At 45.9% G+C, this 93584-nt stretch carries 85 protein-coding genes, 1 pseudogene and 1 riboswitch; of the genes and pseudogenes, 73 read left to right on the forward strand and 13 right to left on the reverse strand.

Annotated features, from left to right (window positions below; genetic code table 11):
* A partial coding sequence (locus tag SB752_RS28025) for an immunoglobulin-like domain-containing protein (protein ID WP_410718751.1) occupies positions 1–576 on the forward strand: 576 nt, incomplete at its 5' end.
* 849 nt (positions 577–1425) lie between these two features.
* Positions 1426–2628 (forward strand): IPT/TIG domain-containing protein, encoded by a 1203-nt coding sequence (locus SB752_RS28030; RefSeq protein WP_410718828.1) that lies wholly within the window; start codon positions 1426–1428, stop codon positions 2626–2628.
* 95 nt (positions 2629–2723) lie between these two features.
* On the opposite strand, the gene SB752_RS28035 is transcribed toward SB752_RS28030, so the two are convergent.
* From SB752_RS28035 to SB752_RS28050, 4 genes are all read right to left on the reverse strand, one after another.
* Positions 2724–3548 (reverse strand): hypothetical protein, encoded by an 825-nt coding sequence (locus tag SB752_RS28035; RefSeq protein ID WP_410718752.1) that lies wholly within the window; start codon positions 3546–3548, stop codon positions 2724–2726.
* A gap of 37 nt (positions 3549–3585) precedes the next feature.
* A complete protein-coding gene (locus tag SB752_RS28040; protein WP_410718753.1) occupies positions 3586–4449 on the reverse strand; it encodes a tyrosine-type recombinase/integrase in 864 nt (287 codons plus the stop codon).
* A gap of 309 nt (positions 4450–4758) precedes the next feature.
* Complete coding sequence (locus tag SB752_RS28045; RefSeq protein ID WP_410718754.1) at positions 4759–5661, reverse strand: glycosyltransferase family 2 protein; 903 nt, start codon at positions 5659–5661, stop codon at positions 4759–4761.
* Between the two features lie 83 nt (positions 5662–5744).
* The gene (locus SB752_RS28050; RefSeq protein ID WP_410718755.1) at positions 5745–7562 is read right to left on the reverse strand and encodes a PT domain-containing protein; all 1818 of its coding nucleotides are present in this window, start codon (positions 7560–7562) and stop codon (positions 5745–5747) included.
* Positions 7563–8120: 558 nt separating this feature from the next.
* On the opposite strand from SB752_RS28050, the pseudogene SB752_RS28055 reads away from it, so the two are divergent.
* From SB752_RS28055 to SB752_RS28170, 24 genes and pseudogenes are all read left to right on the forward strand, one after another.
* Positions 8121–8222 (forward strand): annotated as a pseudogene (locus SB752_RS28055) (two-component system response regulator); the annotation flags it as partial.
* 779 nt (positions 8223–9001) lie between these two features.
* Positions 9002–9949 carry an accessory Sec system S-layer assembly protein gene (locus SB752_RS28060; RefSeq protein WP_410718756.1) on the forward strand — a complete coding sequence of 316 codons (948 nt, stop codon included), beginning with the start codon at positions 9002–9004 and terminating at the stop codon, positions 9947–9949.
* An 88-nt stretch (positions 9950–10037) separates the two neighbouring features.
* Positions 10038–11000: an SLAP domain-containing protein gene (locus SB752_RS28065; protein WP_410718757.1), complete on the forward strand. Its 963-nt coding sequence runs from the start codon at positions 10038–10040 to the stop codon at positions 10998–11000.
* Between the two features lie 39 nt (positions 11001–11039).
* Positions 11040–12035, forward strand: a complete 996-nt coding sequence (locus SB752_RS28070) for an SLAP domain-containing protein (RefSeq protein ID WP_410718758.1) — start codon at positions 11040–11042, stop codon at positions 12033–12035.
* A gap of 180 nt (positions 12036–12215) precedes the next feature.
* Complete coding sequence (locus tag SB752_RS28075; protein ID WP_410718759.1) at positions 12216–14780, forward strand: S8 family peptidase; 2565 nt, start codon at positions 12216–12218, stop codon at positions 14778–14780.
* Positions 14781–14867: 87 nt separating this feature from the next.
* Positions 14868–14968, forward strand: a riboswitch (SAM riboswitch).
* Between the two features lie 141 nt (positions 14969–15109).
* Positions 15110–16315: a methionine adenosyltransferase gene (metK, locus tag SB752_RS28080; RefSeq protein WP_201264935.1), complete on the forward strand. Its 1206-nt coding sequence runs from the start codon at positions 15110–15112 to the stop codon at positions 16313–16315.
* 146 nt (positions 16316–16461) lie between these two features.
* Complete coding sequence (locus tag SB752_RS28085) at positions 16462–17478, forward strand: polysaccharide deacetylase family protein (RefSeq protein WP_410718760.1); 1017 nt, start codon at positions 16462–16464, stop codon at positions 17476–17478.
* Positions 17475–18617 carry a sensor histidine kinase gene (locus SB752_RS28090; protein ID WP_410718761.1) on the forward strand — a complete coding sequence of 381 codons (1143 nt, stop codon included), beginning with the start codon at positions 17475–17477 and terminating at the stop codon, positions 18615–18617. Before SB752_RS28085 ends, SB752_RS28090 begins: the two co-directional genes overlap by 4 nt.
* 32 nt (positions 18618–18649) lie before the next feature.
* On the forward strand, positions 18650–19357 hold the full coding sequence (locus tag SB752_RS28095) for a response regulator (protein ID WP_410718762.1): 708 nt from the start codon (positions 18650–18652) through the stop codon (positions 19355–19357).
* A 69-nt stretch (positions 19358–19426) separates the two neighbouring features.
* A complete protein-coding gene (locus tag SB752_RS28100; RefSeq protein ID WP_410718829.1) occupies positions 19427–19786 on the forward strand; it encodes a glycosyltransferase family 2 protein in 360 nt (119 codons plus the stop codon).
* 192 nt (positions 19787–19978) lie between these two features.
* Entirely contained in the window at positions 19979–22672 is a 2694-nt protein-coding gene (locus SB752_RS28105; RefSeq protein ID WP_410718763.1) for a response regulator, read from the forward strand.
* A gap of 14 nt (positions 22673–22686) precedes the next feature.
* Positions 22687–23529 carry a CheR family methyltransferase gene (locus SB752_RS28110; protein ID WP_410718764.1) on the forward strand — a complete coding sequence of 281 codons (843 nt, stop codon included), beginning with the start codon at positions 22687–22689 and terminating at the stop codon, positions 23527–23529.
* The gene (locus tag SB752_RS28115; RefSeq protein ID WP_410718765.1) at positions 23471–25405 is read left to right on the forward strand and encodes a PAS domain S-box protein; all 1935 of its coding nucleotides are present in this window, start codon (positions 23471–23473) and stop codon (positions 25403–25405) included. The genes SB752_RS28110 and SB752_RS28115 overlap by 59 nt, the downstream gene beginning before the upstream one ends.
* Positions 25406–25493: 88 nt before the next feature.
* Complete coding sequence (locus tag SB752_RS28120) at positions 25494–27422, forward strand: ATP-dependent helicase ComFA (RefSeq protein WP_410718766.1); 1929 nt, start codon at positions 25494–25496, stop codon at positions 27420–27422.
* On the forward strand, positions 27419–28213 hold the full coding sequence (locus SB752_RS28125) for a ComF family protein (RefSeq protein ID WP_410718767.1): 795 nt from the start codon (positions 27419–27421) through the stop codon (positions 28211–28213). Before SB752_RS28120 ends, SB752_RS28125 begins: the two co-directional genes overlap by 4 nt.
* Positions 28214–28301: 88 nt before the next feature.
* On the forward strand, positions 28302–28733 hold the full coding sequence (locus SB752_RS28130; protein WP_410718768.1) for a TIGR03826 family flagellar region protein: 432 nt from the start codon (positions 28302–28304) through the stop codon (positions 28731–28733).
* Between the two features lie 167 nt (positions 28734–28900).
* A complete protein-coding gene (flgM, locus tag SB752_RS28135) occupies positions 28901–29176 on the forward strand; it encodes a flagellar biosynthesis anti-sigma factor FlgM (protein ID WP_410718769.1) in 276 nt (91 codons plus the stop codon).
* 75 nt (positions 29177–29251) lie between these two features.
* A complete protein-coding gene (locus SB752_RS28140; RefSeq protein ID WP_410718770.1) occupies positions 29252–29743 on the forward strand; it encodes a flagellar protein FlgN in 492 nt (163 codons plus the stop codon).
* 12 nt (positions 29744–29755) lie between these two features.
* Entirely contained in the window at positions 29756–31234 is a 1479-nt protein-coding gene (gene flgK / locus SB752_RS28145; RefSeq protein ID WP_410718771.1) for a flagellar hook-associated protein FlgK, read from the forward strand.
* A 16-nt stretch (positions 31235–31250) separates the two neighbouring features.
* A complete protein-coding gene (flgL, locus tag SB752_RS28150; RefSeq protein ID WP_410718772.1) occupies positions 31251–32159 on the forward strand; it encodes a flagellar hook-associated protein FlgL in 909 nt (302 codons plus the stop codon).
* A gap of 28 nt (positions 32160–32187) precedes the next feature.
* On the forward strand, positions 32188–32760 hold the full coding sequence (locus SB752_RS28155; protein ID WP_410718773.1) for a DUF6470 family protein: 573 nt from the start codon (positions 32188–32190) through the stop codon (positions 32758–32760).
* A gap of 17 nt (positions 32761–32777) precedes the next feature.
* On the forward strand, positions 32778–33197 hold the full coding sequence (locus SB752_RS28160) for a flagellar assembly protein FliW (RefSeq protein ID WP_410718774.1): 420 nt from the start codon (positions 32778–32780) through the stop codon (positions 33195–33197).
* Positions 33198–33212: 15 nt separating this feature from the next.
* Positions 33213–33458, forward strand: coding sequence for a carbon storage regulator CsrA (csrA, locus tag SB752_RS28165; RefSeq protein ID WP_410718775.1), 246 nt, complete (start codon positions 33213–33215; stop codon positions 33456–33458).
* 252 nt (positions 33459–33710) lie between these two features.
* The gene (locus tag SB752_RS28170; RefSeq protein ID WP_410718776.1) at positions 33711–34490 is read left to right on the forward strand and encodes a flagellin N-terminal helical domain-containing protein; all 780 of its coding nucleotides are present in this window, start codon (positions 33711–33713) and stop codon (positions 34488–34490) included.
* 152 nt (positions 34491–34642) lie between these two features.
* Here the strand turns inward: SB752_RS28170 and fliB are convergent, their stop codons facing one another.
* Positions 34643–35890: a flagellin lysine-N-methylase gene (gene fliB / locus SB752_RS28175; RefSeq protein WP_410718777.1), complete on the reverse strand. Its 1248-nt coding sequence runs from the start codon at positions 35888–35890 to the stop codon at positions 34643–34645.
* Positions 35891–35991: 101 nt separating this feature from the next.
* On the opposite strand from fliB, the gene flaG reads away from it, so the two are divergent.
* Genes flaG through SB752_RS28195 form a run of 4 tightly spaced genes read left to right on the forward strand, consistent with a single transcriptional unit; the run spans position 35992 to position 38690 of the window.
* Entirely contained in the window at positions 35992–36342 is a 351-nt protein-coding gene (gene flaG, locus SB752_RS28180) for a flagellar protein FlaG (RefSeq protein ID WP_410718778.1), read from the forward strand.
* A gap of 12 nt (positions 36343–36354) precedes the next feature.
* Positions 36355–37893, forward strand: a complete 1539-nt coding sequence (gene fliD / locus SB752_RS28185; protein ID WP_410718779.1) for a flagellar filament capping protein FliD — start codon at positions 36355–36357, stop codon at positions 37891–37893.
* A gap of 27 nt (positions 37894–37920) precedes the next feature.
* Positions 37921–38313 carry a flagellar export chaperone FliS gene (gene fliS / locus SB752_RS28190; RefSeq protein ID WP_410718780.1) on the forward strand — a complete coding sequence of 131 codons (393 nt, stop codon included), beginning with the start codon at positions 37921–37923 and terminating at the stop codon, positions 38311–38313.
* Positions 38313–38690, forward strand: a complete 378-nt coding sequence (locus tag SB752_RS28195; protein WP_410718781.1) for a flagellar protein FliT — start codon at positions 38313–38315, stop codon at positions 38688–38690. The genes fliS and SB752_RS28195 overlap by 1 nt, the downstream gene beginning before the upstream one ends.
* 40 nt (positions 38691–38730) lie before the next feature.
* Here the strand turns inward: SB752_RS28195 and SB752_RS28200 are convergent, their stop codons facing one another.
* Positions 38731–38925 carry a polyribonucleotide nucleotidyltransferase gene (locus tag SB752_RS28200; RefSeq protein ID WP_410718782.1) on the reverse strand — a complete coding sequence of 65 codons (195 nt, stop codon included), beginning with the start codon at positions 38923–38925 and terminating at the stop codon, positions 38731–38733.
* A gap of 136 nt (positions 38926–39061) precedes the next feature.
* On the opposite strand from SB752_RS28200, the gene SB752_RS28205 reads away from it, so the two are divergent.
* The 5 genes from SB752_RS28205 (at position 39062) to SB752_RS28225 (ending at position 42837) form a co-directional block, all read left to right on the forward strand.
* A complete protein-coding gene (locus SB752_RS28205; RefSeq protein ID WP_410718783.1) occupies positions 39062–39871 on the forward strand; it encodes a motility protein A in 810 nt (269 codons plus the stop codon).
* Positions 39864–40661, forward strand: coding sequence for an OmpA/MotB family protein (locus SB752_RS28210; RefSeq protein WP_410718784.1), 798 nt, complete (start codon positions 39864–39866; stop codon positions 40659–40661). The genes SB752_RS28205 and SB752_RS28210 overlap by 8 nt, the downstream gene beginning before the upstream one ends.
* 306 nt (positions 40662–40967) lie before the next feature.
* On the forward strand, positions 40968–41750 hold the full coding sequence (locus tag SB752_RS28215) for a basic amino acid ABC transporter substrate-binding protein (RefSeq protein ID WP_410718785.1): 783 nt from the start codon (positions 40968–40970) through the stop codon (positions 41748–41750).
* A gap of 123 nt (positions 41751–41873) precedes the next feature.
* Positions 41874–42548 carry an amino acid ABC transporter permease gene (locus SB752_RS28220; RefSeq protein ID WP_410718786.1) on the forward strand — a complete coding sequence of 225 codons (675 nt, stop codon included), beginning with the start codon at positions 41874–41876 and terminating at the stop codon, positions 42546–42548.
* 91 nt (positions 42549–42639) lie between these two features.
* Positions 42640–42837, forward strand: a complete 198-nt coding sequence (locus SB752_RS28225) for a cold shock domain-containing protein (RefSeq protein ID WP_103108969.1) — start codon at positions 42640–42642, stop codon at positions 42835–42837.
* Positions 42838–42973: 136 nt separating this feature from the next.
* Here SB752_RS28225 and SB752_RS28230 read toward each other — a convergent pair whose 3' ends face one another.
* Positions 42974–44026, reverse strand: coding sequence for an HD-GYP domain-containing protein (locus SB752_RS28230; protein ID WP_410718787.1), 1053 nt, complete (start codon positions 44024–44026; stop codon positions 42974–42976).
* A 208-nt stretch (positions 44027–44234) separates the two neighbouring features.
* On the opposite strand from SB752_RS28230, the gene hpf reads away from it, so the two are divergent.
* The 14 genes from hpf to SB752_RS28300 all read left to right on the forward strand — a co-directional run bounded on the left by hpf (position 44235) and on the right by SB752_RS28300 (position 61314).
* Entirely contained in the window at positions 44235–44792 is a 558-nt protein-coding gene (gene hpf, locus SB752_RS28235) for a ribosome hibernation-promoting factor, HPF/YfiA family (RefSeq protein ID WP_103108971.1), read from the forward strand.
* Between the two features lie 210 nt (positions 44793–45002).
* Complete coding sequence (gene secA / locus SB752_RS28240; RefSeq protein ID WP_410718788.1) at positions 45003–47522, forward strand: preprotein translocase subunit SecA; 2520 nt, start codon at positions 45003–45005, stop codon at positions 47520–47522.
* Positions 47523–47792: 270 nt separating this feature from the next.
* Positions 47793–48251 carry a hypothetical protein gene (locus SB752_RS28245; protein ID WP_410718789.1) on the forward strand — a complete coding sequence of 153 codons (459 nt, stop codon included), beginning with the start codon at positions 47793–47795 and terminating at the stop codon, positions 48249–48251.
* A gap of 121 nt (positions 48252–48372) precedes the next feature.
* Positions 48373–49486 (forward strand): peptide chain release factor 2 gene (gene prfB, locus SB752_RS28250; RefSeq protein ID WP_410718790.1). Its coding sequence is split into 2 segments (ribosomal slippage): positions 48373–48453 and positions 48455–49486, totalling 1113 coding nucleotides; the frame shifts between segments, so codons are not numbered across the junction.
* A gap of 131 nt (positions 49487–49617) precedes the next feature.
* Positions 49618–49887 (forward strand): YciI family protein, encoded by a 270-nt coding sequence (locus SB752_RS28255; RefSeq protein WP_103108975.1) that lies wholly within the window; start codon positions 49618–49620, stop codon positions 49885–49887.
* 80 nt (positions 49888–49967) lie between these two features.
* Complete coding sequence (locus SB752_RS28260) at positions 49968–50354, forward strand: c-type cytochrome (RefSeq protein WP_410718791.1); 387 nt, start codon at positions 49968–49970, stop codon at positions 50352–50354.
* Positions 50355–50502: 148 nt separating this feature from the next.
* Positions 50503–51543 (forward strand): N-acetyl-gamma-glutamyl-phosphate reductase, encoded by a 1041-nt coding sequence (argC, locus tag SB752_RS28265; RefSeq protein WP_410718792.1) that lies wholly within the window; start codon positions 50503–50505, stop codon positions 51541–51543.
* A gap of 14 nt (positions 51544–51557) precedes the next feature.
* Positions 51558–52358, forward strand: coding sequence for an acetylglutamate kinase (argB, locus tag SB752_RS28270; protein ID WP_410718793.1), 801 nt, complete (start codon positions 51558–51560; stop codon positions 52356–52358).
* 14 nt (positions 52359–52372) lie between these two features.
* Positions 52373–53554, forward strand: coding sequence for an aspartate aminotransferase family protein (locus tag SB752_RS28275; protein WP_410718794.1), 1182 nt, complete (start codon positions 52373–52375; stop codon positions 53552–53554).
* Between the two features lie 200 nt (positions 53555–53754).
* Positions 53755–54861 (forward strand): carbamoyl phosphate synthase small subunit, encoded by a 1107-nt coding sequence (locus SB752_RS28280; RefSeq protein ID WP_410718795.1) that lies wholly within the window; start codon positions 53755–53757, stop codon positions 54859–54861.
* The gene (gene carB, locus SB752_RS28285; protein WP_410718796.1) at positions 54854–58096 is read left to right on the forward strand and encodes a carbamoyl-phosphate synthase (glutamine-hydrolyzing) large subunit; all 3243 of its coding nucleotides are present in this window, start codon (positions 54854–54856) and stop codon (positions 58094–58096) included. The genes SB752_RS28280 and carB overlap by 8 nt, the downstream gene beginning before the upstream one ends.
* Complete coding sequence (argF, locus tag SB752_RS28290) at positions 58041–59012, forward strand: ornithine carbamoyltransferase (RefSeq protein ID WP_410718797.1); 972 nt, start codon at positions 58041–58043, stop codon at positions 59010–59012. The genes carB and argF overlap by 56 nt, the downstream gene beginning before the upstream one ends.
* A gap of 435 nt (positions 59013–59447) precedes the next feature.
* The gene (locus tag SB752_RS28295) at positions 59448–60002 is read left to right on the forward strand and encodes a DUF5317 domain-containing protein (protein ID WP_410718798.1); all 555 of its coding nucleotides are present in this window, start codon (positions 59448–59450) and stop codon (positions 60000–60002) included.
* A 67-nt stretch (positions 60003–60069) separates the two neighbouring features.
* A complete protein-coding gene (locus tag SB752_RS28300; RefSeq protein WP_410718799.1) occupies positions 60070–61314 on the forward strand; it encodes an HD-GYP domain-containing protein in 1245 nt (414 codons plus the stop codon).
* A 41-nt stretch (positions 61315–61355) separates the two neighbouring features.
* Here SB752_RS28300 and SB752_RS28305 read toward each other — a convergent pair whose 3' ends face one another.
* The gene (locus SB752_RS28305; protein ID WP_410718800.1) at positions 61356–61895 is read right to left on the reverse strand and encodes a histidine phosphatase family protein; all 540 of its coding nucleotides are present in this window, start codon (positions 61893–61895) and stop codon (positions 61356–61358) included.
* Between the two features lie 167 nt (positions 61896–62062).
* Between SB752_RS28305 and SB752_RS28310 the strand changes: the two genes are divergently transcribed.
* The 3 genes from SB752_RS28310 (at position 62063) to argH (ending at position 65371) form a co-directional block, all read left to right on the forward strand.
* Positions 62063–62497 carry a DUF4760 domain-containing protein gene (locus SB752_RS28310; RefSeq protein ID WP_410718801.1) on the forward strand — a complete coding sequence of 145 codons (435 nt, stop codon included), beginning with the start codon at positions 62063–62065 and terminating at the stop codon, positions 62495–62497.
* 172 nt (positions 62498–62669) lie between these two features.
* Complete coding sequence (locus SB752_RS28315; RefSeq protein WP_410718802.1) at positions 62670–63929, forward strand: argininosuccinate synthase; 1260 nt, start codon at positions 62670–62672, stop codon at positions 63927–63929.
* On the forward strand, positions 63926–65371 hold the full coding sequence (argH, locus tag SB752_RS28320; protein ID WP_410718803.1) for an argininosuccinate lyase: 1446 nt from the start codon (positions 63926–63928) through the stop codon (positions 65369–65371). Before SB752_RS28315 ends, argH begins: the two co-directional genes overlap by 4 nt.
* Positions 65372–65504: 133 nt before the next feature.
* On the opposite strand, the gene SB752_RS28325 is transcribed toward argH, so the two are convergent.
* Positions 65505–66662, reverse strand: coding sequence for an iron-containing alcohol dehydrogenase (locus tag SB752_RS28325; protein ID WP_410718804.1), 1158 nt, complete (start codon positions 66660–66662; stop codon positions 65505–65507).
* A gap of 347 nt (positions 66663–67009) precedes the next feature.
* Here SB752_RS28325 and ftsE point away from each other — a divergent pair, with 347 nt between their 5' ends.
* From ftsE to SB752_RS28355, 6 genes are all read left to right on the forward strand, one after another.
* Positions 67010–67696 (forward strand): cell division ATP-binding protein FtsE, encoded by a 687-nt coding sequence (ftsE, locus tag SB752_RS28330; protein WP_213023389.1) that lies wholly within the window; start codon positions 67010–67012, stop codon positions 67694–67696.
* The gene (gene ftsX / locus SB752_RS28335; protein ID WP_410718805.1) at positions 67686–68582 is read left to right on the forward strand and encodes a permease-like cell division protein FtsX; all 897 of its coding nucleotides are present in this window, start codon (positions 67686–67688) and stop codon (positions 68580–68582) included. The genes ftsE and ftsX overlap by 11 nt, the downstream gene beginning before the upstream one ends.
* A 26-nt stretch (positions 68583–68608) precedes the next feature.
* Positions 68609–69808, forward strand: coding sequence for a murein hydrolase activator EnvC family protein (locus SB752_RS28340; protein ID WP_410718806.1), 1200 nt, complete (start codon positions 68609–68611; stop codon positions 69806–69808).
* Positions 69809–69901: 93 nt separating this feature from the next.
* Positions 69902–71383 (forward strand): S41 family peptidase, encoded by a 1482-nt coding sequence (locus SB752_RS28345; RefSeq protein ID WP_410718807.1) that lies wholly within the window; start codon positions 69902–69904, stop codon positions 71381–71383.
* A gap of 101 nt (positions 71384–71484) precedes the next feature.
* Positions 71485–72753, forward strand: coding sequence for a PDZ domain-containing protein (locus tag SB752_RS28350; RefSeq protein WP_410718808.1), 1269 nt, complete (start codon positions 71485–71487; stop codon positions 72751–72753).
* A gap of 160 nt (positions 72754–72913) precedes the next feature.
* A complete protein-coding gene (locus SB752_RS28355; RefSeq protein ID WP_410718830.1) occupies positions 72914–74611 on the forward strand; it encodes a hypothetical protein in 1698 nt (565 codons plus the stop codon).
* 77 nt (positions 74612–74688) lie between these two features.
* On the opposite strand, the gene SB752_RS28360 is transcribed toward SB752_RS28355, so the two are convergent.
* Positions 74689–75618 carry a flagellar hook assembly protein FlgD gene (locus SB752_RS28360; protein WP_410718809.1) on the reverse strand — a complete coding sequence of 310 codons (930 nt, stop codon included), beginning with the start codon at positions 75616–75618 and terminating at the stop codon, positions 74689–74691.
* Between the two features lie 184 nt (positions 75619–75802).
* Between SB752_RS28360 and uvrB the strand changes: the two genes are divergently transcribed.
* The 4 genes from uvrB (at position 75803) to SB752_RS28380 (ending at position 81797) form a co-directional block, all read left to right on the forward strand.
* Positions 75803–77779 (forward strand): excinuclease ABC subunit UvrB, encoded by a 1977-nt coding sequence (uvrB, locus tag SB752_RS28365; protein WP_410718810.1) that lies wholly within the window; start codon positions 75803–75805, stop codon positions 77777–77779.
* Between the two features lie 15 nt (positions 77780–77794).
* Positions 77795–80662: an excinuclease ABC subunit UvrA gene (uvrA, locus tag SB752_RS28370; RefSeq protein ID WP_410718811.1), complete on the forward strand. Its 2868-nt coding sequence runs from the start codon at positions 77795–77797 to the stop codon at positions 80660–80662.
* Between the two features lie 116 nt (positions 80663–80778).
* The gene (locus tag SB752_RS28375; RefSeq protein ID WP_410718812.1) at positions 80779–81408 is read left to right on the forward strand and encodes an HD domain-containing protein; all 630 of its coding nucleotides are present in this window, start codon (positions 80779–80781) and stop codon (positions 81406–81408) included.
* A 23-nt stretch (positions 81409–81431) separates the two neighbouring features.
* Positions 81432–81797: a phage holin family protein gene (locus SB752_RS28380; RefSeq protein WP_410718813.1), complete on the forward strand. Its 366-nt coding sequence runs from the start codon at positions 81432–81434 to the stop codon at positions 81795–81797.
* Between the two features lie 92 nt (positions 81798–81889).
* On the opposite strand, the gene SB752_RS28385 is transcribed toward SB752_RS28380, so the two are convergent.
* From SB752_RS28385 to SB752_RS28395, 3 genes are read right to left on the reverse strand one after another with little or no spacing between them, the layout of a single operon-like run.
* Positions 81890–82018: a hypothetical protein gene (locus SB752_RS28385; RefSeq protein WP_410718814.1), complete on the reverse strand. Its 129-nt coding sequence runs from the start codon at positions 82016–82018 to the stop codon at positions 81890–81892.
* A gap of 13 nt (positions 82019–82031) precedes the next feature.
* On the reverse strand, positions 82032–82631 hold the full coding sequence (locus tag SB752_RS28390; protein WP_410718815.1) for an accessory gene regulator ArgB-like protein: 600 nt from the start codon (positions 82629–82631) through the stop codon (positions 82032–82034).
* Positions 82632–82647: 16 nt separating this feature from the next.
* The gene (locus SB752_RS28395) at positions 82648–83991 is read right to left on the reverse strand and encodes a sensor histidine kinase (protein WP_410718816.1); all 1344 of its coding nucleotides are present in this window, start codon (positions 83989–83991) and stop codon (positions 82648–82650) included.
* Between the two features lie 239 nt (positions 83992–84230).
* On the opposite strand from SB752_RS28395, the gene hprK reads away from it, so the two are divergent.
* From hprK to SB752_RS28450, 11 genes are all read left to right on the forward strand, one after another.
* On the forward strand, positions 84231–85166 hold the full coding sequence (gene hprK, locus SB752_RS28400) for an HPr(Ser) kinase/phosphatase (protein ID WP_410718817.1): 936 nt from the start codon (positions 84231–84233) through the stop codon (positions 85164–85166).
* A 23-nt stretch (positions 85167–85189) separates the two neighbouring features.
* Positions 85190–85693, forward strand: coding sequence for an acyltransferase (locus SB752_RS28405; protein WP_410718818.1), 504 nt, complete (start codon positions 85190–85192; stop codon positions 85691–85693).
* Between the two features lie 217 nt (positions 85694–85910).
* Positions 85911–87086: an ATP phosphoribosyltransferase regulatory subunit gene (locus SB752_RS28410; RefSeq protein ID WP_410718819.1), complete on the forward strand. Its 1176-nt coding sequence runs from the start codon at positions 85911–85913 to the stop codon at positions 87084–87086.
* Between the two features lie 3 nt (positions 87087–87089).
* The gene (gene hisG, locus SB752_RS28415) at positions 87090–87737 is read left to right on the forward strand and encodes an ATP phosphoribosyltransferase (protein WP_410718820.1); all 648 of its coding nucleotides are present in this window, start codon (positions 87090–87092) and stop codon (positions 87735–87737) included.
* 29 nt (positions 87738–87766) lie between these two features.
* Positions 87767–89047: a histidinol dehydrogenase gene (gene hisD, locus SB752_RS28420; RefSeq protein ID WP_410718821.1), complete on the forward strand. Its 1281-nt coding sequence runs from the start codon at positions 87767–87769 to the stop codon at positions 89045–89047.
* A 15-nt stretch (positions 89048–89062) separates the two neighbouring features.
* Positions 89063–89662 (forward strand): imidazoleglycerol-phosphate dehydratase HisB, encoded by a 600-nt coding sequence (hisB, locus tag SB752_RS28425; RefSeq protein WP_410718822.1) that lies wholly within the window; start codon positions 89063–89065, stop codon positions 89660–89662.
* 2 nt (positions 89663–89664) lie between these two features.
* Positions 89665–90282, forward strand: coding sequence for an imidazole glycerol phosphate synthase subunit HisH (hisH, locus tag SB752_RS28430; RefSeq protein ID WP_410718823.1), 618 nt, complete (start codon positions 89665–89667; stop codon positions 90280–90282).
* Positions 90279–91028 carry a 1-(5-phosphoribosyl)-5-[(5-phosphoribosylamino)methylideneamino]imidazole-4-carboxamide isomerase gene (gene hisA / locus SB752_RS28435; protein ID WP_410718824.1) on the forward strand — a complete coding sequence of 250 codons (750 nt, stop codon included), beginning with the start codon at positions 90279–90281 and terminating at the stop codon, positions 91026–91028. Before hisH ends, hisA begins: the two co-directional genes overlap by 4 nt.
* Positions 91018–91776, forward strand: a complete 759-nt coding sequence (hisF, locus tag SB752_RS28440; protein ID WP_410718825.1) for an imidazole glycerol phosphate synthase subunit HisF — start codon at positions 91018–91020, stop codon at positions 91774–91776. Before hisA ends, hisF begins: the two co-directional genes overlap by 11 nt.
* The gene (gene hisIE, locus SB752_RS28445; protein ID WP_410718826.1) at positions 91773–92420 is read left to right on the forward strand and encodes a bifunctional phosphoribosyl-AMP cyclohydrolase/phosphoribosyl-ATP diphosphatase HisIE; all 648 of its coding nucleotides are present in this window, start codon (positions 91773–91775) and stop codon (positions 92418–92420) included. The genes hisF and hisIE overlap by 4 nt, the downstream gene beginning before the upstream one ends.
* A gap of 202 nt (positions 92421–92622) precedes the next feature.
* Entirely contained in the window at positions 92623–93183 is a 561-nt protein-coding gene (locus SB752_RS28450) for a GNAT family N-acetyltransferase (protein WP_410718827.1), read from the forward strand.
* The last annotated feature ends 401 nt before the right edge of the window (positions 93184–93584 follow it).

The following is a 93584-nucleotide window of genomic DNA, read 5'->3' on the forward strand; positions in this document are numbered from 1 at the left end:
ACTGTGAAAGAAGAAGCAGGTCTAACTGATCAACAAGCTGTAGATGCTGCAAAAACAGACCTTGATTTGGGCGACACAACAGCAGTAACTGCTAACCTGACTCTGCCAGCAACAGGTGCAAATGGAGTAGCTATTTCTTGGGCTTCTACTGATGAAACTGTAGTAGGTACTGATGGAACAGTTACGCGTCCTGCTAATGGTTCTGGCGATGCAACGGTAACATTGACAGCTACTCTGACTAAGGGTTCTGTATCTGAAACCAAAGCATTTACTGTTACTGTGAAAGAAGAAGCAGGTCTAACTGATCAACAAGCTGTAGATGCTGCAAAAACAGACCTTGATTTGGGCGACACTACAGCAGTAACTACTAACCTGACTCTGCCAGCAACAGGTGCAAATGGAGTAGCTATTTCTTGGGCTTCTACTGATGAAACTGTAGTAGGTACTGATGGAACAGTTACGCGTCCTGCTAATGGTTCTGGCGATGCAACGGTAACATTGACAGCTACTCTGACTAAGGGTTCTGTATCTCAAACCAAAGCATTTACTGTTACTGTGAAAGAAGAAACTCCTTAAAAAAATCACGAAACGTTACTTCATAAACTCATCTGAGTGAAAGAAGTGGAGAAAACCTCTTAGACTAGGCAACAGCTCAAAATCTAAGAGGTTTCTCTCTAACTACCATGTCGAATAGATTGGCGCAATTCCAATCCATGAGAACAGCCTATAAACTCATGTGCCTAATCCTCCTGCACGGAAGCAGTCCTATACCAGCTGCTCTCGTGAAGTCAGGTGAAGTCGTACTTGCTGGATGCAAGGCGGGGCTCTTTAAAAGCTGGCTATGGTCAGGAGACGAATCCATGGTGACCCAATACGAGATAGCTGTTGTCAGGTAATAAGCGCTAGGGGTTTGACAACAGTCGATGTACGCGAGATCGTACAGACGAAGCAGGAACAATTCAGGCTGTTAAACCTGTTTTTCTCGGATTGTATAGTGGGGACCTACGGTCAGCAAAACAAGGGATAGACAAGGTGGAACGTTTGAAGTCTTATCAGAAGAGGTGGGGTAGCACCAGTGAGGCTGATAAGATGGCAGCGGGTTCGTAGTAGTGTAGATGGCTTGCCGTTTGTACCCGTAGTGGCAACACAGGCGGGGAGGAGAAAACTGGCCGGAGCGAAGGAACCCAGTCAGCGGATAAGAAGGATACGAGAACTTACAATGGGCGTTGTAGTTTCTCAAGTCTACAAGTGAAGAACAGCAAAGTAGGATTGCAGAGGGATTCGTTCTGCAATCCTCTTTGTTGTTTCACAAATTTCATTCCTTCTTACTGGTTGATGGAACGCCGTGTGCGATGAAAGTCGCCTGCACGGTGTAGGCTCGACTCGAAAACCATGAAAGTGGCATAAGTCGAGAATAGCATAGAAATCACAAGCCTTTCCGTTGATAAAGGTCCAATAGCTGGTGGAAACACATTAACCATCATGGGTACGAATTTTACTGGTGCCAAATCGGTGACATTTGGTGGTGTACCTGCTACATCATTTATCGTAATTTCTTCAACCCAGATTTCAGCTACCGTACCAGCAGGAAACGTGGAGGGGCCAGTAGATGTCTCTGTAACTACGCCCAAAGGAACAGCAACAGTTATAAATGCTTATACGTATATAACTAGCACGAACAGCGATTTTGCCAGTGGGGACGGAACAGCAGGCAACCCATATATGATTGCCAATGCAGAGCAATTAGACAATGTGAGAGATCATCTGGACTCCCATTTTGTCTTGAATGGCGATGTTGATTTGGACGTGGCTCCTTATAATACAGGGAATGGTTGGGTACCAATAGGAACACCAAGTAAACCTTTCACTGGTACCTTTGACGGCAATGGCAAGGAAATCAATGGTTTGTTCATCACCGCTGGTACAAGTGTCGGTCTCTTTGGTAGTACTGCGGGTAGTGCTGAAATTATGAATCTTGAACTGCTTGGAGCTAATATCAGCGCTGATGGATCTAATGTTGGGATTTTAATTGGCTATATGCAAGAAGGAACCATCCACAATTGTTACGTTGAAGGAACTATAACCAATACCAATAATAGTTTTTATACAGGCGGGCTTGTAGGGAGAATGGATAGCCAAGCTGAAGTCGGAAGATCCCATTCAAACGTAGACATCTTTGGGAGCCGAAGTGTTGGAGGGCTAGTCGGGGTGAACAGTGGAATGATCAAACAATCTTATTCGGAGGGCTCCGTTGGCGGGAACTTTACACAGGTTGGTGGTTTAGTGGGGGAAAATAGTGGCACTGTACTGCGAGCATACTCGCTTGCGAAGATTGTAAGTGGATCGACCGATACAGGTGGGCTAATTGGAAGTAACACGGGCGATGTCACTGAGACTTATGCTGCAGGTGAAGTAATGGGGAGTGGTGCAAATACAGGAGGTTTAATTGGCTTAAATAACGGCTCGATTACGAAATCTTATTATGACAAAGATACAACGCAAAAGAATGATACTGGAAAAGGCATCCCGTTAACTACTGAGGATATGAAAATACAAAATTCGTTTGTAGGATGGGACTTTGGATCCGACTGGGAAATGGATACAGATCAGTATCCAGGCTTGAAATGATAAATGAATCCCTGATCATCTTTAATGATGATTGGGGATTCTGTTTTGTAGAGGCCCTCGTCCTAACTCATACAAAAAGAAACACAGCCTTTAAGCTATGTCCTTCCCAGTAAAGTCTCTATTTCATGCTCATAGCCATATCTTCTGAAGAACTCAATCAGTGCTACTGCGAAGATATCCCTCTGACTGATGTTCTTTTCCTTGCTGTATTCACGGACTAGGGAATCAAGCGTATTTGTCATGTGTACGGATTTGGTAACGAAGATTCCTGGAACGGCATATCGAGGAACTTTTCCGCTTTCTGTTCCTGGTACAATGATATCGATTAATTTATCCTTATTTCGCTCCAGCATTTCTAGGAGCGGCAAAAAGCGTTCCAGTGTTCCTGCATCCATACGTGACACGCTCGAAGATATAGGAGGGATGACAGCTTCACTCTCTAAATCTTTACCCGAAATCTCATCTAGCGCCGAAGAGCGGTCTGCCGTCTCCTTGTGTAACTGACCATACACCTTCTGGTAGTTCCCTTGCTCAGATGACCATTTGTATCCCCTTGCCTTCATGTAATTGGCTAGTTCACGGTGATCTGTAAACCCGAGTCTTTTGGCAATTGTCTTGGCATCGGCTCCCTTTTTTTCGAACAACGAAATCACGGTAGATACCTTGGAAGAACTGGGCAACGCGAGACTAATATCCTGCTTGTCGAGTAAACTATAAGCGGGCACGTAGTTTTGCTTATCTCTATTCCATTTGAAATTCTTGCGACGCATATAGATATCAAGCGTTTTATAATTTTTATATCCCAGACTTTTTGCGAGTTCGTCTCTCGTTTTCCCCTCAATAAGACCGCGCAGTATTTCATTCACGCGTTCGTCGTAAATCATTTTTGGTTCTGTTAGTAATTCCATATTTTTTTGCATCCCTATGTTAACTCCCTTTGCATTCTTTCTATTCGGTTTAAAGGGTATTGATAGCCTCTGTGAGCTGATCCAGATCGGTGTGAGTATAAATACTCGTGACCTTAAGAGAAGAATGCCCTAACAGCTTTTGAATTTGAACCAAATTGACATCATTTTTTACTAGTTGACTGGCAAAACTGTGACGAAGAATATGTGCGGTGACTTTCTTTTTCCATCCCAGTTTATTGACGGCTTCTGAAATCCCTCGATTTACATATACAGGAGAAAGCATTCCTGACTTTTTGGTGCAAAAGAATAGCACCGAACCTGTATTTGGTCGTTTATGTTGAATATAATCTTTCAGTACAGGCAAAAGCCTTTGTGATATGGGGATGAGTCGGTCCTTATTTCCTTTACCAGCTACAACATGAATGACCTTTTTCTCTAAATCAACATCATCTATAGTGAGATTCAGACATTCGGAAATACGTAGTCCTGTCATATACAATACAATAACCACTAAGCGTATTAGGTCATGATCGATAGTCTGAACCAATAGCTTCACTTCTTCCTCGCTCAAATATGTTCTCTCTTTCTGTTGAACTTTAATTTTCTCAATGGAAATTGCCACATTCCTCACTACAATTTCTTTATTGTAGGCATATGAAAAAAAGGAGCGAAGTGTATGTAGATTTCGCACTCTGCTTGAAGGAGCATACTTCCTTTCATCCTTTAGATAGGTCAGATAGTCTTGTATATCGTTTGATGTAATCTCATCAACATAAGGCTCACAATTGTACTTATTCTCTAGAAAACGAGTAAAACATATCAAATCCTTCCGATAACCAGTCAACGTTTCATCACTACGGTCAATGGAAGACAAGTACTGTAAGAAAATTTGAACCGTGTTCAAGAGTAGCATAGAATCCGTCCACCTTTTTCAATAAAACAAAGAACGTGCGAGATCTGAAGTACTTATATAGCCTTATCGTAACCAATTACGTGAGTCTTATAACAGGAATACAAGAATCAGTAAATAAACCTATTGAATTTCATTATACCTAAAAAATACCATCCAATAAACCAAAATAGTCACCCATAGAAAATAAAACGGTCATTGTCGAAGTCATTACCTGAAAAAAACAGAAAAACCCCTAGAAAGTCAATGTTGCTTTGTCATAGGGGTTACGTACTCAAGGTTGTATATTTAATTTCAGTAATATATCTTTGCTTAGAAATTAATATGGAATTTTTGAAAAAACCAATCGTCGTCGAATTTTCTTCTCAAAGAATAGTTAGCCCTTTGTTCTAATACACCATTATCAATGACTGACTTAACAATTTGATCTGTTTTTTCAGGAATCTGTATATACTTCTTGCATTTTTCAATTCTTTCCTCAGAAAAATGGCTATATGCCATTCTCATGAGATTGTAATCGGTATGACTAGCCTTTACAGTGTAAGGGAATGACTTTCTAAATATATGTAATACTTTTACCTGTGGTTGAATAAAACATTTATAGCCAAATAACCACATTTTTATTGAAATCTCGATGTCCTCATGTCCCCAGACAATGAACCCTTTATCGAACCCACCAATATCAAAAAAAACATCCTTCTTGATAGCTAAGCATCCGCCAGGTAAACACGGTGTCTCAACCGGTTCAAGACCTTTTGTAAGAATGCTCTGGCCGTTAAAATTTGCCTTAAATTTCTCAAGGTTTATTGTATATCCATACCCAACGATATTCGGCTTATCATGTGGAGCAATGCCTGGAACGACTCCGTCTGCTATCCCCACTTCCATTGGCTCAATCAGCTTATCCATCCAATAATCTTCATAGAACAAGTGAGCATCACAAAAAATATAGTACTTTCCGTTAGCCTTTTTGGAACCAACATTTCGTGCATTTGCAGCACCTAAACCGTCCGTTTTCACTAGTGTAATCGTGATTGGGTACTCATGGGAAGACAAAAACTCACAACATGCGTCTTCAGAAGCATCATCAACAATTATAACTTCATAACTAAAGTCTGTTTTTACTTTTACTAAAGAATCTAACGTATTTTTTACGTTAATACCTTCATTTTTTACCGGAAAGATAATGGATACTATTGGATTGCTACTGGACATATGTAAACCTCCCAGTTGTACTCAGCTGGACCCTTAAAAAAAATGCCCCATGCATGTACATGGGGCAACTTTTTACTAAAATATTACTCTGCTGCGATAGTATCTGTTACGGTGAAAGTAATATCTGCATCATTCAGTGCAACCTCAAGATCAGCTACTGCACCCGCAGTAAGCGTGATTACGTTACCGGTTGCCAGAGAAATAGTTTCACCAGTTTTTACAGTCAGTGTGAATGCAGTAGAATCGGTATTCTCGCCCGCTACCGATGCGACAGTGACTTTACCTTCGAATGCAGTACCTGCAAGTGCATTCATAATAGCCTGTACTGCCTCACCTGCACTATTTTCAATATCTTCACTAAAGTTAATAGTGACAACATCGCCTTCAGCAAGTGTATCATCATCTGGAGTCGACACAGTTGTAACTTCCCCACCAGTTGGAGGAGTATTGCTTGGCTCAACAGATGGTTCTACGGATGGCTCCACAGACGGTTCAACAGACGGTTCTACGGATGGCTCCACAGATGGTTCAACAGATGGTTCTACAACTTTACTAGCGTCAAAAACAAATGTTTGACCACCGTAGATTGCTTTGATTTTTACAATTACTTTTTCATCAGAAGCAACATAAGTTACATTCTCAATTTTATCTGCAGTCAAAATCTCAAGACCACTTTCGTCTTTACCTGCAGTAAGGGCAGCTACTACGTCGTCTGTAGTAAGTTCTTCCCCAGAGAATGTTACTTGCGTTTTACCTTCTTGAAGAGTCAAAGAGGTAATTTGAGGGGTTGTATTCACAACTTCAACATTGATGGATGCCAGCTTTGTTTTAAAATCTCCCTCTTCTTTTACAAGGGAAACAGTTGCCACTCCTGTTTTTGTTCCACCAGTAACAGTGAAGCTAGCTGCTGTCAAAGCATCAGCTGGTACTGCTACGATGTCTTTGTCAGAGGACTCAAGTTTCAGTCCAGTAACAGCATTAGACAAATCTTGTCCAGCAAGTTTAACTTCATCAGCAAATGCGTTGATAGAAACAGTCAGTTTAGCCGCTGGAGGATCTAACAGGTTATCTTTCAAATCGATTTGAGCTTTATCTGCTACAGTAAGTTCATACTTGTCGACAATAGCAGTTGCCAAGTCAACAGCTTTTACTGTGAAGGCACCAATTTCAGTATCGTTGCTCAAAACTTTAACAGTATAATCGCCTTCAGCTTTGTTAAATTCGCTAATAGTTGCTTTTCCAGCAGTAGCAGTTAATGTAGCCGAAGTCTCGTTATTGTCTTTATCAATTACTTTAACAGTCAGAGTAGCGTTTGTTCTCAGTTTTTGAGCAAACTGATCGTTAACAGTGAAGTCAACATCTGTTGCTTCGCCAGCTTTTACCTTTACTGTTTGTCCAGCTTCAGCAATAGAAGTAGCCTCTTGAGCTGCTTTAACTACTACTGGAACAGAAACAGTTTTCTCCAAACCAGCAAATTTAACTGTGAAAGTTACATTTCCAGCTTTCAATGCTTTGATAGCACCGTTATTGTAGTAGGCAACAGTAACATCGCTAGAAGTTACTTTCTCTACTGCTGGAAGAGTTACGTTTTCAGATTTTCCAAGTGCATTTACAGCTTTAGTAGCTGCCAAGGATACTGCTTGGTCGGAAACTGTGATATAATCAAGATTCCAAGCTTCGGAACCAGACTTGAGGCCAGCTTCTGTTACTTCAACTGCAACAGTAGCATCGACTACTTTTACATCAGTCCAATCAGAAGTGAAGACAGCATCATCTTTAGTTACTTTCACAGCATATTTAAACGCTGTCTTGTTGCTAGCATTAATCAGGCCTGTAGCTTTTTCAGCAGCAGTAGCAGTATAGTTGAAAAGGAATTCAACACTGTAACCAGCTGCTTTCAACTCATCAACAGTAACAGTTTTCTCGCCATTTACCTTAATTTCTAGTTGCTGATCAGCAGCTTGGTTAATTGTACTGGTAATAGCACTAACCCTTACAAGAATTTCAAATTGTTAACCAATTCCAGAAACTTACTTGTTTTCTGGATTTTATTGTTATAATGTTACTCGACCATTTGTAGAAAAAAGGAATATGGTTGATGCTATTTCCTAAGTAATGGAAACGCCTGCAATTTAGAAGTGATGTATCCATTTTTTAGTGGATATTTTGACGAGGTACACAGCATATAGTTATATCCCTATATACATAAGGGGGACTGTCTGAAATTGTTACACGTGTGAACTCTGAAAACCTAATGATAACTTTCGCAAAATGAATAACTGAGAGTATAGAAGAGTCTATCCACGTGTAACGGTAGACTCTTTCTTTTTCTTTATATCCAATTAGCTAGGAAACCTATCTTTAGTTAGGTTTTTTTCAAAGACCAATTTGCTACAATGGCAAAAAGTGATTCATGGTAGGAGCATAAAACTGTCATAGAAAAGAGAATGGCCAAGCCTATGAAAAGAATCATGATTGTAGATGACGCGGCATTCATGCGAGGAATTTTGAGGGACACGATAATAAAAACAGGATATGACGTAGTAGCGGAGGCAAAAAACGAGACTTTCTGGTAAAACCCTTTCTCAGTGAACGAGTAAAAGATTCTATCAAGAAAGTCTTAACTATATAAGTTATTTGTGAAGAAGAAGTACTGATAATTCAGAGATGAGTTGAGGCGATAATGGATCATTTTTATAGAAACATATACTCCGTAACCGATGTAAGAGAATTGGAGAGGCTCAGGGAAAAAATAAAAGAACAGGTTATTGATCCACAATTAAATTGGGAATCGAGGATGCCCGTTTACCGGAAAGTACAATTGATTACAGAAAGAATCAATTTTCTTAAATAGAGTCATCAGGTAATATAAGCACTTCATCTGAATAGGATTGGCACCCCTGCCTTTAGCGATAAGACTGGAGGCTTTTTTGTGTCCGTTATTAGTACTTAGAATGAAACATCTTGGTGAAAAAAGCGTCTATATAATGAAGGAATAAAATGAAGACAGGATAATCAACAAAAAAAGTCGACTGAACACGTCAGCCGACAAATAGTTAAATCCCCAAGATATTTGTTTAGACATGATTATTTTATCAATAAAGGTTTAATATGTAAAATGAAAATCCTCTCTTACTGCCATTCCTTGACATTGGCTAGGCATACAGGTATCCTAACAAATATTGCCCATCCTTTATCCGTACCTATAGAGGTGCTCGAGAGGCTACAAATATAGCGCTTTTAATGCCAAGTTTTCTATGTTGCAAAAGGATGTCACTATGCTATAGTGAATGACGAACAGAACTCTATATAGATGTAGAGAAAAGTGGGGAGCGAGACTATGTTATCCTTCTTGAAGAATTTAAAGGGAAAAACGCCAACACCGCAAGAGGTGCGTGAGCAGGTTCAGGAGGAGTCCGTATTGCCCGCTTCTGATACCGAACAGTCACATCAGGAACAGCTGCAAGAGCATGCGGAATCGACGGGAATCGTTACTTCTCTTTCTTTGCATGAATCTTGGGAGGAAAAGCTCAGTAAGACGGAGCAATACACGCTTTCCTTTATGGCTCAGGAGTTGGCTCCACTTGCAAAAGGTAATATTTCTCTTGCAGGTACAGCCCTTGTTGCACATGAAGCTGGTGTGGAAGTAACCGCGTTTGTGCGAAATAGCACGGATCGTGCCATTCGTTTGGGAGAGATGACGCTGGTGATATTGTTTGGAGATCAGCAGTTGTTTACCCGCCAATCTTTTGATCTGAGCGAGATAGGGGAAATTCCACCGCGTTCTGCAAGACCGTGGTCGTTTGTATTTACTCGCGAGCATTTTTTACAAGTTGATGTGTTACTTGCAAATTGGAAGATTGCCTTTGAGCTTGCGCAGAAAAAAATGGTTCTGCCTTCGCAGTTGGAGCTTGAAGAGTCTTGGATCAAGGCACTATCTGACGAGCAGAAAAATTCTTTGATTGAACTGGCGAAAAATCTGCCTGCATTAAAAGAGGGAGAAGTCAATTTTCAAAGCATGCAGATACGCCGCACTGAGGATGGTGCTCTCCACGTCATGCTTTTGATTCGCAATGGATCGACACAGTCTATTTCTTTTGAAAACCTTCCGCTCGTTTTACACGATGCGACTGGAGATAGGATTGCAGCTGGATCATTTAAACTCAGCAACTTTACTGTAAATGCCAACACTAGCAAGCCATGGATGTTTATTTATCCGCCTGAGATTATCGAAAAAGAAGACCCAGATTTTTCACGTTGGAAGGTTACGATTCCTCAAGAATCATAAAGAGATTGGTTGATTTGCTCGCATGGAAAGAAACATTTATGATTATGTAGGAGTTTCGTTCGTAATCGAACGGTAAGGAGGTAATTGCATGTTTTCTTTTATGAAGAATATGTTCGGTAAAGATCAAAATAATCGTTCAATTGAAGACCTAAAAAAAGAAATTCAAGAAGAATCGAAGGTTGATGCAGCTGAATTAAAAGAAACAGAAGTTGAAGTGGAATCAACAGAATCAGAGCCGCAACAGACCAAATCAGGGGGATTGGTTCATACAGAGCTTTCCCTTCATCCGATGTGGGAGCAGGAGCTGGATGCGGAGAGAAAATACACCTTACGCTTCTTACAGGCTGAATTGCCTGATATGGTAAGAGGTATGGTGAGTGTGACTGGATTCAGTATGATGCCAGAGGCTATGGGTACAACGGTTGCGCTGTTTTTCCGTAATTCAACAGCTCGTACGGTACGGATTAAAAATATTCGTTTAGCGATTTATTTGGATGACGAACCATTTGCTCGGATTCAGGTGGACCTGTCTGAAATGGGGCCAATTCCAGCACATACGAGCCGCCCATGGGAAGTTTTCTTCCCGATGGATAGCTATTTACATGACAACTTTACATTCAGTCGTTGGAAAGTAGTTATGAAGGCTGGTAATAGTACACACGTATGGCCTCGGACACTTGAGCTTGACCCTGAAATGGAAAAACGCTTGACGGATCGCCAAAAAGACCGTTTGGAAAAATTGGCATTTTCTTTACCGCCGATTCCAGTCAATACTGTTGAAGTAACAGGTTTTGACATTGGGAAAACAAATGAGGGTCACTTGGTGGCTGCTATGCTGTTCCGTAATGGAACGAAAGGCGTATACAACCCGGACAAATTGCGTGTTAAAATTTCGGATATGGATGGGGAACTAGTAGCAAAAGGTGTGCTCGATGCTAGTACCATTCACGTACAGCCTGGCAATAGTCGCCCATGGCTTGTGGTTTTCCCTCCGGACATAGTTAAGAAGCCTGATGCCAACCTGCGTAAATGGGTTCTTGAAGTAGAGTAGTATTTTATTTTTCTATCGCAGGAATGAGGAGGTTGACATATGAGTTGGTTATTGGAGAATTGGTTTGGTTCCAAAGAAAGTCTGGAACAAGTCAGAGAAGATATACACGAGCATTTGCATAAAGAGCTTTACCTGGGAGTTTCCGGGATTGACCAGCCTGAACAGTCGGCCAATCGAGTGGAATCCAAGGAATTGTTCTTGCTCATGAATGGACCTTGGGATCAGCAGCTAGATGATGCAGAGCAAGAGCTGTTGCAATACGTCCATGATGAATTGCCGCCTGTCGTTCGAGATGAGCTAGGCATCTTTCCTTTCTACACACAGGTGACGAATGAAGGCTATCTCGTCCTCACATTCATTCGCAATTCGACAGATCGAAGTATTCTTTTGCAAAAGCTCCCGTTGATGCTTGTTACTGCAGACGGAGAAGTAGTAGCGAATAAATCGTTTGATCTGATGGCTACCGGTCCGATTGGAGATATGTCCAGCCGGCCTGTTGAGTTTCTGTTCCGTTGGGATGAGTTCAGTCAGATGCCAGATAAAGAAATTCCGTTAACTTTGGCTTACCACAAAACGCAAGCAAACAAAGCCGAAGACAATCAGGAATTGAATATGGGATTGTCTGTTAGTGAGAATGAGCATTACATGAAAAAGGCAGCAGAAGAAACACCAGTCAAAGAGGGTGAAGTAGACCTGCAGGTACTTGAGATAAAAACAGGCGAAGACAACGGACTCAAAGTCGTTGTAGTTTTCCGCAATGGTTTGGAAAAACGTCTGGAGTTCACAGAAGTACCGATTATTGTTCATGATAAAGCAGGGCAAACTGTAGCGCGTGTGCACTACACCCTCCAAAACATGAAGGTAGAGGCAAATAGCCATCGAGTGTGGGCTTTTGACATTCCAGCATCCTCGATGAAACAACAAGAGGTTGACATAGCCGATCTGACTGCTTATATCCCAGAAGCTCAGCCGAGAAAAAAAGCGGCGACATTCGTAGCACCAGATTTGGATGATAACAAAGGTTTGCTGCAATAAATGAACATCCCTTTTTGCCGATGGTGAAAAGGGATGTTTTACTATTGGAACATTCCAAAAATTGGATGATTGGGGTTGCGCGTGCCCCTTTTCATCCGCTATGCTAGGACAAGAAGTCAAATACCTGAATTCCTTTAGTCTGCGGGTTAAAGCAGGAGAGAGAAGGAAGGACTGTTTTTAATGAGGAAAACGATACAAGTAACGTTTGCAATGGTGTTGGTCATTACCATGACAGTGACCAATGTGAAGCCTATTTTTGCCTCAGGATTGGCTAATGATCCCTATTTAGGGAATCAGCTCCATCTAACGCAGATCAACGCGTTAAAAGCATGGTCAGCAGTTAACAGCAACGAATCGATTGTGATTGCTGTATTGGATTCGGGAGCTGATTACAATCACCCAGATCTGAAGGAGAATCTGCTGCCCGGGATTAATTTGGTCAATCCGGGTAGAAGTGCACAGGATGATAATGGACATGGAACAGCAGTCGCAGGTATCCTGGCAGCCAAAGGGAACAATGGTATAGGCGTATCAGGGGTATTATGGAATGCTCGGATTCTTCCAATCAAGGTGTTAGACAAAAAGGGCAGTGCAGACGTTGATTTGATTACAAAAGGAATAAATACCGCTCTTGATCGAGGAGCAAAAATCATCGTGATGTCTGTTAGTAGCATGTCCTACTCGCGGGGGCTAGTTTCTGCTGTTAATCGCGCCGAACAAAGCGGAGCAATCATCGTTGCAGCAAGCGGGAATGAAGCCGATCGGGTTGCCTTTCCGGCCGCGTATCCAACTGTTGTAGCGGTAGGAGCAGTAAAAAACAATAATCAGCCACTCAATGAGTCGAATTCTGGACCTGAGCTTAGTCTAGTGGCTCCAGGCTTTAATGTGTATACAACCAAGCTGGGCGGGAAATACGGTCCATTTAGTGGGACCTCAGCAGCTGCGCCTCAAGTTGCAGGTGCTGCTGCTCTAATTCTTGCTAGAAATCCGAAAATGAGTCCTTTGGATGTCAGAATGCTGCTCTATCAGACAGCTACGAATCTTGGAGAGCCTGGATGGGATCGAACAACAGGATATGGCTTGCTAGATGTAAACAAGGCAGTACGCACACCAATGTCCATGGATTTTTTGGAGCCAAACAACACCAAGTCAACAGCCAAGGCATTTCCGATCGAGTCCCAAATACGGGGGAATCTTGGACCGAACGATACCGTTGATTGGTTTCGAATGGATATCCCCTATGATGGAAAAGTAAATTTTACTTCAACGATAAATTCTGGTGTAAGCTCGGCGATGGCGGCGACTTTTTATACAGAGAATCGGGAGCCCATCACGGAGTATTTTGGGAATGGGGATACCGTTACGGTACCAGCAAAAGCTGGACGCATGTATATACGCCTATTACGTACAGCAGGAGTGAACGCATTTACTTATGTTTTAACCAGCCGCTTCAACATCAACCCGGATCGCAACGAACCGAATGATACAGAAGCAACTGCAAGACCGCTTGTAGGAAATCAAATTAGCGTTACAGGTAACTTTCATTATGAAGGAGACCAGGACTGGTTCTCTTATTATGTGCGGGAATACGGTCAAATGGACGTAAGTATTACTCCTGATAATAAACGGATGGACATTTTGCTCGCGATCGGAAAACAGAGTCAAGGGAAAAACACAGTCTGGGATTCTCCTTATGATAATGGCACGCGTGATGACCCGTCTGAGCATGTCAGAAAAGAAGTGTCACCTGGCAAGTATTTGATCCGCATCAGCGAGTATGAGCAAAATGCGGTGAATGGGGAATATCGTTTGGACCTGGGCTTTACTCCGATTAAGAAAGATCCAAATGAACCGAATGATACGTATCTTCAAGCATCCCCGCTTGCAGGTGGAACCTTGATGACAGGGAATTTTCCAACGACAGCGGATTCAGACTGGTTCCAATTTAGGGTCAATGCCGAATCCTTCGTTAGTATTCGTGCTCCCTTCATTCCCGTCTCAAGTGGTGTCAGACTCGCCCTCTACAGTGAGAAAAACCTCAATTACGCGCTGGCCAGCACGAATGAAGTGGCGGAGCTCTCAGACCAGGGAAGAGAAATTATTGGCCTGCGACTGCAGCCAGGCAAATATTATATCCGTTTAAATAGTGGAGTACCTTTCCGCTATGATTTGTATCGCTTGACGGTCACCCAGCAGGTGCTTGTCGCAGGATATCGCGATATTTCCGACCATTGGGCGCGCTCGGAGATTGTGAAACTGAGTGGAAGAGGTATCGTCAAGGGCTTTGATGATGCGACATTCAAGCCGAATCAGGCAGTGACGCGGGCTCAATTTGCGACCATGCTCATTCAAGCGATGAGAGCGAGTGGACAATCTGTGGGCAGTACCTATAGAGGCAGTGCCTCTTTCAGCGATATGCCAAAAAGTCACTGGGCGTATAACAATTTGGGACTAGCTTATCAGCAAGGCATTTTGAGGGGATACCCAAATAATCGTATGAGACCCGACCAAGCCATCTCTCGTGCAGAAATGGCGGCTATGATTGCGCGAGCTCAAAAGGTTTTCCTGTTTGCGCCAAGTACTTCTTCCTTTCGGGATGTTCCAACAAACCACTGGGCGTTCTCATCGATTGAAGCACTATCTTCAAGAAAATGGATAAATGGATATGGAGCGACGTTTAAGCCACAGGGTATCGCGACCAGGGCTGAAGTCGTTGTCCTCATTTCAAAAGCGTACAAATTATAATCGCGCAAGCAAACGAATACGCCCTTTACCAAATGTGTCTATTGACACCATAGGAAAAAACAATTATTCTATATTCCGTAATGGATACTCTTATCCAGAGCAGGCGGAGGGACTGGCCCGATGAAACCCGGCAACCGACTAGAGCGGTGCTAACCAGCAGAACGGACATCTGTTCTGGCCGATAAGAGGATGAAGGAAGCATAAAGCGCTCAAACCTTTTCCTCCAAAAACGCGGAAAAGGTTTTTTTTATTGCGTTTACGTCGATAAAATCCTGTCTCGGCTACCACACTATTTGTATGAGGTCAAAGGAGGTATTTTTCTCATGGCTTTGCAAAAAGGTCGTCGTCTCTTTACATCTGAATCCGTAACTGAAGGGCATCCGGATAAGATTTGTGACCAAATCTCCGACTCTATCCTTGATGCGATTCTGTCTAAAGATCCAAACGCTCGTGTAGCTTGCGAAACATCCGTAACAACTGGTTTGGTGCTCGTAGCTGGTGAAATCACTACAAACACGTACGTTGATATTCAAAAATTGGTTCGTGAAACAATCCGTGAGATTGGGTATGATCGTGCTAAATTTGGTTTTGACGCAGATACTTGCGGTGTAATCACTGCTATCGGCGAACAATCCGCTGACATCGCTCTTGGTGTTGACCAAGCTCTGGAAGCGCGCGAAGGCAAAATGACTGACGCTGAAATCGAAGCAATCGGTGCTGGTGACCAAGGTCTGATGTTTGGCTTTGCTTGCAACGAAACACCTGAGCTGATGCCACTTCCAATCAGCATGTCTCACCAACTGGCTCGCCGTCTGACAGAAGTGCGCAAAAATGGCACACTGGCTTACCTGCGTCCAGATGGTAAAACACAAGTAACAGTTGAGTACGATGGTGACAAGCCAGTTCGTATCGATACCATCGTTATTTCTACGCAACATGCTCCTGAAACTACTTTGGAGCAAATCCAAAAAGACTTGGTTGAGCACGTAATTAAGCCAGTAGTTCCTGCTGAGCTGTTGGATGCTGAAACCAAATACTTCATCAACCCAACTGGCCGTTTCGTAATCGGTGGACCACAAGGGGATGCTGGTTTGACTGGCCGTAAAATTATCGTAGATACGTACGGTGGTTATGCTCGTCATGGCGGCGGTGCATTCTCCGGTAAAGATCCAACCAAAGTGGACCGTTCCGGCGCATATGCTGCTCGTTATGTAGCGAAAAACATCGTGGCTGCAGGACTGGCTGACAAGTGCGAAGTTCAAGTAGCTTACGCGATCGGTGTAGCTCAACCAGTTTCGATCGCTGTAGATACGTTTGGTACAGGAACCATTTCCGAAGAAGATCTGGTGAAACTGGTTCGTAAAAACTTCGATTTGCGTCCTGCTGGTATCATTAAACAGCTTGACCTGCGTCGTCCTATCTACAAACAAACAGCTGCTTATGGCCACTTTGGACGTAACGACCTGAATGTTCCTTGGGAGCAAACAGACAAAGCGGAAGTGCTGAAGCAAGAAGCAGCACAACTGGCAAAATAAGAACGGTAGTGAAAGAGCCTAGTACTGTTACTAGGCTCTTTTTTCTGTGGAAATCAAAATCGTTGGGAGTTATTGGGGTGGGGTGAACAAAGGAATTTGTAGGGTTATGTCGAATCTCCTAAAATGGGAAGTGAGGAGGGGTTTTTTTGCCGAAAAGAAGGCTCTTCCTGATCGTGTTTGTAACCTTTTTGTTACTTATTGTGGCTGGTGGATTACTGGGAGAATCGGATTTGGTAAAAAAGAATGCACAAAAACTGCAACCTTTTCCCCAAGTTGATACGTCTAACTACATAAGTGGCGCACAGAATGCTGAGCCAAACGTCACAGCAATCCAAAAAGCAACTGCAGTCCCGAAAAAGTGGTACAAAAATCAGGTTGTCGTATTAACGTATCATCATGTGACTGATCAAACCGATCAGAGATACGTCATATCGCCAGAACTATTTGCGAGGCACATGGCGTTTCTGCATGAAAATGATCTACATCCTATATCGCTTGCAGAGTTTGTGCAATTTGTTCAGACGGGGACCTTGCCAACGGAGAATGCAGTACTCATTACATTTGATGACGGATATGAGAGTTACTATACAGAAGCGTTTCCGATTATGCGTGAATACGGTTTTCCATCTGTCAATTTTGCCATTGCAGGCAGGATACGAGATGTAGCAGAACGAAAGCGAGTAAACATGACGACGCCACTGTCGCGTCAACAAGTAAATGAAATGATAGCCTCTGGACTGGCTGATGTTGCCTCTCATACGTACAGCTTGCACGAAGAGGAAGAGAGCAACAAATGGGGCGATCTTGGACCAGGGACGGCCCCTGTCTATCTGAAAGATCTAAACCGATTGGAAGTTGAAAAGGAGTATAGGAATCGACTCTATGTTGATTTCGTTATGTCACGAGTAGGTCTTGGATCGTGGATTGGTTACGATGTGAAAGCACTCTCCTTGCCATTTGGCTATACGAACGATATTGTGCTGGAAACGGCACGACAAGCCGGTTATGAGTATGTGTTTACATCCACACCAGGAATAGTAAAACGTGGAACCAATCCGTTTGCCATCCCGCGAAATGGCGTCGGGGTACGAGATGTGGATGAGGCCAGCCTCCATCAGTTGTTCACGAAAGCGAAAAATGAGTTTGAAGGAGAGCAATCATGAACAAAGCGATAGACATCAGCGTGCTCGATGGGGTGATCAAGCGGACGATCGAAACAGTTGAGACAAGTAAAACCCAAATATTTGATATAGCAGAAAACGCAAGGCAGCAAGGAAACTCGCTGAAGCTTGATTTGCACGAGCTGCGCCAGGAAATTTCCAAGGTCATACAGAAGGTAGATGCATTGGAGCTGGCGTACCAAAAGTCGCGCAACAGGCTCGTATTGGTGAGCCGAAATTTTCATATGTATACCGAGGAAGACATTCGGATTGCGTATGAAGAGGCGAGCCGTATCCAAGTGGAGCTGTCCATTTATCGCGAGCGCGAAAATAACCTGAAGCGAAGACGCAATGACCTGGAGCGCCAATTGCGGACGCTGGAGGAAACAATCGTCAGAGCTGAGAAGCTAGTCTCGCAAATGGGGGTAGTGCTTGGCTATCTGACAGGAGACTTGAGCAAAATTGGCGAGGCTTTGGAGTCAGCCAAGCAGCACCAACTCATGGGGTTAAAAGTCATCCAGGCTCAGGAAGAAGAGCGTAAGCGTGTAGCTCGGGAAATTCACGATGGCCCGGCACAGTCGATGGCGAATGTCGTCCTGCGCTCGGAAATCGTCGAAAAAATGCTGAAGAATGAGCGGATTCTAGAAGCGCAGATGGAGCTGACTGAACTGAAGGAAATGGTCCGAATGAGCTTGGCAGATGTCAGAAGGATAATTTTCGATTTGCGTCCGATGGCATTGGATGATCTCGGTTTGGTGCCTACTTTGCAAAAATATATTCGAACATGCGAAGAACGTATCGCTTCCTCTATTGATCTGGTAATATTTGGTACAGAGCCTCCTTTGCGCAGCTCCGTAAAAGCCGCTATTTTTCGTATGGTTCAGGAGTGCCTGAATAATGTGGAAAAGCATGCAAAGGCCACTAACGTACAAGTAAAGCTAGAGTTTTTACAGGAATCACTGAGTCTCGTGGTAAAAGACGACGGTGTTGGATTCGATCTCGAAAAGCGGATGGCAAATGGCAATTCATTCGGTCTGCTTGGCATGAGGGAGCGTGTTCAGTTATTGGAGGGCTCTGTAGAATTGCAATCGGCACCAGGTGATGGAACAAAAGTGATATTCCAAATACCGCTGAAAATGTGAAATTACATAGAATGTACACAGGGGGATGAACCATGGATAAAAGACAGCAAGAGCTCCGTATCGTAATTGTAGACGACCATCAATTGTTCCGTGAAGGCGTAAAGCGTATTCTGGAAATGGAAGAGGATTTCAAGGTCGTTGGAGAAGGTGCGGATGGAGGCGAGGCAGCATTACTGGCAGAGGAGCATAAGCCAGATGTTCTGCTCATGGACATCAACATGCCTAATATTAATGGTGTTTCTGCTGCTGAGAGTGTAATTAGTGTAAGTCCGACTACTCGTGTCATTATGCTGTCTATTCATGACGATGAGGGCTACGTTTATCGTACGCTGCGCTCCGGTGCATCTGGTTACCTGCTAAAAGAAATGGGTACGAGTGACTTGGTGGATGCCGTTCGCGTAGTAGCAAGTGGTGGTGCGTACATACATCCCAAGGTGACGGGCAAGCTGATCGAGGAATTCCGTCGCTTGAGTGAGCAAGAGGGATCGACAGAACGCAGCTTTTCTGTAGATGAATCGCAAGCAATTGATCCAAAAGTGATTGAATCATTAACCAGGCGCGAGCGTGAAGTACTGCAGCTCATGGCAGAAGGAAAAAGCAATCGTGCAATTGGTGAGTTTTTGTTTATCAGTGAGAAAACGGTTAAAAACCACGTCAGCAGCATTTTGCAAAAATTAAATGTGCAAGACCGCACACAGGCAGTTGTTATTTCGATTAAAAACGGTTGGGTGAAACTGTAGGCAGCCGTCAAAAAGTGACCTTGTTCAAGCTATGCGGCATACCTTGTTAGTGGAGGAGGTATGACCGTGATGGAAGAACTGGTTGTATGGCTATTGGCGGCATTTGGCTGCTCCTCTTTACTCATGATGATAGCTGAGAGCTGGATTCGGCAGATGAATGGGGTCGCCGAACTGCCGTCTGTACATTACCGGCTGCTGCTGCGGGATTCGGAGCAGGTACTGGAACAAGCCGTTCGAAAACTGCTGTTTCGTTCCTACTGGAGTGGTAAGCCCATCCGTATTACGTTAATAGATGAGGGGTCTCTGGATGACACGCCTCAAATATGTACCGTTTTGGACCGCTATCCGCATTGTCATTTGATGGATTGGCAGGAAGGCGTAGCAGCGGGAACCATTGTAACAATTGATTTACGTCAGCATGAAAAATAAGGAGCGCCAATAGCGTTCCTTATTTTTTTGGAATAGATGACCTGAATGTCTAGTTTTCTAAGTGGAAAATATTTTCTGAATTTTAGATCCATACATATTGAAATCCTCTTTCATCTTCGACTATGATTTTCCTAAGAATATACAGCTCCCAAAAACAGTCCCGATTAAGCATGAATCGAGGGGAAGTCATACGTGAAATTCAAAACGAGACTGTACGTAGGTTTTGGTCTGATTATTGTCCTTTGTATTATTCTCGTGTCAATGATGATGAGTATGCTCAATCAGTTGAATCACAATTTAAATCGGGTCGTTCAGGAACGCTATGAAAAGGTAAGGCTGGTCAATATTATCTATCAGGAGCTAAATAGTATTAGCCGGGATTCGCGAGGCTTGCTTGCCAATCCCCCCTCCGAACTGCTGCCGATATTTGAAGCGAACATTACGCAGAACAACGCTAGCTTGAAACAAGCATTGGAAGATCTGCGTGGATTGGAAAATGAGGGGAAGACGCGAGATTTGATTCAAAAGCTGCGAGGCTTCGGTGATATTTATCAGAATAATCAATACGAAATTGAAGTGTTGCGAGAGGCTGGTAAAGAAGAGGAAGCCAATCGCTTGTATTGGTACGAGAGCAGAGAGATTCGCGAACGAATGTTTGAGCTTATCGATAAGCTGAAGAAAACGGAAGAGCAAGCAATGATGGACGAGCTCGACCAATCGAGAAACGGCTACGAGCTAGCGGTTAAAATGACTTATATTTACGTTGTGCTAGGTGTCCTGATGGGCATTGGGGTTACCATCTGGGTAGTAAGGAGCTTAACAGGCAGTCTCAACCGGGTCACCGCTGTCATGACGGAAGTCGCTGACTACGAAACAGACAAGCTGCCGCGGCTACAGGTGAACGCGGAGGATGAGATCGGTGCTATATCCAGCGCTTACAACCATATGGCGAAAGCATTGGAGGACCATATTCAGAAGGTAAAGGAGTTTAGTGATACTGCTGAGAATCAAAGCTGGTTAAAGACGCAAGTGGCAGAAATGGCTACGATGTATGCGGGAATGGAAAGCCTGCAGGAGCTGGCACACCTGTTTATTACGAAGGTGACCCCTATGGTCGGTGCGAGCTACGGTGTCTTTTACAGGAAAGAGGGCAAAGGCGAAGCAACCAGACTCCGCAAGCTGGCTGCGTATGCTGATAGCTATATTGAATTTGGGGACGAGTTTCGTTTAGGGGAAGGGCTTGTTGGTCAGTGCGCCTTGGAAAATCGGGAAATTAGCCTAACCCAAATCCCTGATGATTACATAAAGATTGCATCCGGCATCGGCCTTTCGTCGCCCAAAATGATCCTGCTGCTTCCTGCTGATTTTGAGGGCGAAGTGCTGGCTGTAGTTGAATTAGCATCTTTTACTGAATTTACCCCCCTACAGCAAATGTTATTGGATGAAGTGATGAGCAGCCTTGGAATCACGATCAATAGTATCATCAGCCGTATGCAGGTTGAAAAATTGCTTCAAGAATCGCAGGCGTTGACGGAAGAATTACAGAGCCAATCCGAAGAGCTCCAGCTTCAACAGGAGGAGCTGCGGACGATTAACGAAAAGCTCGAAGAACAATATGAGAACTCGGAGCAAAAGACAGCCGAGCTGGAAAAAACGCGGCTGATTCTGGAGGAAAAAGCGCAGCAGCTGGCGATTAGCTCTCAGTATAAATCAGAATTTCTGGCGAATATGTCTCATGAGCTGCGTACACCGTTGAATAGCTTATTGATCCTCGCTCAAATGCTTGCTGAGAACAACGAAAAAAATCTGATGCCGAAGCAAGTGGAGTATGCCAATACGATTCATTCAGCAGGTAATGATCTGCTGCATTTAATTAACGATATTTTAGACTTGGCAAAAATCGAATCAGGCAATGATGAAGTGAATCCAGAGGACGTAAACCTCCATTCAGTGAAGACGTTGGTGGAAAAGCAGTTCATGCCTGTAGCTCGGCAAAAAGGTCTTCAGTTTACGGTTGAAATTACTGTGGGTCTGCCGAAAATGATTTGGACCGATGAGCGGAGATTGCAGCAGATTTTGAAAAACCTGTTATCGAATGCTTTTAAATTCACTGAGAAGGGAAGCGTCTCCCTACATATTGGAATCGCAAAAGAAAAAATAGCTGGTATTCAGGACGACATGATTATTACTTTTTCGGTTATGGATACAGGGATTGGCGTCTCCAAAGAAAATCAGGAAATCATTTTTGAAGAGTTTAAACAAGCAGATGGAACCACGAGTAGAAAATATGGTGGAACCGGTCTTGGACTATCGATTAGTCGGAAGATCGCTGAACGATTAGGCGGGCATATTGGCATTGAGAGTGAGGAGGGAATGGGAAGTACCTTTACTCTTTATTTGCCTGGTCGTCAATCAGAGGCAATGTCCGCCGAGAAGGAGGTTGCTGCCAGCGTCGATTATAACGAGGAGGCTGTTCGATCGATTCCGCAGGTGGGGCCGGCAGAAGAACTACTGGTAGGGAAGAAAATACTGATCGTAGACGATGATATGCGCAATGTATTTGCGCTAACGACTGCAATCGAAGGGCACCACATGAAGGTAGTTTTTGCTGAAAATGGACGGGAAGCCATCGATGTATTAATGAGTAATCCAGACATTGATTTAATCCTGATGGATATTATGATGCCTGAGATGGATGGGTTTGAGGCGATGCGAAACATACGTCAAAACCCGGAGTATCAGACATTGCCGATTATCGCCCTGACCGCCAAAGCCATGAAGCATGACAGGGAGCAATGCATAGAAGCAGGCGCATCGGATTATATTAGCAAGCCTGTAAATTTGGAGCAGCTGTTCTCTTTGATGAGGGTATGGCTTTACAGATAGGTGGGACTGGCCTGATGGCAGACATCAAGACACAGGAGCATCTGGAGCTGGAGAAGATCGAGATGACTCTTTTGCTGGAAGCGATTTATCGCTTTTACGGATTTGATTTTAGAAACTATGCTGAACCATTTCTTCAGCGCAGAGTCTGGCATCGTATCCGGGCAGAAAAGGTAAGAAGCATATCCGGGCTGCAGGAAAAGTTATTGCATGAGCCTGGCGCCATGAAAAGTCTGCTCGATGATTTATCGATCAATGTGACGGAGATGTTTAGGGACCCACCTTTTTTTCTCGCCTTTCGTACGAAAATTATTCCACTGCTGAAAGAATTCTCTTCCATTCGAATCTGGCACGTGGGCTGCTCATCAGGGGAAGAAGTATATTCGATGGCGATTCTTTTGAAAGAAGAAGGCTTGTATGAAAAAACCAAAATATACGCTACTGATATGAACGAGAGGATGGTTGACTTAGCCAAGCAAGGAATTTTCCCTCTGGATCGCATGCAGATGTATACCAAAAACTATTTGCAAGCGGGAGGGAAGCGGGCATTTTCCGAATACTATACGGCTACGGTCGAAAACGTCATTTTTCAACCATACTTACGTGAAAACATCGTGTTTGCCCAACATAATTTAGTGACTGATCATTCTTTTAACGATTTTCATGTCATCATTTGTAGAAATGTAATGATTTATTTCAATAAATTATTGCAGGATCATGTCCATAGTCTGCTTTACGAAAGTCTCGTGTTATCAGGCTTTCTCGGTTTGGGTAATAGAGAGGGGGTAAAGTATACTAGCCATGCGAACTACTACCAGGAATTTGACTGCACAGAAAAAATCTACAGAAAAATCAAATGATACGTCGCTAGTGGAAGTCCCTGAACAGAAAGTAAGTATATTACTCGTTGATGATCGCGCTGAAAATCTGTTGGCACTGGAAGCAGTGCTTACCTCTCCGAAATATCATTTGGTTTGTGCCCATTCTGGAGAAGAGGCTCTGAAGTTTGTTCTAAAGCAAGACTTTGCGGCTATTTTGCTGGATGTACAAATGCCAGGCTTAAACGGCTTCGAAACGGCGAAGCTGATCAAGGCTAGGGAGAAATCACGTCATATTCCGATCCTCTTTATTACCGCTATTAGTCAAGAAGCGGAGCATGTTTTCCACGGTTACAGTGTTGGGGCAATCGATTATATTTTTAAGCCGTTTCAACCAGAAGCGCTGCAAAAAAAAGTGGAAGAGTTCGTGCGGATTTACCAGAATCATGAGCGCATGCTGCTTGAGGGAGAGCGGGAGCTGGAGAAAGTACATCAGAGGCTGGACCGTGTTACCTTTGATCTGAGGAAATCAGAGGCGTTGGCCCGGGTGATCAGTGAAACGCTAAAAGATACGATTGTCACTTTTGATGAGCATGGATTCATTTTATCGGCAAATTACGCTGCTGAAAAAATGTTTGGCTATATGCCTGAGGAGTTAATCGGTGAGTCGGTTGCAAAGCTATTGCCCGAGTTAAAGCGTGGGGACCCGTGCCCGCTTGAATCGAACCTGATAGAAACAGAGGCTGTTCGTAGAGATAGCAGCGTGTTTCCTGTTGAGGCTCAAATTGGGGATGCAAGCATTGAGGATCAGAACATTTATGTCTGCTCCATCCGCGATATTACCGAGAGAAAGCAGCTGGAGGAGGAGCGTAAACAGCAACTCCGAAATGACCTTCATTTGTCCAAAGAACGCTTTCGAATCATTTTTGAATCGTCTCCCTGTCTAATCTCGATCTTATCGTTGGAGGATGGCCGATACATTGATGTGAATCCAGGCTGGCTCGGTTTTTCCGGATATGAGTATAGCGAGATAAAAGGCAAAGCTTTTGATATTTTGCAAATAACTGCTGCTTCGGATAAGGAAGTGGCACAGGGGTTTTCGTTTGATTTGCAGAAGCCTGTGCACAATGCCAAAATTAGCTATGTCACCAAATCGGGTGAAACACGCGAAGGATTGTTGTCGACAAAAATTATTTATATCGAAGGGGAAACGTGTGTCCTGTGCTTCATTACGGATATCACCGATCGTGTTCGATTGGAAAGTGAAATGATTCGACTGGACCGGTTGAATCTAATTGGAGAGATGGCAGCTGGGATTGCGCATGAGATTCGCAACCCGATGACAACCGTCCGCGGCTTTTTACAGCTGTCCAATCACACTCCCCATAATCCACTGCAATACATTGATTTGATGCTCAATGAGCTGGATCGTGCCAATGCCATTATTACAGAGTTTCTTACTCTTGCAAAAAACAAAGTAAATGACAAGCAGATACAAGACTTGAATGCGATTATTGAATCACTGTTTCCGTTGATACAAGCAGAGGCGCTGCTCTCTGATAAATATATTAGTTTGGAGCTGGGGGATTGTCCGCCGCTCGCTATGGATGAAAAAGAAATTCGGCAAATGATCTTGAATCTTGCCTTAAACGGCTTGGAAGCAATGTCCGCCGGTGGTCGTTTGTCGATCAAAACGCATACTGAAAATCAAAAGGTCGTATTGGAGGTTTGGGATCAAGGAACGGGTATCAAGCCAGAGCTCATCCAAAAGATCGGAACGCCTTTTTTCACAACGAAAGAGACGGGAACAGGCTTGGGACTTGCCATATGCTACAGTGTAGCTGATCGGCACCATGCCGAAATTGAAGTGAAAACGGATCATACCGGAACGATCTTTTTTGTTCGGTTTACTGTTTAAGAGGCCATGTGCCTCTTTTTTCTTTTCTTGCACGGTACCGTTATCTTTTTGCAAACTGAGAACAAGCAAGAGGAACGGGAGTGATCGCATGCGTGACTATTTGCTCTATCTCAAACAAGGGAAGATGTCGATACAGGCGTATGTTACTCCCTGCTTTGAGGTCGATCTGATGTATTGGCGTGACCGAGAAGGATGTCAGCTGCACGTAATGGGGAAAAGCCCTTCTTTGGCGCTGGTTTTTTCCTTGAGAGAAATGATTAACACTCATTTGCAGGGCTTATCTGGGACAGGAAAGAGTTTCACTGACAAGGCACTGGCGAATTTAAAACAGATGATCAATGGATATGTACGTGATGTGAGTCATTTATATAAACGTGAGGCAACGGGAAGAGAGTCGTCCGGGAAAGAATGGTTTGAGTGGGAGGCGAGTGACCATCCTTCGCAGGAATATGGCAATTCTGTCGATGAGATTGGCGAATGTACTGGTAATTTGTCGTCCGCGACCTATGCGCAAGCACTCGCAGGACGATCGCTCTTATGGGAAGAAGTAGGGACGCTGCTGCAAAAAAGAGGACTGGCAGATCAAGACTGTACAGCCGTATTGCAGAAAATGGTTTTAGCTGGAAAGGCAGAGTGGCAGCCGGGGATACGTCTGTCCATGAAAAAAGGCTGGTGGCGAAATAGGCTGGAGTTGAATTGTGAGCGCTGTGGGAGCGGAAGCGGGGATCTGGAGCTGACGGTTTGTCATAGCTGCGGGCAAGGCTGCGCGTATTGTACGGTATGTCTTGGGATGGGGAGAAGCAAGTGCTGCACTCCTTATGTATTGGTACCTGCTCCGTCGGTTGTTTCGTCTGTGAACAAGAGGAGTGAGCAGGTGCGTGATGTTGCCCGTCTGCAGTGGACGGGCAGCTATTCAAAAGATCAGGCTAGAGCAGCAGAGCAGGCACGTCGATTCGTAGCAAGCCCGCGTCCAGGGTTGAATGAGTTTTTAATCTGGGCAGTCTGCGGAGCAGGGAAAACTGAGCTATTGTTTCCGTCGATAGCGGAGGCATTGTCAGCTGGTGGCAGGGTGCTGATTGCTACTCCAAGAAAAGATGTTGTACTGGAGCTTGCGCCTCGTATACAAAAGGTTTTTCCAAACGCTCGTGTAATTGCCGTGCATGGATCGAGCGCACAAAAATGGGATGACAGCGATATTACGATTGCGACAACCCATCAAGTCATGCGTTACTATCGCAGATTTCCGCTTGTCGTGCTTGATGAAGCAGACGCTTTTCCGTATCACAACAATCGGGTACTGTATCGGGCAGTCGCCAGAGCTGTGAAGAATGGGGGCAAGGTGCTTTATTTGAGCGCGACACCTCCGCGTTATTTGCAGAAGCGCCTGATTCCAAGCAAAGGTGGTCTCTTTATTCGGACATCGGGCACTCCGTTACTATCAGCATCTCACGTTTTGTTGCCAGGTCGTTATCACGGTTCCATGCTGCCGGTACCGGATGTCAAAACTGTACAGGGGCTGCATAAGCGCGTTCAATCGAATCGACCGATTGCTCAGCTCGTTGAAATGGTGCGCAGCTCGCTAGATAATGGACGTCAAGTTTTTCTCTTCGTTCCCCGGATCGATGACGTGGAAAAAGTTCTTGCTTACATACAGCAGCTACTCCCCGCGCATGCACCGCAAATGGCTGGAGTCCATGCGGCAGATACGCTGCGGGAGGAAAAGGTCCAGGCATTTCGCGATAGGCAATATACGCTCATGGTGACAACGACTATTTTGGAACGCGGAGTCACCATCCCCCGAAGTGATGTTGTGGTATTAGGTGCTGAGGCTCCTGTTTTTGACGAGGCGTCACTTGTACAAATAGCTGGACGTGTAGGACGGTCGATAGATGATACGACAGGAACGGTATTGTTTTTACAGGCTGACCGAGCGAATGCCCCCAAGGCTGCCGTGAAACAGATTTGTCGGATGAATCAGCTTGCACAAAAGCTGCGAGCGCAGGAGGGGAGGAATTGAGGACAAAATCCTGTGTAAGCTGTGGCAATCGTATTGCATCATCCCTCAGAGAAGCAAGTGTACGAAGCTGGGCGCGTCAGCTATGTAATCAAGCGCGCTATCCGATTGTTTATCGGTTGTTAGCGGGACTCCCAATCTGTGCAGGATGCCTGGATGCACTTCCGGTGATCGAGGGTCCTATTTGCCAGAGGTGCGGACGAGAGCTGGAGGATGGCATAGCTACAGGCGCGTTCTGTCATGATTGTAAGCAAGTTGGCGAGGAGACGCTCGTGAGTAACCGTAGTCTGCTGCATTATAATGAGTGGGGCAAGAGTTTATTGGGATTATACAAATATCGCGGAGATGAACGGCTGGCATCCTTTTATGGAGCGCTCCTTGCCATTACCTTTTTTCGTTACCATGACCCCTCATCGTTTGCTTGCATTACCACAGTACCTCTACATAGCAATCGTTTGCTTGAACGTGGCTTTAATCAGGTCGATCTTCTGGCAGCTGGGCTTAGTAAAGCGGTCGGCGTTCCTGTGCAACCACTTCTACAGCGAACAAAAGAAACCGCCAAGCTAAGTAAACAAGGAGGACGTACGGCACGTCAGGAAAGCATGCGCGAAGCATTTGCCTGGGCTGGAGATCGGAGTGTATCGATCTCGTTTGGAACATGTGAGAAGCCCTATAAGATCTTGCTTGTGGACGATATTTTTACAACAGGATCGACACTTCGATCATGCGCAAGTGTTTTGCGAGCACATTTGAGAGCAGTTTGTGAAATTTACTCCTTGACAATATACCGATAGCCAGGTTGGTAAAATTGCGTTATCATGGAAGCAAACAACAGTCTGGAATCGGTGCGAACTTTCCGAATGAGCAAAGGGGTTGTCGGTTATGTCTCTGGGTAAACTCGCAAACTGCTCGCGGTGTGATACTCTTTTTGTACAAGTAGTCCGCGACATTTGCCCCAAGTGCAGTCAACAAGTGGAACAAGAATATGAGAAATGTGCCAAATTTCTGCGTAAACGTGAAAATCGCGGATCAAATATTCACGTTGTGAGCGAAGAAACTGGCGTGAGCGTAAAGCAGATTACTAAATTCATTAAAGAAGGTCGCATCTCCATGGAGGGAAACCCGAACCTTGGCTACCCGTGTGAGGTTTGTGGCTTTATGATTCGGACAGGCAATATGTGCGATTCATGCATGAAGGGATTGAAGCACGAAATCAATCAGCAGCTTGACGTAGAGCAGCGATTGGAAGAGGACAGCCGTGTTCGCTTGGCTGAGGCGGCTGCATATCGAAGAAAGCAGAATAGTGACGAATAGTTTTGCTCAAAATAACTAATCGTGGAGAGCGAATTTGCCGATGATACTACTAGAAGGTATCATCGGCTTTTTTATATTTTGATGAACGGTAAGTAGTAGTCAAGCGGGTCGAGCAGACAGCCAGTAACCAATAAAAATGTCCGGTGGTTTGAGAGGATGGTTATCATATGCGCATTAACGAGCCCAACCGTATAGGGATGATCAATGCTTATAACAAGTCGGGGAATACCCAAGTAGGAAAGAGCGGCAAAATCCCAATGGGGAAGGACAAAGTAGACATTTCTACAGAGGCATTGGAAATGCAAAGGCAGGTAGAAGATCCGAATTCTCCGCAACGCAGAGAAAAAGTGGATCAACTGAAAAAGCAAGTGGAGGAAGGAAGCTATCGCGTCTCCAGTGAAAAGATTGCCGAGAAGCTCTTGTCCTTTTGGAAAAAGCTATAAGGGAGGATGTTCCCAGGATTTTGGAGCATCCTCTGTAACCAACTTCTCTAGGGAAGATGAGGAGAACTTGAAACTATGCAAACACTCTACGATCTGCTCGACAATTTGATCCAATTGCACAAAGCCTTGTATACCTTAGCCATGCAAAAGAAGGATGTGCTGGTAAAAGGGGATGTGGATGAGCTGGTGGCAATTACCCACCAGGAACAAAAGCTGGTCAAGGGTGTCACGGCAGTAGAGACAGCCCGTGTGAATGCGGTAAGAGAGCTGACTGCTGTAAAGGGCTTGTCCCTGCAAGAAGGCACGCTGGCTGAGCTGATCAAGTTGACGACCAGTGCGGAAGAGAAACTGCGGCTCACATCCTATCGCAACGAGCTTAGCCGGATTGTCATCGAACTTCGCGATGCGAATGAGTTGAACCAGCAGTTGCTTAAGCAGTCCCTTTCATTTGTAAACATGACGCTTGATCTGATCACGGATACGCCAGAGGACGACTTCATTTACGGCAAGCCGACCACAGACACGTATCGACAAGCGAACCGAACTTTTTTCAACAAAAAAGCGTAAAGAGGTGTCGACATGCGCTCCACTTTTCATGGAATAGAAGTGAGTAAACGCGGATTGTTTGCTCAACAATCTGCGCTCAATACGACTGGACATAACATTTCGAATGCGAATACGGAAGGGTATACGAGGCAGCGGGTGAATATGCAGGCGACCACTGGGTTGCCGTATGTGGGCATGAATGCAACCATTGAACCGGGGCTGCTTGGAACGGGTGTACAAGCTGTCAGCATTCAGCGCTTGCGTGAAGAGTTTTTGGATATCCAGTATCGCAACGAATATAAGCGTCAAGGCTACTGGGATGGACGGCTTGAGACATTGGAAAAGCTGGAAGGCATCATGAACGAGCCATCCGACACCGGCTTGCAGAAAGTGATGGACCAAATGTGGCAAGCATGGCAAGACCTTGCCAAAGACCCTACTGACACGTCGGCTCGTGCTGTTGTTCGGGAGCGAAGCAAAGCGGTTGCCGATACATTTAATACTCTGACTAATCATATTCAAGAGGTTCGCACAGACCTGGATAACGTGGTCAACGTGAAAGCGATGGAAATCAACTCGCTCGGACAGCAAATTGCGAATTTGAACAATCAAATTTCGAACGTGGTACCGCACGGCTATCAGCCGAACGATCTGTATGATCAGCGAGATGTGCTGCTCGACAAACTGTCCAAATTGGTTGATACCAGAGTCACACAAACCACAGCAGGCATGGTCAACGTAACCATTGAAGGACGAGATTTTGTCACAGGGGTTACTTCTCAGCCGGTGGCAACTCAGCAAAATGCTGCTACTGGACTTAGCGATATGACACTGGGAGGCGCTCCTTTTATCCCTACGACTGGGTATATGGCAGGTGTGCTCCAATCCCGCGACCAGATTGTACCGAATATGCTGAAGCGACTGGATGTTTTGGCTGTAAATCTGACCAAGGAAATCAATGATCTGCACAGACAAGGTGTCAGTCTGACAGATATTAAAAATGGCGGTGCCCAAGGACTTCCGTTCTTTGTCGATTCGACCGCTCTCGCTGCTAACGGTGATTATCCAAAAGGTGCGGGTAGCATCACGATCAATCCGGAGATCATGAAAAGTCTGGATGCGATTGCGGCAGCAAAACCCGAAGCGGGTGGTACGCCAGTAGGAAATAACGAGAGCGCGCTTGCCATTGCTTCTATTAAATTTAAGGTTCTTGCTGCGGGTACAGGACCTAACGATCTGGCAGAAAGCTCTACTTTGGATAACTACTACCGCTACACGATCAGCCAGCTGGGTGTAGATGCTCAGGAAGCCGAGCGTAATCAACTGAACTCCGAGATGCTGGTTGGTACGGTAGATAACCAACGACAATCTGTATCCGGTGTATCGATCGATGACGAAATGGCAGAAATGGTGAAATACCAACATGCCTACAGCGCATCTGCACGAGTCATGACAAGCATGGATGAAATTCTGGACAAAGTCATCAACGGCATGGGCCGTGTTGGCCTCTAATAGGAGGGAATAGATCGTGGCAGTACGTGTGACGCAAAACATGTTGAATAGTAATATGCTGCGGAATTTGCATAGATCCATGGGAAATATGGACAATTTGCAGCAACAGTTGTCATCAGGGAAAAAAATCGCAAAACCTTCGGACGATCCGGTTGTTGCTGCTCGAGGAATGTTTTATCGTTCTTCCTTAATGGAGAATGATCAGTATTTGCGAAATACTACAGAAGCTCAGTCGTGGATGGGCATGACTGATTCGACGATGGATGAAATGGGAAATGCACTTCAGCGTATAAAAGAACTGCTTGTTTATTCTGGAGATGGTGCACTCTCAGGCGACGATTTAAAAGCAATGGGTGCAGAGGTGGCACAGCTACGCAGGCACTTGGGGTCTCTTGCAAACCAACAAATAAATGGTAAGTTTATATTTGCAGGTACCGATACAGACAAACCCCCATACGATGAAAATATTTCGACTGCGACAGGAACAGGTGATTTTGTTAACACGAACAGTTCTGAGTTTCAACTTGAAGTAAGTCAAAATGTATTTGTTCCTGCGAATGTAAATGCCCAAAAGATTTTTAATTACCCAAACAATGCTGGCAATATGTTTAAAGTCTTAGACCAGGTTATTACTAAGCTAAATAATGGTGAATCAGCGGTGCAATTTATTAATGGCGTAGACGATCAATTTAATAATTTATTGACAGAAAGAGCGACCCTTGGAGCGAGGGTAAATCGTATTGATCTAATAAAGGAACGTCTAGAAACAGCAGACGTAAATATAACAGATCTCATGTCAAGAAATGAAGATGCCGACTTATCTGAGGTTATTACTGATTTGAAGATGCAGGAGAATGTTCATTCTGCTGCGCTAGGAGCAGGAGCGAGAATTATTCAGCCGACACTGTTAGATTTCTTGCGATAATGCTTCCATTAAAGGGGGAATTTAACGCATGAATCTTCCACAATTACGTATGGAAAGTACGAATGCTCAACTCGGATTGAACATACGTAAGGCATCCGTAGATATTCAACAACCGCATGCTCGGGTAACAATTAAGCAAGTTCCCGCCAGCTTAGAGATTAAGCAGCCGCAGGGAGAGCTGACAATTGATTCGTCAGAGGCAAGGGAAAACCTAAATATTCGAGGTCCTCTGCGTTCCACTATGGATAATGCAGAGTATAGTACTCAGAAGCTGATGGAAGGGATATCGCGAATTAGCCGGGAAGGCGATCAATTACGTGCTATTGAGACACGGCGGAATGCTATTGCGGATATTGCTTTTGAAAAAACGATTACTCCAGACGAGGTTTATTATCCTTCTAGAACTATAGGTAATGGAGTTAAAATCCATTATGAGGAAAAGCGTCCGGAAATTAATGTGAAGTTAGGGGGGGCTGAAATTGAAGTACTACCTCAGCGTCCAATTGTCAATTACACTCCTGGTAAAGTAGAAAGCTATATGAAACAGTGGAACAGCCTTAAGGTTGAGGTAATTGGATTGAAACTTGACCGTTTGATGTAAAAAAGGAGAGGTCTTTCATGACTCCATCACAGATATTAGAAGTTGGAAAGCTTCATTTTGAAGAGGGTATTCCCGGTTTCAATGATTTGAAGTTCTTCCGGTTAATTCAAGAAGAACCAAATAGCCCACTGTTTTCTTTAATGTCTCTTGAAGCGGAGAATATTGGTTTTTGGTTAATTGATCCTTTTCCATTTTTTCAAGACTATGAGTTTAAATTAAAGGATTCTCACAAACAAAGCCTTGAAATCAAAGACGATACGCCTATCTCTGTATTAAACATATTAACAGTTAGATCAGGTGATTCTAGCACCGTAAACTTGAAGGCGCCTGTGATCATTAATTTGGAAAATAAAAAAGCCAAGCAGGTTATACTAGAGGAAGAGCGTTTTGAAGTAAGGCAACCTCTAATGCACCATGCCTCTAAACAAGATAAGTAAGCAGGTGAAGAATACATGCTTGTGTTATCGCGTAAGAAGAACGAGTCTATCGTTATTGACGGTAATATCGAGATCAAAATTTTAGCAATAGAGGGGGATGCTGTTAAGATTGGGATCAATGCCCCTAGACACATCGACATACAACGCAAAGAGATTTACGATCTCATTCAAATAGAAAATGAGATGGCTTCAAAGGAAGTCCTTGATATTCAGGAACTAAAGAATATTATTCGCCCTGCAAGAGAATCCAACAGTGATTAAAAATGTCGGATTTTTTATTAAGAATTCAAATAGAAACGGCATGGTTGTTGGATTCTTGGATGAATGGCCAAATAATTTAGTTTCACTACGCCTTTAACTTTTTTTCTAAGAAAAGACTAAAGAAATCAGATACAATATCCGATATTAAGAATGTAGGAGAGATTTACTCAAGCGCGCGATTGAGTTGCTCCGCAAAAAAACGATAAACCATCCACATGGACGTGGAGGTCAAACTCAAGGAGGAATAATCACATGATTATCAATCACAACCTTCCAGCGATGAACACTCATCGTAACATGGGTAACAACGTTCTGGGTGCAAGCAAGAGCATGGAGAAACTCTCTTCTGGTCTCCGCATCAACCGTGCTGCTGACGATGCAGCTGGGCTTTCCATCTCCGAAAAAATGCGCGGCCAAATCCGCGGTTTGGCACAAGCTTCCCGCAATGCTCAAGATGGTATCTCCTTGGTTCAAACTGCTGAGGGTGCAATGGATGAAATCAGCAACATGCTGGTTCGCCTGAAAGAACTATCCGTTCAAAAGGCGAACGGAACATACAATGCTGACGATAAAGCTAACCTGGAATTAGAAGCAGACGAGTTGATCAATGAGATCAAGAATATCGAGAAAAATACAAAGTTCAATGGTACAGAAGTACTGGATAAAGCTAAAACTTTCGACATTATTATCTCTGACTCTGATCAAATTAAATTGACAATTAAAGGTGCTGATGTAAGTAAAGCATCTGCTCTGACTAAGGCATCTAATACTGCTGCTATTGAAGACGCAATTAAAGATGTAAATACAGCACGTTCTACATTGGGTGCACAGCAAAACCGTCTGGAAAGCACAGTGCGTAACGTAAACACAACTGTAGAAAATCTACAGGCTTCCGAATCTCGTATCCGTGACGTAGACATGGCTTCCGAGATGATGGCTTTGACTAAAAATAACATCTTGTTGCAAGCTTCTCAATCTATGCTGGCTCAAGCTAACCAACAGCCACAAGGAGTCCTTCAACTCCTCCGTTAATAGATTCAAGTTATCTATTATTTCCGTAAAGCTGTCGAGATCCGTCTCGACAGCTTTTTGTTTTGTTGAATAATAGGATGCTGTATTTTAAAAAGGAAGAGCCTCTTAACCAAATAGAATAAGAGGCTTGTTGAAACTATTAATCACGATCACTAATTTTTTATAAGGATCATCATATTACTTAGATTATGGTAACCATTCGACTTAGTATAGTCCATAACCTCTTTTAAGAAGGTGTTGTTATGCTCAACCGTCTTGGCGAAGGCGGAAATTAGTTTAACGACATGATCTGTTGTGAATTGATCTTTATAGTACCCAGCTATTCCGATTAGTAAAATTCTTAGCAGGGAGTAGTGGATGATTAGCATCATAAAGGAACCAAAAAGATTGTTGTCTTTATCGTAAGGAAAAAGGTTTTTGAATACGTAGTTTACCAGATAGTTCTCTAAAATGTACTCGTGCTTTTCCATAAAAGGTGCATAATACTGATCAAAGTTGAACCGGTATTGATTCAGAATCGCTTCAGTCGTAATGTCCTTGTCTTCAGCAGGGCATACCCCTTTGTAAAAGGCGAGATACTGCTCTATAAATCTCTTTTGATATCCACTACTGTTTCGTTTAATTGATAGTAGCTGAGCGAGCAACGTCAATTGAATCTGTTCATTTGATGGAATGTCATTCAATACTTTGTCAAATGCCCCTTGTTCTACTCCTTTTGTATATTCCATGATATATTCTGGTACTTCATTCAGTTGTCCTTTCTCAATACTTTCCTGGATCCCATGATAAAAAACTCCCAGAATAACAAGTCGTTCCCATAGTTTATATTCTCTACTTTGTAATATTTGTATAGAAAATATTCTTAATTCCCAAAAGTACTTCTCTAGTCGATCAGCATAAAAGGGATCTGATGGAGAAAAGCCTGTCGGTGGCTTGGTATCGCGAGCTTCTTCATTTCGATTAAACTGCATTTTATTTGGATTAAGCAGTGCTAATCTTGCTGCTTCAGGGCAAGATAGAGTTGCTGATAACTCCACGACGTCGTCAACAGTTTGCGTGACACGAGGATAAGTTTTGCAAGTATGGGATAGGAAGTCTTCACCTAATTTTAATTGGATTGAACATAATTTTTCTTCGTTTAAAAATGGGCAAGATAGATCTGATTTCATTACGAATCGTGCATAATTAAAATCAGAAGGATTTGTTTTGTTTCTTTTTATATGTTCGTCAAAAAGCTTAGTTAATTCCTTGTCTTTAGTATTTCGATATTGTTTATAGGTAGGTTTATCAATTGTTACGGTCCATCCGGAGCAACAAGTATCTTCGCAAGCTGAGCCGATACAAGCAAAGCGTTCCATATAATCGGGAACTAGCATTTGGACAGGTTTCTTAGGAGCCATTTCTTGTTCACCTCAAAAATTTATTATTGATCTTGAAAGACTAAATCAAGACCTCTCATTCTCCGATATTAAATGTATACGATTCTTTCGGAGGGATTCATGTGGAAATAAAGGCTGGTGGAACAGGTGGGGCTGCATCTATTCCATCTCCGACATCTAATGTATCGGCATCTGAGGCGGAGATCGATAGTCAAATCGCCAAAAATGTTGAGACTGTAAAAACAGTTTCAAAGGAAGAAGTATCAAAGCAAGTAGATGGTCTTAATAAACTTCTCCAATCAAAGCAATCTCACGTTAAATTTGTCCTCCATGATGAACTTAACGAATACTATGTTCAAATTGTGGACAATAGGACGGAACAAATAATTAAAGAAATTCCTTCAAAAAAAATGATGGATACGGTAGCAAAAATGTACGATCTAATAGGAATATTAGTTGACCACAAACTATAGGAGGGACATTGTATGGCTGGAATTAGAATTGGTGGTTTAGCTTCTGGCATGGATACTGAAAGCATAGTTAAAAAATTAATGGATGCTGAAAGAATTCCCTTAAATAAGCTAAAACAAAAGAAACAAAAAGATGAGTGGAAGCGTGATTCATACAGAGAAATGAATTCTCTGCTGTTAGAATTACAAAAAAAAGCAGATGAAATGCGCTATCAAGCTATGTTTACTAAGAAAAAAGTGATGTCGTCTGACGAATCGAGAGTGACGCTTTCTTCGAACGGTACACCGAATCTTGCTTCATACTCTATTACTAATGTAAAATTGGGGAGCACAGGAAATGGTGCTTCCGTAAAATTTGCTAATTCAATGCCCGATTCAGTTACTCAATTCGAGAACAAGGGCATGACTGGTGATTTCACGTTTACCTTATCGGATGGTACATCTTCTGGAGCTTCTATAACCATTAATCAAACTGATAACATAAATACAGCCATTCAAAAAATCAATGCTCAATCAGACACTACTGGGGTAAAAGCGGTCTATTCAGCTACTGAAAAAAGTATTGTATTTTCATCTACTACACCTGGCAATGGTATCAAAATTTCAAATGTCTTGGGTAGTAGTCCTCTAAATATTTCTGAAGGAGAAATTAGTGCTGTAGACTCGAATGGAAATACAGCAATAAATGACTTTATGGGGAATGGGTATCCCGGACAAAAGGAAGTTAAAGGCAGTGCAGCGATCAACGGGGTTGTTTACGAGTTTACAGGTAATATGCTAACAGTTGACGGTGTGACTTTCTCCTTTAAGACTGATTTTACAACACCGGTTACTGTTAGTGCCGTTACAGATATGGATGCAGTAGTAGGGAATATTAAAGGTTTTGTAGATAAATATAACGAAATCATTGCAAAATTGAACAGCGAAATTTCAGAAGTGGCAAACAGGAAGTATCAGCCTCTTACTGATGCTGATAAAGAAGGTCTCACAGATGATCAGATAAAAAAATTAGAGGATAAAGCAAAAGAAGGGATCCTTCAAGGCGATAGCACGATTCGTAGAGTACTTAATGCAATGAGGGAATCTTTCTATACAGCAGTATCAGGGGTAGATGTTGGTTCTGATACTTTAAGTAAAATAGGAATTGGAACAGCCAAAGCCGATGGTAATAAATATAATTATTTAGAAAACGGGAAAATGCACATCGACGAGGAAAAATTGCGCCAATCATTGGCGGAAAATCCCGATGCTGTAATGAATCTTTTTACGAAAAAGGGTTCAACTTTTCAAGAAAAAGGAATTGCAGGACGTCTGACAGAACAATTGAACGATGCAATAAATCAAATTAAAAAGAAAGCAGGAAGCAGTACAACCAAAAGCTATGCTGACTACGACATGGGTATTAATTTGAAAAGATACGATGAGCAAATTACTAGATGGGAGGACAGACTTACCCAAAAAGAAGACTATTATTACAAAAAGTTTGCTGCTATGGAAACTGCATTAAATAAATATAATTCTCAATCTGCCTGGCTCACATCAAAAACGTCTTAGAAGCTATAATTAGGAGGGAGTAGCATCATGAATAAAGCTGCTCAGGCATATCGAAACAATTCAGCGACTACAGCCACTCCTGCTGAGCTGACCTTAATGCTTTACAATGGAGCAATTAAATACATTAAGCATGCAAGGTTAGCAATCCAAATGAAAAATTTCGAGCAAGCCAATACGAATCTTATACGTGTACAAGATATTATTCAGGAACTTATTATTACTTTGAAGATGGATGTGGAAATTTCGAAGCAATTTCTGGTTATGTATGAATACATGCATTATCGCATCGTTGAAGCAAATTTGACCAAAGATATTTCGATTCTTGATGAACAGGAAGGGTTTTTCGTACAGTTTCGTGACACTTGGAAAGAAGTAATGGTTCAAGCAAAAAAACCGATAAAAGAAGCGGAGCAAGTGTAATGTTTGAACAATTGGATAAGCTAATTATGCAGTTGTTGGACAAGTCTGTTGAGTTACGAGATATTATTGTTTCATATGATGTCGAATCAGAAGACGACGTTGATAGATGGGCTATTCTTTTAGACCAACGCCAAGAACTTATGGATCATATTGATATCTTGATCCAACAAGGCCAAACATTAACAAGAGAACACAAACACTCCTTTCTTACCCAAATTCTTTTAATTGATGAGCAGGTAAAGCCATTTTTACAAAAGCATATGTCGAGTCTTCAAACGAAGATGGCAGAATTGCAGAAGAAAAAAACAGTATCTCTACAATATAGTGGTTATACTACACCAGAAGCATATGGGACATTTTTTGACAAAAAAAAGTAACAACAAAAACGGCCGGGCGACCCGACCGTTTTTTGTTACGTCAGATACGAAGATCTAGCTGCTTTCCTAGAGTAGGATGAGATGCTTGGTGGATTGAAGCTTGTGTTTTAGAGAAATCACTAAGCATGAGTGTAGCGCTAGTTGCCTGTGCGTTTTTGGACATATTCAGCAGGCTTAGGCTAACTGTATGTTGGAGCTGAGAAAGCTGTCCACTCATCATAGAACTAGTATTCATAACTATTATTCTCCTTTCTACTAATCTATTTTTTATATCGGAATGAAAAACCTCTGCTATAATAAGTAAATTCAAAATAACCGATATACCAAGTGATAACCCATTTTAGCGGAAGAACTCTAGGAAGGTGACAACATTGTCCACAAAACGCCGCTCGCTCCTCCTAATCGGAGCCGTCCTCCTCATCTTCATCCACGCGGTATACTTAAACGGCAACCTCGCCGATCTTCTAAACATCACCGCCATTGAGCTGGTAGCACTGGCCGTAGTGATCTCCTACGCGATCAAGCGCAAGCATCTGGACCTGAAAAAGATGATTCGCCTCCTAATCCACGGACGGGAAAGCAACGTGGAAGAAACGATCAAGCGCTTCTACTACTACGCGCTCGTCCAAAAAGAACAGGGCTATATCGCTCTCGAGAAAGAACTTCAGCAAGAACGCGACTCATTTGTGCAGCGTGGCAGCTTGCTTGCGATCGAGGGCGTTCCCGAAGATGAGCTACGCATGATCCTGGAGAACGAGCTCAAAGGCGAGCAGTACCGCTACCAGCAAGCAGCGGGCTTTTTCCGACTTATTAGCTTGCTCGCACCAGGAATGGGGCTAGTAGGTACGCTGCTCGGGATGACGGGCGTGCTGCGCTCGCTCTCTGATTTTACCCAGACGGGTCATAGCCTGAGCGCAGCGGTCATAGCGACGCTCTATGGCGCTCTTTTGGCCAACCTGTTTGCCCTGCCATGCTATTACCGGATGATGGACCTGTATGACCGGGAAATGTTTGAAAAACGCCTGTATATCGAGGGCTGTGTCGGTTTACAACGAATGGAAACACCACGCCTGTTGTTTGAAAAACTGAACTCGTTCCTGCCAGGTGACCAGAAGCTGGTGCTTATTAAAGAAGCAGGCAGTATGAAGGGAACGATTGAAAGGCAGGATCGTTATGCATGATGATCGGCTGTATGACGAAAAGGAGCTGGAGAAAAGCTGGCTGCTCAGCTACAGCGACTTAATTACACTATTGTTTGTCATCGTGATCATTATCGCAGCGACCTACACCTCTAACATTCAGGCTCAACGTGAAGAAGCGAAAAAGGAAGCGGTGCAGCAGCAAGCAGCTATGGAGCAGGTGCATGAAAGCCTGGATCTGTTAAATTTGCAAAAGCTGGAGCTGCAGCGTGAGGTTCATCAGCTGGAAGCGCGTCAAAAAGCGCTCATGGGGACTGAGAAGGGCGAAGGTATCACAGAATCTCCAAGTCTACCAAAACCGCTTGCAGGGATAGCAGATACGGGTGAGCGCGATATGGACACGGTGCGAACGCAGCTGTCCTCAGCCTTGTCTGAATTGAATCTGGACTACGAAGAGACAGAAGAAGGTTTGCGTATTCGTTTGCCGGAGAGCATCTTGTTTACCAGCGGGTCAGCTGAGCTGCAAGACCAGGGCAAGCAGGTTGTCGGCACGATTGCGAGGGTGCTGCAGCGCTATGGTCACATGGTGCGAATTGAGGGTTATACGGATGATGTGCCGATCAAGCGCAGCTCGTTCAAGTCAAACTGGGAGCTATCCTCTGGTCGCGCTATCGCGGTAATGCGGGAAATGGTTGATGGATATTCTATACCAGCTACACGCTTTACTGTCGCAGGATTGGGAGAAAACAAGCCACTTGTGGATAATTCCAATGACGAGAACCGAGCGCGCAATCGTCGGGTAGAGGTAATCATTTTGGCGGATAAAGAATAATTCCCATTTTTCTGATAATAAAATGATTTTGAAGAAGGATTCTTTTATGTAAGATCGAAATATATCTTACATGTAAGAATCTTTCTTTTTTTTACGCAAATTCCTGTTCTGCCACGCTTGCGTCCTTTTGCAGAAGGGCTTGGTAAGGCATGTAGAGCAGGAAATAGTTATTCTCAGCTTGTGCACAACGTCATGTGGATAATGTGGATAACTCTGTGGAGAACGCAAAAAACCCGTGATTTTCTTGTGGACATTGTTGGGGGCAAACACAGATAAAAAGAGATAAGAATCAAGGGGGATTTTCAAATGAAGATCGGGAAAAAATGGTACACCTCGCTCGCGCTGATCGTGGGTATGGGACTTATGCTCTCAGCCTGTGGATCGGGAGGTCAGCAAACGGCAGGATCAGGGGAAAAGGTCTACGTAATTGGAACGGACGCGGCATATCCTCCATTTCAAATGCTGGAAGCAGATAAGATCAGTGGTCATGACATTGATGTGATGAACGCTGTGGCTGAAGCAGGCGGATTTAAAGTGGAGTGGAAAAACACAGGCTGGGACCCTCTGTTCGATGGCTTGGACAAAGGGACGGTAGATATCGGGATCTCGTCGATTACCATTACCGACAAGCGTAAAGAAAAGTATGATTTTTCTGAACCGTATTTTGAAGCGAACCAGCTGATTCTGGTAGCCGAAGATTCACCTGTTCAAACTCTGGCTGATTTGAAGGGCAAGAAGATCGGTGGGCAAGCCGCAACAACAGGTGAGGAGGTCGTCAAAAAAGCATTTGGAGAAACCTACGAAGGCTGGAAGGGGTATGATGACATGCCATCATCTGTTGACGACTTCTTCAATGGCCGTGTAGATGCGGTTGTGGGCGACAACGGCGTTCTTCAATACTATGTGAAGAAAATCGAGAACAAGAAGTTCAAGCTCATCAAGGACGATTCATTTGAAAAGGAATTCTACGGCATTATGGTCAAAAAGGGCAACACGGATGCTTTGACAAAGATTAACGACGGCTTGAAAAAGATCAAGGAAAATGGAAAGCTCCAAGAAATTCATGACAAGTACTTCGGTAATAAGTAGGACTATTCGTAAGCCGGGTACGTCTATAGGGCGTACCCGGTGTTTGTTCTACTATTGGCATAAGGAGTGGCGTAGCCAGCTTTCTAAGTTGTCAGCAGGTATATGCGAAAGGAGGAGCTGCCTTTGGATTGGAGCGTCATCTATGATTATCGCGAACTATTAATTCGAGGCGTTATTAATACGATTTTACTAACAGCGGTAGCTACTGTCTGTGGGACGTTGCTCGGTCTGTTCATCAGCTTGGGCAAAATGTCCAGCAAGCGCTACTTGAGATGGACATGCTCCATTTATGTAGAGCTGTTTCGAGGAACTCCGATGCTGGTTCAGATTTTGCTCATCCATTTTGCCGTGATACCGTCCATCTGGGAAGCTTTTTTCCCCGGACAGCCTAGTCCGCAAGCGATTTATTCCGGTTTTGTCGCACTCTCCTTAAATGCAGCAGCATACATAGCGGAGATTTTTCGCGCGGGTATTCAATCGATTGATCCAGGACAGATGGAGGCAGCGAGGTCGCTGGGCATGAGCAAGGGCTTGTCGATGCGCCTGATTGTCCTTCCCCAAGCGTTTACGCGCATGCTGCCTGCAATTGGTAACGAGTTTATCGCACTTTTAAAAGACTCTTCCCTGTGTGCCGTTATTGCTACACAAGAATTAAATTACGCAGCCATGAACGTGGCGAAAAGTACCTTTGAACGATATCCTCCTTACTTGACTGAGGCAGCCGTGTACTTGGTGCTGACCCTATTCTTGTCACGCGTTGTCGTGAGAGGACTGGAGAAAAAATATTCTACAAGGTAATGGAATTTTGCAATGAATTTGGGCAAGCTAAGTCTGAATTACACGGGATACTCATCCTGATTTCCTACAAAAGAAAGGGTTGTGCTGTTTCATGCAAGGCAAAGTAAAATGGTTTAACGCAGAAAAAGGATTTGGATTTATTGAACGCGAGGGTGGAGACGATGTTTTCGTCCACTTCTCTGCCATTCAGTCTGATGGATTCCGTTCGTTAGATGAGGGACAAGCTGTAGAGTTTGATATTGTGGAAGGTGACCGCGGTCCACAGGCAGCCAATGTCGTCAAATTATAAAATAATTTGAACACTGGTTACGCCATGCTTTTTGGCGGAGCAGCGGCTGTATTCATACTGGATCGGAATTTCATAGATTCCCGTCTACACGAAAATCCCCCTTGCCCAACTACTGGGTGAGGGGGATTCGCTTTTTTTAACTAATCATTTTATGAATGCGGAGGGAACGATGCTCGCGAAGGTCGATGAATTCCTCTCCCCGGCGTACGAGCGGGCGCATAGGCTCATCAGTATGTATCATGATCACTTCTACTTGGTCTCCATTGCTGAGCAGGGCACTCGAACCGACATAAAGCACGACAATATACTGGATAAAATGAGATACGATAAAAGGATTGAGTTTGCCACTGCATGCCAGCTCCCACAAAACGCTTGCCGCTTCAAAGGGAGAGGAGCCCTTCCGATACACACGATCCGTGCAGATAGCATCAAAGACATCGGCGACACTAATAATTTGGCATTCAAAAGGAATGGTCTCTTTGGTCCGTCGCTCAGGATAACCGGTGCCATCCAGCCGTTCGTGATGCAATAGTGCGCATAGCGCCAGCTGTTCATTCGCTCCTTCCATGGAAAGGAGAAGGTGGCTGCCATACTCAGTATGTAGCTTCATTACTGTGTATTCCTCATCGGTTAAATGAGTTGGCTTCGAGAGCAGTTCATCTGCAATTTTCATCTTGCCGATGTCATGTAGTAGACCTGCTTGTCCCAGAAAGTAAATATCTTCTTGAGACCTGCCTAGTAGCTTGCCAATTACCGCTGAAATGATGCCAACATGTAGGGAATGACGATACGTATAATTTTCTGTTCCTTCTTTTAAATAAATAAACTGGAGAAATTCAAAGCGATGCAAAACTTGATCAAGCAAAGGATAAAAAGCTTCGTTGAATCGGTTTAGCGGAGGGATCGTCCCTGAGGCAATCTGCTTAAATAGGTATCCAGTCTTCTGAACAGCATCGGCATATTGGCGTGCTGCTTCAGTCTCGCTCCAGTGCAATACAGGTGTAGGCATATCGATAGTCGATGGGGCAGCAGCTACTTGAACGACCAAAATATGATGGGATTCTAGTAGGCGGATGTCACTTTGGTGCAGGGTAGCTCCAGCGGGCAATAGAAGTAGGCCGTACTCGTTGTATACGTCTTGTGCGAGTGTAGTTCCAATGATTGATTGGGAAGGTTTCACCTCGGTCATGAGGATTCCTCCTGTGCGAATGGTGACATGCAATATATATTTGATTGACTATAGTCTATTATAGCATAGGGAAACTAGTAGGTATTGGTAATATTCTGTCGCTATTTGTTGGATTTTATAAAAATTGTAAAGATTTTTTGTAGAAGGGAAGGAGGATTATTTACAAAAGTGCCGAATATTTATATATAGACGGAAGGAGGTTGGAACCATGAAATTTAACATTCGTGGAGAAAACATTCAAGTCACCGCAGCACTTAGAGAGTATGTGGAAAAGAAAGTCGGCCGTCTCGAAAAATATTTTGAAACTGGGCAGCCAGCAGATGTACAAGTCACTATGCAGGTACATCGAGGAGAAGGCACGATTGAGGTCACTATCCAGCTTAACGGAGTGATTCTTCGCGCCGAAGAAACAAATGAGGACATGTATGCTGCCATTGATCTGGTAGCAGAAAAGCTCGAGCGTCAGATCCGCAAGCACAAAACAAAGCTGATGCGCAAGCTGCGAATCGATGCTACTAACAAGGTAGGGCAGCGTGAGAGTGCCCCCGTTGCTGTCATGATGGCAGACACGGATGAGGAAGATGTGGATATCAACATCGTCCGAACCAAACGTTTTGATCTCAAGCCGATGGATGCACAGGAAGCGGTTATGCAAATGGATATGCTAGGACATAGCTTCTTTGTCTTCCAAAACAGTGACACCAACGATGTAAGCGTCGTGTATCGCCGCAATGACGGTCGCTACGGATTAATTGAGCCCAAATAACGAAACTTTATAGCCTATCACTCGTATAAGACTAGGGAGTTGCTATTGGCAACTCCCTTTACTTGTGTATATGAGGCTTCTTTTGATAAAATAGCTTTTTAGAAAGTATTATTTTTTATTCGATAGCAATATCTCTTTAGGGATATGTGGAACCCTCTCTTACGGAGTAGTCATTATCTTTGTTTGGGAGCATATGGAAGGGGTGTCCTCATGTTAGGACTCGTTAAAAAGATATTTGGCGACAGTAACGAACGCGAAGTCAAAAAAATGTTTAAGCGCGTAGAAGCCATCAATGCGCTGGAAACTGGCATAGCGGCGCTTTCCGATGATCAGTTGCGGGAAAAAACGACCGAGTACAAAGCCCGCCTGGAAAAAGGGGAAGACCTGGACAAAATCCTGAATGAAGCGTTTGCCGTAGTACGCGAAGCATCTAAACGGGTTCTGGGCATGCGACATTTCGACGTACAGCTGATCGGCGGTATGGTTTTGCAAGAAGGCCGCATCTCTGAGATGAAAACCGGTGAGGGGAAAACGCTGGTGGCAACACTGGCAACCTACCTCAATGCTTTGCAAGGTAAAGGGGTTCACGTCGTTACGGTGAACGAATATTTGGCGGAGCGCGACTCGACGATCATGGGACAACTGTACAATTTCCTTGGTCTGACTGTCGGCTTGAACAAAAATGGCTTGAGCGCAGAAGAAAAACGCGAAGCATACGCTTGTGACATTACGTATGGTACAAACAATGAGTTTGGCTTCGACTATCTGCGTGACAATATGGTGCTTTATAAAGAACAAATGGTACAACGCCCGCTTTTCTACGCCATCATTGACGAGGTCGACAGTATCTTGATCGACGAAGCGCGTACGCCGTTGATCATTTCCGGATCGGCGAACAAATCCACGGAGCTGTACTACATTTGCTCTCATTTTGTGAAGCGTCTTGAACTGGAAAAAGACTTTACCATCGATGAAAAGCTCAAAATCGTCAACCTCACAGATGACGGAATTGGTAAAGTCGAGCAGGCTTTCAACATCGATAACCTGTACGATGCTGCGCATACAACACTGAACCATCACATCACTGCCGCTTTAAAAGCGCAGGTTCTGTTTAAGCTTGATGTGGATTACGTGGTGCAGGAAGGCGAGGTCGTCATCGTCGACGAGTTTACCGGTCGTCTGATGGTTGGACGCCGTTACAGCGATGGCTTACACCAAGCGATCGAGGCAAAAGAAGGTCTGCGCGTACAAAGCGAGAGCATGACGCTTGCTACCATTACGCTGCAAAACTACTTCCGTATGTACCAAAAGCTGTCCGGTATGACAGGTACAGCAAAGACAGAGGAAGAAGAATTTAAAAAGATTTACGGGCTTGATGTTGTGGTCATTCCAACCAATAAGCCTGTTGCTCGTCAGGATGCGCCTGACCTCGTGTTTAAAACGGAGGCAGCCAAGTATCGTGCGGTTGTGAATGATATCGTTGAACGCCATAAAAAAGGGCAGCCGATTCTGGTCGGTACGATTTCCATCGAAAACTCCGAGCGTCTGTCGCAAATGCTCAAGCAAAAAGGTGTGCCGCATAGTGTATTGAACGCCAAGCAGCATGAGCGCGAGGCGGAGATTGTCGCCCGTGCAGGTCAATACGGAGCCGTTACGATTGCTACAAACATGGCTGGTCGTGGTACGGATATTCAGTTGGGCGAAGGTGTTGCTGATCTGGGCGGCCTTCATATTATCGGTACAGAGCGCCATGAGAGCCGACGGATCGACAATCAGCTGCGTGGACGTGCCGGTCGTCAAGGGGACCCAGGTTCTTCGCAATTCTTCCTTTCGATGCAGGATGAGCTGATGCGCCGTTTCGGAGCAGACAACATCATGAACATGATGGATCGCTTGGGCATGGAAGAAGATATGCCAATCGAGAGCCGTCTGGTTACACGTGCTGTCGAATCTGCACAAAAACGTGTAGAGGGCTCCAACTTCGATGCACGTAAAGGCGTCCTCCAGTACGACGATGTGATGAACCAGCAGCGTTTGGTTATTTACAAGCAGCGTCGTGACATTCTGGAACAGGAAAACCTTAGCGAAGTGGCACTCGGCATGATCAACAGTGTGCTGGAGCGCAATCTAGCTGCTCATTGTCCAAAAGAAGAGGTGCCAGAGGATTGGGATCTGCAAGCATTGGCGGATGCAGCCAACCAATCGTTCCTGCATGAAGAAACAATTACTGTCAAAATGCTGAAAGGCAAAGAGGCAGAGGAAATCGAGCAGCTCCTGAAAGATGAAGTCATGAGACAATACAAACAGCGCGAGGAACAAATTGGCGAGATGATTCGCGAGTTTGAAAAAGTCGTCATTCTGCGTGCTGTCGACAGTAAATGGATGGATCACATTGATGCTATGGAGCAGCTGCGTCAAGGTATTCACTTGCGTGCTTACGCTCAAAACGATCCACTGCGCGAGTATCAGTTTGAAGGCTATGAAATGTATCAAGCGATGCTGGCTGCTGTACAAGAAGAAGTGGCTATGTACATCATGAAAGCAGAAGTCAGCCAAAACCTGGAGCGTCAGGATGTTATCCGAGGTCAAGGTATCGACCCGGAAGACCTGCAAACCTCTGGCCCATCCGATCGTCCTGATCCGGAAACCTCCGGTGATGCTGATCCGAAAAACCGCGCACAACGCCGTGCCCAAGAGCAGGAGCGTCGTCGTCAAAACAAGCGCCAGTAAACATCTATAACGCAGATTTTCATAAGCATTCCTCTCGTATCGTCGAATTCGGTACGGGAGGAATGTTTTTTTCTTGTGGATTCCTACTCCCTAGACAGCGTTCGTCCCAATCCCTTTCTCCTCGTCTGATTTGTTAGATCTATTTGTCTAACACTGGAAAAAGCTATCGAACGATTCAGGTGGAAATGTTTTGAAAAATCCATAGAATCATAGGTACAACACTTTTTACCAATTGCACTTAACAAATACACGGAGACGAGGGATAAAAAAATGAAAACGTCAGTCAACGTGATGGGCATACAAGCGCAAAACATGCTGGAGTGTATCGCGGCTACTTTAAAAGCCGTTTTGAGAAAAGGAAAAGAGAATAAAAATATACAAGTAATCAGTGAAGAGGCAGGCGAAGAGCAATCAGGTGTATTTACTGCACAAGACGCTGTCTTTTATGAGGAGCGACTGATGCAGGAAATTCCGGAGCCAAATTGGACGACTGGAGTAATCGCACATCCCAAGCTGCTGGCAGAGCAAGCAATCCGATCTGCTAATCAAAAAGCTCAACAGCCGCCAACAAGACGAGCGCGAGTGACGCGACCGATTCGTCAGAGAAACCCGAAGACGAATCAGACAAAAACGATGCTATTCACGTTTCCGCAGGTGGAAAGCAAACAACCACGTGACATCCGCTACGTGAAAAACTCGTTATCCCCACCAAGGGAAACAGTGACGTAAACGAGCCAGCATCATATGGAGCGAGCCTCTTCTCGCAGCGTGTACTTACGTCAGGTTGCGCATCTGGCAAATTACGTTACAATAAAACGTAAGCTTACGTAAAGAGAAGGTGATTCGCAGCATGGCATTAATCGATATTGCGGACATCAAACAAGAGATGTCCAGTATGGCTAAACGTTTAGCAGATATCAGGGGGTCTCTTTGACCTCCCTGTAAAAGAGGAGAGGATCGGAGAACTGGAGGAGCGTATGCTCGCTCCCGACTTTTGGGATGACAACGATGCAGCCCAGAAAACGATCAGTGAGCTGAATGTAATCAGAAACCTCGTCGATACGATGGGGAAGCTCGATTCGCAATATGAAGATCTTCAGCTCATGCTGGAGTTAGTCATTGAAGAAGGCGATAGCTCTCTTATTCAGGATTTGTACGACAGCACCCAGGACCTGAAAAAATCGTTTGAAAGCTTTGAGCTGGAGCTGCTATTGAGCGATCAATACGACAAAAATAATGCGATCCTGGAGCTACATCCGGGTGCAGGGGGAACCGAGTCTCAGGATTGGGCGTCCATGCTTTTGCGTATGTATACACGCTGGGGCGATGCCAAAGGCTTCAAAGTGGAGACTTTGGATTATTTACCTGGGGACGAAGCGGGCGTAAAAAGCGTGACGCTGTTGATCAAGGGGTATAATGCCTATGGCTACCTTAAAACAGAAAAAGGGGTTCATCGACTTGTTCGGATTTCTCCGTTCGATGCTTCTGGACGTCGTCATACCTCCTTTGTTTCCTGCAACGTCCTGCCGGAAATTGAGGATGATACGGCGGTAGATATTCGTTCGGAGGACCTCAAAATTGACACCTATCGCTCCAGTGGAGCGGGTGGTCAGCATATCAACACGACAGACTCCGCAGTCCGGATTACGCACTTGCCTTCGGGTATTGTAGTGACCTGCCAAACAGAGCGCTCGCAGATCAAAAATAGGGAGCGAGCTATGAAAATGCTGACAGCGCGACTGTTTGAGCGCAAACGGGAGGAGCAGGAAAAGACGCTGGCGGCGATCCAAGGCGAGCAAAAAGACATCGCATGGGGAAGTCAGATTCGCTCGTATGTCTTCCACCCGTACAGCCTAGTGAAGGACCATCGGACGAATGTCGAGGTGGGGAACGTTCAGGCAGTTATGGACGGGGAGATCGACACCTTTATCGATGCCTACCTGCGTGCACAAATTAATCGGTAATATCCATCGAGAAAAAGCTTGAAGACGGCATGAATTTCATGCCGTTTTTTTGTCTGCAATTCGTTGAAAAGATGCACTGAGAAAATGTGATATACTTCATTCAAACAAGCTACTTAAAAGGAGAGGGACGCATGCTTTACGCTGCATTTTTGACGATTATTGATCAGGAATTAAATGCAAAGGTAAGACCAGCTCACTTGGAGTATGTAAACGATCTGTACAAGCAAGGAATCGTATTTATGGCAGGTCCATTCACTGATAAACAGGGAGGTCTTGTTATTTACAAGGCGGAATCACTGGAGGAAGCCCGTAAATTGGCAGAAGCCGACCCAGTAATAGTCGAGGGAGCACGTACATTGGAGCTGCGTGAGTGGAGCCCACTTGAATTTCCCTTGAACTAATTTCCATTTTGCACAGGAATGATAATCCTGCACAGGAGGCATACTTAGCTAAGAAATATCCGAAAAAGGAGGGAACAGCCATGAAACGTTTTCCTTTTGCAATAATGGCGGCTGTGCTCGTGTTCTCGCTAAGTGCCTGTGGAGGCGGAAATACCGCTCAACCACCAGCTAACAAGCCTTCGACTGAAACACCTTCTACACCTTCTACAGAAACGCCATCGACTACTGCTCCATCTGGCAGCTATGACACGGCAACTGCAGAAGCGCTATTCAAAAACACTTGTGCAGCCTGTCACGGTCAAACGCTGGAGGGCGCAGTTGGCCCAAATCTCCAAAAGATTGGCGGCCAGTTGAACAAGGATCAAATCCTGGAAGTATTGAATAAAGGAAAGGGTGCTATGCCACCTGGACTGGTAAAAGGTGCTGACGCTGAAACATTGGCAGCGTGGCTGGCGGATAAAAAATAAGCAAGATACACAGGAGCGCTCGAGTATATCGGGCGCTTTTTTGTGTGATCAAATTGTCATGACGAAAATTTTAAAGGTTGTATTCTGTATGAATTTTTATTATTATTCATGTATAAAAATACAGAACGATGGAAAAGGAGAGAGGAGCATGGTTCGGGTCGGAATCGTTGGTGCTACAGGCTATGGTGGTGCAGAGTTAATCCGTTTCTTGGCAGGACATCCACACGCGCAAATTGCGAATTTATATTCAAGCTCATCTGAGGGTGAGGCATTGGAAAAAACGTTTCCGCATGTAACAGGATTGGGACTGCCGCTGCTTACTGCGATTAACCCGGTCAAGATGGGCGCAGACAATGATGTCATTTTTTTGGCTACTCCGGCTGGTGTAAGTGCTGAATTAACACCACAACTGATGGAGCAAGGAGTCAAGGTGATTGATTTGTCCGGTGATTTCCGTTTGGAGAGCGGTGAAGCGTATAAAACGTGGTACAAGCGCGAGCCAGCCCCAGCGGAATGGGTACAAAAAACAGTCTATGGTCTGACGGAATGGAATTATGAAGAAGTAGCTGGCGCCCAGCTTGTAGCCAATCCTGGATGCTATCCTACGGCGGCATTGCTTGCCACGCTCCCACTGACGAAAAGCGGATGGGTACAGCCGAACAGCTGGATCATCGATGCGAAGTCAGGTGTTTCAGGTGCAGGACGCGGAGTATCTCTCGGTGTACATTACAGTGAGATCAACGAAAGCATCCATGCCTACAAAGTATCGAAGCATCAGCATACACCAGAAATCGAGCAAGAGCTGTCTCGCCAAAGTGGCCAAGCGGCAATCGTGCAGTTTACACCGCATCTCGTTCCGATGACGAGAGGTATTCTAGTGACGGCATACGGACAATTAACAGCGGATGTGACGGCTGAGCAAATCCAAGAGCTGTATACATCCACGTATGCTGATAAACCGTTTGTCCGCATTCGCCCTGCCGGAAGTCACCCTCATACAAAAGAGGTGTATGGTTCCAACTATTGTGACATTGCCGTTCATGTAGATGCGCGTACAGGTCGTGTGATTCTCTTGTCCGTGATCGACAACGTTGTAAAAGGCGCTGCAGGTCAAGCGATCCAAAATATGAACGTCATGTTCCAATTGCCTGAAAAAGCTGGTTTGCCGCTCGTGCCGGCATTTCCGTAAGAGGGGGAGTACGGATGCAAGGAATCGTCGTGATCAAATGTGGCGGCAGCACTATGGATCAGCTGCCACATGAGTTTTTTGGGGCCATAGCGAAGCTGCAAGACGAAGGCAAACAGCTCGTGATCGTACATGGTGGCGGTCCTGCGATCAATAGTATGCTCGATCAGGTCAAGATCACACCCGAATTCGTGAATGGGCTGCGTGTTACTTGTGAAGATACATTGAGGGTCGTCGAAATGGTACTATGCGGCAGTATCAACAAAGCATTGGTACGTCGCTTGACACAAGCGGGGGCAAAGGCGTGGGGCGTTAGCGGAATTGACGGCCAAACTCTGCTGGCAGAAAAAACAGCAAAGCCGCTGGGATGGGTAGGCGAAATTACGAAAGCAGATACGACCATTCCAAAAGCGATTCTGGAGCAGGGCTTTGTGCCAGTCATCGCTCCACTGGCTGTCAGCGCAGATGCAACTCAGACGTATAACATCAATGCAGATGTCGCTGCTGGTGCGATTGCTGCCGCACTGTCTGCCGAAAAGCTGATTATGGTGACAGACGTCCCTGGGATCATGCGACCGCAAGCAGACGGTACGAAGGCGATTGTGGAACAGACAAGTGCTGGCGAGATCAAAGAGATGATTGCAGCTGAGATTATTACAGGCGGAATGATTCCGAAGGTTCAAGCGGCATTGGATGCCTTGAACCAAGGCGTTCAGCAAGTCGTGATTTGCCGGGGCAATGCAAGCGATCTCGTAGCTGTATGCAACGGAGAAGCGGTCGGTACAACTGTAAAAATGAATGTAAAGCAAGCCTTATAAGGAGGGAAAGAAAGATGAGCACAGTAACAGCTCCTATGCACCTCATGAATAACTATGCAAGATGGCCCATCAGCTTGGTAAAAGGGCAAGGCAACCAGGTATGGGATGATACCGGAAAGCAGTATTTGGACTTTACGTCGGGTATCGCGGTTACTTCTCTGGGGCATGTTCCTCCGAAAGTAACGGCAAAGCTTCACGAGCAGCTGGATACACTGTGGCATTGCTCCAACCTGGTGCACGTTCCACAGCAGGGCGTTCTAGCAGAAAAACTGTGCCGTTTATCCGGTCTGGACCAAGCCTTTTTCTGCAACAGCGGAGCAGAGGCAAACGAGGGCTTAATTAAACTGGCACGCAGATACGCGCAAAAAGTGAAGGGAAATGACCGCTATGAAATCATTACCTTTGAACAATCATTCCACGGACGTACGCTGGCTACATTGACAGCAACCGGACAAGACAAGGTAAAGGATGGCTTCGCTCCATTGCCACAAGGCTTTGTGACTGTTCCTTACAATGATTTGGGAGCTGTCCAGGCAGCAATCACAGATAAGACATGCGCGATCATGCTGGAATTGGTTCAAGGGGAAGGCGGAGTACATCCTGCTGATGAAGCATGGGTAAAAGCACTGCGCGAATTATGCGATACACATGGTCTACTGCTGCTTGTCGATGAGATTCAAACGGGAATTGGTCGTACCGGCACCTGGTTTGCTTTCCAGCAATACGGCGTGAAGCCAGATGCGATTTCGCTGGCAAAAGGCTTGGGGAGCGGCTTCCCGATCGGAGCAGTCGTAGCAACCAAGGAAGTGGCAGAAGCATTCGCACCAGGTACGCATGGAACGACCTTTGGTGGAAATCCACTCGCTGCAACAGCAGGAATCGCTACCCTGGAAACGATGGAAGAAGAGAATATTCTCGATACAGTCGCTCATATTCATTCACTCCTGATGAAGGAGCTGGAGAAGCTTAAAGCAGAGCACCCTGACAAGGTTTCCACCATTCGCGGGAAAGGCTTGCTCCTCGGAGTAGAGCTGACGATTCCAGCTGCGGATGCTGTGACGTATGCACGTGAAAAAGGTGTTATTCTACTCATGGCTGGACCTCAGGTAGTAAGACTCCTGCCTTCCTTTGTAACGACAGAGGAGGAAGTGAAGCACGCCATAGCTGTACTCTGCGAAGCGTTGTCTTTGCAATAATGTAATAATTGTACGCATTGGAAAAATGCAACGAGTGGATCTGTTCAAAAAACTCGTTGCATTTTTATAATATTGAATGTATATTAATACACAGAGTTGCATAGATTTGCATTAAGAAACGCAAATATGTGAATTGATTATTCACATGTCGTCGCCATATATCTATGTTTTTTGCCCATTGGAGAGGAGTGGCTTCATAGATGAATAGAGAAAAGAACGCATTTGGAACAGGATATCTTACGCTGGAGTCCGGCGAGATTTTTACAGGAACATTGTACGGAGCTCCGGTGAATGGCTTTGGAGAAGTCGTTTTTACAACCGGTATGACTGGTTATCAGGAAGTAATGTCTGACCCATCCTTTGCAGGTCAGGTCGTGACATTCACATATCCCTTGATTGGGAACTACGGAATCAACCCAAAAGATTATGAGGCACAAAAGCCAGCTTTAACCGGAATGATCGTCAGCGAGCTGTGCATGGAACCGAGTCACTATGAATCTACGAAAACCTTGGCAGAGGCAGCCGAGGAATTTGGCTTTCCTATCTTGGCTGGCATTGATACACGCACCATTACAAAGCGTGTTCGTCAAAATGGTCCCTTATTTGGGGTTATTTCCGACCAGCCTATGCAAGCCGAGGAAGTTGTGTCACTGCGTAACAAGCATGCGAAAAAGTCGCTGGTCGCGGAGGTATCGAGTCAGAGAATCGAGCGTCATCCGGGAACAGGTGAACACGTTGTCCTGGTCGATCTGGGAATGAAGCATTCCATCGTGGATGCGCTGCTGGCATTGGGATGCCGTGTCACAGTGGTTCCTTTCGATACGACTATCGAACAAATTAAGTCGCTTTCACCGGACGGGCTGATGTTCTCCAATGGTCCTGGTGATCCAGAGCATTTGCTTGCTTATTGCAGTGAGTGGCGCAAAGCGGTTGAACAATATCCTACGCTCGGTATTTGCCTTGGGCATCAAGTGCTTGCTCTGATGTACGGAGGAAAAACGGAAAAACTGGCTTATGGTCACCGCGGTGGAAATCATCCTGTCAAAGATCTGGAGACAGGCAAAGTATACATGACCTCGCAAAATCACGGATATGTAGTGAAAGAGGAGTCGCTGAAACAATCCGAGCTGACTGTGTCCTACAGAAACGTTAACGATGGCTCAGTAGAAGGGCTTACCCACAAGAGCTTGCCTGTTTTCAGTGTGCAGTATCATCCGGAAGCACATCCCGGACCGAGCGACACTTCCCACATTTTTCACCAATTTATCCAGTCTATGCGTGAAGTAGGAGCGAAAACATATGCCTAAATTGCCACACATCCATAAAGTATTGGTTATCGGTTCGGGGCCGATCGTCATTGGCCAGGCCGCAGAATTTGACTACGCAGGTGCACAGGCTTGCCTTTCTTTGAAGGAAGCGGGCGTACAGGTGGTACTGGTGAACAACAACCCGGCTACGATCATGACAGATGAGCAGGTAGCGGACAAAGTTTACTTGGAGCCCCTCACAGTGGAGTCCGTGACAGCGATTATTGCAAAAGAGCGCCCAGATGGTCTCCTACCGACACTGGGCGGTCAAACAGGACTGAATCTTGCTGTTTCCTTGGCTGAAGCAGGTGTCTTGGAAAAATACAATGTTCAACTGTTGGGTACACCGCTTGAAGCCATTCAGAACGGGGAAGACCGTGAGCTGTTTAAACAATTGATGCAACAAATTGGAGAACCAGTACCTGAGAGTGACACGGTGGAATCTGTTGAAGCTGCGATTGCATTTGCCAATTCGATTGGTTATCCGGTCATCGTGCGTCCGGCGTATACGCTGGGTGGTGCTGGAGGCGGGATTGCTGGGGATGAAGCAGCCCTGAGGAAAGTAGCAGCTGGCGGAATCGCAGCAAGCCCAATCGGTCAAGTATTGATCGAGCGCAGCGTCAAAGGCTGGAAGGAAATCGAGTACGAGGTCATGCGTGACGCCAATGATACATGCATCATCGTGTGTAACATGGAAAATCTCGATCCGGTAGGCATTCATACTGGAGACAGTATCGTCGTTGCGCCATCCCAAACGCTAACCGACCGTCAATATCAAATGCTGCGCAGCGTATCGACAAAGGTGATTCGTTCGCTGGGAGTAGTGGGAGGCTGCAATATTCAGTTTGCCCTCGACCCATTGTCCGATCGCTACGTTTTGATTGAGGTAAACCCGCGGGTTAGCCGTTCCAGTGCGCTGGCTTCCAAAGCTACCGGCTATCCGATCGCCCGTATTGCTGCAAAGCTGGCTCTGGGCTATGGATTAGACGAAGTACTAAACCCGATTACAGGTTATACGTACGCAAGCTTTGAGCCTGCCCTTGATTATATCGTGGTAAAAATTCCACGCTTCCCATTCGATAAGTTCCCACTCGCAGATCGCAAGCTGGGCACGCAAATGAAAGCGACTGGCGAGGTTATGTCCATTGCACGCAATCTGGAAGCGGGACTTCTAAAAGCTGTCCGCTCCCTGGAGCAAGGCTGCACACATCTGTCTCGTCCAGAGCTTGCGGATTGGACACGTGAAGAGCTTACGCATGCTTTGCAAGATGCGACAGATATTCGTTTGTTTGTGTTCGCCGAAGCGATCCGCAGGGGCTTCACAGAACAGGAACTGCACAGCCTGACTGGCGTCGATCCGTTCTTCCTGCGCAGCTTGCGTAAAATCGTTGATCTGGAAGTCGAGCTGGCCCAAAACACGGCGGAGGGGCTATCACCTGAACTGCTGCTGGAAGCAAAAAAACGAGGCTTCGCCGATGAAACGATTGCTTCCTTAATCGGCAGCACTCCAGCCAAGGTCAAGGAATTGCGTCAGCAGGCAGGAGTCACACCTACTTATAAAATCGTAGATACATGCGCCGCAGAGTTTGATGCGCAAACACCATATTACTACTCGGATTGGCAGGGCGTAGATGAAGTAGAGTCATTAGCGGGACGCAAGGTGCTCGTGCTTGGCTCCGGTCCTATCCGCATCGGACAAGGGATTGAATTTGACTACTGCTCCGTGCATGCGGCGAAATCACTGCAAGCGAGTGGAATTGCCGCTGTCGTGGTGAATAACAACCCGGAAACAGTCAGTACCGACTATGAAACAGCAGACCACTTGTATTTTGAGCCACTTCACGTGGAGGATGTGCTGCATATCGCCGAGCGTGAGCAGGTAGAGGGAGTCATGGTGCAATTCGGTGGTCAAACCGCAATCAACCTCGCTGCGAAGCTGGAGAGTGCAGGCCTAAAAGTAATGGGTACTTCACTTTCCGCGATTGAACGGGCTGAGGATCGAGAGTTGTTCTATGACATGCTGCGCAAGCTCGACATCCCGCACATCCCGGGTAAAGGAGTCTCCTCTCTGGAGGATGCTACTGCGATTGCAGAAGAGATCGGCTTTCCTGTTCTGATGCGCCCATCTTACGTAATCGGCGGTCAAGGCATGATGGTCGTGCACAATATCGAGGAGCTTTCTGCAACCATCAACGATTGGCTGAATCATCCGGAGAGCAGCTCATTTTTCCCGCTCTTGGTCGACAAATACGTACCAGGTGGAGAAGCGGAAGTCGATGCTGTCTGCGATGGAGAGTCAGTCATTATCCCAGGTATTTTCCAGCATGTAGAGAAAGCGGGAATTCACTCTGGCGATAGCGTGGCGTTGTTCCCGGCACCAAAATTAGCCGAAGAAATCAAGCAAAAGATCGCCAGCTATACCGAAGCGATTGCTCATGAAATGGGAGCTGTCGGTCTTATCAATATTCAGTTTGTGATTAGTGGTAATACCGTGTATGTACTGGAAGTAAACCCGCGTGCTTCGCGTACCGTGCCAATCACAAGCAAAGTAACAGGGATTCCGATGGTTCAGCTGGCAGTACGGTGCCAATTGGGAGAAAAGCTTTCCGCAATGGGTTATGGTACAGGACTTTTGCCTGACATTCCGTTTTCTGTAGTAAAAGCACCAGTATTTTCGACTGTGAAGCTGAATGGTGTCGATCCGGTACTCGGACCAGAGATGAAATCAACCGGTGAAGTGCTTGGCTTGGGAAGATCGTTTGAAGAGGCGGCAGGCAAGGCATTCGCCTTCAAGGATAACCTCTACGGGGATTGGCAAAAGGGTGATCTGGTCATTTTGTCTCTCGCAGATGGCGACAAACAAGATGAGTTGTCCCAGACCATTGCACAACTGCAAAACGACGGAGCCACTCTGGCAGCAACCCCAGGTACAGCTGACTGGCTGAAAAACAACGGAGTCGTAGTTAATCATGCGATTACGGATGAGCAAGGATTTATTGAGCTTTTGCAAAAAGACAAGGCTGCCTTTGCCTTAGTCACTGCAACAAAAGGAAATCGCCCGGGACGTACCGGCTTTGCCTTGCGCAGTCGGATGGTCCAGCAGGGAGTTCAGCAATTTTTTGCCGTCGATACATTCGATTTGTACGTGAAGTCCATTATGAAGAAAAGAGGTGGCTCGCATGCAGCCTGTGAAGATATTGGAACACTTTCAAAACTTACCGCTCAGCAAGCATAAAGGAAAAGATTTTCTGCGTGTCGATGAATTCAATGGGGAAGAACTGATGGAGCTGCTTCATCTGGCGGCACATATCAAGCAATTGCAAAAGCTGGGTCAACCGTTCCAGCCTTTGCTTGGCAAGACGCTTGGCATGATCTTCGACAAGGCTTCTACCCGTACTCGTGTTTCTTTCGAGGTAGGGATGCACCAGCTCGGTGGTTTAGGGATGTTTATGAGCGGAAAAGAACTGCAGCTCGGACGCGGTGAGCCGATCAGTGACACAGCCAAGGTTCTTTCCCGTTATGTAGATGCGATCATGATTCGCACGTTCTCTCACTCATATGTGGAGGAACTCGCTAAGCACGCATCGATCCCGATCATTAATGGTTTGACCGATTTGTATCATCCGTGCCAGGCTATGGCTGACATGCTGACGATCTGGGAGCACAAAGGCAGACTCAAAGGCGTCAAGCTGGCGTATGTAGGCGATGGAAACAATGTGGCGAACTCCCTCGTGCTGGCAGCCGTTTTGCTGGGAATGGATGTACGTGTAGCTACGCCAGCTGGTTATGAAATGGATGCTGCGATTTTCGCCACAGCAAGTGAGTACGCGAAAAAGAGCGGCGGAAGCATGATGGCAACAACCGATCCGATCGAATCCGTGGCAGGCGCAGATGCTGTTTATACAGATGTTTGGACCAGCATGGGCTTTGAAGCAGAAAACGAAATTCGTTTGAAAGCTTTTGCCGAATATCAAGTAAATGAAAAGCTGGTAAGTCATGCAGATAGCGACTACCTCTTCCTGCACTGCCTGCCAGCTCATCGCGGCGAAGAAGTGACCGCAGGCGTAATCGATGGCTCGCGCTCCGTCATTTTTGATCAAGCGGAAAACCGTCTTCACGCGCAAAAAGCGATTCTGGCCGCGTTGGTGTGAACATAGTTCTAGTTATTTAGGACTACTTCGAATTAAATCGAATAGACTATGAAACTATGATTGCCGAATTTTGTCACTTATGTGTAAAATATAGGTATGAAAGTCGCAAAGAAGTACGGACTTTATTTGGTCGCTTGGTCCGTATGGAGCCAGTAGCGAATCCGCCCTTTTTCGTAATGGAGAAAGGAAAGAAGAACAGAGGCTGTATCTGGTCGCTTGGCCTCTGTTTCTAGGAAAGTAGCGAAGCCAGCTTTCTCCACTATAAATAAAGGAGGGGAAATAAATTATGAAAAAATGGGTTGCAGCAATTATGATGGTGGCAGCGATCGTAGCCGCTACGTCAGCAAACTGGACTTCTTGGTAAAAATATAAGTGGTATTGCGGAAAAACACCGCTTTTTAGTGGTGTTTTTTCACTATTATTGGGAGGGCTTGTATGACCGACGTAGTAGTTTTGTCGTTTGCCATAGCCTTAATCCGAAGAGGCAAGATTAGTAGTTTCCCGAAGTTCTATTTCATATGGGCCCTGATTGTCAGTGTCGCCTTGCAGTTCTGTTCACAGCTCATTCCAACCTGGTCGGGCATTTTTGTTTGCTTGTCCTACTTGTTTGTCCTCGTTTTTTTCATCAGCAACCGTCAGCATGAGGATATGCGAATTTTTATGATTGGCTGGCTGTTAAACGCACTTGTTATCTGGGCAAATGCTGGAAAGATGCCGGTTGATCTAGAACAGGCGAGTAAACTGTCGTATCCGATCGACGCGTTAATTAATGGTACCGATTTCAAACATATTGCCCTTACTGCAGATACAAAACTATCTTTTCTGGCAGACATCATTTACAAGCCGTTTATCATTCCTCGTGTAATTAGTATCGGTGATATATTTATTATGCTGGGAACCTTCTTATTGGTGCAGCGCCTGCTGAATAAACCTATATCTCTAATAAGGCTGAGAGAAGGAAAAAACTATGCGGTTAAACATTCAAAGTGATCAGATATTCAAACAGTTAATTATATATCTATGTTTTCCCGCACTCGTTTTTTTCGTGGTTTTTTTAGTGCTGCCTCAGTGGGAAGTAAAGAATAACATACCAGTTTTGGTTTCTTTTACCCTCCTAACAATCGTTTGTTCGTTTACGCCGTTCAAGACACCGAATGCAACGCTGACGTTGAATAATGCAGTAATCTTGTCAGGATTAATCCTTTGGGGCAGCTGGATTGCGATCTGGTCCTGTTTACTGGAGGCTCTGATCCTTGGCGTATTGTTCCGTTCATCGGTAACGAGGGCACTTGCAAATGCAGGTCAAATGCTTTCTACTGTATTGATCGTAGGCTGGATTCAATCCAGTCTTGGCGGTTATCAAATACCGTGGCCCATTTCGGATCTTTTTATTGTTGTTACATATTTTATTGTGAACACACTGCTTTGCGCGGTTTTGGTTTCTTATTACGGAAAAGTATCGTTGGTAAATGCCCTATCGAATATGCTTAAAAACGGCTCCGCTACGTATATCATGCTGCTAGTGGTTGGTGGACTTGGGGCTAGACTTGTAGATGCTTACGGGATCTTATCTTTGATCCCACTGGCAGCTATCTTTCTCATCATTAGTGTTGTGTTGCGTCAATATTATGAGAGCATGCACAAATTGGCGCAAAATATGGAAGAGGTCAAAACCTTTAATCACAAATTCCTGACCGCGATGGCCGCATCAATCGACGCCCGAGATCGCTATACAAGCGGCCATTCTCAGCGGGTAGCTCATTGGGGTAGGGAGATAGCCAAGGAAATTAGGTTGCCAGCTGATAAAGTAGAAGAGATTTACGTTGGTGGAATCTTGCACGACATCGGTAAGATCGGTATTGAAGATGAGATTCTCAATAAAAAAGGAAAATTAACACCAGAGGAATACGACAAGATCAAGCAGCATACGGTGATTGGATACGAGATCATATTACAGGCAGGCATGTTTAATGAGTTACTTCCGGCGATTCGCTCCCACCATGAACGAATAGACGGACGGGGATATCCCGATGGCCTTGTTGGCGATGAGATTCCGCAGATGGCAAAAATCCTGGCAATCTCAGATGCATTCGATGCCATGGTGGCGGACAGGCCGTATCGGAAAGGCTTACCTGTAGAAGAAGCTTTGCAGGAAATCCGACGCGGGTCGGGAACCCAGTTTGATCCAATATTAGCAGGTCATTTTATCGAGCTTGTGGAGAGACTGCCGCGAGGGGAATTAGAAAGTATTATTGGACAGGAAACGAACCCTAAAAAACAGCTGCAGGAGGCGACCCACTAAAGGTGCCCCTTGTAACTGTTTTTATTTGCTTATGTGACATGTTAACCCCAGATTCGTTTGATATGACGCTCCGTATCGGTGCAGGTCAAAAAAAAGACATCGGGATTACTCATCTGCTGCCACTCAGAAAACCCAAATCGATCATCAACGGATTTCAAGAGCAGACTGAGCAAGCCCCCATGCGAAACAATGACAATATGCTGGTCCTCAGTTATAAGAAGCTCGTCTACTACTTTGCTTGCTCGCTGCATAGCAGTTAAGCTGGACTCTCCGCCCTCGTAGCAGAGGGAGAGATCTTGGAAAGTATCTCGCAGACGATCTAACCAATCGTCCATGTGCTGCGAAGATAATACACGCTCCTCCAGGCGTTGATCGAGTTCAATAGGGATGCTTCGTTTGGTAGCTACAGGCTGTATCGTGGCGATCGCCCGATGAAAAGGACTGGAAACGATCCGGTCAATCGGCATATCTTCAAAGAATGAAACCAATTGCTCGGCTTGCTGGATGCCGGTTTCTGTCAGTTGAGCTGCTGCTTCCTGGCCAGTAGCCTGACAATGCCGGACTAAATAAATTTGCTTCATGAAAGCCTCCTGCTCCTTATTTTTAGAAGACAATAATAGGAAGTCGTCTTTATACATAATTTATCATCATTTTGTTTTGGAAAAGTGGTCTGTGTTCGCTTGAAACCGTGGTGAAAACGATCCATACTACTCGTACATTCCATTTTTTTGAAGAGGTGTAAAAAGAGATGGTCCCTACCTATCAAGATGCAGAAATGATCCTAAAATTGTATGAGCAGTTTGAATCTGAGCGACTGCGTGCCGCCAAAGCATGGTTTGGCAGAGAGCTTTCATCTGAAACGATCAATTCCGAAGCATTTGGGACGCGTTTCCCAAAAGGCAGTGAAGGCTTTACGCATTTTGTAGCCCTGTATGGGTTCTTCGAGATGGTGGGTGTATTGCATAAAAACGGTCTTATACATCCAGATTTGCTGTTTGATATGTGGTTCATCAACGGCTTTTATCAAAAGATGTATCCGATCATTGCAGATTGGCGAGCACAGGGCGATATTCACATTGCAGAGAATTTCGAGCGCTTGGCTATAGCTGAGCTGGACTGGATTCGCAGGCATAAAGGCGCGGAGTACGTACCGCAAGTAGATTATGCAGGTCATCACTCATAAAACGAACAGTAGCCGGACAAGACGAGGATCTTGTTCGGCTTTTTTCTGTATTTGCTTTCCTGAAATTGACTTTGAAAATAAAACAAAGATCAAAGAAAAAGGGTTGTATTTTTATTAACTCGTTTGTATAATTACTCACATAAGAGATACTTCGAAACGGGGAGAGAGAATAATGGCAAAAGATAAAATTGTATTGGCCTATTCGGGCGGTTTAGATACATCTGTAGCAATCAAGTGGCTCCAAGAAACATACAACTATGATGTTATTGCAGTTGCACTGGATGTTGGGGAAGGAAAAGACCTCGACTTCGTTCAGAAAAAAGCGCTGCAAGTGGGTGCTTTAAAATCGATCGTAGTGGATGCAAAAGAAGCATTTGCTGAGGAGTTCGTTCTGCCAGCATTGAAAGCAAACGCGATGTACGAAGGCAAATACCCATTGGTATCCGCTCTGTCGCGTTACCTCATTTCTCGCGTATTGGTTGAAATCGCTGAAAAAGAAGGCGCTGTTGCGGTTGCGCACGGTTGCACAGGAAAAGGAAACGACCAAGTTCGCTTCGACGTTTCTTTCACAGCATTGAACCCAGATATCAAAATCGTGGCACCAGTTCGTGAGTGGGGCTGGACGCGCGATGAAGAGATCGAATATGCGAAAAAGAACAACATTCCAATTCCGATCGACCTCGACAATCCATACAGCATTGACCAAAACCTGTGGGGCAGAAGCTGCGAGTGCGGCGTACTGGAAGACCCATGGGCAGCGCCACCAGAAGGTGCTTACGATCTGACCAAGTCCATCGCGGATGCGCCTGATCAGGCAGAAGAGATCGAAATCACGTTTGTACAAGGGAAGCCAACAGCACTGAACGGGGAAGAGCTGCCATTGTCCGAGCTCATTTTGAAGCTGAACAAAATCGCTGGTAACCACGGTGTTGGCCGTATCGACCACGTAGAAAACCGCCTGGTTGGTATCAAATCCCGTGAAGTATACGAAACACCAGCTGCAACTACATTGATATTGGCTCACCGTGAGCTGGAATTCTTGACGCAACCGCGTGAGGTAGCTGCGTTCAAGCCAATCGTGGAGCAAAAATTGGCGCAAGTGATCTACGAAGGACTGTGGTTCTCGCCAATTCGCAATGCGGTTCAAGCATTCATCGAAGAGACACAAAAACACGTAACAGGCGTAGTACGCGTGAAGCTGCACAAAGGACATGCGATCGTCGTAGGCCGCAAATCCGCTTCCTCGCTCTACAGCCATGAGCTGGCAACCTACAATGCTGGCGACCAGTTCGATCATAAAGCAGCGCTCGGCTTTATCAAGCTGTGGGGTCTGCCAACCAAGGTATATGCGCAAGTAAACGAAGGTGTTCTGCACGAAAACATAAACACAGACATCAAGATTTTGGATGAAAAGGATGCGATCAAGCAATGAAACTCTGGGGAGGACGCTTCACGAAGCCGACGAATCAGCTCGTAGAAGAGTATACTGCTTCTATTTCTTTCGACCAGAAAATGTGGCGACAGGACATCGTCGGTAGCCTAGCACATGTAGCTATGCTGGGTAAGTGCGGCATCGTACCGATGGAGGAAGTCAGACAAATCATTGCTGGTCTGAAAAAGGTGAAAGACAAAATTGAGCGTGGGCAGGCAGAGTTCCTGGTTGCTCACGAAGATGTTCATATGAATATTGAAAAGATGCTGATTGAGGAAATCGGACCGGTGGGGGGCAAGCTTCACACCGGCCGCAGCCGCAACGATCAGGTTGCACTCGATATGCACCTGTACCTCAGAGAAAAGCTGATGGAGATCATCCAACTGGCGATGTATCTGCAGGAAGCATTGATCGAGCAGGCCAATCAGCATCTGGATACAGTAATGCCTGGTTATACCCATCTGCAACGTGCGCAGCCGGTATTGTTTGGCTACCACTTGATGGCGTATGTATCCATGCTGCAACGCGACATCGAACGCATGACAGAAACCTGGAAACGGGTGAATGTTTTGCCGCTTGGCGCAGGCGCATTAGCAGGTACTACTTTCCCGATCGATCGTGCATTTGTGGCGGAAATGCTGCAATTTGACGGCATCTATCAAAACAGCATGGATGCGGTAAGTGATCGTGATTTTATCGTGGAATTTTTGGCTGATTCCTCGCTGGTCATGACGCACTTGTCCCGTCTGTGTGAGGAATTGGTTATTTGGAGCAGTCAGGAGTTTTCCTTCGTGGAGCTGGATGATGCGTTCTGCACGGGCTCCAGCATCATGCCGCAGAAGAAAAACCCGGATGTGGCGGAATTGGTACGCGGAAAAACAGGGCGTGTATACGGCAATCTGTTTGGTTTGCTGACAGTTCTGAAGGGCTTGCCTCTTGCCTACAACAAAGACATGCAGGAAGACAAAGAAGGCATGTTTGATACGGTAGCGACGATTCATGGTGCTCTTGCCTTGTTGACTCCGATGATTCAGACCATGCAGGTGAGAAAAGATCGGATGCGTCAGGCAGTGACCAACGATTTCTCCAATGCAACTGACCTGGCAGATTATCTGGTTCGCAAGGATATGCCTTTCCGTCAGGCTCATGAAGTAGTAGGCAGAGCGGTTCTGTACTGCATCGAGCAGCAAAAATATTTGCTGGATATGTCATTGGAAGAATTCCAAGGCTTCTCTGGTGTCATCGGTGCAGATGTATATGATGCACTGGCGGTAGAGACAGTAGTCAACGCTCGTAACGTATTGGGTGGAACGGCTCGCAATCAAGTAGAAACGCAAATCGCTTGGTATCGCGAGAAGCTTGTCGACACTCACGCATGGGTAGACAAAAATAGTCAAAAAGTCATGATTGAATCTTTGATTGATGTTGGGTCACCGGCGTGATATAGTAATACTTAATAAACGGATAGGCGATTCGCCTGCCCGTTTATTTTTTTGTACAAGCGATAGTGTAAAACGCAAAAAATGCCGAACTCCCCCGAGGAGCGCGGCATTTTTAAAATAAAGAGCTACCCGTTTACAGCGACATACGCAAAATTTGCGCCACATCTTCACTCGACAGCTTTTTGAAGTTGCCGATCAGTCCATATGGTGTCGCTTTTTCTGCCATCAGCTGCAGATGCTGGTCATCGATCTCGTAGTCTGCCAAACGGGTAGGGGCACCGATTCTGGCAAAGAACGCCTCAGTTGCAGCAATTCCTTCCAAAGCAACCTCGTCGTCTGTTTTTCCAGTAGGATCGACATTCCATACTTCTACGGCAAAACGGACAAAGCGCGCGACGTTTTCACGATACACATAGCGCATCCATTTCGGGAAGATGATAGCCAAACCGCCACCATGCGGAATGTCATAGACTGCACTTACAGCGTGCTCAATAGAATGGGTAGCCCAATCTGTTTCCACCCCTACAGGCAGCGTGCCGTTCAGAGCCATGGTTCCGCAATAGAGAATATTGGCGCGCGCATCGTAGTCTTCCGGATTTGCCATTACGCGGTCTGCGTTTTCAATGACGGTTTTCAGAATGGATTCTGCGAAACGTGTCTGCAGTGGTATCTCTGGTGTATGGGTGAAATATTGTTCAAATACGTGCGACATGATATCGCTGATACCGTAGATGGTTTGGTCGCGTGGAACGCTGAACGTATTTTCAGGGTCTAAGATAGAGAATGTAGGGAAAGTCGTAGATGCTCCATGCTTTTCTTTTGTATCCCAATTGGTTACGACACTACCTCTGTTCATTTCAGAGCCGGTTGCAGCAAGGGTAAGGATAGTTCCCAAAGGAAGAGCTTCCGTAGCCAGTGCTTTGCGCGTATAGAAATCCCATACATCGCCTTCGTAAGGAACGCCGACAGCGACAGCCTTGGCTGCGTCGATGACACTTCCGCCACCTACTGCCAAAATCCAGTTGACGCCTTCCTGGCGGCAAAGCTCAATTCCCTTTTTGACAGTGCTGAGGCGTGGATTCGGTTCTACGCCGGATAGCTCGAGCACGCGGCAATCAGCCTCTTGCAGAAGGGAGAAGACTTTTTCATAGAGGCCTGTACGCTTGATACTGCCTCCTCCATAAACCAGCAGGACGGTTTGACCGAGTTGCTCGGCTTTTTCTTTCAGCATGGACAGCTGGCCCCGGCCAAAAATCAATTGCGTAGGGTTATGGTAGACAAATGGATTCATCATGCATGCTCCTTTCCACAGTTCACTCGTAATCATTGTAACGAACAGAGTAAACGGATGCTAGCTGGCGATGTGCTGCCGGGACTTTCTGCACAAATCGTGTCGGTTTGGAGCGAATTGAAGCGTTTTCGACAAGAAATGAGAGATTTAGTGGATTCCATCAGCGAATGAGGGTGGTATAATAAATAAGATGGATTTTCTCGCTGTTTTTAGGCAAGGTTTGGCAGCGGGTGAGAAAGAGATGAGGGGAATTGTCGATTTGCCTTGATTTAACGGCGTTTTCGACAAGATACAATAAATCAGGATCAAGAAAAAGAATGGATCTGACAATGTAGGATGTGATTGACTTGATCGAAATGTTTGACGTTTGGAAGACGTATCCAAATGGTACAAGTGCGTTAAAAGGTGTAAACATTCGGATTGAAAAAGGCGAATTTGTGTATGTGGTGGGTCCCAGCGGTGCAGGGAAATCTACTTTTATCAAATTGATGTATCGAGAAGAAAAGCCGTCAAAGGGGCAGATTTTCTTGGGGGGCTTCAATGTCAGCCGAATCAAGGAACGCCAGATTCCCACAGTCCGTCGCAGTATTGGCGTCGTATTCCAAGATTTTAAACTATTGCCAACGCTCACCGTATTTGAAAATGTAGCTTTTGCGATGGAAGTAATCGAGAGCAATCCAAAGCAGATCAAGCCTCGTGTGATGGACGTATTGGGGTTGGTCAAGCTGAAGCACAAGGCCAAAATGCTGCCGAACGAGCTATCTGGGGGAGAGCAGCAGCGTGTAGCACTGGCTCGCGCATTGGTTAACAATCCAGGCATTATTATCGCCGATGAGCCGACAGGAAACCTCGACCCAGAGACTTCCTGGGAGATTATGAAGCTGTTTGAGGAAATCAATCAACGGGGAACCACTGTCGTCATGGCGACGCATAACCGCGAAATTGTCAACACGATGAGAAAACGGGTCATAGCGATCGAAGCTGGACAAATTGCCCGTGATGAGCAGAGAGGGGAATACGGTTATGAAGATTAGAACGCTAGGGCGCCATGTCCGTGAAGGGGTCAAAAACCTCGGGCGGAACGGCTGGATGTCGTTCGCTTCAATCAGTGCCGTAACGTTTACCCTGTTCATTCTCGGTGTATTTCTCGTATTGGCTATGAATGTGAACTTTTTTGCTCAATCGGTGGAAAAGCAGGTGGAGATTCGGGTATTTATGGCGGATCTCACTACAAAAGAAAACCTGCAGCAATTTGAACAAGATGTACGTGCTTTAGATAAAGTGGAGTCCGTCCAGTTCATCTCCAAGGATGAAGGCTTAAAGCAGTTCCGCGAAAGCATGGGGGACAAGGCTTATCTTTTTGACGGATTAGAAAAAGGAAATCCGCTTCCAGACACCTTTGTCGTTAAAGCAAAAATGCCTCAGGACACGGCAGTCTTGGCAGCTCAAATCAAGCAAATGAAAAATGTCAGAAGCCTGAACTATGGTGAAGGCACAGTAGAAAAGCTGTTTGCAGCAACAGATACCGTGCGAAACGTAGGAATCGGCTTCATCATCGGGTTAGGCTTCACAGCGATGTTTTTGATTGCCAATACGATTAAGCTGACGATCGTTGCACGTCGCAGAGAGATTGAAATCATGAAGCTCGTTGGGGCAACAAACTGGTTTATCCGCTGGCCTTTCTTTGTTGAAGGGCTGCTAATGGGGATCACGGGTGCGCTAATTCCAACCGTTATCCTTGGAGTAGGCTACTATTACCTGCTCGACGCCATCAAATCGAGCTTTGAAGCAACTCAACTATTTACACTGTTACCATTGTTCCCGCTTGTATATCAGGTAGCACTTGCTTTGCTCGCAATCGGTGCGTTTATCGGGATCTGGGGAAGCTTGGTGTCAGTCCGTCGTTTCTTGCGGGTTTAATATTTAGAGAACGTGGGAGGAGTATCATGAGGAAGAAGGTTCTGCTAACACTCTTGATAGCCGGTCTGGTGGCCGGATCTGTAATCCCGACAAACGTAAGCTGGGCAGCTAGTAAAGCATCTTTGGACAAGATTAATCGGGAATTAAAAGAGATACAAAAAAAGAGAGATCAACAAAAGCAACAAGTAAAGCAAACCGAGCAAAAAATCAGCGCCGTACAAAAGGAACAAAAGGATTTGCAAACGGAGCTGATGCAGATTGATTTGCGTCGTAACGAGACGCAAAAGAAGCTGGACAAGCTCGAAGTGCAGATGAATGAAACCACGGAAAAGGCAGCGCAAGCACAGGATAATTTGGATGAGGCAAAAGAACGCGTAGCACAGCGGGAAACCTTGCTGAAAACGCGCGTGAAATCCATGTATGAGCGTGGAAAGGTTTCTTATCTAGACGTGCTTTTGGGCTCGTCTGATTTCGGAGATTTCCTCACGCGCATGGAAGGGCTGCAGCTGATTTTGGAGCAGGACACCCGCATCCTGGAAGACAACATGCGTGACAAAGAAACGATTGAAGTGAAAAAGAAAGAAATCGATCATCAATTGACCGTCTACGCTGGCATGCTTGATGAAGCGGAAAACCTCAAGGCTGAGTTGGACAAGCAGTACAAGCACAGTCTGGTGGTCAAGGCAGAGCTGAAGAAGAAAGAATCTGCGCTGGAAGAAGATTTGGAGCAATACGGTCAACAGCTGATTGCTCTGACCAAAGCAGAATCAGAAAAGTATGCTGAACGTGTCCGTGCGATGAGCAGCAGTAGCAGTGGATACAAAGGTGGAAAGCTGGGACTTCCAGTCGCTGACGGACAATTCCGTTTCAGCTCGGGCTTCGGGATGCGAACAGACCCGTTTACAGGCAGGTCAGCTGGGCATAATGGAGTAGACATGGCAGCACCAAAAGGAACGACGATTATGGCAGCAGCCAATGGAGTAGTGATCTTTGCCGGATACTCTAATGGCTTTGGCAATACGGTAATGATTAAACACAGCTCTGAGATTACAACTCTTTATGGACACATTCGTGAGGGCGGAATCAAAGTTTCTGTGGGACAATCTGTATCAAAAGGACAAAAGATTGCTGAGGTCGGCTCTACTGGGCGATCTACCGGAAATCACGTTCACTTTACCGTTTATAAAAACGACGTTGCTGTCAACCCGATGCCGTACCTGAAATAGCGAGGTGTACGGCCAGACAAATATTGCTAGCCGGAGTTGCATACAATAGCAGCATAACTTTTCACCGGTAGCACAAAGGATGGTGACGTAACAGTGAGATGGAAAGGGCGTACCGTACTAGCGGTTGTACTCATCTCGATGGTGGCCAGTAGCTTCTTGACCATGGCGATGATGAAGACTTCTGCTAGCGCTAATGCGAATCAGAACGGGGCACTTACTGCATCGAGCAATAAGCTGTTCCAAACAACAGGGGCAGAATATCCTCAGGAGTTCAAAAAGCTGTACGAAGCTTTTTCAGCCATCAAGAAGGAATACATCCAAAATGTCACCAACGATCAATTAGTAGAGGGCGCAATTGGGGGCATGGTAGGCTCCTTGGAAGATCCATACAGTGACTACATGGACCCACGCTCTGCAGAGCAATTTACGTCTACTCTACATTCCACGTTCCAAGGGATCGGAACGGAAGTTACGCTACAAAATGGACGGGTAACCGTCGTTTCTCCATTCAAGGATTCTCCTGCAGAACGTGCAGGTCTGCGGCCAAATGATCAAATCCTGAGCGTAAACGGTGAGTCGCTTGAGGGCTTGGATCTGAATCAGGCCGTCATGAAAATTCGCGGACCTAAAGGAACGAAGGCCGTTTTAACAATCGCTCGTGCAGGTGTAGCTGAGCCAATCACGATCGTGTGTGTACGCGATGACATTCCGATTGAGACAGTGAACAGCCAAATTATCGAGAAAAATGGCGTTAAGGTTGGCGTCATTGGAATTACCCAGTTCTCTACAGAGACAGCAAAACACTTCAAGGATCAATTGGCGTCATTGGAGAAAAAAGGCATCGGTGGATTGGTTATCGATGTACGCGGAAACCCAGGCGGCTACTTGCTTGCGGTGAAGGAGATCGGCGAGATTCTCGTTCCGAAAAAGGGAATCATCGTCCAAATCGAGTACGGAGCTGGCGGACAGCAAAAAGAAGAGTACCGCTCGACGACTGACGCAGCCAAGCCGTATCCGATTTCTCTCTTGATTAACGGCGGAAGCGCAAGTGCTTCAGAAATTCTCGCAGGCGCTTTGCGTGACAGCGGAAACTACAAGCTGGTAGGCGAGAAGAGCTTTGGTAAAGGTACAGTCCAAAGCACCATGGAAATGGCGGATAAGAGCCAGCTGAAACTGACGATTGCCAAATGGGTTACGCCAAAAGGCGAATGGATTCATAAAAAAGGAATCGAGCCTGATTTCAAAGTAGAACAACCGGCATATTTTAACGCCGTTCAGCTTCCTGCTGATAAAGAATTGTCTCGTGACATGGCAGGCAATGAAGTGAAAAATCTGCAATTGATCTTGGCCGGATTGAATCTATCGCCAGGACGAGATGATGGTTACTTTGACGAAAAAACAGAGCAAGTAATCAAGCAGTTCCAAACCTCGCACAAGCTGCCAACGACTGGCAAGGTAGACGCGGCTACTCGTACACAATTGGAGGAGGGCTTGCGCAAAGTCATGCGTGACCCGCAAAACGACCTGCAATTGCAAAAAGCGATTGATGTTGTCAGCCTAAAGCAGCCAAAATAATCCATAGCACACGAGGCAGGGAATTCCCTGACTTTCGTAGAAATGGTAACCACGGTAAATTACATGCCGTGGTTTTTCTTTTTCCATTTGAGGTGAGGCAATTGGCGATACAGGCAGATATGCTCTCCATTGCATATGGATTTGCTGCATTTTTTCTCAATCCAATCTTTTACGTATTTCTGATCTTCATTTATCTGCATTATCGAAGGCAGATGAATCTGGAAAGACAGTTGTTTGCGGCCCGTATTCAGTCACCACTTCTTTCTACGATTCGGTCGGTAGGAATGGGATTGGCAGGCGGTCTATTGATTTCCGTGCTGGCCGCAGGACTCGGTGTGGTTGTACAGGCACAAGACTTATGGATTTTATGGGGCCTCGCTCTGATTATGGCGCTCATACGTTTACGGTTTCTCTGCTTTGCCTACGCGGCAGGCTTGCTGACAATTTTGCATGCAATCGCGCAGGTTTTCCCAGGGGTATCCGATGTAGCGGGAATTGGCACCGTCTGGGAGTTGCTTCGTCAGGCGAAGCCATTGCCACTTTTGGCACTCGTTGGGATTATGCATTTGATTGAAGCGATGCTCGTACGTTGGAACGGTGGTCGTGATGCGTCGCCACTGTTTGTAGAAGGGCAGCGCGGCCGGATTGTAGGTGCGTATTTACTTCATTCCTTTTGGCTGACGCCATTGGTGCTGTTCGTCCAAATGGAGCCAGGGGCATTGAGTGGAGCGCTTTACCCAGGGTGGCCTTTCTTTTCACCGGGTGCAGCTTCGTTTGCTCTAATGCTGCTGCCGACTGTGACCGGTTTTTCGGACATGACCCAGACGATGACTCCGCGTATGAAAGCAGAGAGAATCGCGGGGCAATTGGCTGTTTATGCGGGAGTATTACTGGCTTTGACGGCACTGGCGGTGTGGTTCTGGCCGCTTCTGTTAGTAGCAGGACTGTATGCGCTTTTTGGACACGAAGGCCTGTTTTTCCGAAGCCAGTCCCAGGAGAGAAAACGGTCGCCGTATTTTATACAGTCTTCACGAGGAGTCAAGGTGATGGGAGTCATCCCTGACACACGAGCAGAAGAAATCGGAATTGTACCGGGAGAAATCATTGTCAAGGTGAATGGTATCCCTGTCCGTAACAAAGAAGATTTGTATCCAGCGTTGCAGGCCAATTCAGCCTTTTGCAAAATGGAAGTACTAACGCATGACGGGGAACTGAAATTTGTGCAATGTGCTGTTTATGCAGGGAATCATCATCAATTGGGTATCATCGTGGTTCCTGATTCGACGACGCGCGTTTTTGTAGACTTGAAGCGAGCGAGTGTTGTGCAGCTGATCAAGCAAAAGCTGGAAAAGCTAAACATCGGAGCATAGGCGAAGAGTGGGAGAGATTGGACACCAGGATAGGGTGTCTGTCTCTCCTTTTTTCGATAAAAAATTCTTTCTCGAATTACCTATCTATTCGCAAAACTAAATGCAAAGTTGTGCGTCTGAATGTAAGAGGAAAAAAGAGGGAGTGAAATAGGCTGTGTCGATGATGAAAAAGCCTGTTCTTTGTGTTCTTACAACAGCGTTAGTGGCAGTGAACTTATATACGGCACCATTTGCCTGGGCGAGTACAGAAGCGCGTATGGTTCAAATGGCTCCATGGAGTGCTCAGGCAGTGGTTGCTGTTCCTGTGCAGGTGTCAAAAGGTGTGCAGCAGCTCGTGCGTTTAGTCCCCGAGCTCACCAGTCGACATGTCATCTTTGGTGGTGATGTGGATGGACCGGGGGTGAGTGGGGTCCAGGTAATCTTTTCGAAAACAGCTGTGCGAGATGAAAACGCGAAAGAGGATAAAGCAATCTTTGATCCACAAACAGGGAACCTCTTGGTGTTGGATTTGCAGCCGAATACACTGACGAAGCCTGCTTTCCCAACTGACCAGGTAGCCAAAACAAAAGCTCAGGCTTTTGTAACGGGATTACTTCCCCCTGGCCATGCGTATCAGCCAAGAGATGTGACACGTGCTGATGACCTGTTGACTGTCAGGCTGGTACGGAAGCTGAACAATGTCGCTCTGGATGACGATTACGATGCTATGGTCAGCTTTGATCGGGCTGGAAGAATGGTGTCGTTCCGTACGTTTGATGGCAGGCTGTATGAGAAAATCAGTCTGACTTCACTCCCCTCGCCACAGCGTGTCATCTCTGCATCGCAGGCTTTGCTTCGATTCAAAGAGAGCAAACCGTTGGAGCTGGTGTATCTGCTCCCCGAGGTACGTCAGGGAGAGTCTCCGGATGAAGCAAGTCTGGCCTATGTCGTGAAGGATGGCGTCATCAATCGGACGTTCTCAGGAAGTGCGTTGGATGCTTTCAACGGAAAAAGGCTGATCGAGTCAGTAAATACAGTCAAACAGCCTGTGCAAACCATCAGCATGACAGGAACAGGTGAAAAATGGATCGCACAGACAAACGACCAGGCTGGTGAGCTCATCAGATCATTAGTACGCAAGGAGACGGACAAACTGCCGCTTGCGACATTTACGGAGAACTACGGTGATGGACAGGAAAGACGCTTATTTATCTGGGGGCAATTTGATGAAGGGACTAAGGATCAGGATAAACAATACATGATCGGTCAATTTGCACGTGGCAGCAGCAAGGATAAGCGTCTCCATGTTCTCCTGGAGACGAACGCCAAGACAGGACAATTGATGAGGCTGGTAGTGAAGGACGGGAATGATCTGAATATCCAAACCGATAAAAAGCGTGACTGGAGAGAGGCGGAGGCGCTGTTAAAACGCTTAATTCCTGCTGGAACCACTCAAATGCGAATGAAAGACGTAGGCGACACCAATTACACGCTCATTACTGCTGATCCTCTTTTGAATGGCATTCCTATTTATCAGGCAGGACAGCAGAGCGAAGAAGGTATGTACACCTTGAAGATGAATTCTTTCACGGGAGCATTGGAAGAGCTGACCTTGGTATCACCTTCTGTACTGCGTGCTCCTGACAAATCAAAGGCAATCACAGAACAAGCGGCTGTTGATCAATTACTCAAGGCATATCCGCTTGAGCTGACCTATATTCATCAGACAAACGTGCAAACCGGTGAAGTCACTTGGAAGCTAGGCTACGATCTGTCTTTCCGCCAGACGCGCTCTCATTGCTTCTGCGGCGGTGAAGCTAAGGTGGATCAGACCGTTTATGTGGATGCGATAACAGGGAAGGTTATTGTGAAGGAATAAAGCAGTGAGATGTGAGAGTAAAAAAAATAAGCCGCGGCCTCCTGAAAAAAGAGGGACGCGGCTTTTCTATTGCGATATTATGCGTTTGCTTCAAAGCCATTGATTTGGTTTAATGCGACCTTTTTGCCATCCTCAAGCACGAACTCTACGAGACCGTTTTTCATGCTGACGGCTTTGATGATACCCGACAGGCTGTTAGTAGAGGTCGATCCATCTGAATTGGTTTGACCTTCGTTATAGGTAACCGTATAGCCGATCATCTGCGCGTACTGGAGAGAGTTGCTCATGGTCTTGCTCTCTGGCTTGACCGTCATGCCAACAATTTTATCCAGATTTACAGTAGCCCCGCTTTCCAGCTGGAATTCGGCGGTGCCATTTTTCATCGAAAATCCGCTAATGACGCCATTTACGATCTCGTCTACTTCGGTGATGTCGTCAGTAGTAGAAGGATTACCATCCTTGTCTACATTTTTGGTTACTTTGTATGAAATATCTTTACCGATCATCTCGATGAATTTCAGGCTGCTGTCCAGAGCACTACCAGTCATGCCTTGCGACTCAAGACCCTTCACATTTGCGAGTGGGATTGGGTTGGATTCACCAGCCATTCGGAAAAAGATTTTTCCGCTATCCATATAAACTCCCTGGAGGACGCCTTTCTTGGTCTGCGTGGAAGTCTCGCCTGTGAGCTCGTCCTTGGTCGTGAGCGAGTAAGTAGCTGTACGACCAGCCAGTGCCTCATATTTCTCCAGCGTCAGCATGCTGTTGTTGGATTGCTCCATGAGGGAAGTCATTTTCGTAATTTTTTCAACCATGGTCATCATGCTTGTTTGCTGAATAAATTGGGAGTTATCCATCGGAGACATCGGGTCCTGATGCTTCAACTGCTCCAGCATTAGTTTCATGAAGGCGTTGGAGTCGAGCTCTGTTGTGAACTCCTTTTTGCCTTTATAGCTCATATGTGGTTGGACAATGTTATTTTTAACGGTGGTTCCGCTATCTGACATGAGAATCCTCCCTGAAAGTGGCGAATCTATCAATACGATGCGTATATATGCTTCCTGTTTCATTATCGGTAAAACTTGGCTTGTGATGAAGACAAACATTTGTTCGAATTTCCGGCTTATAATAGCCGTAATTGTGTTATAATGGAAATAGAAACAGTTATGCAACGAGGAGATGAACGAGGGAATGGAGCGTTTTGAATTGGTATCGGAGTATCAACCGTCCGGTGACCAGCCGACTGCCATTGCCGAGCTGGTAGCGGGCATTCAGGCCGGGAAGCGACACCAGACATTGCTGGGTGCGACAGGTACGGGAAAGACCTATACAGCAGCCCAAGTGATTGCTCGGGTGAACAAGCCGACACTGGTGATGGCGCACAACAAGACATTGGCTGCCCAGCTGTGCGCGGAGTTCAAGGAATTTTTCCCCAATAACGCAGTAGAATACTTCGTCAGCTACTATGACTACTATCAGCCAGAAGCATACATTCCCCAATCGGATACGTTTATTGAAAAAGACTCCAGCATCAACGATGAGATCGACAAGCTGCGCCACTCTGCCACCAGTGCATTGTTTGAACGGCGCGATGTCATTATTGTCGCATCTGTCTCCTGCATCTATGGTTTGGGTTCACCCGAGGAGTACAGGGAGCTGCTCTTGTCCTTGCGTGTAGGCATGGAAAAAGGACGGGATGAGATTTTGCATCGTCTGGTCGATATCCAGTATACACGCAATGACATCAACTTCACCCGCGGTACTTTCCGCGTACGCGGTGATGTTGTAGAGATTTTCCCTGCATCCCAGAGTGAACAGGCGATCCGGGTCGAGTTTTTTGGTGACGAGATCGAGCGCATCACGTCTATTGATGTTTTGACCGGTGAAATTCTGGGTCAGCGTGATCATATTGCCATTTTCCCAGCCTCTCACTACGTGACTCGCGAGGAGAAGATGAAGCTGGCAGTGGAAAGCATCCAGGCTGAGCTGGAAGAGCGACTTGCCGAGTACCGTGAAGCAGGCAAGCTGCTGGAGGCACAACGACTGGAGCAGCGCACGCGATACGATATCGAAATGATGATGGAAATGGGTTTTTGCTCCGGAATTGAAAACTACTCGCGCCATTTAACAGGTCTGCCTGCCGGGCATGCGCCATACACGCTCATGGATTACTTCCCGGATGACTACCTCGTGATTATGGATGAGTCGCATATGACGTTGCCGCAGGTGCGCGCGATGTATAACGGCGACCGTGCCCGCAAAGACGTGCTGGTAGAGCATGGGTTCCGCCTGCCGTCTGCACGGGATAACCGTCCGCTCAAATTCGAGGAATTCGAAAAGAAAGTGAATCAGGCGATTTACGTTTCCGCTACACCAGGTAATTATGAACAAGAGCACTGCCCTGAAGTGGTGCAGCAGGTTATTCGTCCAACAGGGCTGATTGACCCGACGATCTCTGTCCGTCCAATCAAAGGCCAAATTGACGATTTGATCGGTGAAATTCATGCGACGATTGCCAAAAATGAACGGGTGCTGGTAACGACTTTGACGAAGAAAATGTCGGAGGACCTAACAGACTACCTAAAAGAAGTCGGAATCAAGGTACGTTATCTCCACTCGGATATCAAAACGATTGAGCGGATGCAAATCCTGCGCTCTCTGCGCCTGGGTGAATTTGATGTTCTCGTCGGGATCAACCTGCTGCGGGAAGGCTTGGACTTGCCTGAGGTATCTCTGGTAGCCATCCTTGATGCAGATAAAGAGGGCTTTTTGCGCAATGAGCGTTCCTTGATTCAGACGATTGGCCGTGCAGCCCGTAATTCGGAGGGACGTGTCCTCATGTACGCGGACAAAATGACGGATTCCATGACGTCTGCGATTCGTGAGACCGAGCGCCGTCGTGCGATTCAGGTCGCTTATAATGAAAAGCATGGTATTACACCGCAAACGGTGAAAAAAGCAGTTCGTCAAGTGATCGAGGCTACCAAGGTAGCGGAGGAAAAGGCAGATTATTTGCCACACGCAGACTTCAAGAAAATGCCGAAAAAAGATCGCCTAGCGGTCATAGAACGGATGGAAGAGGAAATGAAGGAAGCGGCGCGCAATTTGATGTTCGAGCGCGCAGCAGAATTGCGTGACTTAATTCTTGAGCTGAAGGCTGAACTCTAAGGAGAGATTTTTTTCATGCCATTAGAACATATTGTGGTAAAGGGTGCACGAGCCCACAACCTGAAAAATATTGATGTCGTAATCCCGAGGGACAAATTCGTCGTACTGACGGGTTTGTCCGGCTCGGGTAAGTCTTCCCTTGCCTTTGATACGATTTACGCGGAGGGACAACGCCGCTATGTGGAGTCTTTGTCTGCCTATGCCCGCCAGTTTCTCGGGCAGATGGACAAGCCGGATGTAGACTCGATTGAGGGACTTTCACCGGCAATCTCTATCGATCAGAAGACGACTAGCCGCAACCCACGCTCCACAGTAGGAACTGTTACGGAAATTTACGACTATTTGCGTTTGTTGTATGCGCGCGTTGGACGACCGATCTGCCCGGATCATGGTATCGAAATTCAATCCCAAACGATTGAGCAAATGGTTGACCGCTTGATGGAGTTTCCTGAGCGCACGAGAATGCAAATCCTGGCGCCGATGGTACAAGGCCGCAAAGGAGAGCACGTCAAGCTTCTGGAAGACATCCGCAAGCAGGGCTTTGTTCGTGTACGGGTAAATGGTGAGATCACTGATTTGTCCGAGGATATCAAGCTGGAGAAAAACAAAAAGCATAGCATCGAGGTCGTCGTAGACCGTGTCGTAGTAAAACCGGATGCGCAGGCTCGTCTGGCAGACTCTTTGGAAACGGCACTTCGTCTGGCTGATGGCAAAGTAATCGTCGATGTTATGGAGCAAGAAGAGCTGCTGTTCAGTGAAAAGCACGCTTGCCCGATTTGCGGATTCTCGATCGGGGAGCTGGAGCCGCGGATTTTCTCCTTTAACAGTCCTTTTGGCGCATGCTCGGAATGCGATGGGCTCGGAGTCAAGCTGGAAGTCGACCCAGATATGGTCGTTCCTGATGGGACCAAGACATTGAATGATGGCGCCATAGGAGCGTGGGAGCCAAAATCCTCGACCTATTACCAGCAGCTGCTGGAGTCTGCCTGCCGTCATTTCGGCATTCGCATGGATGTTCCCTTTGAAGAACTTACAGCCGAGCAAGCGCAAATTCTCATGTACGGAAGCTCGGGTGAAAAAATACAGTTCCGCTATGAAAATGAATTCGGACAAGTTCGAGAGGCAGTCGTGCCGTTCGAAGGCGTCATCCCGAATTTGCAGCGACGCCATTTGGAAACAAGCTCTGATTATATTCGTGAACAAATTGAAGGCTTCATGAGCCAAAAACCTTGCCCAGTCTGCAAGGGGCATCGTCTGCGCCAGGAGAGTCTGGCTGTGAAGGTTGGCGATCGGAGTATTTCTGAGCTGACGACGCTGTCGATTCTCGATGCTCATCAGTTTGTGAATGATGTTGAACTGACCGAAAGAGAAGCCAAAATCGCCAATCTGATCGTAAAAGAGATCAAAGCTCGCCTCAATTTCTTGATTGATGTAGGGCTGGATTATTTGACCTTGAGTCGTGCAGCGGGGACTCTGTCTGGTGGGGAAGCCCAAAGGATTCGATTGGCGACCCAAATCGGCTCGAGTTTGATGGGAGTACTCTACATCCTGGATGAGCCGAGTATTGGTTTGCATCAGCGAGATAACGCACGACTGATCAAGACATTGGAGCACATGACTAAGCTGGGCAATACCCTAATCGTCGTCGAGCATGACGAGGATACGATGATGGCTTGTGACTATATCATCGACATTGGCCCTGGTGCGGGCATACATGGTGGGCAGGTAATCTCAGCAGGTACGCCACAGGAAGTCATGAAGGATGAAAAGTCACTGACGGGTGCCTATTTGAGCGGGCGTAAATTCATCCCGGTACCAATGGAACGCCGCAAGCCTTCGGATAAATGGATAAAAATCGAAGGGGCAAAGGAAAACAATCTGCAGAATGTGACCGCGAAATTCCCATTAGGGGTGTTCGTTGCCGTGACGGGGGTTTCAGGTTCGGGAAAAAGTACACTGATAAATGAAATTCTGCAAAAGACGCTGGCTCGTGACTTGAATGGTGCCAAAGTCAAACCTGGGGAGCACCGCCGAATCGTCGGACTTGAGCATCTTGATAAAGTCATTGATATTGATCAGTCCCCAATCGGACGGACACCACGCTCCAATCCGGCTACGTACACAGGTGTATTTGACGATATTCGCGACTTGTTTGCGTCAACCAATGAAGCAAAGGTACGTGGCTACAAGAAGGGGCGTTTCAGCTTTAACGTTAAAGGCGGGCGTTGTGAAGCGTGCAGCGGCGACGGGATTATCAAAATTGAAATGCACTTTTTGCCGGATGTTTATGTACCGTGCGAGGTGTGTCACGGAAAACGATATAACCGTGAAACGCTCGATGTAAAATACAAAGGTAAGAGCATCGCAGATGTACTCGGAATGACGATTGAGGATGCCGTAGAGTTTTTCCGCAATCTGCCAAAAATTGAACGCAAGCTGCAGACCATCGTTGACGTAGGCTTAGGCTACATGACATTGGGGCAACCAGCTACGACACTTTCTGGCGGTGAAGCACAGCGTGTGAAACTGGCTTCTGAGCTGTATAGACGCAGCACAGGGCGCACCCTGTATATTTTGGACGAACCAACCACAGGACTGCACACAGACGATATTGATCGTTTGCTCAAGGTTCTCCAGCGTCTGGTGGAAAACGGTGATACTGTACTTGTCATCGAGCACAATCTCGATGTTATTAAAACAGTAGACTATGTCGTTGATCTGGGACCTGAGGGTGGTACTCGTGGCGGCACGATTGTAGGTACAGGTACGCCTGAAGAGGTGGCAAAGCTGGATGGGTCCTATACAGGGATCTATCTGAAGCCTATTTTAGAGAGAGACAAAGCGCGAACTGTAGCCAAACTGGAGCAGCTTGTTTCCAAATAACATGATCGAGGCGCCTTCTCGCAAATGAGGGGCGTCTTGTTCGTATGTACGCAATTTGCGATAATAGCAATGATCTGGTTGTAAGAAGCGTATAAATAGGGAGAGGGGGAGAAGCGATGGAATATATAGCCGAAGCACTTGCTGCCCTGCCTGCTGACCTGGTTAAGGAGGCACGTAAGCATTTTGATGGTCAGGACCCTGCTCATGATTGGCAGCACAATTTGCGTGTGATGGCAATGTGCGAGCGAATTGGACGTGAGGAAGGGGCAGATACGACGATTCTGCGCTTGTCTGCTTTATTGCATGATATCGGAAGGGCAGAGGAGCGGCGTACAGGGGAATGTCACGCAAAGATCAGTGTTCGTGTGGCAGGAAGCTGGTTAAAGGAGCGGGGGATGACCGACGATTTCATTTCACGTGTGCAGTCTACGATTCTCGCCCATCGTTTTCGCATAGACCGTCCGGCAGCTACGCTGGAAGAACAGATCCTCTTTGATGCAGACAAGCTCGATTCGATTGGGGCTATCGGTGTGGGCCGTGCTTTTGCATACTCAGGAGTACTGGGACAGCCGATTCAAGCGGATGATCCCGATCAGCATACCCCTGCGAAGGAGTTTGCCTGGAAGCTCCAGAGGATAAAGGAGAAACTCTATACCAAAACAGCCCAGCAAATTGCGATAGACCGGCATCTTTTCATGGCCGAGTTTTTTGAGCGATGGGAGCAAGAAATACAAGGCATTCGTTAAATTAGGAAGAGAGGGGAGAGAACATGATTCGGTGGATAATCAAGCTGTTGTTAAACGGTGCGGCCCTGCTGTTGATCAGTAACTGGTTTCAGTCGATTATCGTTGCGAACTTCAAGGTAGCTGTCTTTGCTTCACTTGTCTTGGGCGTAGTGAATACCATGATCCGACCAATCTTGACGTTTTTTACGTTACCGCTACAGCTCTTGACGATGGGGCTGTTTTGGTTCGTAATCAATGCCGTTACCTTTGCTTTAACCGCCTACTTTATTGATGGCTTTGAAGTGGGACCTTGGCCGGATAATATCGGTACGATCATCATTGCGGCTGCACTTATGAGTCTTTTTGGCTGGTTGATCGATTTGGTTGTTGGCAGACCAAAAGAAAGATAAGCAAGAAAACAGCAAAATGCCCGCATTTTCTAGGAAAGAAGATGCGGGCACATTAGCGTAGTTGGAAGATTCTGTCTATTTAGTGCACTTACCTACTTCTTTTCTTCTCTCATATGAGGAGGAATCGGCTCGTAAACCAATCCACCCTTCAATACTCCTGAAACGTTCAAAACAGAAAGGGAACCAAAGAAATTGCAAATCGCTGGAAGCAGTTTCTTCATAAGTATCATCCTTTCAAGATTTGTTTTCCAGATAAGAGATTATCCGGAACGTACGTGGCATGAGAAGAACAGATTGCAACAGAACGGCAAGTATATAAGTCATAGATAGTCTATAGGAATATCCTATCAAAGTACTAGAAGAAAGGCAACCGATTCCAATTAGGATTAATACTATTTTTCTATTTCTGCTCTGAATTTTTGGGTCAGTAGGCATGTAGGTGTGTTTGGCAGGGGCATGGAAATAGTTAATAACAAATCCTGCCCCTCCTAACAGGACCAGTGCTAATTGAGCGGGAATACCAGAAAACTCAGGCAGATACTTGATGAGGAGTCCGCCTGAGACCATAAGTGTTACTGTGAAAGTTAAACAAGCCCATGGATTTTTTAAATGAACACCGCCAGTAAGGAGTCGAAGCAAGAAAAAGAAGCAGACGAGAGGGATCACTTCGCCAATCAAGCCAAAAAGAAGAGACAGGACAACGATAACAATACCATTCATGACATTAAGTACAAAGATTTCAATTCCATGTGCTAATTGTCCTATAGAATAGGGGGTTTCTTCAGTCTTGATAGATTGTGCAATGCGAAGAGAAAGCCTTTCCGTCCAAGTCATATGATCGACCCTCCTGTTATCGATTTGCAAAAGAAATTCGAAAACTGGTCACACCATCAGCTGAGCGAACTAGGATTTTTCCACTATAACGATCTGTTACTGTTTTGACGATAGTTAAACCAAGGCCACCTTCACCAGATTTTTTGGTTGTATAGCCGACATCATAAATATCTTTTAATTTAGTTTCTGGTATGGTAGGTCCGCTATTTTCAATATAGAGGTAGTGCTCGCGTTCTGACTGCCCCCATTCTAGTATGATGTAGCGATTCTCCTCAAGCTCGTATGAAGTGGCACGAATCGCATTATCCAGTAAATTACCTAAGATTTTAATGAGATCGAATGTTTTCATTTGAGAAAACTGACTAAGATCGTTGATGTTCATGGTCAGTGTAATTCGCTCAGCCAGACATACAACCATTTTGGACTGTAGCAGGGAGGAGACGGCAGGGTTTTTAATTCGCTCTAGGACTTGTGAACTGGCATCCGCTGTTTTTTCAATGATGACGGTTTCTTGTAATAGCTGTTCTACGTATTCCTTTGCATGGTGATGCAACTCTTTCTTCAAGAATCCATTAATTGCCGTATAGTGATTCAACGAATCATGCTTCATGGAACGAACAGCAGTGAATAAATCTTGAATGCTGTTTAAATAAGGAGTTCCTGTTTCTTCTTCCACACGGTTAATTGTTAAATTGATATAGATACGGAACAAAATCACAATAACAATAAAGAGTGCAAGAATCGTTAGTTGGAAAAATAGTTGGAATTGTGGCGTGTACACGGCTATTGTTGCAGAATTATTGTTTCTTATAAAAAATGAAGTGTTCATGAACAAGATCAGCAAAAACTCAATACTACCAACAAGAATGAGCAAGAAAAGATAGCGATTTAATCGATTCTGCTGAAACAATCGACGAATGTCGAATTTGAAAAAGCGCATCAAAAAAGCAATAGAGACAAACATAAAAAGGTATAGGCAGCGAACTGTAATCATCAGCATCGTGGTGGAAAGAATCTCACTCCAGTAGATTTGCTGAGAATTAAAAATCATAACCACGAGTGATTCAACAACAATCATAGCCCCAATTGCCGTTGTTCCCATAAATACCGACTTCAACAGGTTGAAGCGATACAAACTAATGATCATTACGGTCGTGAGCAAGAACATAAGTAAAACCTTTGGCTGGTAATAAACATCAATAAATGAAAGAAATTCACCAGCCACTGAAAAAAGAAATGCAAACGAAAGGGCTTGTTTCTTCTTTTCAAAGACGGAATGGTTGAACATGGCCAAGCTAATCGTAAGTAGCAAGAAGGCTTCTGGTAGGTCTACTAGTATGAATCGAAGTATAAAGTCCAAGGTGATGCCTCCTCTCGGTCCGAATTTCGGAGTAAAGCTGTATGTAAATCTAATGTAACCTATATATGTCGTGATACCAATATCAATTCTATCTTATGAAATAACGCGAAAAATGTAAATGATACGACAACTTAGTTTGCTAGATATATCAGGCGACGAGGTTGTCGTGGGTATGTCCATTTCGCTACAATAGGGTTATATAAATGAGGGACGGAAATCCCGTGTAAGGGGGAAGCTTCATGCGCAAAACGAACGTGAGTCATCTCGCCGATCATTTTAATATGACGATTTTGAGCGGCGAAGAGGGACTGGGACGTGAGATTACAGTAACCGATTTGAGTAGACCAGGTTTGCAGCTGGCGGGCTACTATTCGTACTACGCCGAGGAACGCGTCCAGCTATTCGGTCTGACCGAGATCAATTTCTTTCAAACCTTGTCGAGAGAAAAGCGCTTGGACCGGATGAATTTTCTTATGCAAGGGCAAACCCCTTGTTTTTGCGTGACGCGCAATCAGGTTGTACCAGAAGAAATGATTGAGGTGTCCAATAAACAGGGAGTGCCTGTGCTGCAATCTCCTTTGGCTACAACGACACTGGTTGGAAAAGTAACCAATTATCTTGAAAACCGCTTGGCGCCTACAACGACGATCCACGGTGTATTGACGGACGTTTATGGTGTTGGTGTACTGATCATGGGCTCGAGCGGAATTGGAAAAAGCGAGGCGGCACTTGAGCTGGTCAAACGCGGACATCGCCTGGTTGCCGATGATGCGGTCGAAATTCGGCAGACACAGGGCGGGCAGCTCAGTGGTAGTGCTCCTGAGTTGATTCAGCATCTGCTCGAAATTCGTGGTGTAGGTATTATTAACGTCATGACGATGTTTGGTGCCGGGGCAGTTCGCAACGTGAAAAATATCGAGATGGTCGTACAGCTGGAGTTGTGGGAGCAGCACAAAATGTACGAGCGGTTAGGGCTTGATGAAGAAACATTGAAAATCATGGACACAGAAATTCCGATTATCACCGTACCTGTAAGACCTGGTCGAAACCTTGCTGTCATTATTGAAGTGGCGGCGATGAATTTCCGCCTGAAACGGATGGGGTACAATGCTGCAGTCCATTTCTCCCGAAAACAATCGAGTGCGATTCTAGAAGACGTCGATTCTGATCTGTAAGAGGGGAAGAAGGGGACAAGCGTATGCGAAAGACGACACGGTATCCGGTCCATGGAGCCAATCCATTGTGGCAAATGTATCAGACGGTGAGCTTTTGGAAGGTCATGAAAAATTTTGTGGTGATCCAAATCGCGCGGTATACACCGTTTTTATCTTGGAAGAACTGGCTGTACCGGACGTTTCTGCGTATGGATGTAGGCGAGCAGACCGCCGTTGCGCTCATGGTCATGATGGATACCATGTTTCCCGAACTGATCAAGATTGGCCGAAATAGCGTGATTGGATATAACACGACGATTCTCGCTCACGAGTATTTGATCGAGGAATATCGCCTCGGAGAAGTCCGAATTGGTGACGGCGTACTTGTTGGAGCAAATTCTACGATCCTGCCAGGAGTGACGATTGGAGATGGAGCGATCGTAGCGGCAGGGACGGTTGTACATAAGGATGTGCCAGCAGGTGCATTTGTCGGTGGAAATCCGATGCAGCTGATTCGGGAAGGCAAGCAAAAAATAGACGAGCAGTAATGCGCCTAGGATAGCGAATATGGATCATACTACAGAGTATCTACAACATTGTTGTGATACTCTTTTTTCTTTCGATAAAAGGGTGTAATTTTCCGACTATTCTAATCTCTGTTGACCGTCTTTTGTTTACGTGGTAATCTTCTTCATAACACTTTAACTTGTTACCATATTAGCAGAGTAAAGTATTCTGAGAATAAAAGGCATGGAGGGAATAACGATGGCGAAGCCGTTGGGATTTGAAAAGCCGTTAGGGATGAGGGATATATTGCCGGAATCACTTGCGAAGCAACGGCATTTGGAGCGCCTGCTCGGGCAGTGCATTTCTCGCTGGGGGTACGAAGAGATATCAACCCCGTCTCTGGAATATTACGATACGGTCGGAGCTGCCAGTGCGACGCTGACAGACCGCATGTTTCGATTGTTGGACAAACAAGGGCATACAGTTGTGCTGCGGCCGGACATGACGACGCCGATTGCCCGCGTTGTTTCCTCTCTATATAAAGATGTACCCGTACCGATTCGCTTGTTTTATCAGGCAAACGTGTTTCGCGCGCAAGAAAAAGAAGCGGGACGAAATGCAGAATTTTTTCAGACGGGCATTGAGCTGATTGGGGATGCTTCCGACGATGCAGACGCAGAAGCCATTGCACTCGCCGTTTTTTGTTTGCGAGCGGCTGGAGTTGAAACGTTTCGCATCGCGGTTGGACACGTTGATTTTGTAGATGGGCTTTTAGAGGATGCCATCGAACAGGAGAGCGATCGAAACCAGTTCCGTCAATTTTTATATGAGCGCGACTTTGTCGGTTTTCGCCAACTGCTGTCGACGCTGGACATCACGATCGAGGCAAAAGACAGATTGGAAACCTTACTGCGCCTGCGTGGGGGAAAAGCAAAGATCGCGGAAGCCTATGAGTTGACCAACAACGAAAAAGCGAGACGTGCTGTTGATACGATCGCCTCTTTGTGGGAAGCACTCGAAGGCTACGGGGTGACGGACGATCTTTTGCTCGACTTCAATCTGATTATTAACCTGAATTACTACACTGGGGTTGTTTTCGAAGGCTATGCTGCCGATTTGGGCTCACCGCTTCTTGGTGGCGGACGTTACGATCATTTGCTTGCACAGTTTGGACGTCCAGCATCTGCTACAGGCTTTGCGATCAAAATGGACCGACTTTTGCAGGTTACTCCAGCGCTCGACAGCCAGCCAGCTACACGTATTTTGCTTTGCTACACGGCCAATTGCCGCAAGCGGGCGCTATCTGAGGCTCAGCTTTTGCGCGAGGACGGCCTAGTTGTAGTCACACGTTTGGTGAGTGAGGAAGCGGATGTAGCAGCCCTTCAAGATAAGGGATATACCAAGGTTATTTGTTTGACGGAACAGGGGGAGTAAGAGATGGCGGTTTTCGACAACGCCCAGAAGCTGACGATTGCGATGCCAAAGGGCAGAATATTTGAAGAGGCTGTCCATTTTTTGCAACAGGCGGGCTTGCAGGTGACAGCAGAGCTCCAGGATTCTCGCAAGCTGATTATCCCGGTCGAAAATGCACAGCTCGAATTTATTTTGGCGAAACCAACTGACGTCCCGACTTATGTGGAATACGGAGTAGCGGATGTTGGTGTGGTAGGCAAGGATGTTCTGCTAGAAGAGGAGCGGGACGTATACGAGCTACTGGATTTGCAAATCGGTTACTGCCGCATGATGGTTGCAGGGATGCCAGACTGGAAGCCGACTGAGGCGCCGAGAGTGGCAACAAAGTACCCGAAAATTGCTTCTCGCTATTTCCGAGAGCAAGGCCAGCAGGTGGAGGTCATTAAATTAAATGGCTCCGTAGAGCTGGCTCCATTAATCGGCTTGGCGGATCGGATTGTCGATATTGTTTCGACAGGCAGAACGTTGCAGGAAAATGGCTTGGTTGAGCTGGAGAACATTTGCGAGATCACGACCAGACTGATTGCCAACCGTGCCAGCTATCGTATGAAAAGCGAGGCAGTAGATGATATAGCAGGGAAATTCCTCGAGGTTATCCCGAGAAGAAAATAAAGAGAGAACGTGGAGGGGTGAATAGGATCATGCGCATCATGTCGGCGAGTCAATTTGATGGGAAAAGAACGGTGGATTCCGGGACAACGGGGCAGCAGGAGGCGGTGCAAGCGATTCTTCTTGAAGTGCGGAAACGTGGCGATGAAGCGCTCCGGGACTATACCGAGAGATTCGACCGTGTACGATTGCAGCAATTTCGGGTTAGTGAGGCTGAATTCGCTGAGGCGAGTGAGCAAATTACATCGGAAGTAAAGGCAGCTTTGGTGGAAGCAGCAGCTAATATTCGTGATTTCCATGAACGTCAAGTACGCCAATCATGGTTTACCACCAAGGAAAGTGGTACATTGCTCGGACAAATTATTCGACCGCTGAAGCGTGTGGGACTCTATGTTCCTGGCGGGACTGCAGCGTATCCCTCGAGTGTCTTGATGAATGCGATCCCGGCAAAAATTGCGGGAGTACCTGAGGTTGTCATTACGACACCACCTGGAGCAGACGGAAAAATCAATCCGGCCATCCTCGTAGCAGCACAGATCGCTGGAGTAAATGAGATTTACAAAGTAGGGGGAGCGCAAGCTGTTGCTGCGCTAACGTACGGCACCGAGCAGATTTTGGCGGTAGATAAGATTGTTGGGCCAGGCAACATCTATGTCGCACTCGCCAAGCGTGAAGTGTTTGGGCTCGTGAGTATCGATATGGTAGCGGGTCCTAGTGAAATTGCCGTATTGGCTGATGATACTGCGAATCCACGTTATGTCGCGGCAGATCTGCTGTCTCAGGCAGAGCATGACCCGATGTCAGCTGCTATCCTGGTTACCCCTTCGCAGGCATTGGCGGATGCTGTTGCGACAGAAGTAGAGCGACAGCTGGAGGATTTGCCTCGCAAGTTGATCGCTGAGGCAGCTGTGCGTGATCATGGTGCCATATTAGTGGTGAATGACCTGGATGAAGGCTTTGCGGTTATTAACCGGATTGCTCCTGAGCACTTGGAGATCATGATTGACGATCCGTTTGCTCATTTGGGCAAAGTAGAGAATGCAGGTGCGATTTTCCTCGGACCATACAGCTCGGAGCCGGTAGGAGATTATTTTGCAGGGTCAAATCATGTGATTCCGACGAATGGAACGGCGTGCTTTTCATCTCCTCTATCGGTAGATGACTTTATTAAAAAATCGAGTGTGGTTTCTTATAGCAAAAGCGATTTGCGCGAAAATGGTCATAAAATCATTACGCTGGCAGAGCAAGAGGGCTTGGCTGCGCACGGACGAGCGATTGCAGAGCGCCTGCGGGACTTAGATAGCGAAGAGTAGGAGTGGAACGAGAAAATGATCGATACGCAGAAGCGAGTAGCACAAATTGAGCGAAACACGAATGAGACGCAAATTGCGCTTTCCTTTGGAATAGATGGGGCAGGTGATAGCAAGCAGAATTCAGGCGTTCCGTTTCTCGATCATATGCTTGATTTGTTTACCCGTCACGGTCACTTCGATTTAACGGTAAAAGCAAAGGGAGATATCGAAATCGATTATCACCATACCGTGGAAGACATTGGTATTTGTCTCGGTCATGCGCTGAGAGAGGCGCTGGGTGACAAAAAGGGGATCAAGCGTTATGGAAACGCGTTTGTGCCAATGGATGACGCGCTGGCGCAAGTCGTAATCGATATCAGCAATCGTCCGCATCTGGAGTATCGCGCGACTTACCCGAACAATGTTGTGGGACAGTTTCCTACTGAGCTGGTCCATGAGTTTTTGTGGAAGCTTGCCCTTGAGGCGCGGATCAATCTGCACGTAATCCTGCACTACGGACATAACACGCACCATATGATCGAAGCCATCTTTAAAGCACTGGGTCGCGCTCTGGATGAAGCAACGACGATTGATCCGCGTGTAAAAGGGGTCCCGTCAACTAAAGGGGTTTTGTAAACATGATCGGCATCATCGACTATGGCATGGGGAATTTGTACAGCTTAAGCAAGGCATTGGAGAGACTGGGTTATGCGTATGAGTTTGTGTCTGATCCAGAGCGTTTATCAGATTTCAGTGGCCTGATTCTACCGGGGGTAGGCGCATTTGGTGATGCGATTGCAAACATTCGGGACCTCGGATTGGAAATAGCGTTGCAGGATTATGCGGCATCTGGCAGGCCGATTCTTGGTATTTGCCTTGGGATGCAGCTGTTATTTGGAAAAAGTGAGGAGTACGGGGAGCATGTCGGGCTGGGGCTGCTAAACGGAGAGGCTGTCCGTTTTCGCGGTGACTTTAAGGTGCCGCATATGGGCTGGAACGAGCTGCAGGTGAAGCAGCAGCACTCTTTGCTGGAAGGAGTACAAAGCGGCGATTACGTTTATTTTGTGCATTCCTACCATGTGCGTGTAGGAGTGCCTGAGGTACTGCTCGCAACAACTGATTATCATCAGGCTGTTACTGCGATTGTAGGGCGCGACAACGTATTTGGGATGCAGTTCCACCCGGAAAAAAGCGGAGAGACTGGCATGCGCTTGCTGCGCAACTTTGCGGTTTTGTGTGAGGAGGTTTTGGCATGAGCTTTATCATATATCCTGCTATCGATATTCGCGGCGGAAAATGCGTTCGGTTGTTTCAAGGGGATTACGCCCAAGAAACGGTATACGCAGACTCCCCTCTCGAAATGGCAAAACGTTGGGTAGAACAAGGGGCAGCCTGGGTTCATTTGGTCGATTTGGATGGGGCAAAGGAAGGCAAGCCCGCAAATGCAGAGCTGATTAAAGAAATTGCCCGTTCGATTTCGGTTCCTGTTCAGGTGGGAGGAGGCATCCGGACTGAAGAACAAATAGCAGATTACTTGGAGGCAGGCGTAGCCAGAGTCATCGTCGGTACGGCGGCGATCGAGGATGAGCCTTTCACCCAGAGGATTTTGCAAGCGTACGGAGACAAAATCGCGATTGGGCTGGACTGCCGCAATGGATTAGTGGCCACGCGCGGCTGGTTGACGACGACCGATGTGCAAGCGACTGAACTTGCCAAGCGCTTGGTATCTTATGGTGCGGAGACATTTATTTATACGGATATCGCACGTGATGGTACTCTGACTGGGCCGAATGTGGAGGAAATATCAGCGTTGGCGCTAGCTACGGGGAAATCCGTAATTGCATCGGGTGGAGTCAGCAATCTTGATGATCTGCTAGTCCTATCCGCACATTATGCAGAGGGTGTTTCGGGAGCGATTGTCGGCAAGGCGCTCTATACCGATGCCTTTACATTGGTAGAGGCGTTGGTTCGTATGGAGGAGCGTGGAACGAATGTTAGCTAAACGAATCATTCCTTGTCTGGATGTAAAAGACGGACGTGTCGTAAAAGGCGTGCAGTTTGTGGGGCTACGTGATGCGGGGGACCCGGTCGAGCTGGCGAAAAAGTACAGTGAGGAGCGAGCGGATGAGCTCGTTTTTCTTGATATATCTGCCTCTCATGAAGGACGAGGGACGATGGTGGACGTCATTGAGCGCACGGCAGCCAACATCACGATTCCTTTTACGGTAGGTGGAGGCATTAATAGTGTAGAGGATATGAAGCGAATATTACGTGCGGGAGCAGACAAGATTTCACTCAATACAGCGGCTGTTTTGCGCCCTGAGCTGGTTCGTGAGGGTGCAACCGTTTTTGGTTCGCAATGTGTGGTCGTGGCTATCGATGCTCGCCTAGTCGGTGGAGATCGCTGGGAGGTGTACACCTACGGCGGACGTAATGCAACGGGTAAGGACGTTATCAGCTGGGCACAGGAAGTAGAGGTGCTGGGAGCGGGAGAAATTTTGCTGACCAGCATGGATAACGATGGGGAGAAAAAAGGCTTCGGTATCGAATTGACGAGACGGGTATCAGAGGCTGTCCGTATTCCGGTAATTGCGTCAGGAGGCGCTGGGTCAAAGGAAGACTTCCACGATGTGCTCACTGATGGAAAGGCTGATGCGGCATTGGCGGCCTCGATTTTCCATTATGATGAAACGTCAATTCAGTCGGTGAAGGAGTATTTGCAAACCAAAGGAGTAGTGGTGCGGCCATGACAGTACATTTTTCACTGGAGGAATTGCGGTTCGACGAAAGTGGCCTGATTCCGGCTATCATACAGGATGCAAGTAGTAAGAGCGTGCTGACGCTTGCCTATATGAACAAAGAATCTTTGCAAAAATCGTTGGAAACAAAAGAAACGTGGTTTTGGAGTCGCTCCCGGCAAGAGCTGTGGCATAAGGGCGGAACATCCGGCAATACACAACGGATTGTTTCCATGAGCTATGATTGTGACGGTGATGCACTCGTTGTGCAGGTTGTACCGAACGGTCCTGCTTGCCATACAGGAGCCTATAGCTGTTTTTCCAATGAACTGCCTGGAGCAGAAGCAAAGGAACTACAAGTGGGCAACCAAGCTGATCGTTTTGCGATCCTGGGTGAGCTCGAACAATTGATTGCTGCACGTGAGCTGGAGCGTCCTGAAGGCTCTTATACGACCTATCTGTTTGAAAAAGGTGTGGACAAAATTCTGAAGAAAGTGGGAGAAGAGGCAGCGGAAGTGATTATCGCAGCGAAAAATCGTAGTGCAGAGGAATTGCGCTATGAAGCCTCCGATTTGATTTTCCACCTGCTTGTTCTCTTGCAGGAGCAAAAGCTGCCATTGGACGCGGTATTAACTGAACTGCAAGGACGTCGATAGATTGTGATTAAGGAAGCCACTCTTTTGCGAAAGAGTGGTTTTTAATGTCGCCCTGCCATAAAGTGGTTTCCTTGGAGGTTTTCTTGTAGAATAGATAGCAACTGACTTTCGAAAGGTGTGGTGACTATGAATACAAAGAGCCAAAGCAAGTCCAACCGTCAATATGAATTTACCAACTACCAATCGAAAGGCAGGAAACAAAATGATCAGAGGCAATTTAGTAGAATTGCGTCCAGTTACGGCAGAGGATATAGAGCGGCTGCATGTTTGGCGTAATGATGAAGAAGTGGCGACGTGGGCAGCAGGCTCCTCGTTTGTCACGTACAGCATCGTTTCACTTGATACACTGCGTACCATGTACGAAGAGGCCGTACGAACTTCAAAGCTGGATGACAAATTGAACCAGTTTGTTTTTTCGGTTTATACGCTTGATGGTGTGCACATCGGAAATTGTGATTATCGCCGGGTGGATCCAATCACACGTGCTGCTACGATCGGGATCGGCATTTTGGCAAAAGAATATTGGAGCAAAGGGTATGGTACAGATACTCTACATGCTCTTTTGCGATTTCTCTTTTTAAAAATGAATCTGAATCGAGTTCAATTGGATACATGGAGTGGAAATACCAGAGCGATTCGTGCCTATGAAAAATGCGGCTTTGTTTTGGAAGGGCGACTGCGACAAAATGAATACATTGATGGGCAGTATTACGATACGATCATGATGGGCTTACTACGTGAGGATTATCTACAAACGAATTAATTGAGAAGGGGCTGTGCCAAATGAAGGTTTGGCGCAGCTTTTTTTGTACGCGGGGGAGCGAAATGAATAGCTGAGAAATGAACGAAAAAATTTAGTGTAAATAAACTTTTAAAATAACCCTTGATTTCGTTTTTTAGATGTGATAGATTATTCCTTGTCGCCAACAAGCGACGACAAAATGCGAGAAAAGACAACAAGATTCAACGAAAAAAATCCTTGACTCGCCCACGACGAACGTGATAAGATTTAGAACGTTCGACAAAAAAATGCTCTTTGAAAACTGAACAGCGAAAGCGTTAATGAGTCTATCATTAAATGATTTGTCAGCTTTGAACCAGTAACAAACTTTATTGGAGAGTTTGATCCTGGCTCAGGACGAACGCTGGCGGCGTGCCTAATAC

Origin of the sequence: Brevibacillus sp. SIMBA_040 (assembly GCF_046535075.1) — a bacterium.
Lineage (GTDB): Bacteria > Bacillota > Bacilli > Brevibacillales > Brevibacillaceae > Brevibacillus.

Excerpts from the sequence above, each read along its gene's own strand:
- SB752_RS28200 (WP_410718782.1), bottom strand. The coding sequence starts at position 38,925 with ATGAATACTAGTTCTATGATGAGTGGACAGCTTTCTCAGCTCCAACAT.
- SB752_RS28110 (WP_410718764.1), top strand. The coding sequence starts at position 22,687 with ATGGCAGACATCAAGACACAGGAGCATCTGGAGCTGGAGAAGATCGAG.
- SB752_RS28360 (WP_410718809.1), bottom strand. The coding sequence starts at position 75,618 with ATGTCAGATAGCGGAACCACCGTTAAAAATAACATTGTCCAACCACAT.
- secA (WP_410718788.1), top strand. The coding sequence starts at position 45,003 with ATGTTAGGACTCGTTAAAAAGATATTTGGCGACAGTAACGAACGCGAA.
- SB752_RS28380 (WP_410718813.1), top strand. The coding sequence starts at position 81,432 with ATGATTCGGTGGATAATCAAGCTGTTGTTAAACGGTGCGGCCCTGCTG.
- SB752_RS28230 (WP_410718787.1), bottom strand. The coding sequence starts at position 44,026 with ATGACCGAGGTGAAACCTTCCCAATCAATCATTGGAACTACACTCGCA.
- hisIE (WP_410718826.1), top strand. The coding sequence starts at position 91,773 with ATGACAGTACATTTTTCACTGGAGGAATTGCGGTTCGACGAAAGTGGC.
- SB752_RS28195 (WP_410718781.1), top strand. The coding sequence starts at position 38,313 with ATGTTTGAACAATTGGATAAGCTAATTATGCAGTTGTTGGACAAGTCT.
- argC (WP_410718792.1), top strand. The coding sequence starts at position 50,503 with ATGGTTCGGGTCGGAATCGTTGGTGCTACAGGCTATGGTGGTGCAGAG.
- SB752_RS28275 (WP_410718794.1), top strand. The coding sequence starts at position 52,373 with ATGAGCACAGTAACAGCTCCTATGCACCTCATGAATAACTATGCAAGA.
- SB752_RS28225 (WP_103108969.1), top strand. The coding sequence starts at position 42,640 with ATGCAAGGCAAAGTAAAATGGTTTAACGCAGAAAAAGGATTTGGATTT.
- SB752_RS28310 (WP_410718801.1), top strand. The coding sequence starts at position 62,063 with ATGGTCCCTACCTATCAAGATGCAGAAATGATCCTAAAATTGTATGAG.
- SB752_RS28040 (WP_410718753.1), bottom strand. The coding sequence starts at position 4,449 with ATGCTACTCTTGAACACGGTTCAAATTTTCTTACAGTACTTGTCTTCC.
- SB752_RS28090 (WP_410718761.1), top strand. The coding sequence starts at position 17,475 with ATGAACAAAGCGATAGACATCAGCGTGCTCGATGGGGTGATCAAGCGG.
- SB752_RS28355 (WP_410718830.1), top strand. The coding sequence starts at position 72,914 with ATGATGAAAAAGCCTGTTCTTTGTGTTCTTACAACAGCGTTAGTGGCA.
- uvrB (WP_410718810.1), top strand. The coding sequence starts at position 75,803 with ATGGAGCGTTTTGAATTGGTATCGGAGTATCAACCGTCCGGTGACCAG.
- fliD (WP_410718779.1), top strand. The coding sequence starts at position 36,355 with ATGGCTGGAATTAGAATTGGTGGTTTAGCTTCTGGCATGGATACTGAA.
- carB (WP_410718796.1), top strand. The coding sequence starts at position 54,854 with ATGCCTAAATTGCCACACATCCATAAAGTATTGGTTATCGGTTCGGGG.
- SB752_RS28060 (WP_410718756.1), top strand. The coding sequence starts at position 9,002 with ATGTTATCCTTCTTGAAGAATTTAAAGGGAAAAACGCCAACACCGCAA.
- hisA (WP_410718824.1), top strand. The coding sequence starts at position 90,279 with ATGAGCTTTATCATATATCCTGCTATCGATATTCGCGGCGGAAAATGC.
- hisB (WP_410718822.1), top strand. The coding sequence starts at position 89,063 with ATGATCGATACGCAGAAGCGAGTAGCACAAATTGAGCGAAACACGAAT.
- SB752_RS28160 (WP_410718774.1), top strand. The coding sequence starts at position 32,778 with ATGACTCCATCACAGATATTAGAAGTTGGAAAGCTTCATTTTGAAGAG.
- argF (WP_410718797.1), top strand. The coding sequence starts at position 58,041 with ATGCAGCCTGTGAAGATATTGGAACACTTTCAAAACTTACCGCTCAGC.
- SB752_RS28140 (WP_410718770.1), top strand. The coding sequence starts at position 29,252 with ATGCAAACACTCTACGATCTGCTCGACAATTTGATCCAATTGCACAAA.
- hisF (WP_410718825.1), top strand. The coding sequence starts at position 91,018 with ATGTTAGCTAAACGAATCATTCCTTGTCTGGATGTAAAAGACGGACGT.
- csrA (WP_410718775.1), top strand. The coding sequence starts at position 33,213 with ATGCTTGTGTTATCGCGTAAGAAGAACGAGTCTATCGTTATTGACGGT.
- SB752_RS28070 (WP_410718758.1), top strand. The coding sequence starts at position 11,040 with ATGAGTTGGTTATTGGAGAATTGGTTTGGTTCCAAAGAAAGTCTGGAA.
- hpf (WP_103108971.1), top strand. The coding sequence starts at position 44,235 with ATGAAATTTAACATTCGTGGAGAAAACATTCAAGTCACCGCAGCACTT.
- ftsX (WP_410718805.1), top strand. The coding sequence starts at position 67,686 with ATGAAGATTAGAACGCTAGGGCGCCATGTCCGTGAAGGGGTCAAAAAC.
- argB (WP_410718793.1), top strand. The coding sequence starts at position 51,558 with ATGCAAGGAATCGTCGTGATCAAATGTGGCGGCAGCACTATGGATCAG.
- hisD (WP_410718821.1), top strand. The coding sequence starts at position 87,767 with ATGCGCATCATGTCGGCGAGTCAATTTGATGGGAAAAGAACGGTGGAT.
- SB752_RS28170 (WP_410718776.1), top strand. The coding sequence starts at position 33,711 with ATGATTATCAATCACAACCTTCCAGCGATGAACACTCATCGTAACATG.
- SB752_RS28255 (WP_103108975.1), top strand. The coding sequence starts at position 49,618 with ATGCTTTACGCTGCATTTTTGACGATTATTGATCAGGAATTAAATGCA.
- SB752_RS28390 (WP_410718815.1), bottom strand. The coding sequence starts at position 82,631 with ATGACTTGGACGGAAAGGCTTTCTCTTCGCATTGCACAATCTATCAAG.
- hprK (WP_410718817.1), top strand. The coding sequence starts at position 84,231 with ATGCGCAAAACGAACGTGAGTCATCTCGCCGATCATTTTAATATGACG.
- SB752_RS28245 (WP_410718789.1), top strand. The coding sequence starts at position 47,793 with ATGAAAACGTCAGTCAACGTGATGGGCATACAAGCGCAAAACATGCTG.
- hisG (WP_410718820.1), top strand. The coding sequence starts at position 87,090 with ATGGCGGTTTTCGACAACGCCCAGAAGCTGACGATTGCGATGCCAAAG.
- SB752_RS28130 (WP_410718768.1), top strand. The coding sequence starts at position 28,302 with ATGTCTCTGGGTAAACTCGCAAACTGCTCGCGGTGTGATACTCTTTTT.
- SB752_RS28405 (WP_410718818.1), top strand. The coding sequence starts at position 85,190 with ATGCGAAAGACGACACGGTATCCGGTCCATGGAGCCAATCCATTGTGG.
- SB752_RS28155 (WP_410718773.1), top strand. The coding sequence starts at position 32,188 with ATGAATCTTCCACAATTACGTATGGAAAGTACGAATGCTCAACTCGGA.
- SB752_RS28045 (WP_410718754.1), bottom strand. The coding sequence starts at position 5,661 with ATGTCCAGTAGCAATCCAATAGTATCCATTATCTTTCCGGTAAAAAAT.
- SB752_RS28035 (WP_410718752.1), bottom strand. The coding sequence starts at position 3,548 with ATGCAAAAAAATATGGAATTACTAACAGAACCAAAAATGATTTACGAC.
- argH (WP_410718803.1), top strand. The coding sequence starts at position 63,926 with ATGAAACTCTGGGGAGGACGCTTCACGAAGCCGACGAATCAGCTCGTA.
- SB752_RS28450 (WP_410718827.1), top strand. The coding sequence starts at position 92,623 with ATGATCAGAGGCAATTTAGTAGAATTGCGTCCAGTTACGGCAGAGGAT.
- fliS (WP_410718780.1), top strand. The coding sequence starts at position 37,921 with ATGAATAAAGCTGCTCAGGCATATCGAAACAATTCAGCGACTACAGCC.
- flgM (WP_410718769.1), top strand. The coding sequence starts at position 28,901 with ATGCGCATTAACGAGCCCAACCGTATAGGGATGATCAATGCTTATAAC.
- SB752_RS28280 (WP_410718795.1), top strand. The coding sequence starts at position 53,755 with ATGAATAGAGAAAAGAACGCATTTGGAACAGGATATCTTACGCTGGAG.
- SB752_RS28340 (WP_410718806.1), top strand. The coding sequence starts at position 68,609 with ATGAGGAAGAAGGTTCTGCTAACACTCTTGATAGCCGGTCTGGTGGCC.
- flgK (WP_410718771.1), top strand. The coding sequence starts at position 29,756 with ATGCGCTCCACTTTTCATGGAATAGAAGTGAGTAAACGCGGATTGTTT.
- SB752_RS28115 (WP_410718765.1), top strand. The coding sequence starts at position 23,471 with ATGCGAACTACTACCAGGAATTTGACTGCACAGAAAAAATCTACAGAA.
- SB752_RS28215 (WP_410718785.1), top strand. The coding sequence starts at position 40,968 with ATGAAGATCGGGAAAAAATGGTACACCTCGCTCGCGCTGATCGTGGGT.
- SB752_RS28385 (WP_410718814.1), bottom strand. The coding sequence starts at position 82,018 with ATGAAGAAACTGCTTCCAGCGATTTGCAATTTCTTTGGTTCCCTTTCT.
- SB752_RS28375 (WP_410718812.1), top strand. The coding sequence starts at position 80,779 with ATGGAATATATAGCCGAAGCACTTGCTGCCCTGCCTGCTGACCTGGTT.
- SB752_RS28095 (WP_410718762.1), top strand. The coding sequence starts at position 18,650 with ATGGATAAAAGACAGCAAGAGCTCCGTATCGTAATTGTAGACGACCAT.
- SB752_RS28100 (WP_410718829.1), top strand. The coding sequence starts at position 19,427 with ATGGAAGAACTGGTTGTATGGCTATTGGCGGCATTTGGCTGCTCCTCT.
- SB752_RS28260 (WP_410718791.1), top strand. The coding sequence starts at position 49,968 with ATGAAACGTTTTCCTTTTGCAATAATGGCGGCTGTGCTCGTGTTCTCG.
- SB752_RS28120 (WP_410718766.1), top strand. The coding sequence starts at position 25,494 with ATGCGTGACTATTTGCTCTATCTCAAACAAGGGAAGATGTCGATACAG.
- SB752_RS28305 (WP_410718800.1), bottom strand. The coding sequence starts at position 61,895 with ATGAAGCAAATTTATTTAGTCCGGCATTGTCAGGCTACTGGCCAGGAA.
- uvrA (WP_410718811.1), top strand. The coding sequence starts at position 77,795 with ATGCCATTAGAACATATTGTGGTAAAGGGTGCACGAGCCCACAACCTG.
- SB752_RS28295 (WP_410718798.1), top strand. The coding sequence starts at position 59,448 with ATGACCGACGTAGTAGTTTTGTCGTTTGCCATAGCCTTAATCCGAAGA.
- hisH (WP_410718823.1), top strand. The coding sequence starts at position 89,665 with ATGATCGGCATCATCGACTATGGCATGGGGAATTTGTACAGCTTAAGC.
- SB752_RS28325 (WP_410718804.1), bottom strand. The coding sequence starts at position 66,662 with ATGAATCCATTTGTCTACCATAACCCTACGCAATTGATTTTTGGCCGG.
- SB752_RS28210 (WP_410718784.1), top strand. The coding sequence starts at position 39,864 with ATGCATGATGATCGGCTGTATGACGAAAAGGAGCTGGAGAAAAGCTGG.
- SB752_RS28315 (WP_410718802.1), top strand. The coding sequence starts at position 62,670 with ATGGCAAAAGATAAAATTGTATTGGCCTATTCGGGCGGTTTAGATACA.
- fliB (WP_410718777.1), bottom strand. The coding sequence starts at position 35,890 with ATGGCTCCTAAGAAACCTGTCCAAATGCTAGTTCCCGATTATATGGAA.
- SB752_RS28075 (WP_410718759.1), top strand. The coding sequence starts at position 12,216 with ATGAGGAAAACGATACAAGTAACGTTTGCAATGGTGTTGGTCATTACC.
- SB752_RS28410 (WP_410718819.1), top strand. The coding sequence starts at position 85,911 with ATGGCGAAGCCGTTGGGATTTGAAAAGCCGTTAGGGATGAGGGATATA.
- SB752_RS28065 (WP_410718757.1), top strand. The coding sequence starts at position 10,038 with ATGTTTTCTTTTATGAAGAATATGTTCGGTAAAGATCAAAATAATCGT.